The 115,343-nt window shown below is 70.6% G+C and carries 97 protein-coding genes, 1 pseudogene and 2 riboswitches; of the genes and pseudogenes, 53 read left to right on the top strand and 45 right to left on the bottom strand.

Annotated features, from left to right (window positions below):
- The first annotated feature begins 313 nt into the window (after positions 1–313).
- The 3 genes from G9Q41_RS14765 to G9Q41_RS14755 all read left to right on the top strand — a co-directional run bounded on the left by G9Q41_RS14765 (position 314) and on the right by G9Q41_RS14755 (position 3,678).
- Entirely contained in the window at positions 314–2,068 is a 1,755-nt protein-coding gene (locus G9Q41_RS14765; RefSeq protein ID WP_139186561.1) for a hypothetical protein, read from the top strand.
- A gap of 122 nt (positions 2,069–2,190) precedes the next feature.
- Positions 2,191–2,928, top strand: a complete 738-nt coding sequence (locus G9Q41_RS14760; RefSeq protein WP_092524490.1) for an ESX secretion-associated protein EspG — start codon at positions 2,191–2,193, stop codon at positions 2,926–2,928.
- 138 nt (positions 2,929–3,066) lie between these two features.
- Positions 3,067–3,678, top strand: a complete 612-nt coding sequence (locus G9Q41_RS14755) for a DUF3159 domain-containing protein (protein ID WP_165632965.1) — start codon at positions 3,067–3,069, stop codon at positions 3,676–3,678.
- Between the two features lie 26 nt (positions 3,679–3,704).
- Here the strand turns inward: G9Q41_RS14755 and G9Q41_RS14750 are convergent, their stop codons facing one another.
- Positions 3,705–4,754 carry a BadF/BadG/BcrA/BcrD ATPase family protein gene (locus G9Q41_RS14750; RefSeq protein ID WP_092524486.1) on the bottom strand — a complete coding sequence of 350 codons (1,050 nt, stop codon included), beginning with the start codon at positions 4,752–4,754 and terminating at the stop codon, positions 3,705–3,707.
- A gap of 228 nt (positions 4,755–4,982) precedes the next feature.
- Positions 4,983–6,053 carry an SIS domain-containing protein gene (locus tag G9Q41_RS14745; RefSeq protein ID WP_165632822.1) on the bottom strand — a complete coding sequence of 357 codons (1,071 nt, stop codon included), beginning with the start codon at positions 6,051–6,053 and terminating at the stop codon, positions 4,983–4,985.
- A gap of 232 nt (positions 6,054–6,285) precedes the next feature.
- On the opposite strand from G9Q41_RS14745, the gene G9Q41_RS14740 reads away from it, so the two are divergent.
- Positions 6,286–7,044, top strand: a complete 759-nt coding sequence (locus tag G9Q41_RS14740) for a GntR family transcriptional regulator (protein WP_092524482.1) — start codon at positions 6,286–6,288, stop codon at positions 7,042–7,044.
- On the opposite strand, the gene G9Q41_RS14735 is transcribed toward G9Q41_RS14740, so the two are convergent.
- Entirely contained in the window at positions 7,025–8,005 is a 981-nt protein-coding gene (locus G9Q41_RS14735; RefSeq protein WP_092524480.1) for a threonine/serine dehydratase, read from the bottom strand. The two genes, G9Q41_RS14740 and G9Q41_RS14735, sit on opposite strands and share 20 nt — an antisense overlap.
- Before the next feature lie 382 nt (positions 8,006–8,387).
- On the opposite strand from G9Q41_RS14735, the gene G9Q41_RS14730 reads away from it, so the two are divergent.
- The gene (locus G9Q41_RS14730; protein ID WP_092524478.1) at positions 8,388–9,536 is read left to right on the top strand and encodes a S1 family peptidase; all 1,149 of its coding nucleotides are present in this window, start codon (positions 8,388–8,390) and stop codon (positions 9,534–9,536) included.
- A gap of 123 nt (positions 9,537–9,659) precedes the next feature.
- On the opposite strand, the gene thiE is transcribed toward G9Q41_RS14730, so the two are convergent.
- On the bottom strand, positions 9,660–10,334 hold the full coding sequence (thiE, locus tag G9Q41_RS14725) for a thiamine phosphate synthase (protein ID WP_092524476.1): 675 nt from the start codon (positions 10,332–10,334) through the stop codon (positions 9,660–9,662).
- A 122-nt stretch (positions 10,335–10,456) separates the two neighbouring features.
- Positions 10,457–10,563: riboswitch (TPP riboswitch) on the top strand.
- Here thiE and thiO point away from each other — a divergent pair.
- The 3 genes from thiO to G9Q41_RS14710 all read left to right on the top strand — a co-directional run bounded on the left by thiO (position 10,554) and on the right by G9Q41_RS14710 (position 12,627).
- Entirely contained in the window at positions 10,554–11,666 is a 1,113-nt protein-coding gene (gene thiO / locus G9Q41_RS14720; protein WP_092524474.1) for a glycine oxidase ThiO, read from the top strand. Its footprint overlaps the riboswitch before it by 10 nt.
- Complete coding sequence (thiS, locus tag G9Q41_RS14715) at positions 11,666–11,866, top strand: sulfur carrier protein ThiS (protein ID WP_092524473.1); 201 nt, start codon at positions 11,666–11,668, stop codon at positions 11,864–11,866. The genes thiO and thiS overlap by 1 nt, the downstream gene beginning before the upstream one ends.
- Positions 11,867–11,868: 2 nt before the next feature.
- Positions 11,869–12,627 carry a thiazole synthase gene (locus G9Q41_RS14710; RefSeq protein ID WP_165632823.1) on the top strand — a complete coding sequence of 253 codons (759 nt, stop codon included), beginning with the start codon at positions 11,869–11,871 and terminating at the stop codon, positions 12,625–12,627.
- A gap of 397 nt (positions 12,628–13,024) precedes the next feature.
- Here the strand turns inward: G9Q41_RS14710 and G9Q41_RS14705 are convergent, their stop codons facing one another.
- Together G9Q41_RS14705 and G9Q41_RS14700 are read right to left on the bottom strand one after the other, a co-directional pair.
- Entirely contained in the window at positions 13,025–14,227 is a 1,203-nt protein-coding gene (locus G9Q41_RS14705; RefSeq protein ID WP_165632824.1) for an FtsX-like permease family protein, read from the bottom strand.
- A 281-nt stretch (positions 14,228–14,508) separates the two neighbouring features.
- Entirely contained in the window at positions 14,509–16,482 is a 1,974-nt protein-coding gene (locus G9Q41_RS14700; protein WP_165632825.1) for an FUSC family protein, read from the bottom strand.
- 201 nt (positions 16,483–16,683) lie between these two features.
- Here G9Q41_RS14700 and G9Q41_RS22020 point away from each other — a divergent pair.
- Positions 16,684–16,833 (top strand): annotated as a pseudogene (locus G9Q41_RS22020) (Scr1 family TA system antitoxin-like transcriptional regulator); the annotation flags it as partial.
- A gap of 54 nt (positions 16,834–16,887) precedes the next feature.
- Complete coding sequence (locus G9Q41_RS14695; protein WP_092524470.1) at positions 16,888–17,106, top strand: DUF397 domain-containing protein; 219 nt, start codon at positions 16,888–16,890, stop codon at positions 17,104–17,106.
- Positions 17,107–17,148: 42 nt separating this feature from the next.
- Here the strand turns inward: G9Q41_RS14695 and thiD are convergent, their stop codons facing one another.
- The 3 genes from thiD to G9Q41_RS14680 form a co-directional block, all read right to left on the bottom strand.
- Positions 17,149–18,018 (bottom strand): bifunctional hydroxymethylpyrimidine kinase/phosphomethylpyrimidine kinase, encoded by an 870-nt coding sequence (gene thiD / locus G9Q41_RS14690; protein WP_092524468.1) that lies wholly within the window; start codon positions 18,016–18,018, stop codon positions 17,149–17,151.
- 599 nt (positions 18,019–18,617) lie between these two features.
- Positions 18,618–20,309 carry a phosphomethylpyrimidine synthase ThiC gene (thiC, locus tag G9Q41_RS14685; protein ID WP_207631069.1) on the bottom strand — a complete coding sequence of 564 codons (1,692 nt, stop codon included), beginning with the start codon at positions 20,307–20,309 and terminating at the stop codon, positions 18,618–18,620.
- Positions 20,304–20,425, bottom strand: a riboswitch (TPP riboswitch). Its footprint overlaps the gene before it by 6 nt.
- A 255-nt stretch (positions 20,426–20,680) precedes the next feature.
- A complete protein-coding gene (locus G9Q41_RS14680; RefSeq protein WP_092527598.1) occupies positions 20,681–21,253 on the bottom strand; it encodes a peptide deformylase in 573 nt (190 codons plus the stop codon).
- Between the two features lie 212 nt (positions 21,254–21,465).
- Between G9Q41_RS14680 and G9Q41_RS14675 the strand changes: the two genes are divergently transcribed.
- Positions 21,466–21,948 carry a DUF3263 domain-containing protein gene (locus tag G9Q41_RS14675; protein ID WP_165632826.1) on the top strand — a complete coding sequence of 161 codons (483 nt, stop codon included), beginning with the start codon at positions 21,466–21,468 and terminating at the stop codon, positions 21,946–21,948.
- Positions 21,948–22,637, top strand: coding sequence for a LytR C-terminal domain-containing protein (locus G9Q41_RS14670; protein ID WP_165632827.1), 690 nt, complete (start codon positions 21,948–21,950; stop codon positions 22,635–22,637). Before G9Q41_RS14675 ends, G9Q41_RS14670 begins: the two co-directional genes overlap by 1 nt.
- 481 nt (positions 22,638–23,118) lie before the next feature.
- Here the strand turns inward: G9Q41_RS14670 and G9Q41_RS14665 are convergent, their stop codons facing one another.
- From G9Q41_RS14665 to glp, 5 genes are all read right to left on the bottom strand, one after another.
- Entirely contained in the window at positions 23,119–25,401 is a 2,283-nt protein-coding gene (locus G9Q41_RS14665) for an AAA family ATPase (protein WP_165632828.1), read from the bottom strand.
- A 133-nt stretch (positions 25,402–25,534) separates the two neighbouring features.
- A complete protein-coding gene (pssA, locus tag G9Q41_RS14660) occupies positions 25,535–26,467 on the bottom strand; it encodes a CDP-diacylglycerol--serine O-phosphatidyltransferase (protein ID WP_092524460.1) in 933 nt (310 codons plus the stop codon).
- Positions 26,464–27,195, bottom strand: coding sequence for a phosphatidylserine decarboxylase (locus G9Q41_RS14655; RefSeq protein WP_165632829.1), 732 nt, complete (start codon positions 27,193–27,195; stop codon positions 26,464–26,466). The genes pssA and G9Q41_RS14655 overlap by 4 nt, the downstream gene beginning before the upstream one ends.
- 647 nt (positions 27,196–27,842) lie before the next feature.
- Positions 27,843–29,825, bottom strand: a complete 1,983-nt coding sequence (locus G9Q41_RS14650; protein ID WP_165632830.1) for a M48 family metallopeptidase — start codon at positions 29,823–29,825, stop codon at positions 27,843–27,845.
- Positions 29,826–30,163: 338 nt separating this feature from the next.
- Positions 30,164–31,402 (bottom strand): gephyrin-like molybdotransferase Glp, encoded by a 1,239-nt coding sequence (gene glp / locus G9Q41_RS14645; RefSeq protein WP_347567543.1) that lies wholly within the window; start codon positions 31,400–31,402, stop codon positions 30,164–30,166.
- 593 nt (positions 31,403–31,995) lie between these two features.
- Here glp and G9Q41_RS14640 point away from each other — a divergent pair.
- The 6 genes from G9Q41_RS14640 (at position 31,996) to G9Q41_RS14615 (ending at position 40,062) form a co-directional block, all read left to right on the top strand.
- Positions 31,996–32,667: an AIM24 family protein gene (locus G9Q41_RS14640; protein WP_165632831.1), complete on the top strand. Its 672-nt coding sequence runs from the start codon at positions 31,996–31,998 to the stop codon at positions 32,665–32,667.
- Between the two features lie 167 nt (positions 32,668–32,834).
- The gene (locus G9Q41_RS14635; protein ID WP_017973067.1) at positions 32,835–33,038 is read left to right on the top strand and encodes a cold-shock protein; all 204 of its coding nucleotides are present in this window, start codon (positions 32,835–32,837) and stop codon (positions 33,036–33,038) included.
- Positions 33,039–33,373: 335 nt separating this feature from the next.
- Complete coding sequence (locus tag G9Q41_RS14630) at positions 33,374–34,678, top strand: serine/threonine-protein kinase (RefSeq protein WP_165632832.1); 1,305 nt, start codon at positions 33,374–33,376, stop codon at positions 34,676–34,678.
- A gap of 256 nt (positions 34,679–34,934) precedes the next feature.
- Positions 34,935–36,596 (top strand): chaperonin GroEL, encoded by a 1,662-nt coding sequence (groL, locus tag G9Q41_RS14625; protein ID WP_092527592.1) that lies wholly within the window; start codon positions 34,935–34,937, stop codon positions 36,594–36,596.
- 232 nt (positions 36,597–36,828) lie between these two features.
- Positions 36,829–37,845, top strand: a complete 1,017-nt coding sequence (locus G9Q41_RS14620) for a hypothetical protein (RefSeq protein ID WP_165632833.1) — start codon at positions 36,829–36,831, stop codon at positions 37,843–37,845.
- A gap of 150 nt (positions 37,846–37,995) precedes the next feature.
- The gene (locus G9Q41_RS14615; RefSeq protein WP_165632834.1) at positions 37,996–40,062 is read left to right on the top strand and encodes a beta-N-acetylglucosaminidase domain-containing protein; all 2,067 of its coding nucleotides are present in this window, start codon (positions 37,996–37,998) and stop codon (positions 40,060–40,062) included.
- Positions 40,063–40,084: 22 nt separating this feature from the next.
- Here G9Q41_RS14615 and G9Q41_RS14610 read toward each other — a convergent pair whose 3' ends face one another.
- Positions 40,085–40,339, bottom strand: a complete 255-nt coding sequence (locus G9Q41_RS14610) for a PspC domain-containing protein (RefSeq protein ID WP_092524446.1) — start codon at positions 40,337–40,339, stop codon at positions 40,085–40,087.
- A 135-nt stretch (positions 40,340–40,474) separates the two neighbouring features.
- Complete coding sequence (locus G9Q41_RS14605) at positions 40,475–41,032, bottom strand: suppressor of fused domain protein (protein WP_092524444.1); 558 nt, start codon at positions 41,030–41,032, stop codon at positions 40,475–40,477.
- A gap of 233 nt (positions 41,033–41,265) precedes the next feature.
- Between G9Q41_RS14605 and G9Q41_RS14600 the strand changes: the two genes are divergently transcribed.
- The gene (locus G9Q41_RS14600; RefSeq protein WP_165632835.1) at positions 41,266–42,165 is read left to right on the top strand and encodes a MoxR family ATPase; all 900 of its coding nucleotides are present in this window, start codon (positions 41,266–41,268) and stop codon (positions 42,163–42,165) included.
- A gap of 104 nt (positions 42,166–42,269) precedes the next feature.
- On the opposite strand, the gene G9Q41_RS14595 is transcribed toward G9Q41_RS14600, so the two are convergent.
- Positions 42,270–42,524: a hypothetical protein gene (locus G9Q41_RS14595; protein WP_092524440.1), complete on the bottom strand. Its 255-nt coding sequence runs from the start codon at positions 42,522–42,524 to the stop codon at positions 42,270–42,272.
- Between the two features lie 264 nt (positions 42,525–42,788).
- Between G9Q41_RS14595 and G9Q41_RS14590 the strand changes: the two genes are divergently transcribed.
- The 8 genes from G9Q41_RS14590 (at position 42,789) to G9Q41_RS14555 (ending at position 52,309) form a co-directional block, all read left to right on the top strand.
- Positions 42,789–43,238, top strand: a complete 450-nt coding sequence (locus G9Q41_RS14590; protein ID WP_207631070.1) for a hypothetical protein — start codon at positions 42,789–42,791, stop codon at positions 43,236–43,238.
- A 154-nt stretch (positions 43,239–43,392) separates the two neighbouring features.
- On the top strand, positions 43,393–44,262 hold the full coding sequence (locus tag G9Q41_RS14585; RefSeq protein WP_207631071.1) for a methylenetetrahydrofolate reductase: 870 nt from the start codon (positions 43,393–43,395) through the stop codon (positions 44,260–44,262).
- Positions 44,263–44,323: 61 nt separating this feature from the next.
- Positions 44,324–45,184, top strand: a complete 861-nt coding sequence (purU, locus tag G9Q41_RS14580) for a formyltetrahydrofolate deformylase (RefSeq protein WP_092527586.1) — start codon at positions 44,324–44,326, stop codon at positions 45,182–45,184.
- Between the two features lie 142 nt (positions 45,185–45,326).
- Positions 45,327–46,439 carry a VWA domain-containing protein gene (locus tag G9Q41_RS14575; RefSeq protein ID WP_165632836.1) on the top strand — a complete coding sequence of 371 codons (1,113 nt, stop codon included), beginning with the start codon at positions 45,327–45,329 and terminating at the stop codon, positions 46,437–46,439.
- 444 nt (positions 46,440–46,883) lie between these two features.
- The gene (locus G9Q41_RS14570; RefSeq protein WP_092524436.1) at positions 46,884–47,441 is read left to right on the top strand and encodes a (2Fe-2S)-binding protein; all 558 of its coding nucleotides are present in this window, start codon (positions 46,884–46,886) and stop codon (positions 47,439–47,441) included.
- Entirely contained in the window at positions 47,441–49,897 is a 2,457-nt protein-coding gene (locus G9Q41_RS14565) for a xanthine dehydrogenase family protein molybdopterin-binding subunit (protein WP_165632837.1), read from the top strand. Before G9Q41_RS14570 ends, G9Q41_RS14565 begins: the two co-directional genes overlap by 1 nt.
- Positions 49,894–50,745 (top strand): xanthine dehydrogenase family protein subunit M, encoded by an 852-nt coding sequence (locus G9Q41_RS14560; protein ID WP_165632838.1) that lies wholly within the window; start codon positions 49,894–49,896, stop codon positions 50,743–50,745. The genes G9Q41_RS14565 and G9Q41_RS14560 overlap by 4 nt, the downstream gene beginning before the upstream one ends.
- A gap of 646 nt (positions 50,746–51,391) precedes the next feature.
- On the top strand, positions 51,392–52,309 hold the full coding sequence (locus G9Q41_RS14555; RefSeq protein WP_165632839.1) for an SRPBCC family protein: 918 nt from the start codon (positions 51,392–51,394) through the stop codon (positions 52,307–52,309).
- A gap of 102 nt (positions 52,310–52,411) precedes the next feature.
- On the opposite strand, the gene G9Q41_RS14550 is transcribed toward G9Q41_RS14555, so the two are convergent.
- From G9Q41_RS14550 to G9Q41_RS14530, 5 genes are all read right to left on the bottom strand, one after another.
- Positions 52,412–53,773 carry an SPFH domain-containing protein gene (locus G9Q41_RS14550; RefSeq protein WP_165632840.1) on the bottom strand — a complete coding sequence of 454 codons (1,362 nt, stop codon included), beginning with the start codon at positions 53,771–53,773 and terminating at the stop codon, positions 52,412–52,414.
- Positions 53,773–55,425: an SPFH domain-containing protein gene (locus G9Q41_RS14545; RefSeq protein WP_242687471.1), complete on the bottom strand. Its 1,653-nt coding sequence runs from the start codon at positions 55,423–55,425 to the stop codon at positions 53,773–53,775. The genes G9Q41_RS14550 and G9Q41_RS14545 overlap by 1 nt, the downstream gene beginning before the upstream one ends.
- A gap of 448 nt (positions 55,426–55,873) precedes the next feature.
- Entirely contained in the window at positions 55,874–56,866 is a 993-nt protein-coding gene (locus G9Q41_RS14540) for an o-succinylbenzoate synthase (protein ID WP_165632842.1), read from the bottom strand.
- A 242-nt stretch (positions 56,867–57,108) separates the two neighbouring features.
- Positions 57,109–57,705, bottom strand: coding sequence for a suppressor of fused domain protein (locus G9Q41_RS14535; protein ID WP_092524422.1), 597 nt, complete (start codon positions 57,703–57,705; stop codon positions 57,109–57,111).
- Between the two features lie 107 nt (positions 57,706–57,812).
- Positions 57,813–59,477, bottom strand: a complete 1,665-nt coding sequence (locus tag G9Q41_RS14530) for a DNA repair helicase XPB (RefSeq protein WP_165632843.1) — start codon at positions 59,475–59,477, stop codon at positions 57,813–57,815.
- Positions 59,478–60,017: 540 nt separating this feature from the next.
- On the opposite strand from G9Q41_RS14530, the gene G9Q41_RS14525 reads away from it, so the two are divergent.
- The gene (locus G9Q41_RS14525; protein WP_139186560.1) at positions 60,018–60,722 is read left to right on the top strand and encodes a hypothetical protein; all 705 of its coding nucleotides are present in this window, start codon (positions 60,018–60,020) and stop codon (positions 60,720–60,722) included.
- A gap of 294 nt (positions 60,723–61,016) precedes the next feature.
- The gene (locus tag G9Q41_RS14520; RefSeq protein WP_092524416.1) at positions 61,017–61,760 is read left to right on the top strand and encodes a hypothetical protein; all 744 of its coding nucleotides are present in this window, start codon (positions 61,017–61,019) and stop codon (positions 61,758–61,760) included.
- A 28-nt stretch (positions 61,761–61,788) separates the two neighbouring features.
- Here G9Q41_RS14520 and G9Q41_RS14515 read toward each other — a convergent pair whose 3' ends face one another.
- From G9Q41_RS14515 to G9Q41_RS14500, 4 genes are all read right to left on the bottom strand, one after another.
- Complete coding sequence (locus G9Q41_RS14515; protein ID WP_347567551.1) at positions 61,789–62,787, bottom strand: ABC transporter ATP-binding protein; 999 nt, start codon at positions 62,785–62,787, stop codon at positions 61,789–61,791.
- A gap of 44 nt (positions 62,788–62,831) precedes the next feature.
- Positions 62,832–63,641 (bottom strand): ABC transporter permease, encoded by an 810-nt coding sequence (locus G9Q41_RS14510; RefSeq protein ID WP_207631073.1) that lies wholly within the window; start codon positions 63,639–63,641, stop codon positions 62,832–62,834.
- Complete coding sequence (locus tag G9Q41_RS14505; RefSeq protein WP_165632846.1) at positions 63,638–64,402, bottom strand: ABC transporter permease; 765 nt, start codon at positions 64,400–64,402, stop codon at positions 63,638–63,640. The genes G9Q41_RS14510 and G9Q41_RS14505 overlap by 4 nt, the downstream gene beginning before the upstream one ends.
- A gap of 198 nt (positions 64,403–64,600) precedes the next feature.
- Entirely contained in the window at positions 64,601–65,623 is a 1,023-nt protein-coding gene (locus tag G9Q41_RS14500) for an ABC transporter substrate-binding protein (protein ID WP_242687470.1), read from the bottom strand.
- A gap of 588 nt (positions 65,624–66,211) precedes the next feature.
- Here G9Q41_RS14500 and G9Q41_RS14495 point away from each other — a divergent pair.
- Genes G9Q41_RS14495 through G9Q41_RS14480 form a run of 4 tightly spaced genes read left to right on the top strand, consistent with a single transcriptional unit; the run spans position 66,212 to position 71,633 of the window.
- Entirely contained in the window at positions 66,212–69,814 is a 3,603-nt protein-coding gene (locus tag G9Q41_RS14495) for a nitrate- and nitrite sensing domain-containing protein (RefSeq protein ID WP_165632847.1), read from the top strand.
- Positions 69,811–70,239 carry a roadblock/LC7 domain-containing protein gene (locus tag G9Q41_RS14490; RefSeq protein WP_017973097.1) on the top strand — a complete coding sequence of 143 codons (429 nt, stop codon included), beginning with the start codon at positions 69,811–69,813 and terminating at the stop codon, positions 70,237–70,239. The genes G9Q41_RS14495 and G9Q41_RS14490 overlap by 4 nt, the downstream gene beginning before the upstream one ends.
- 31 nt (positions 70,240–70,270) lie before the next feature.
- Positions 70,271–71,047, top strand: a complete 777-nt coding sequence (locus G9Q41_RS14485; protein WP_165632848.1) for a DUF742 domain-containing protein — start codon at positions 70,271–70,273, stop codon at positions 71,045–71,047.
- Complete coding sequence (locus G9Q41_RS14480) at positions 71,028–71,633, top strand: ATP/GTP-binding protein (RefSeq protein ID WP_092524402.1); 606 nt, start codon at positions 71,028–71,030, stop codon at positions 71,631–71,633. Before G9Q41_RS14485 ends, G9Q41_RS14480 begins: the two co-directional genes overlap by 20 nt.
- A 128-nt stretch (positions 71,634–71,761) precedes the next feature.
- Here the strand turns inward: G9Q41_RS14480 and G9Q41_RS14475 are convergent, their stop codons facing one another.
- Positions 71,762–74,071 carry a helicase-associated domain-containing protein gene (locus G9Q41_RS14475; RefSeq protein WP_165632849.1) on the bottom strand — a complete coding sequence of 770 codons (2,310 nt, stop codon included), beginning with the start codon at positions 74,069–74,071 and terminating at the stop codon, positions 71,762–71,764.
- A gap of 208 nt (positions 74,072–74,279) precedes the next feature.
- Between G9Q41_RS14475 and G9Q41_RS14470 the strand changes: the two genes are divergently transcribed.
- The 4 genes from G9Q41_RS14470 (at position 74,280) to G9Q41_RS14455 (ending at position 78,066) form a co-directional block, all read left to right on the top strand.
- Positions 74,280–74,468, top strand: coding sequence for a hypothetical protein (locus tag G9Q41_RS14470; RefSeq protein ID WP_092524400.1), 189 nt, complete (start codon positions 74,280–74,282; stop codon positions 74,466–74,468).
- 284 nt (positions 74,469–74,752) lie between these two features.
- Positions 74,753–76,252, top strand: a complete 1,500-nt coding sequence (locus G9Q41_RS14465; protein ID WP_165632850.1) for an NAD-dependent malic enzyme — start codon at positions 74,753–74,755, stop codon at positions 76,250–76,252.
- Between the two features lie 280 nt (positions 76,253–76,532).
- Complete coding sequence (moaC, locus tag G9Q41_RS14460; protein WP_092524396.1) at positions 76,533–77,024, top strand: cyclic pyranopterin monophosphate synthase MoaC; 492 nt, start codon at positions 76,533–76,535, stop codon at positions 77,022–77,024.
- A 49-nt stretch (positions 77,025–77,073) separates the two neighbouring features.
- Positions 77,074–78,066 (top strand): molybdenum cofactor biosynthesis protein MoaE, encoded by a 993-nt coding sequence (locus tag G9Q41_RS14455; protein ID WP_092524394.1) that lies wholly within the window; start codon positions 77,074–77,076, stop codon positions 78,064–78,066.
- A 716-nt stretch (positions 78,067–78,782) separates the two neighbouring features.
- Here G9Q41_RS14455 and G9Q41_RS22405 read toward each other — a convergent pair.
- From G9Q41_RS22405 to moaA, 3 genes are all read right to left on the bottom strand, one after another.
- Positions 78,783–79,451 (bottom strand): transglycosylase family protein, encoded by a 669-nt coding sequence (locus G9Q41_RS22405; protein WP_092524392.1) that lies wholly within the window; start codon positions 79,449–79,451, stop codon positions 78,783–78,785.
- Positions 79,452–80,509: 1,058 nt separating this feature from the next.
- Positions 80,510–80,872 (bottom strand): MoaD/ThiS family protein, encoded by a 363-nt coding sequence (locus tag G9Q41_RS14445; protein ID WP_092524390.1) that lies wholly within the window; start codon positions 80,870–80,872, stop codon positions 80,510–80,512.
- A 6-nt stretch (positions 80,873–80,878) separates the two neighbouring features.
- Positions 80,879–81,937 carry a GTP 3',8-cyclase MoaA gene (gene moaA, locus G9Q41_RS14440; RefSeq protein ID WP_165632851.1) on the bottom strand — a complete coding sequence of 353 codons (1,059 nt, stop codon included), beginning with the start codon at positions 81,935–81,937 and terminating at the stop codon, positions 80,879–80,881.
- Positions 81,938–82,121: 184 nt separating this feature from the next.
- Between moaA and G9Q41_RS14435 the strand changes: the two genes are divergently transcribed.
- Genes G9Q41_RS14435 through G9Q41_RS14415 form a run of 5 tightly spaced genes read left to right on the top strand, consistent with a single transcriptional unit; the run spans position 82,122 to position 86,073 of the window.
- Positions 82,122–82,526 carry a helix-turn-helix transcriptional regulator gene (locus G9Q41_RS14435; RefSeq protein ID WP_092527579.1) on the top strand — a complete coding sequence of 135 codons (405 nt, stop codon included), beginning with the start codon at positions 82,122–82,124 and terminating at the stop codon, positions 82,524–82,526.
- The gene (gene modA / locus G9Q41_RS14430; RefSeq protein WP_092524386.1) at positions 82,523–83,278 is read left to right on the top strand and encodes a molybdate ABC transporter substrate-binding protein; all 756 of its coding nucleotides are present in this window, start codon (positions 82,523–82,525) and stop codon (positions 83,276–83,278) included. Before G9Q41_RS14435 ends, modA begins: the two co-directional genes overlap by 4 nt.
- Positions 83,275–84,108 (top strand): ABC transporter permease, encoded by an 834-nt coding sequence (locus G9Q41_RS14425; RefSeq protein ID WP_165632852.1) that lies wholly within the window; start codon positions 83,275–83,277, stop codon positions 84,106–84,108. Before modA ends, G9Q41_RS14425 begins: the two co-directional genes overlap by 4 nt.
- Entirely contained in the window at positions 84,101–85,273 is a 1,173-nt protein-coding gene (locus G9Q41_RS14420; protein WP_347567544.1) for an ABC transporter ATP-binding protein, read from the top strand. The genes G9Q41_RS14425 and G9Q41_RS14420 overlap by 8 nt, the downstream gene beginning before the upstream one ends.
- 38 nt (positions 85,274–85,311) lie before the next feature.
- Positions 85,312–86,073 (top strand): HAD-IIA family hydrolase, encoded by a 762-nt coding sequence (locus tag G9Q41_RS14415; RefSeq protein ID WP_175455180.1) that lies wholly within the window; start codon positions 85,312–85,314, stop codon positions 86,071–86,073.
- A 137-nt stretch (positions 86,074–86,210) separates the two neighbouring features.
- On the opposite strand, the gene G9Q41_RS14410 is transcribed toward G9Q41_RS14415, so the two are convergent.
- The gene (locus G9Q41_RS14410) at positions 86,211–86,612 is read right to left on the bottom strand and encodes a YccF domain-containing protein (protein WP_175455097.1); all 402 of its coding nucleotides are present in this window, start codon (positions 86,610–86,612) and stop codon (positions 86,211–86,213) included.
- A 198-nt stretch (positions 86,613–86,810) separates the two neighbouring features.
- The gene (locus tag G9Q41_RS14405) at positions 86,811–87,617 is read right to left on the bottom strand and encodes a PhzF family phenazine biosynthesis protein (protein WP_092527567.1); all 807 of its coding nucleotides are present in this window, start codon (positions 87,615–87,617) and stop codon (positions 86,811–86,813) included.
- Between the two features lie 149 nt (positions 87,618–87,766).
- Here G9Q41_RS14405 and G9Q41_RS14400 point away from each other — a divergent pair, with 149 nt between their 5' ends.
- Positions 87,767–89,422 carry an AMP-binding protein gene (locus G9Q41_RS14400; protein WP_165632854.1) on the top strand — a complete coding sequence of 552 codons (1,656 nt, stop codon included), beginning with the start codon at positions 87,767–87,769 and terminating at the stop codon, positions 89,420–89,422.
- Between the two features lie 155 nt (positions 89,423–89,577).
- Here the strand turns inward: G9Q41_RS14400 and G9Q41_RS22400 are convergent, their stop codons facing one another.
- Positions 89,578–91,377 carry a phosphatase PAP2 family protein gene (locus G9Q41_RS22400; protein WP_165632856.1) on the bottom strand — a complete coding sequence of 600 codons (1,800 nt, stop codon included), beginning with the start codon at positions 91,375–91,377 and terminating at the stop codon, positions 89,578–89,580.
- 215 nt (positions 91,378–91,592) lie between these two features.
- On the opposite strand from G9Q41_RS22400, the gene G9Q41_RS14390 reads away from it, so the two are divergent.
- Entirely contained in the window at positions 91,593–92,930 is a 1,338-nt protein-coding gene (locus G9Q41_RS14390; protein ID WP_165632858.1) for a jacalin-like lectin, read from the top strand.
- Between the two features lie 165 nt (positions 92,931–93,095).
- Here the strand turns inward: G9Q41_RS14390 and G9Q41_RS14385 are convergent, their stop codons facing one another.
- A complete protein-coding gene (locus G9Q41_RS14385) occupies positions 93,096–93,317 on the bottom strand; it encodes a hypothetical protein (RefSeq protein WP_242687469.1) in 222 nt (73 codons plus the stop codon).
- A gap of 349 nt (positions 93,318–93,666) precedes the next feature.
- Here G9Q41_RS14385 and G9Q41_RS22395 point away from each other — a divergent pair, with 349 nt between their 5' ends.
- On the top strand, positions 93,667–94,062 hold the full coding sequence (locus G9Q41_RS22395; protein ID WP_092524376.1) for a cold-shock protein: 396 nt from the start codon (positions 93,667–93,669) through the stop codon (positions 94,060–94,062).
- A gap of 107 nt (positions 94,063–94,169) precedes the next feature.
- Here G9Q41_RS22395 and G9Q41_RS14375 read toward each other — a convergent pair whose 3' ends face one another.
- Positions 94,170–94,664 carry a DUF2771 family protein gene (locus G9Q41_RS14375; RefSeq protein WP_092524374.1) on the bottom strand — a complete coding sequence of 165 codons (495 nt, stop codon included), beginning with the start codon at positions 94,662–94,664 and terminating at the stop codon, positions 94,170–94,172.
- A gap of 99 nt (positions 94,665–94,763) precedes the next feature.
- Complete coding sequence (locus tag G9Q41_RS14370; protein WP_245695992.1) at positions 94,764–95,435, bottom strand: glutaminyl-peptide cyclotransferase; 672 nt, start codon at positions 95,433–95,435, stop codon at positions 94,764–94,766.
- Between the two features lie 318 nt (positions 95,436–95,753).
- Between G9Q41_RS14370 and G9Q41_RS14365 the strand changes: the two genes are divergently transcribed.
- Positions 95,754–96,602 (top strand): DUF3027 domain-containing protein, encoded by an 849-nt coding sequence (locus G9Q41_RS14365; protein ID WP_165632859.1) that lies wholly within the window; start codon positions 95,754–95,756, stop codon positions 96,600–96,602.
- 481 nt (positions 96,603–97,083) lie between these two features.
- On the top strand, positions 97,084–100,155 hold the full coding sequence (locus G9Q41_RS14360) for an ATP-binding protein (protein ID WP_242687467.1): 3,072 nt from the start codon (positions 97,084–97,086) through the stop codon (positions 100,153–100,155).
- 275 nt (positions 100,156–100,430) lie between these two features.
- On the opposite strand, the gene G9Q41_RS14355 is transcribed toward G9Q41_RS14360, so the two are convergent.
- Complete coding sequence (locus tag G9Q41_RS14355) at positions 100,431–100,691, bottom strand: DUF2530 domain-containing protein (RefSeq protein WP_092527557.1); 261 nt, start codon at positions 100,689–100,691, stop codon at positions 100,431–100,433.
- A 208-nt stretch (positions 100,692–100,899) separates the two neighbouring features.
- Here G9Q41_RS14355 and G9Q41_RS14350 point away from each other — a divergent pair, with 208 nt between their 5' ends.
- Positions 100,900–101,331, top strand: a complete 432-nt coding sequence (locus tag G9Q41_RS14350) for a MarR family transcriptional regulator (protein ID WP_165632860.1) — start codon at positions 100,900–100,902, stop codon at positions 101,329–101,331.
- A 220-nt stretch (positions 101,332–101,551) separates the two neighbouring features.
- Positions 101,552–102,769, top strand: coding sequence for an MFS transporter (locus G9Q41_RS14345; RefSeq protein WP_347567552.1), 1,218 nt, complete (start codon positions 101,552–101,554; stop codon positions 102,767–102,769).
- A 138-nt stretch (positions 102,770–102,907) separates the two neighbouring features.
- On the opposite strand, the gene G9Q41_RS14340 is transcribed toward G9Q41_RS14345, so the two are convergent.
- The 4 genes from G9Q41_RS14340 to G9Q41_RS14325 all read right to left on the bottom strand — a co-directional run bounded on the left by G9Q41_RS14340 (position 102,908) and on the right by G9Q41_RS14325 (position 108,670).
- Positions 102,908–104,422, bottom strand: coding sequence for a glycosyltransferase family 39 protein (locus G9Q41_RS14340; RefSeq protein ID WP_165632864.1), 1,515 nt, complete (start codon positions 104,420–104,422; stop codon positions 102,908–102,910).
- A gap of 432 nt (positions 104,423–104,854) precedes the next feature.
- Positions 104,855–105,484, bottom strand: coding sequence for a superoxide dismutase (locus G9Q41_RS14335; protein WP_092524362.1), 630 nt, complete (start codon positions 105,482–105,484; stop codon positions 104,855–104,857).
- A gap of 168 nt (positions 105,485–105,652) precedes the next feature.
- The gene (locus G9Q41_RS14330; RefSeq protein WP_165632866.1) at positions 105,653–107,146 is read right to left on the bottom strand and encodes a glutamate-cysteine ligase family protein; all 1,494 of its coding nucleotides are present in this window, start codon (positions 107,144–107,146) and stop codon (positions 105,653–105,655) included.
- A 237-nt stretch (positions 107,147–107,383) separates the two neighbouring features.
- The gene (locus G9Q41_RS14325) at positions 107,384–108,670 is read right to left on the bottom strand and encodes a multidrug effflux MFS transporter (protein WP_092524358.1); all 1,287 of its coding nucleotides are present in this window, start codon (positions 108,668–108,670) and stop codon (positions 107,384–107,386) included.
- 169 nt (positions 108,671–108,839) lie between these two features.
- Between G9Q41_RS14325 and G9Q41_RS14320 the strand changes: the two genes are divergently transcribed.
- The 3 genes from G9Q41_RS14320 to G9Q41_RS14310 all read left to right on the top strand — a co-directional run bounded on the left by G9Q41_RS14320 (position 108,840) and on the right by G9Q41_RS14310 (position 110,938).
- Complete coding sequence (locus G9Q41_RS14320; protein WP_092524356.1) at positions 108,840–109,661, top strand: RNA methyltransferase; 822 nt, start codon at positions 108,840–108,842, stop codon at positions 109,659–109,661.
- Between the two features lie 153 nt (positions 109,662–109,814).
- On the top strand, positions 109,815–110,450 hold the full coding sequence (locus G9Q41_RS14315; RefSeq protein ID WP_092524354.1) for a DUF2537 domain-containing protein: 636 nt from the start codon (positions 109,815–109,817) through the stop codon (positions 110,448–110,450).
- Positions 110,451–110,581: 131 nt separating this feature from the next.
- Positions 110,582–110,938, top strand: a complete 357-nt coding sequence (locus G9Q41_RS14310) for a hypothetical protein (protein ID WP_165638172.1) — start codon at positions 110,582–110,584, stop codon at positions 110,936–110,938.
- 72 nt (positions 110,939–111,010) lie between these two features.
- Here the strand turns inward: G9Q41_RS14310 and sepH are convergent, their stop codons facing one another.
- From sepH to G9Q41_RS14290, 4 genes are all read right to left on the bottom strand, one after another.
- On the bottom strand, positions 111,011–112,039 hold the full coding sequence (sepH, locus tag G9Q41_RS14305) for a septation protein SepH (protein ID WP_165632868.1): 1,029 nt from the start codon (positions 112,037–112,039) through the stop codon (positions 111,011–111,013).
- Positions 112,040–112,237: 198 nt separating this feature from the next.
- Complete coding sequence (gene serC / locus G9Q41_RS14300) at positions 112,238–113,383, bottom strand: phosphoserine transaminase (protein WP_165632870.1); 1,146 nt, start codon at positions 113,381–113,383, stop codon at positions 112,238–112,240.
- A 461-nt stretch (positions 113,384–113,844) separates the two neighbouring features.
- Positions 113,845–114,051 carry a hypothetical protein gene (locus tag G9Q41_RS14295; RefSeq protein WP_165632871.1) on the bottom strand — a complete coding sequence of 69 codons (207 nt, stop codon included), beginning with the start codon at positions 114,049–114,051 and terminating at the stop codon, positions 113,845–113,847.
- On the bottom strand, positions 114,048–114,293 hold the full coding sequence (locus tag G9Q41_RS14290) for a hypothetical protein (protein WP_165632873.1): 246 nt from the start codon (positions 114,291–114,293) through the stop codon (positions 114,048–114,050). Before G9Q41_RS14290 ends, G9Q41_RS14295 begins: the two co-directional genes overlap by 4 nt.
- Before the next feature lie 107 nt (positions 114,294–114,400).
- On the opposite strand from G9Q41_RS14290, the gene G9Q41_RS14285 reads away from it, so the two are divergent.
- Positions 114,401–114,586, top strand: coding sequence for a MerR family DNA-binding transcriptional regulator (locus G9Q41_RS14285; RefSeq protein WP_175455096.1), 186 nt, complete (start codon positions 114,401–114,403; stop codon positions 114,584–114,586).
- Positions 114,587–115,343: the final 757 nt, after the last annotated feature.

The raw sequence follows: 115,343 nt of genomic DNA, 5'->3' as shown, positions 1-115,343 counted from the left end.
GCGGGGGTAACGAGACGATCAAGGGGATGTCGACGATCGGGAGTGGCCGAGCAGTGCCGCATCGATCACCTGGATGGGGAACGCGAAGCATGTTCGCTGACGTCGGATCGGGTGTGTCTGCCGACAGCATCGAAGCTCTGGGGGAGTCGTGACGAGTCCACGGGACCCGGTGTCCGAAACGGCCGAGGGGCGAGAGGCGAGCCCGGGCTCTCCGCCGCGGCCGCAGCGCTCGGAACCACCTTCCGGTGGTGTGGGGACCGCCTCGCCGGTGTCCGGGCCCGCGGTCGGGCCGAGCGGCGGGAGCACTCCGGCGGTGGTCCGTCCGCAGAACGGGCGGCGCGCGGCGACGGCAGGACCTCCGACCCGTCCGACGACTCCGCGGGAGCGGGCGGACGGTGCCGGGCGCTCCGCACGCTTCGACTCGCGCGCCGAGTTCGCGGCCGCCGCGGCCCTGTCCGACCCGCTGGCGCTGTGCGATCGGCTGGAACGGTTACCGGCGCGCTTCGAGTACGAGATGGCCCGCCAGTTCACCGGAAAGCAGCCCGAGCAGCAGTCCGGACAGCAAGCCGGGCAGCGCCCCGAGAGCACGGGAACCGCGACGATCTCCGGGGAGCTGGCCGCGGCGCGAGCTCCGGGGGGAGCCCCGGAGGAACTTCCGGCGGACCGCACCTCGGGCTCCCGGTCGCGGACCGGGCAGGACGGGCGGGATCCCCGGGCCGCCGCGTCCGTCCACAGTGCTGCGCCGGCCCACTCCGCTGCTCCGGAAGCCTCCTGGACGCCGGGTGGTGGTCCGGGGGAGGCCCCCTTGTCCGCGAGTTCCCCGCAGGCCCCGTCGCCGAGCGAGGTGACCGGATGGATCGGCCCGCCGGCCGTTCCCGCGGACTCCGAGCAGCCGCGGGAGCGGCGGGAGGCGGAGAGCTCCCGACCGCGGGCGGAGCTGGCGGGATCGCTGCTGGACGAGGGGGAGCGGTTCCCGGAGGAGGACGCTGCCGGAGTCCCCGCGGCGACCGCTCCGGAGGAGGACGAGACCCCGACCGGACCGATCGGAACGAGCGAGGAGCTGCTCGGGCCGGAGGAGGGGGCGCACGCGGCTCCAGCGGCCCCCGCGGAGCCACCCGCCGGGGGAGCCGCGCCGCGGAGTCACCCGCAGGATCCGCCGAGCCCGGCGCGGGGAACGCCCGCACGAGCACAGGAGCCCGGTTTTCCTCCCGGATCGGGCGTTTCCGGTCCCGTGGTGGCCCGGACTCCACAGCAGGACCCCGGGGACGCTGCCGGGCAGTCCCACCCGGCTCCACCGGCGCAGGGGCCCCCGGCGGGTCAGGGGGTGCCTGGCGGCCCCTGGACGCCGCGGGGAACTCCGGTACCCGGGGGACGGCAAGCTCCCCCGGCGGCTCCGGCGCCGCAGGAACCGCAGCCACCACGGGGCCCGCAGGTTCACCCCGCCCCGCAGTCCCCGCCTCCCGGCGGGCAGCCTCCGGCGCCGCCCCGACCGGTGACCGGTCCGAACCCGATGCCGCCCGCCCCGGCGGTTCCCGGGCCGCAGTCCGGAACTCCGACCGGTCCGCCGAGCGGCCCCGTGCGGGTTCCGCAGGACGGGCGAGCATCCCCGCGCCAGGAGGGCGCGGCTCCCGCTCCCGCCGAGTCCGCGCCAGCCGCGGGGCCTCCTCCCGGTGGGCAGGCCTCCACGCCGGATCAGCCTCCGGCCGATCCGGGCGCGGCCGATCCGGGTGCGGTGCAGCAGTCCCGTCCCGCAGTGCAGCCCCCGAAGTACGAACCCAGGCCGGACGGGGGATTCGGCCCCATGGGCTCGGGCGGCTGGGCCGGAGGCGGGCCGAGCCCGCGCTACGCCCCGAGGAACAGGGGACAGCAGGACGCGGACCAGGAGGACCAGGAGAGCTCGCGGGGCAACGAGTGGCGCAGCGGCCAGGGGGTCGACCCCGACGACGCCGACGATCAGCCGCAGTTCCTGATGCACGCCGACGACCCCGGAGGGGCTGACTTCGGAGGGGACAGGCTGGTCGCTCCGCCGGTGATCGGCGAGGGGCCCGCGGGCTACGGAGGGTTCTGACCGACCGAGGTGCTCGGTCCCGCGGGGCGAATCGGGTCCGCCGGGCCGGGTGCCCGGGGCCGTCGAGCTCCCAGCCGATGTGAACAGCCGTCGATCCCGCCAGCCGTCCCGAGAGGCCCCACATGGTCGAAACCATCACGCTCTCCCTGTCCGCCGTCGACGTGCTCGGAGCGCATCTGAAGCTGGACGTGCGCCGGTACCCCTTCGAGATCCCGCCGCCGGGGGAGACCCGGCGGGAACGGGACGAGCTGGCCCGGCAGGTCTGGGGCGAACTCGAGTCGGCGGGGTTGGCGGTCGCGGGCAACCCCGAGCCCGAGGTCGCCGACGCGCTGTACCTGATGTGCAGTTCCGAGGTCTCCATCGCAGCAGCGGGCCTGCTGGACGTCCGCAACGGGCAGCGACTGGCCGCGCGTGCGGTCTCCACGGGCGAGGTGGGGCTGCTCGGAGTGATCACGCCGCGGGGGCTGCAGCTGGATTTCATGGACCCGGGAGCGCTTCCCGAGGTGTGCGCCGGGCTGCTTCCGCAGGCGCCGCCCGGCAGGGGGAAGCCGGTGCGGGTCCCGGTCGAGCTGCTCCGGGCGCGCGGCGCGGAGGAGGGCCGGCGCGCGGAGCCCACGGAGCCGGAGCTGCTGGCGCGGGCGCACAAGTACCGCCTCGGGCACTTCGTGGTCTCCGGAACGGACGAGCGCGGCGGTCGGCTGCGCACGCCCGGGTTGATGTGGTTCGACACCGACCAGGGGCGGTACCTGATGCGCCACGGGGAGCCGTCCGAGGGCGAGGTGCTCGACTGCACTCCGCTGGATCACCGTGGGTTGACAGCTCAACTGGCGAACTCACTCTCCCGAGTGAGGGGGATTTGATGCGGAAGAGTGAGTCAGTGTAGGACAGCGCACGCTGAATGACGGGTGCGTCCCACGGGGCGGGGAAGGCAGGCTTAAACCGTGAGCCGCGACAGTGCCGTTACCGAGACCGAGGACTCCGCCGGACGCGACTCGTTGATGCGGCTGCTCGGCGGTGGTGCCAGTGCTGTCGACGCCAGCGTTCCCCCGGTCGCCTTCGGGCTGGTCTGGGTGTTCAGCGAGCGGTCGATCGTGGCCTCCGGGATCACCGCTGTGGCCGTGGGCGCGCTCATCGGTGTGTGGCGGTTGACCAGAGGGGCCCGCCCGCTGGCCGTGCTGCTCAGCCTGCTGGCCGTGCTCGTGGGTGCGCTGATCGCGCTGCGCACCGGGCAGGCGGCCGACTTCTACCTGATCAGGGTGGCTTCGAACGCGGTGAGCGGCTTGGCGTGGATGGTCAGCATCGCGGTGCGCTGGCCCCTGCTCGGTCTGGTGGTGGGCACCCTGCTCGGCCAGCGGACGCGGTGGCGGCGCGATCCCGAGCTGCTGCGCGCCTACGGCAGGGCCAGCTGGGTGTGGGTCGGGCAGTACCTCACCAGGCTGGCCGTGTTCATCCCGCTGTGGGCGGCCAACGCCGTGGTGGCGCTCAGCGTCGCCCAGGTGGTGCTGACCTGGCCGCTGGTGGTGCTCTGCGTGGTCACGAGCTGGTGGGTGCTGCGGCGCGCGCTGCCCGCGGACCATCCGGGCATCCGACACGCGCGCACGACGCGCTGAGTCCGCCTGCCGCACCCGGAGGATGATCAGCCCTCTTCCGGTGAGCCGCTGCCCGGTGAGCCGCTGCCCGGGGGATCGTTCGCGCCCCCGAGCCATGCGGCGTGCAGCTCGCGGGCGTGCGCCTCGCCGGTCAGTTCCCTGGCGGCCAACCAGGCGGCCCCCAGGGAACCGGAGCGGGCCGTGGACAGACGGTGCGCACCGCCTTCGGCGAGCTCGTTCCGCACGGAGGAGACCAGCGGACCTCGTCCGGTGAGCAGGCTCCCGGCGAGCACGACCGGGGAGTCGTCCCGGTCGGTCCGCACGGACAGCGCCGCGGAAGCCAGCATCCGCGCGGCGCGGTTGACGATGTCGGTGGCCTTGCCGCCGCTCTCGGCGGCCGTGGTGGTCACCAGCGGGGCCAGTTCGGCCAGCCGTATCGGTGCGCGCTCCCCGACGGCGGAGATGATCCTGCGGCACACCAGCGGGCCCGGTTGCTCGGGCGCGGGATCGTCCAGGAGTTCGGCGAGCACGGCGGCGACGAGCGGGTCGTGCCCGCCCTCGCCGCTGTCCAGGGAGCGCAGCGTCGCGGTGACCGCCTCGCGGCCGAGCCAGAACGCGGATCCCTCGTCGCCGAGCAGCCAGCCGTACCCGCCCACGGTTCGCTCCAGTTCGTGGTCGGCTATCCGGGCGACGACGGAGCCGGTGCCCGCGATCAGCGCAGTGCCGTGCGGCTCGGGCGTGCCCGCGGCGAACGCGACCTCGCCGTCGGAGACGGCGCGCACCGCGCAGCGCAGTCCCAGGCAGGCCCACATCCGGTCGAAGAGCCCGGACACGGCGGGGTCGCTCATCCTGCTGATGCCGGCCATGCCCAGCGTGGCGGCACCGACCAGCGCGGGGTCCGCCCCGGCAAGTGCGGTGCGGGCGGCGCGGGCCACCTGCTCGGCGGCCCGCTCGGGAGGGTGGGAGTTGGGATTGCCGCCTCCGGCGTGCCCCTCGCCCAGCGTGCGGCCGTTGAGGTCGGCCACGACAGCGCGGCTGGAGGTCCCCCCGACGTCCAGGCCGAGGACCAGAGCGCGCTCACCGGTGGTTCTCGTCATCCCGCTCCTCCGCACCCCGTGCTCGTCCCTTGCGCCGATCGGCGTAGCCTGGCGGTGCCCGTCTCACCCCGCCCCCTCGGTGAGGCGGGCTCCAACGACTTCGGACAGCTCGGGTGAGTGCTCGGTTCCCGGCGATTTTCGCGGTCGAACCGGCGGTTGGCGCGGATCTTCCCCGGCGTGGCAGGTACCGGCCCATCCGAGCGAGTCCGCTGGGCAGGCTCGCCACCATCACCGGGTGCGGGTCACCTTGCTCAAGCCGCGCGGCCGGTCCGGGTCCTCGCCCCGCTCGAGCGCGAGCGTGAGCGCGAGCCGCTGGACGGGCAGCACTTCGAGCACGGGGGCCACCTCCTCTGCGGATTCCGGCAGGTCGACGGCGTGCGCTCCGGGCAGCGTGCTCGCGGCCGAGCCGATCGCGCAGATCTCGGCCCCGCGTTCGTGCACCGTCGCCAGCACCTCCCTCATGGCTGCGCCGCCCTTGCCCGAGCTGCACAGCGCCAGCACGGCGGTTTCGGCGTCGACGGCGGCCACGGGGCCGTGCAGCAGGTCGGCCCCGCTGTACGCCCTGGCCGAGAGGTAGCTGGTCTCGGCGAGTTTGAGCGCCGCTTCGGAGGCGGTGGCCGAGGAGTAACCGCGTCCCGTGGTCAGCACGCGGTCGGCGAACCTGTAGCGCCGCGCCGCCTCGTCCACCTCCTCTGCGGGGGCCAGCGCGCGGTCGGCCAGCTCGGGCAGCCGCGCGGCGTGCTCGGCGGAACCGCCGCGGATCGCGTCGATCAGCAGGTACAGCGTGAGCAGGGTCGCGCTGTAGGTCTTGGTGGCCGCCACCGCCTGCTCGGTCCCGGCGCCGATGTCGACCGACATCTCCGCGGCCGTGTTCAGCGCCGATCCGGGGCTGTTGGTCACGGCCACGGTGGTGGCGCCGTTCCGGCGCGCCGTTTCGGTCACCTCGAGCAGGTCGGGCGAGCCGCCGCTCTGACTGACCGAGATCAGCAGCACGTCCGTCAGGTCCGGTTGCGCTCCGTAGAGCGTGGTGCTCGACGGGGAGACCAGCCCGACCGGCAGCTGCAGCAGCACCTCGACCAGGTACTTGGCGTAGATCGCCGCGTGGTCGCTGGAGCCGCGCGCGGCGAGCAGGGCGAAGCGCGGTCGGCGTTCCACGATGCGCCGGGCGACCTCGGTCAGCGCGGAGCGGTCGGTGAGCAGGCTCTCGAACACCGCCGGTTGCTCGGCGATCTCGGCGCTCATGTGTCGGCCGGGGGACTGGGACTGCTCGCCGGCACCGGCTCCGGGGTCCTCGGTCATGTCGTGGTCCGTCCTTAACCGTGCGAGAATTCGGTCTAGACCAATACTACCGGTGTCTCCTGAAGGCCGACAGCCCTGCGCCGCTCCCGTGGCGCTTCCCACTCCTCCGGGATCCGCGGGGTGTCGTCGAGGCGGTGGTCGTCCCGGGGCCGCCCGCCGCGACCCGTGGCTCCGGCATGCTGGAATCGGTAATACTGATCGCCCCGTTCAAGGCGCGGCGGTAGGAGGAAGAATGCTCGAAGCGTCGGTGCCCGGCGGGGCCGACACGCCGACCAAGAACCAGCGCGAGCCCAAGTACTGGGGGCTGAAGCAGCACCTGCTGGACATGCTGCGCTCCATGCCCGCGGGTTCGTCCATCCCCACGGAACGGGCGCTGGCGGCTGAGTTCGACGTGTCCCGCACCACGGTGCGACAGGCCCTGGCAGAGCTGACCGTCGAAGGACGTCTGCTGCGCGTCCAGGGCAAGGGGACGTTCGCCGCGCAGCCGAAGGTGGCCCAGCGCCTGCAGCTGAGCAGCTACACGGAGGACATGCGCGCCCAGGGGCGCCAGCCCGACTCCAGGTTGCTCGAGATGAGCGAGGAGTCGGCCGAGCGCGAGCTGGCCCACCTGCTCGACGTGCCCTCCGGCAGCCCGGTGCTGCGGATGCGCAGGCTGCGGCTCGCCGACGAGGAGGCGATGGCCATCGAGACGACCCACCTGCCGTTGAGCCGCTTCAAGGGGTTGACCAGGCTCATCGAGGAGGGCGGGTCCCTGTACCAGGTGCTGCGCCAGGAGTACGGGATCTCGTTCGCCAGCGCCGAGGAGACGATCGAGACCGCGCTGGCCAGCCCGGAGGAGGCCGAGCTGCTCGGGGCCGACGTCGGGCTGCCGATGCTGCTGCTGTCCAGGCACTCCTTCCACCAGGACGGCACCCCGGTCGAGTGGGTGCGCTCGATCTACCGCGGGGACCGCTACAAGTTCGTCGCCAGCCTCAACCCGCCAGCGAGCTGATCAGCCGCTCGGAGTCGATGTTGCCGCCGCTGACCACGGCGACGGTCGTGCCGGTGGGCAACTCCGCGGAGCGGTGCCGGTGCGCGGCCGTGGTCACGGCTCCGCTCGGTTCCGCCACCAGCCCGCACGTCGTCGCGAGGTGGCCGACCGCCTCGCCGATCTCCTCCTCGGTGACCGTGACCACGTCGTCGACGAACGTTCTGATGTGCTCGAAGGTGAGCTCGGAGGGCTGGGCCGTCAGGCCGTCCGCTCGGGTCCTGGTGCGTTCCGCGACCGGCCAGTCCACCCGGTGGCCCGCGCGGAGGCCCTCGCGGGTGTCGGCGGCCAGCAGCGGTTCGACGCCGATGAGCCGAATCCGCGCGTCGGCCCCGGCCAGGGCCGCGCCCACCCCGGAGATCAACCCGCCGCCGCTGATCGGGACGAGCACGGTGGCCGCGGGCACCTCGCGGCTCCGCAGGTCCTCGGCTATCTCCAGCCCCACCGTGGCCTGACCCGCGATCACCGCCGGCGAGTCGAACGGGGGGATCAGGGTGGCACCGGTCTCCGCGGCGATCCGCTCGGCGCGCGCTTCCCGCTCGGCCACCTCGACCAGGACGACCTCGGCGCCGAGCGCGCGCGCCGCGGCCACCTTCGTCTCCGGGGCGGTGCGCGGGACCACCACTGTGGTGGGGATGTCGAAGGCCCTGCCCGCGTAGGCCACTGCGCGCGCGTGGTTGCCGCTGGAGTAGGCCACGATCCCCCTGGAGCGCGTCCGCTCGTCCAGGGTGGCCGTGGCGTGCAGGGCGCCCCTGATCTTGAAGGCGCCGATCGGCTGCAGGCTTTCCGGTTTGAGCAGCAGCGGGCGGTCCCGCTCGCTCTCCGGAACGGGAAGCAGCGGGGTGCGCACCGGCCCGGCGGTTCCGAGCTGCCTGGTCAGCGTTTCCCGTGCGGCCAGCGCATCGGCGTGGGTGATCAGCTGCATGTCGGAATCCTCGCCGACCGTCGCTAGCGGGACTCCGCGGGGTCGGACTCCTGCCCGCGGAGTGACCCGCGTAGTGGGTGTTCTCACGTCGCCGCGCCTCGCGCGGTGAGTTTTCCCGCTTCGTGGGAGAACGCGGAATTCGGGAGGCGCCTGATCTCGGGGCGAATTGGACATTTCTCCCCGCCGTACGAGTGACGATGCATTGAGCGGAGGAGCGGTGAATGCGCAAAGTGGCCGAATTGCTACTTAGAGAGTTATTTGTGAGTTATAGTCCCGCGATCGGGTAAAAATCTGCTACTTTGCGTGTCGAGCTGGCTAGGTGGGCATTCGACGGAACTCGCCGCCGGTTGGAAACTTGCCCCAGTCCAGGGAGGCCACGTTCATGAAGCTCCGGCTCGCCGGTCGCCTCGCGGGCACGATGCTCCTCGCGACAGCCACTGCCGCGCTGACAGCCGCCCCGGTGGGTGCGGCCCCCGAGCAGGCTTCGCCCCCCGACCGGACTTCCGCGGTCGACCAGCAGGCCCGCGCGGGCACGTTGCTCGAAGCCATGCAGCGCGACCTCGGACTCACGCTCGCGCAGTCCCGCCAACGACTGCGGCAGGAGTCCATCGCCGAACAGGTGCAGCGGACCGTGCGCGGAAGCCTGGGCGCCGCCTACGGCGGCTCCTACTACGACTCGACCGCGGGAGAACTCGTGGTCGGCGTGACCGACCGGGCGAAACTCGACGAGGCCCGCTCCGCCGGAGCACGAGCCGAGCTGGTCGAGCACAGCTCCGCCGAACTCGACGGCATCGCAGGCCGGCTCGCCGGGCTGCTGCCCGAAGCGCCCCCCTCGGTCACCGGCTACTACGTCGATCCGGCGGACAACTCGGTGGTGCTCACCACCGATCGGGGCGACACCGGAGCGGCCGAGAACTTCCTCCGCACCTCGGGCGTGGAGGCGAACGCCGTCCAAGTGGAGACCGAGCGCAGCCCGCGGCTCTACAACGACATCGTCGGCGGCAACCCGTACTACGTCAACGACAGGGCACGCTGCTCGGTCGGATTCGCGGTGCAGGGCGGATTCATCAGCGCGGGCCACTGCGCGAAGGAAGGCGACAGCACCAGCAGTCCCCGGGGCACGGCCGTGGGGTCCTCCTTCCCGGAGAACGACTACTCCTACATCGCCAGCACCGAGCGGGGCAGGCCCGCGGTCAACGACTACGGCGGCGGAACCGTCTCCGTGGCGGGCTCGACCGAGGCCCCGGTCGGCTCCTCGGTGTGCCGCTCCGGCTCCACCACCGGCTGGCACTGCGGCACGATCGTGAGCAAGAACCAGGCGGTGCGCTACGACCAGGGCACGGTCCACGGGCTCACCCGCACCGACGTCTGCGCCGAACCCGGGGACTCCGGCGGGGCCTTCGTCTCCGGAGACCAGGCCCAGGGCGTGACCTCGGGCGGCTGGGGCAACTGCACCGACGGCGGAACCACCTTCTTCCAGCCGGTGAACGAGGCGCTCGACAACTACGGAGTGCAACTCCTCACCGAGTGATGGAGGGTCGGCGGGGCCGGTTGCTCGGGCTCGTAAGCGCTTGCGTTGGGGTGACCCCCTGACCGGGAGTTCCTGTTCGGGGCTCGGCGGTGACGGCCGGATCGGGGGGTCGACCGGGGCGGATCAGCCGACCAGGCGGGAACGAAGTTCGCTCGCCGCGGCGCGCGGGTCGGAGGCCTCGGTGATGGCGCGAACCACCACGGCGCGCTCGGCCCCCGCCGCCAGCACCTCGTCCAGGTTCTCGTGCCCGATGCCGCCGATGGCGAACCACGGCCGCCCGTGGCCGTGGTGCTCGGCGGTGTGCCGCACCAGCTCCAGCCCGGCGGCCTGCCTGCCCGGCTTGGTGGGGGTGCTCCAGACCGGTCCGGTGCAGAAGTAGTCCACCCCCCGCTCGGTCGCGGCCGAGTCCGCCTGCACCACGTCGTGCGTGGAACGCCCGACGATCATCTGGTCGCCCACGATGCGGCGCGCCGCGCTCACCGGAAGGTCGTCCTGCCCCAGGTGCAGCACGTCGGCATCGACCGCCAGCGCGATGTCGGCCCTGTCGTTGACCGCCAGCAGCGCGTCGTGCCGCACGCAGGAGTCGGCCAGCACCTCCAGCGCGGCGAGCTCCTCCCGGGCCTCCAGCGGAGCCCCGGACGCGTCCTTGTCGCGCAGCTGGATGATGTCCACCCCACCGGACAGCGCGGCGTCGACGAACTCGGCGAGGTCCCCGCGTTCGCGGCGCGCGTCGGTGCACAGGTACAGCCGCGCCTGTTCGAGGCGGGCACGCATTCCGTAGCCGTCCATTCCGGGCATGCCCTCAGGGTAGGCCACGTGCGGCCCGGCGGGGAGCCGTGGAAACCGCAAATCCGGCCGTGTCGGACGAGGACTCCGGCGACCCTCGGCTGACGCGAAGCCGAACGTCGCCTAGTCTGGCGGTGGGTAGGCGCGGGAGTCCGGCCGAACGGACTGAGAGGGGGCTGAAGCCCCGACCGTCGAACCTGATCCGGATCATGCCGGCGCAGGGAGCGAGCATTGACGAACGGGCAACCGCAGGACGTCGCCCTGGTCGGCGGCGGAGTGATCGGACTCTCCTGCGCGTGGCGACTCGCCGCGCAGGGATTCCGAGTGCGACTGATCGACCCGGCCCCGGCCTCGGGGGCCTCCCACGTGGCGGGCGGAATGCTCGCCCCCATCGCCGAGGCCTGGCCCGGGGAGGAATCCCTGCTCGAACTGGGCGCGGCCTCGCTGCGCCGCTGGCCGGAGTTCGCCGCCGAGCTGTCCGCCGCCGCGGCGGGGCCCTCCGGGCTGAACGAGCACGGCACCCTCGTGGTCGCCGTGGACAACGCCGACCGCGAGCAGCTCGACGCGCTGGCCGAGCACCTGGACTCGCTCGGGCGGAAGGTGACCGGGCGGACGAGCCGCGAGCTGCGCGGGATCGAATCGACGCTGGGACCTTCCGTGCGTGCCGGGCTGGAGGTGCCCGGGGACCTGTCCGTGGACAACCGCACCGCGCTCGCCGCGCTGCGCCGGGCGGCCGAGGAAGCCGGGGTCGAGTTCCTCGCCCGCAGCGCCTCGCGGGTGCGCCCGGGGGCGGTCGAGCTGGACGGGGAGGTGCTGCACTGCGACGCCGCCGTGATCACGGCGGGGGTGCGCGCTCCCGAACTGCACCCGGAGCTGTCCGGGCTCGTCCGGCCGGTGAAGGGCGAGATCCTGCGGTTGCGGACCAGGCCGACCGCGCTGCCGCCCCCGCAGCACACGATCAGGGGGCCGGTGCACGGCAGGCAGATCTACCTGGTCCCGCGCACCGACGGGCTGGTGATCGGGGCCACCCAGTACGAGAGCGGCTTCGACGCGGAGGTGACCGTCGGGGGAGTCCGGGACCTCATCGGCGACGCCGAACGGCTGCTGCCCGGGATCGGCGAGTACGAGCTGGTCGAGGCGAACGCGGGACTGCGCCCGGCCCCCCCGGACAACCTGCCGCTGATCGGCTGGCTGGACACCGGGGTGCTCGTGGCCACCGGACACCACCGCAACGGTTTCCTGCAGGCTCCGCTGACGGCGGAGGCGGTCGGTGAGCTGCTGCGCGGACGACGAGCGCCGGCCGAGGTGGAGGCCGCCGACCCGGCGCGTTGGAAGGGGAACTGATGAACATCACGATCAACGGACAGCGGCACGAGGTCGCCGCGGACACGAGCGTGGCCGAGGCCCTGGAGAGCTACGGCGCTCCCGCGCGCGGGGTGGCCGTCGCGCTGGACGGTGCCGTCGTGCCGCGCGACTCCTGGCAACGAACGGCACTGCACGAGGACGCGACCGTGGAGATACTCACCGCGGTGCAAGGAGGCTGACCATGGACGATCCACTCGTCATAGCGGGCCGCGAGTTCGGGTCGCGTCTGATCATGGGTACCGGCGGCGCGGCCAACATGACCACGTTGGAGCAGGCGCTGATCTCCTCGGGGACCGAGCTGACCACGGTGGCCATGCGCAGGGCGGACGCCAACGGCGGCACCGGGGTGTTCGATCTGCTGCACCGGTTGGGGATCGATCCGCTGCCCAACACGGCGGGGTGTCGCAGCGCGGCCGAGGCCGTGCTGACCGCGCAGCTCGCCAGGGAGGCGCTGGCGACGAACTGGATCAAGCTGGAAGTGGTGGCCGACGAGCAGACCCTGCTTCCCGACCCGGTCGAGCTGGTGGACGCGGCAGAGCAGCTCGTGGACCAGGGCTTCGTGGTGCTCGCCTACACCAACGACGACCCGGCGCTGGCCTCCAAGCTGGAGCAGGTCGGCTGTGCCGCGATCATGCCGCTGGGCTCGCCGATCGGAACCGGTCTGGGCATCCGCAACACGCACAACATCGAGATGATCTGCTCGCGGGCCACCGTCCCCGTGGTGCTGGACGCGGGGATCGGGACGGCCTCGGACGCCGCGCTGGCGATGGAGCTCGGGTGCGACGCGGTGCTGCTGGCCTCCGCGGTGACCCGCGCCTCCGACCCGGAGCGGATGGCGGCGGCCATGCGCTCCGGGGTCGAGGCGGGGCGTCTGGCCTCCCAGGCGGGGCGGATCCCGCGCCGGTACTGGGCGCAGGCCTCGAGTCCCGGTTTTCCCTAAGGTGTGGAAGTCGACGGTGCGGGGTGCTCGGCGGGTCGCTTGGCGGAACCTCAGTCGGCGCCCGGCTGCGGGTGCCCCGACATCGGGTAGGCACCTACACAACGTCGGGGCCGTCCTCGCCGGGCACTCGACTGAGAACCCGCGGCGGTGCCGATTGCTCGGGCTCACAGCGCTCGCGTCGGTGTGGACTCCTTGAACGGGAGTTCCTGTTCGGGTTTTGCGTCGACTCGGCTGGCTCGCGGCGGTGCCGGTGGCTCAGGCTCGTAAGCGCTTTCGTCGGAGTGAGGCCTTGCGCTGGAAGTTCCCGGGGAACTCGACGGTGCCGGTGACGCAGGATCAGAGCACGGACCCTTCGGCGGTTCCGGTTGCTCGGTGTGCTCGCTTGGCGGGAGCTCGGTCAGGCCCGCCCGCGGGCCGCCGGACGGGGACCGCGCCGGAGGGCGACACGTCCTCCGAGGAATGCCCCGAGCGCGGAGCCGACCGGGGGAGTCAGCACGAGGGCCGCGATCCACAGCGGGCTGGGGAACATGCCGGTGAACTGCACTTCCAGCCCCAGAACTCCCTCGAGAGGCCCGCGCAGGAGCAGCGCGCCGCCGATGCCGAGCACACTGCCGAGCGCTCCGGCGAGCAGTCCGGTCCGCATCGCCTCCCCGAGCAGGATTCGGCGCAGCCCGGTCACCGAGTCGCCGCTCAGACGCAGGACAGCGCGTTCGGAAAGCCGAGCGCGGACCCCGGAGAGGGAGCGGGCCAGGCCGGTGAGCACGGCGGCGAGGAGCACGCCCAGCAGGCCGATCCGGTAGCCGAACCCGGCGATCCCGGGCACCCCCTCGTTCACCCGGTCGGCGACCGGGGCGGCGGAGAAGTCGAGTCGGCGCAGCTCGTGCGTCACCGCGGACACGTGTCGTTGTTCGGTCACCGAGACCACCGCGGACAGGGCTCCCGCGCTGGACCGGTAGTGCTCGGGGGAGACCCCCGCTTTGGCCGCTGCCAGGGTGGCCGCCGTTTCCGGGGCGACGTAGGCGACGTCCGGCCCGTCCAGCTGCCACGCGGGGTCGTAGGTGGCCACCACGGTGAAGGTGCTGTGGGCCGGGGATCCCGAGCGCTCCCCGGTGGCCTCGGTGTGTGCGGCGGGCAGCTTCTCGCCCACGTACGGGGTGAAGTCGACGCCCCCGCTGCGCGCGGGCAGCACGATCTGGCCGGGCTGGAGCGGTCGCGGCACCTCACCTCGAACGACGGAGGGGTGCGTCGCGGGGTTCCAGGAGTGCGTGGTCAGGTCGAAGGTGGGGGTCTCGGGATCCGAATTCCTGGTGTAGATGGTCGAGACGTAGTCGGGAACGACCCCGTCCACGTGCTCCACGTCGCGCGCTCGGTCGAGATTGCCGGGGTCGAGGGTGCGGATCGATTGCCCGCTGTCGAGCGCGGACAGCTCGACCTGGGTCGATCCGCCCTCGCGGAGCACCTCGCGCTCGACCGTCGAGCGAGCTCCCGACGTCACGCTCGCCAGCGCGCTCGCCAGGATCGTCAGCACCACCAGCGTCCCCAGCGTCGCCCGGGCCGGGGAGTCCGTACGTCTTCGGGTCGGTCCTGCCCGCCACAGCATTCTCTTCTCCTCCCGTGTGCAGGTGCGCGTCGTGCGATCGGCGTGTTTTCTCCGCGAACCGGGCGCGTTCTCGCGCGTCGCGGTCGTGGAAGGCTCCCCGGGAACGCGTTTTCCCGGGAACATTCGAGCGCACGGTACTTTCCGGCGTGAGGCGGGGACAGGCCTTCAGGTCTCCTGTGAGGCTGATCATCCTTCCGGTTCCGGTGCTGCCCGTTCTCGTCGTCGGAAATTTGCGCGGAGGAGATTCGCGCGTTCCGCGGCTCTGTTCCGCGGTGTGCGGATCACCGGATCCGGAGGCGTTCGGTCCGGACGAACGAGATGGTGTAGCTCTTCCACGGCTCGGCGTGGCCGAACGTCTCGTCGATGGCGGAGCGCGCGTGCAGGCCGTTCTCCAGCAGCGACCCGGCCAGCAGCTCGGTGGCCGGGGCGCGGGCCCCGGCCACGTCCGGGATCCGCGCCGTGGTGTTGCCGCCGAGCAGTTCGTCCACCGCGCGCAGCGCGGGAGTGGCCAGCGCTTGTTCGGAGTCGGGGCGGAAGGCCAGGGTGGCCAGGTCCTGCCGCAGCGCGTCCAGGGCCAGCGCGGCGCTGTTGGTGCTGCTCGCGGTGCGCTGGTACACCGTTTCCGAACTTTCCAGCATCGCGGGAAGTCCCAGCAGGTCCTGGGTGCGGCGCAGCGCGAGCACGTGCGCCGACCGCAGGCCCGCCCGTACCTCGGCGCCCCTGCCCGCGGCGCGGACGCTGCGCAGCAGTTCGGACAGGGACCACACCGTGGAGCGGATGGTGCCGTGCACGTCCGGACGGAGGCTGCTCGGCAGCACCAGGTAGCTCACGAAGCCGACGGCCAGCGCTATCGCGGCCCCGATGGCGGTGTTGGCCGCGAAACCGATGGTGGAGTCCACCAGGGACTGCCGTTCGGCCGCGCTCACCCGGTCGAGCAAGGTGATCCCGATCAACGCGGCGAGCAGCAGCCGGTAGTCACCGCGCAGCAGCTGCACGCGCAGCAGCATCGCTGCGATGGTCAGCGGGACGAGCAGCACGGCGTGGGGCACGAGCACGATCAGCACCGACAGCAGGACGACGCCGAGCACCGCGCCTCCGGTGCGCTCGAGGGCACCGTTCATGCTGTCCCGCGCGGCCGGTTGCAGCACCACGTGGAGCCCGAGCAGCAGCGTGGAGGCCGCCGGGGTGTGCAGCAGCAGCGCGACCGCCATGCCCGCGGCCACGGCCAGCGCGCAGCGCAGGGCGTGGCGGAACAGCGCCGAGCGCAGCGAGAGGTGCGCGCGCACCGCTCCCAGGGCCTGCTGCCTGCGTCCTCCGCTGGTGGCCGCCGTCGCGGCGCTGGTGTCCCGCTCGAGCACGGCGGCGCGCACCCGGTCGAGTCCCTCGTTCATCCCGCGCACGGCCTCGGGAAGCTCGTGCTGCTCGCTACCGGACAGTTCCTCGGGACGCGCGCGGGCGAGCCGGTTCAGCCCGGTGCACACGCGGGAGCGCACTGCCGTGGCCAGCTCGGTCGCGATCTCGTCGCCGCGGGCGACCGTTCTGCGCAGCCACTCGGCTTCGGGCCCGCCGGTCTGCTGGGCCTGGGCCAGCAGCACCTCGCGGGCGGCGCGGAAGCGCGCCGCACCGGCCAGCACTTGGCCCAGCCAGCTCACCCTGCCGTCGGTGCGCCACGCGGCGGCCGCCCCGGCCACCACACCGGGGCCCGGTGTGGTGAGGGTCTGCGCGACGGTCACCCGGATAGTTCTCGTGGGGTCGCCCAGGCCGAGCAGCACGCGCAGCAGCAGGGCGAACAGGGAACCGAGAACGGCCCAGGTGGCCAGGGTCGTGACCGGCTGGTCCGCGCCGCTTCCGGTGGTGGTCGAGACCAGGGTGGCCGCGGCGAAGGTCTGCCCGAAGGTGCGGTAGCGCTCGCCGAGGGCGGGCAGCATCCCGGTGCCGAACACCACGAGGGTGACCAGCGTCCCGGCCAGTACCGGGATCTCTCCCAGCAGCGGCCCCACGGCCATGACCAGGGTCAGTGCCGGGGCGAAGCGGGCGAACATGCGCAGATCCGCCCGCAACGAGTGCCCCTCGGAGGTGATCAGCACGAACACCGCCGTCAGCCCGCCGAGTATCGCCGGGCCCGTGAGGTCGAACATCCAACCGAGCACCACGGCCGCGGCGACGGCGAGGAGTACGGCCGTGGTGTACTGCCGTTGCCTGGGGTCCGGTGCACCCGCTTCCGTGGACAACTCCGCCTGCAGTCGTTTCAACACAGAATTCGCCCCACGCTTCGGCTGATGGTCGTGCTGATGAGCCGTCGGCGCCGACGATCGGGCCACGTTGGCCGTGGCCCGCGAAACCACCCGTCCGTGGTATCCGCGCCTTCGTCGGGGATGTCGACACACACCACGATCGGGGTTACTGGGTAGCGAGGAAAATCACTCGATGAGGGGGCGTGTTCCCGAAAGGACCCGGGGCTTTCCGAGGACATCGCCGAACGACGTGTCACCGCTCGGTTGGCACGCCAACGGATCCTCCGTCGCGCGGAGCCGCTGCAGCACCACGTCGTCCTGGACGAATCCGTATCCTCACGGAGCGTTCCCACCCGCAGGCTGATTCGATAGCTTTGACCGAGCAGGTCCTGAAGAGCGCTCCCGAGTGCGCGAGGAGCACATACCATGGCCAGTCGACTTCTTCCGCTGACGAGCACGTGGTGCAGGAGCACCCGGTCAGGCGGCGCAGGAAGCGGCAGCGGCAACTGCGTCGAGGTGGCCTTCGGCGCGGGGTTCACGGCCGTGCGGGACTCCAAGAGCCCGGAGGACGGCGTGCTCGCGGTCTCCCCGCGAGCGTGGAAGGCCTTCCTGGACGGCCTGCGTTCCGAGCGCTACCGGCGCTGACCGGAGCGAGGCCTCCGCACCGGAGCGAGCGCCGGACAGCGATCAGATCGAGCGACTGCTGATCCGCCAGAAGGTCGAGACGGGGCCGACCCCGCTGCCGAGCGGGTAGGCGTGCTCCACCGAGCGCGTGACGAACCGCTTGCCCATCCGCACGGCCCGAGGCACCGAAGCGCCCCGCGCGAGAGCGGCCGTGGTGGCCGAGGCGAAGGCGTCCCCCGCCCCGTGGGTGTGCACGGTGGAGTAGCGCGGCCCCGGCAGCATCGTGGCCTCGTTCCCGTCGAACAGCAGGTCCACGCACTCGGAGTCCTCCGCCAGGTGCCCGCTCTTGATCAGCACGTAGCTCGGCCCGAAGTCGTAGATCGCCTTCGCCGCGTCCCACAGCTGCTCCCGACCGCGCACGTCGATCCCGGTGAGCAACCGCACCTCGTCCAGATTCGGGGTGACCAGGGTCGCGCGCCGGAAGGCCTCGGTGCGCAGCGCCTCCAGCGCGTCGTCGCGCAGCAGCGGCTCACCGCTGCGCGAGGCGGCGACCGGATCGATCACCAACGGCGTCCGCCCCGCACCGCCGATGCCCTGCCGGTCGCAGGCCCGCAGCACCGCCTCGATGCACTCGGCCGAGGCCAACACCCCCGTCTTGGCCGCGCGCACCCCGATGTCCGAGGCCACGGACTCGATCTGGGCCGCCACGGTCTCCGGGGGGATCTCGACCACATCGCTCACACCGACCGTGTTCTGCACGGTCACCGCCGTGACCGCGGTCATCCCGTGGACCCCGCAGGAGAAGAAGGTGCGCAGGTCCGCGTGCATCCCCGCGCTTCCACCCGAATCCGAACCGGCGATGGTCAGCGCCGTCGGCGGAGCCGTGTTGTTGGCGGGGCGGTGGGTGCCTGAGGTCGAGTCCATCCCACTCATTTTAGGAGTCCGTACGGGGGTAGTTGGGTCGGTTGGTCGGTTAGCCGGCACGTGAGTCGGTGCCTTGCTGTGTTGGGCCGCTCTTGAGTAGCGACCTACGCTGCGAGCGGCCCGGCCTTGCAATGCATCCGACTCACGCACCGGATCTTCTCCTCCTGCGCAGGCTCAAAGCGCTTGCGTTGGGGTGGAGGCTTTTTCGGGGACTGGCTTGGCGTGGGTGGTTGCGTGGCGGTGCGGGTGGCGGAACCTCTCGCGGACTCTCGCTCCGGGGAGGCCCGACATCGGGTAGCCACCTACACAACGTCGGGCCTTCCTCGCGAGAGCACCACGAGAGAACCCGCGGCGGCGCCGGTGGCTCGGGCTCAAAGCACCTGCGTTGGGGTGGGGCTTTTTCGGGGACTGGCTTGTCGTAGGTGGTTGCGCGGCGGCGCCGACGGGTCAGGCTCAGAGCACCTGCGTTGGGGTGACAGGCTTCTCGGGGAGTCGCTTGTCGCGGATGGCCTGATGTCCGGCACGCGAGCAGCCACCTGCGCGGCGAGCGGCCCGCCTCCGGGCGAGAGCGGCCGCCGGCCCCGGGGCCTGCGGCCGCGGTGCGCCCCTCACTCGGCCATCGGCAGATAGACCTTCCCGCCCGCGGCGGTGAACTCCTCGGCCTTCTCCCGCATCCCGGCCTCGATCGCCTCCACGCTGTTGAGCCCGTGCTTGTCCGCGTAGTCCCGCACGTCCTGGGTGATCTTCATGGAGCAGAACTTCGGGCCGCACATGGAGCAGAAGTGGGCGGTCTTCGCCGGTTCGGCGGGCAGGGTCTCGTCGTGGTAGGCCTGCGCGGTCTCCGGGTCCAGCGCCAGGTTGAACTGGTCGTTCCACCGGAACTCGAAGCGCGCCCTCGACAGCGCGTCGTCCCGCTCCTGGGCCCGCGGATGCCCCTTGGCCAGGTCGGAGGAGTGCGCGGCGATCTTGTAGGTGATCACCCCGGTCTTCACGTCGTCCCGGTTGGGCAGCCCGAGGTGCTCCTTCGGGGTGACGTAGCACAGCATGGCCGTTCCGGCCCTGCCGATGTTGGCCGCGCCGATCGCCGAGGTGATGTGGTCGTAGGCCGGTGCCACGTCCGTGGCCAGCGGCCCCAGCGTGTAGAAGGGGGCCTCCCCGCAGAGCTCCTCCTCGCGGCGCACGTTCTCCTCGATCTTGTCCATCGGCACGTGCCCGGGCCCCTCGATCATCACCTGCACGCCGTGCTCGCGCGCGATGTGCGTGAGCTCGCCGAGGGTCTCGAGCTCGGCGAACTGGGCCCTGTCGTTGGCGTCGGCGATCGAACCGGGCCGCAGGCCGTCCCCGAGGGAGAAGGTGACGTCGTAGGAGCGCAGGATCTCGCACAGCTCCGAGAAGTGCGTGTACAGGAAGCTCTCCTCGTGGTGGGCCAGGCACCACGCGGCCATGATCGACCCGCCCCTGGAGACGATCCCGGTCACCCGCTGGGCGGTCAGCGGGACGTAGCGCAGCAGCACCCCGGCGTGCACCGTCATGTAGTCGACGCCCTGCTCGCACTGCTCGATGACCGTGTCCCGGTAGGACTCCCAGGTGAGGTTGGCCGGATCGCCGCCGACCTTCTCCATGGCCTGGTAGATCGGCACGGTCCCGATCGGCACCGGCGAGTTGCGCAGGATGGCCTCGCGCGTCTCGTGGATGCGGCTGCCGGTGGACAGGTCCATGATGGTGTCCGCGCCCCAGCGGCTGGCCCAGACCATCTTCTCCACCTCCTCCTCGATCGAGGAGGACACCGCGGAGTTGCCGATGTTGGCGTTGACCTTCACCAGGAAGTTCTTCCCGATGGTCATCGGCTCGGTCTCCGGGTGACGGCGGTTGGCCGGGATCACCGCGCGCCCGGCCGCCACTTCCGAGCGCACGAGCTCGGCGGACAGCCCCTCGCGTGCCGCGATGAACTCCATCTCGCGGGTGACGACACCGTCCCGGGCCCACTCGAGCTGGGTGCGGTGCTCGCGACCGTCCGTCCAACCGGAGCGCAGCGGATGCAGCCCCCGGTGCACGTCGATCTCGGCGTTCTCGTCGGTGTAGGGCCCCGAAGTGTCGTAGACGTCCAGGTGCTCGCCGTTGCTCAGCTCGACGCGGCGGGCCGGGACGGGCAGCCCCGACTCGGTGCGGTGGTGGACCTTGCGCGAGCCCCGGATGGCGCCCGTGGTGACGCCCGGTGCGGTGATCCCTCCGGGTGCCTGCCCGGACTCCGAGGTGGCCGCTTCGCTCGAATCGGACGGTTGCGGATACACGTCGGCCATGGCCGTTCCCCTCCCTACGCCGGTATTACCCGGTCAGGTTCGTGCGGTCGGCGGCCCCGGAGGATCTCGGCCGCCCTCTCAGCCCGCTTGCGGAGCGAGCTCCCGCGGTTTCAGTTGTCGGCGCCAGACCTTAGCCATCAGGTGGAGCGTCCGCAACGCGACTCCGAACCGCTGACGGCCGGGCGAGGAATCGCTACGCTGCCGAGCAGAGGCGCGGGCACCGGCGCGACAGCGGGAGGACACGATGCGTGACGACCATGACACGGGAGGTGAGCGCGCTGTGGCGCCCGCACCGGTACTCTCGCCCGCGAGTTCGGGGAGCTGCTCGACACCTGGCGGAACCTGGACGTGCCCGAGGGCTGGCGCGCGGATCAGTCGGAGAAGGGGTCCGGATCGCTTTCGGGATTCCAGGAGTGCCCCGCCTCGGTCCAGCCGTTGCGCTTGAGCATCTTCTTCGCGGCCCGCACGTGCCTGCCCGTCAGCCTGCTCAGGTACAGCCTGCCGTCCAGGTGATCGGTCTCGTGCTGCAGGCACCGGGCGAAGTGCCCGGTCCCCTCCACCTCGATCTCCGCACCGTCGCCGTCGGTTCCCCGAACCCTGGCCCAGTCGGCGCGTCCGGTGGGGAAGGACTCGCCCGGCACGGAGAGGCACCCCTCCCAGTCCTCGTCCGGATCGGGCATGGTCAACGGCACCTCCGAGGTCTCCAGGCGCGGGTTGACGACCACCCCGCGGTGGTTGACCCCCTCGTCGTCCGGGCAGTCGTAGACGAACAGGCGCAGATCCACCCCGATCTGATTGGCAGCGAGCCCCACGCCGTTGGCGGCGTCCATGGTCTCGAACATGTCCTCGATGAGGGTGCGCAACTGCTCGTCGTGAGACGTCACTGGCCGGGTCTCGGTGTACAGCACCGGGTCGCCCGCGATGCGGATCGGGTGGACGGTCATGCGCGAAACCATATCCGGTACTTCGGGAGCGGAGGGTTCCCCCGAGGTGAACACGACCGCAGGCGCACCTCGCGCCGACGCGGAGCGCCACGCTGATGTCATCACTCGGGAGCGTGACGTGACCCCGTTTTGATCAAGACATGGTGTAATGCGTAGGGGGCACGAACCGGTGCCTTCCGGTGCGGATAGTCGATCGTGAGGCGAGGTGCGACATGGACGCCGCCCAGATGTTGACCGCACACGAGATCGCGCGGCAGTGCCAGCAGCGCGCGCGCACCGCCGAGCGACCCGAATCGGAATCCGGCGCTGAAGGACCCGCCGAGGAGAGACCCCGCGGGCACTTACGCGCCGTCGAACCTATGACTCAGCCGATCGAGCGCGTTCCCGAACAGGCCAGGGGGAGCGCGGTCGACGAGACCGGCGAGGAAGTCCGCCCCGACGAGCTGACCGAGCGTGAGCGCGAAGTGCTCGCCTTCGAACGTCAGTGGTGGAAGGGCACGGACAGCAAGGAACGAGCGGTTCGGGAGCTGTTCGCGCTCACCCTGTCCGAGTACCGGCACCTGCTCGATGATCTGCTGGACAAGCCCGCGGCGATGCGGAGCGAGCCGATGCTGATCAAGCGACTGCGTCGCGAACGCCGCTCGGCCGCGTTCGGCTCGGCCCCACACGTCCCGGACCCGTACGGGAGTAGTTGATGACCTCCGGAGAACCCCCCACCGGCCCCTCCGCAGCGCGGATCGGCGGTTTCACGCTCATAGGAATCGGAGCGCTCGCGCTCGTCTTCGGAACGGCCTCGGTGTTCGCCGGTGAGAGCGACACGGTGGCCGAACCCTCCACCGGACCGGTGGCGACGAGCTCGCGGACCGCCTCCGAGAGCGAAAGCACGTCGACGGGGACGAGCCCCACCGAGAGCGCGGAGAACAGCGGGGAGAATGGCGCGGAGAGCACGGGGGAAGCGGAGCAGTCCACCTCCTCAGCACCCCCCGAGGAGTCGAGCGCGCCCAGCTCCCCACCGCAGCGGGTTACCTCGGAGAACCGGAGCCCGGACAACACCGGATCCCGGGAGGGCGGCTCGGGCTCCTCCGGGAAGTCCGAGAGCGTCTCCCTGCGGGTGTACAACAACAGCAAGATCGAGGGGCTCGCGCACCGCGCTGCGGACGACCTGCGCGGCGCCGGGTTCGACGTGGCCGAGGTGAACAACTACTCGGGAGGGCGCATCCCCGTCACGACCGTGTACTACCGACCGGACACCGGCGAGCGCTCCAAGGCCGAAACGGTGGCGCGGAAACTCGACGTGCGGACCGAACCCAGGTTCGACGGCATATCCGACGCCAGTCCCGGGGTTATCGTGATAGTCACCAAGAACTACGACGGCCTGGGGTAGTTAGGGTCGACGGCTCGTCCTGCGTGGGTGGTTGCTTGGCGGAACCTCAGTCGGCGCCCGGCTGCGGGATCCTCGACATCGGGTAGGCACCTACACAACGTCGAGGCTGTCCTCGCCGGGCACTCGACTGAGAACCCGCGGCGGTGCTGATGGCTCGGGCTCAGAGCATTCGCGTTGGCGTGGCCCCCTCGATTGGGAGTTCCTGTCCGGGGGTTCGGCGCTGGCGCGCCGAAGGGAAATCCCGAGAAGCTCAACTCGGGGGCGCATCCCAGCGCAGGTGCTTCAGCTCGGTCAGGACGAGGAGATCCGGTGCGTGAGTCGGACGCGTTGCAAGGCGGCAGGGCACCGTGGGGCGTGCCGCTACTCGATGTGCCCTCCAACACAGCAAGGCGCCGACTCACGTGACGGCCACCCGGCCACCCAAGCAACCGGCCCCGCACGCAAAGCGCCGCCGCGGGGCCTACCCGAAGATGCGGCCCGTTCACCCTCCTTGCTCGTACGCTTCGAACGCGGCCAGCTGCTCCGCGGACAGCGAAGGACGCACCCGGGAGCGCGCGGCCTCGACGTGCGTGGCCGACACCTCGGTCGCGTCCATGCTCTCCCGCAGCGCGGCGAGGGCCGCCTCCCTGATCAGCGCTGAGCAGTCGGCGGCCGAGTACCCCTCGAGGGACTCGGCCAGCACCTCCGGGTCCACATCGGAAGCCAGCGGGGTGTTCCTGCCGGCGGAGCGCAGGATCTCGGCCCGCGCCTTCGCGTCGGGCGGCGGAACCCCGATGGAGCGCTCGAGCCTGCCAGGCCGCAGCAGCGCCGGGTCCACCAGCTCGGGCCGGTTGGTCGCCCCGATCACCACGACGTCGCGCAACGGCTCCACCCCGTCCAGCTCGGTCAGCAGCGCGGCCACCACCCGGTCCGTGACCCCCGAGTTGGAGGACTGTCCCCGCACCGGGGCGAGCGCGTCGATCTCGTCCAGGAACACCAGGGTCGGGGCGGCCTCCGCGGCCCTGGCGAACAGCTCGCGCACCGCGCGCTCGGACTCGCCGACCATCTTGTCCAGCAGCTCCGCCCCCTTGACCGCTATCGCGTTGAGCTCGCCAGAACCGGCCAGCGCCCGCACCAGGAAGGTCTTCCCGCAGCCGGGCGGACCGTGCAGCAGCACCCCGCGAGACGGACGAATCCCCAGCCTGGCGAAGGAGTCCGGGTAGCTCAGCGGCCAGAGCACCGTCTCGTTCAGCGCCTGCTTGACCTCGGTCATGTCCCCGACGTCGTCCAGGGTGAGATCGCCGGTCCGGAGCGTGTCCGTCGTGGACATCGAGATGGGGCGCACGGAGGACAGCGCCCGCTCGAAGTCCGCGGCCTCCACGGAGGGTTCCTCCACGTCGTGCTCGGTGCGGTGCCGCAGCGCGGCCTGCACGGCCGCCTCCCCGCACAACGCCTCCAGGTCGGCGGCGACGAAACCGGGGGTGCGTTCGGCGAGCCGGCCCACGTCCACATCGCGGTGCAGCGGGGTCTGCCCGAGCAGCACCCGGAGCAGCTCGGTGCGGGTCGACACGTCGGGAGGACCGACGGTCAGCTCCCGGTCGGCGAGCCCGGGCTCCCGAGCTCCCGGGGCCACTTCCTGCGGGGAAGCGCTGGTGAGCACGAGCGCCACCCCGCGCTCGGCCGTGGCCGAGCGCAGCGCGTCCAGCGCCACCGTGGAAAGCGGCGGTGGGTCAGCGGCGGGAAGGAGCTCCTCCACATCAGTGACCAGCAGTACGCAACCGCCGCTCCGGCTCGCCGCCGCACGCGCCCGTCGCACCGCCTCGTGAACCCGTTCCGCAGCGGTCGCGGCCTCCAGGGCGGCGACGCTCGGACCGCTCAGCTCCACGAGCTCGGCCTCCACGGCCGCGGTTACCGAACGAACCATCGTCGCCTTGCCCACCCCGGAGGGGCCGCTGAGCAGCACCCCCAGCCGTGCCGTGGTGCCGAGGCGTTCCAGCAGCTCGGGTTGACGGAAGGAGAGCCGCAGCCACTCGTCCAACCGGGCGGCCGCCTGTCTTCCGGAAACCAGATCGGAAAGCGGCAGGATCCGCTGCCCGCCCACCTCGGCCGGGGCAGCGGCGGGCTCCGCGGCGGAGCGATCGGGCGCTTGCCGCTGCGAAGTCGTCGGCGACGGCGAAGCAGCCTCCGGCCCCGCCTCCGACCCCGCCGAAGCCCCAGTGGTGCGCTGCCAGTCGACCAGCGTCCCGGGGCGGATCGCCACCGCCCCGGACGGATCCGTGGCTGCGATGGTGACCAGCTCGTTGGTCCAGGTGCTGCCGAACGAGGCGGAAAGCCTGCCGCGGACCGCCCCCGCCGCCCCGGTGGTTCCGCCGATGAGGTCCTGGGGCAGCAGCGAAACCGCGTCCCCGGCCAGCAGCACCTTGCCCGTGAGCGCGAGACGCAGCGTTTCCGGGGATATCGAAGCGGTGGCCATCCGCGAACCGGAAACGGTGATCGAGCGGGCCGTGTGCACCCGTTCAGGGGTGACGAGGAGCGTGCTGCCCTCGGTGGCCCCCGCGTTGCGCAGGATGATGTCGTCGACGAGCACCGCGCCCGTGGACTCGCCGATCCTGGTGCTCGCGGCCAGCGCCACGGTGTCGCTGGATCCGGTGATCCGGACCGCGTCGAGACTGCTCAGCCCGAGGGCGTCCAGCACCTCGGGGTGCAACCGCAGCACTCCGCGGCGGTTCTCCGCGGCCGAGTTGGTCAACCTGGCGGTGAGGGTGATCGACGAAGTCGTGCTCACGACTCGAGCGTAGAGACTGCACGGCTCGGCCCGCTCGGGTGGTGCGCCCCGGCCCCGCCGTGCGTGGCAGTGCCGATCCGCCGAGCACGTTCGGCGGGCGGCCCCGGAGTCGGGGCACCGCCCGCCGACGGGCTCACTTCGAGCGGTGCCGCAGCCCCAGCGCCCGGTAGCTGCGCCTGTTCTCCCGGTCGCGGTCACCATTGCGACGGGGCAACCTGACCCGCCGCGCGGCCCCGGCGACCCGGCGACGCAGCGGGGGACGCAGCCCGAGCCGCCGTTGACTGCGGCGGATGGCCCTGCGCTCCCGCGGAGGGACCTCCCAGGCCTCCGGGTGGTTGGCCAGCCAGTGGTGGCGGTACACGGCGTACGGCACGTGCACGAGGTAACCGGCCAGCGCGATCGTCAGCGAGATCAGCGGGTAGGTCACGATGCCGGCCGCGAGTAGCGCCACCAGCACCAGCAGCGGTGCGACCAGCTTGGCCGGGACCTTGACCGTTTTCAACGACAACGTCGGGACCCTGCTCACCGCGAGAGCGGCGATCGCGAGCATCCAGACCATCACGGTCGGCTGGGCCGACCACCAGCCGTCACCGCCCGCGGCCGCGGTGATCACGATCGGCAGCAGCGCGAGCAGGCCCGCCGCCGGGGCGGGAACCCCGACGAAGAACTCCTTGCTGAACGACGGCTGCTCCCCGTCGTCGAGCAGCGTGTTGAAACGCGCGAGCCGCAGGATCATGCACACCGCGAAGACCAGGGCCACTACCCAGCCGACCCGGTTCCCGGCCAGCTGCCAGGCGTAGAGGGTGAGGGCGGGCGCCACCCCGAAGGACATCGCGTCGGAGAGCGAGTCGAGCTCGGCGCCCATCTTGCTGGTGGCGTCCAGCAGCCGTGCTATCCGGCCGTCCAGGCCGTCGAGCACGGCGGCCACCGCCGTGGCGGCGATGGCTCCCTCCAACTGCTGGTTGAGCGCGAACTGCACGGCGGACAGCCCCGCGCACATCGCCAGCACGGTTACCGCGTTGGGCAGGAACCGCACCCCGGGCGGGTTACTACGTGTCTCGCTCATACCGCTGTCGCACCGTTCCCGCGGGTGTACTCGGCGAGGACCGTTTCACCGCCGACGGCGCGCTGGCCCGGTTCCACCGCCACTCGGCTGTCCGCGGGGACGTAGAGGTCCACGCGGGAGCCGAAGCGGATCAGCCCGTAGGTGTCCCCGGCTGAGACGGAGTCCTTCTCCTGAACCGAGCACACGATCCTGCGCGCGACCAGCCCGGCGATCTGCACCGCCACCAGGTCCACTCCCTCGGGGGTGCGCAGCAGCATCGCGTTGCGCTCGTTGTCCTCGCTGGCCTTGTCGAGGTCGGCCGAGAGGAAGGCGCCCGGGCGGTAGGCGAGCGCGGTGACCTCCCCGTCGGCCGGTATCCGCTGCACGTGCACGTCGAACACCGTCAGGAAGATGCTGATCCGCCGCATCGGCTGCCGGCCCAGGCCGAGCTCGGGCGGGGGGCAGGCGTCCTGCACCCCGGAGATCGTGCCGTCGGCCGGTGCGACGGCGATGCCGGGCCTGCGGGGGGTGACTCGGCGCGGTTCGCGGAAGAACCACGCGCACCAGGCCGTGGCGAGGGCACCGAGCACTCCCGCCGGACGCCAGAGGCGGCGCAGCAGTACGGTGGCCAGCGCTCCCGCGAGCACGAACGGTCTGCCCGCCCGGTGCATGGGCGGGAGGGTCTCGCGGGTCAGCTGTGCCAGCTTGAGTAACGGGCCGGTTGTCGGTGCGGAGTCCGCGTTCTTCATCGAGGTGGCTCGCCCCTGCGTCGACGGTCAGGATGCGACGTGTCGCTTGCTCGCGTCGCCGTGGTTACAGCATCGCTGATATCCGGTTGCCGACCGTGAGCAGGGGGCGGTTGTGCGCGGATTCACGGCCTGTACTGGCGTTCGAGGTTCCCGCTCGTGCTCGGCCGGCCCTGATTCGGGGGCCACGTCTCCGGCCGTGGGCGGTCCGCCCCCCGGGGTGGCCCGTGGATTCGTCCGGCCGTGGAGCGCTGCTGCGTCGGCGGTTGCGTCGGCGGTGGCGGTGATCGGGCGACCGCGGGGTGGAGTGGTGGTTTCTCGGATTCCGGGACGGTGCCGGCACCCCCGAAGTGCCGGCACCGCCCGGAACCACGACCGCTCGGGGCCTCCCCGCTGACTCCGAACGGCCCCCCGGTGGATCCGTGCGCCCCCCGACGGCACACGCATCCGAATCCGATCCGATCTTCTCGCGGGCACCAGGGTGCTGAAAAGATCCGACGCTGTGTAGATGTGACGGGTGGGGTGTAACTGTTCGACAGCTTGTGATGCTGCGTCCAGTGTAGTGGAACTCACAAGGAGTTGAGTAGCCACTACCGGAGGACTTCTGTCACAGATTCAATAACATTTTGTGTTTGATTGTGCTGCTGGTCTCACTCGTCCGAGTGAGAAGGTTGGTCAGTGCTCAACCGGGCCCCCAAGAGGTCGCCCACTCCCGAGTAGGGCGTCCCACGCTCGAATGAGTCGGTGACGCTGGATATGCGCAACCTGGCCAATTCCTCCTCACCCGCGGAATCCTCAGCGGGCTCGGTGAGGGACTCGGAGAGTTCCGAGACCGCGTAGTCGTCCAGATAGAGCTCCATGGTCAGCTCCCAGGATTTCACGTCCCGGTGCAACTCGGCCGTGGCGACGTCCCGGCTGTCCACCCACTGGGAACCCTCCAGCTCGCGTAGCTCGGCCACGGGGGTCTCCGCCAACCGCTCGAGGCGCTCGTGCTCGGTCCGGCGGAGGCGGGCGAACGCCCCGGCCAACAACCGCCGGAGCGTTCCCGTCCGGTTGGGCAGCAGCAGCACCCCCCGGTCGGTGACGAACAGGTCGTGAGGACTCTTCGCGACCAGCACCGGGCTGACCAGACCGGAGAGCTTCGGGGACGGTTCCTCGCTCGGCGGCCGCTCGTGGTCCAGCGCGACCCCGAGGTGCAGCAGATGCCGGTGCAACCCGGGCACCAGTCGGGGATCGGCCACGGCGGGCCGAACCAGCTTGTCCGGGTCCAGCGCCCTGCCGTCGGCGAGCTGGAGCTTCGGAGGACCGCTCCAGTCCAGCTCGTGCTTCGCGTGCCCAGCCTGAACCAGGGCGTCCACCACGGTGGCCCCGAGCAGCTCCGTCGTCGTGTCCACCACGGCCTCGTCCACCAGCTCGGGCGACAACCCCGGGTTGAGCGCCGGGTTGATCAGCTCGTTCATCTCGCCCCGGTGCATGGCCGCCAACACCCCGGCCAGGTTCGGTTCGGCCTCCACCCCGCTCTGGACGACGGCTGAGCTGAGCCTGCCCGCCTGCACGGCGACGTCGTGATCGGCGGCCATGCGCGCCAGCTCCGGCCACGGAACCCGCGTGCCCAGACCGTCCACCAGCAGGCGGTCCTCGATGGACGGGATGCTCTTGCGCGGGTTGCGAACCAGGGCGACGGCGGGACGGTCGTCCGTTTCGTCGGGTTCGCTCGCGGAAGCCCGCTTGAGGGCTTCGAGGCGTTGGGAAGCAGTGGGTCGGGATGGGTCGTCGGCCCGCTCGGCGGCGATGGTCTCCTTCGCCCGTTCGGCCAGGTCCTTCTTGCGGTGCTGGTTGTCGAGGAACGAGCGGAAACCGAGCAGCACGTCCGGGGTGTGCTCCATCCGGGCGGCCATGCTCAGGTATTCCTTCGTGTAATCCCGCCACCCCAGCTGCAGCCCCACGTGCTTGCGCAGGGTCGCCATCGTGGTGCGCTTGCCCGCGAGACGGGTCGCTATCGCGTCCCCGCGCAGGATCCGAGTGCGCACCAGCGGGGTCGTCAGCGCCGCGCAGAGCCGGGCGTGGCCGGAGAACAGCCACTTGGTGGGGCCCGCGGTCAGCTTCCGCTCGGTGTCCAGGACGGTGTCGCGGACGCGGCAGGCGAGCGTCTCGGGGAAGCTGCCGCCGCCCTTGCTCAGCTCCTGGGTCAGCACGACCGACAGCTCGGTGACCGTGAGGCCGGCCAGCAGCGGGAGGCCGATCTCCAGGCACCGGGTGCCGCGCAGCAGGCCGAGCAGTCTGGTCCGCTCCCGCAGCCGCACTCCGGTGTCGCAGGTGATGCGCAGTTCGTCCGGTTCGGGCGCCTCGGCGGTTTTGGCGACCTTGCGGACGGTGCGCCACAACTGGGGCTGGGCGTCACCGCTGACGAGGACTCCGCGCGGTCTGTCGTCGACTCCGAGCAGACCGCGCAACATCACGAGGACGCAGACCGCGACCACGAGTCCGGCCAGCGCGGCGCGCGCTCCGTTGCCGAAGTCGTAGCGGGCCGCGTAGGCGGCGATTCCGAACAGCCCGAGAACCAGCACTGCCGGTACGGCGAAGAAACCGATGTGCAGTGCCGATGTCAGAGCGGCACGCCATGGGCCACGCACAGTGACAACTCCCGACTGACGATGGTCCGTGAACGCTGGCTTGGTGCCTGCGCGGATCGGGTGACTCCCCGCTCGGCCGGGGGCGCTCGTCGGGAAGCGGCTCAGCGGCTTTCCAGTACCTGCAGCAACCAGCCACGCAACCCGAACCGCGCAAGCTCACAGGCTAGTCATCCCCGAGGGTTCGGCGGTAGGGAACCCGGGAAGGAGAAGTGTCACCCCAGGTCTTCGGTCCGGAACCCCGCCGGAGAGCTCGGGGGACCGGCCGGTGGTGCTCTTGCGGCGCCCTCGGAGCCTGCGGGCACCACCCGGACTCTCCCGACGACCGCGGTGGAGAACGCTCAGCCGTCGAGGAGCCATACGTCCACTGTGGTCCCCTCCGGGGCCTCGGAGCTCTCCTCCGGCAGCTGGATGAGGCAGTTGGCGGCGGCCATGCCGGAGAGCAGGTGCGAGCCCGGTCCGCCCTGCGCCGTGACCGTGTCGGACTCCGGGTCGAAGAGCCCGCGCCGGTACTGGCGCTTGCTCGGCGAGGAGCGCAGGGTCTCGGACAGCGTCGCTCTTCTGCGCGGGCGGTCCACTGTGCTGTGCCCGCCCGCCCGGCGCAGGGCGGGGCGCACGAACACCTCGAAGGACACGATCGAGCTGACTGGGTTGCCCGGAAGCGTGATCACGGGGACACGTCGCCCTCCCGCGGTGTAGTGGCCCGCCCCCTGCGGCATGCCCGGCTGCACGGCGACCTTCTCGAAGCGGACCTCGTCGCCCTCCAGCGCGTCCTTGACCACCTCGTAGGCACCGGCGCTCACCCCGCCGGAGGTGAGGATCAGATCGGTCTCTTCCAGGTAAGGCTCCAGCGCGGAGTGGAAGGCCGCGACGTCGTCGGGCACGAAGTGCAGCAGCTCGGCCGTGCCGCCGCACTGGCGCACCGCCGCCGCGAGCATCGTTCCGTTGGACTCGTAGATCTCGCCGCCGCGCAGCGGTGTTCCCGGACGCACCAGTTCCGAACCGGTCGAGAGCACGAGCACCCGAGGAGGGCGGTGGACCGGGAGCTCGGCGCTTCCCACGGCCGAGGCCATGCCCAGCTGGGCGGCCCCGAGCGTGCACCCGGCGTCGAGGACGGTCTGCCCCGCGGTCACGTCCTCACCGCTGCCGCGGACGTTGGCCCCGGCGGCAACGGTGGCGTGGATCCTCACCCGCTCCGTGCCCCCGTCGGTGCGCTCCACCGGGACCGTCGCGTCGGCGCCGGGAGGCAGCTGCGCGCCCGTCATTATCCGATGAGCCGTCCCCGCGGCGAGCTCGTCGACGTGCACTCGGCCCGCGGGGATGTCGGCGGTCACGGGAAGAGTCACGGGTCTGTCCGGGGCCGCTTCCGCGAGATCGGCCGAGCGGACGGCGTAACCGTCCATGGCCGAGTTGTCGAAGGGCGGCAGGGAGATCGGCGCCGTCAGGCCTTCGGCCAGCGCCAGTCCCAGGCATTCGTCCAGTGGCAGGTTCACCGTCGGAGTCGGGACGAGCAGTTCCGCTACGCGCCTGCGGTACTCGTCCACCGACAGCAGTGCCGAGGGATCGGTTGTGTGAGCCACGCCCCTGATGGTCGGACATGGTGCACCGCCTCGGGGCGACGGGTCTTTTCGCGTGGCGGTGTGGGCGGCGGAACCTCTCGCGGGTTCTCGGTGCGGCCAGGCCCGACATCGGGCAGCGGGCTGCGCCACGTCGAGGCTTTCTCCGCCGGGCACTTGACTGGGAATCCGCGGCGGTGCCGACTGCTCGGGCTCGTGAGCGCCTGTGTCGGACTGAGCTTTCCGCTGGAAGTTCCTCTCGGGTTTCTGGCGTGGTTCGCTCGGCGAGGGCTGCGTCCCCGAGGCCTTCGGGTGCGCGGTTTCGCGCGAAACGCTCATTCTGGAGTTTTTTCCGGATTGACGGTTTCGCGCGAAACGTTCCAATGGTGGGGTTCTGCCGGGTGCGCTTGGGCGGAGCAGTCCGGCGTCGGCACGGGTGCCTTCGGCCGTTCGCGCGGGTCACCGCTGCGAGCCGCGCCCGCGGAGCGCCCCGGGGAGCGCCCCGCGGAGCGCACTGCCTGCCTCACCCGTTCGGTGGACGAGCTGCGTGCGTGCCAGACTTCCCTCCGTCGGGACGAGCGTGTCCGCGGGGCGTCGTCGCCCTGCCTGGAGGGGTAGTGCAGGTCCGAACTCGACATTCGCCTTCGTTCGGGGTGGCGCGACTCGTGCTCGCGGCCGGCGAGGTCGCGCGCACCGGATCCGAGGCCATGGCCAACAGTTACGGGGTGACGAGCTCTTCGGCGCGCGGTGCGGGAAAGCGCGGTCCCGGACGGTTCGGGCTCGGGGGCGGTTCGGCCTCGGAGTGGAGCTACACGGCCGGTCCGCAGGGCGGCTGGGTCGACGTGGCCCCCAGCTTTCCCGGGGACGTGCACACCGTCGAGATGGACGGCCGACGGGGTTGGTGCGTGGCCAGGCGGTCCTGGCTCGCCGCGGCCGGAACCGTTCGACTCGACGCGGGCTGGAACGGGTTCCGCGAGCTCTTCGGGGGACAACCCGGGTTCCTCGCCCACGCGAGCGGGCAGGGGCAGCTCGTGCTGGCCTGCTGCGGGGCGCTGGACGTCCACGAGCTCCAGCCCGGGCAGTTCGTGACCATGGACGCCGGTCACCTGGTGGCCTATGTGGACACGCTGCAGTGCAGGCTCCGCCAGTCCGAGCAGGGACGCGCGCAGTCCATGCGCACGGGCGACGGGCTGGTCGTCGACTTCGCCGGGCCTGGACGGGTGGTGGCGCAGAGCCGCAACCCGCATCGGATGAGCTCCTGGTCGCAGCGCGGCGGAAGCGGACGGTGAGCGGGATCCCCGCCTTTCCGGACGAGCAGCCGCGTCACGCAGCGCGTCGAACTCCGGGAGGAAAACCGCACGATCGAGAACGGGACGGATCCGTCCGCGTGCGGTAACGTGGCGATTGCTACATCGGCGCCTGGCGGCGTCGCGCATCATATTTCTAGGAGGACGCCGTGGCAGTCGGCACGGTCAAGTGGTTCAATCCCGAGAAGGGGTACGGATTCATCGCCACGGACAACGGTTCGGACGTTTTCGTGCACTACTCGGCGATCGACATGGACGGTTTCCGGACTCTCGACGAAGGGGACCGGGTCGAGTACGAGGTGAAGCCGGGACGGGACGGTCGCAGTCAGGCCGACGGCGTCCGCAAACTCTGAGAAATCGCCCGCAGAACGGTGCTCTCCCGGTGCGGGCGGCGCCGGAAAGCACCATCCGAGCAGTTCGCGCTGTCGCGGGGAGCTCGCACAATTCTCGCCAGTGCCGTACGGATCGCCCCGACGTCATGTGGACCGCGGCCCGATGCCACCACCCGATGTCGGGGCGCCCGCCCGCGAGGTCGCGCGGGGCTCCGGCGAGTTGCCCGGGGAGAGCTGACCGGCCAGCCGCGCGAAGTTCTGCCTAAGTTCGCTCGTGAGTCGTGAATCCCGACAGGACCGGAATCGGTGAGCCGTACCTGCGGACGTCGGCGGTGCGGAAACGTTAGGCTGCCGTTGTGTCGGAAGACCTCACCGGGAGCCGTCTCGGCCACTACAAGATCGAAGGAGTGCTCGGTCGCGGTGGCATGAGCGTCATGTACCGCGCCACCGATGTCCGTCTGGGACGCAAGGTCGCCCTCAAGGTGATGGGTGAGCACATCACCGGTGACAGCGAGTTCCGCGAGCGGTTCGTCGACGAGGCGCGCAACACCTCGGCCATCGACCACGCCAACATCGTCCCGCTGTACGACTTCGGGGAAGTCGACGGGATGCTCTACATCGCCATGCGGCTCGTCGACGGCTCCGACCTCGCGAGCCTCATCTCGGAGGGGCCGATGGACCCCGAGCGGGCGGTCGACCTGCTGGGTCAGGCGGCCGAGGCTCTCGACACGCTGCACGAGCAGGGGCTCGTGCACCTGGATCTGAAACCGGCCAACGTGCTGGTCACCTCGCGTGAGGCTGCCCACGAGCACGTCTACCTGGCCGACTTCGGGCTGACCAGGCGAGGGGCCACCGGGCACCGCACCAGCAGCGGGGACTTCCTCGGTTCGCCCACCTACGCCGCCCCGGAACACCTCCGTGGCGAGTCGGTGGACGGGCGGACCGATCTCTACGCGCTGGCCTGCATGCTCTACGCGTGCCTGACCGGCGGTCCTCCGTACAAGGGCGAGGTGCAGGAGGTGATCCAGGGGCACCTGCGGACGGAGGCGCCGCGGGTCACCTCGCGGGTACCGCTGCCGCCCGCGGTGGACGAGGTGCTGCGCCGCGGGATGGGCAAGACCCCGGATCAGCGCTACGGGACGTGCAAGGAGCTGATCTCCGCGGCGAGAAGTGCCCTGGAATCGGGCAAGCGCAGTGAGCAGTCCCCGCAGTCCGGGCCGTTTCCTGCCCAGTCGGGGCCCGTGCCGCAGCCGCCGCAGCAGGGCACGCCTCCGGGCGGCACCCCGGGAGCCGGTCCGCCTCCGGCCGGCGCGCAGGTTCCCGGAGGGCAGCCGTTCCCGGGGCCGGCGGCTCCCGGACCCGGTCAGCCCGTTCCCCCGGGGCAGCAACCGCCTCCGCAGCCCAGGGGGGAACCGGTTCGGGTGCGGCCTCCAATGCCCGCCCAGTCGACCTCCTTCGCGCGGAAGTCGGACGGTCCGGCCAGGTGGCTGGTTCCGATACTGGTGATCGTGGCCGTGACCGTGATCGTGGTGATGTTCATCATCATGAGCGAGACGGTCAGCTCCGCGCCGCCGCTGGACGGTGGGTTCGGCGGCAACGGTGGGAGCGCGGGAAGTTCCTCCCCGGGTGGGGACGGGCCGAGCGCTGCACCGTTCGGGTGAGCGTGGCGGCTCGCGGTGGCTGTTCCGCGTCTCCTTCCGCCCGGCGGCTTGCACTCACAACCGGTGAGTGCTAAACACGATACTGGCACTCAGTAGGGGTGAGTGCCAGGTCGGGACGGTGAGGCCGCAACCGCTCGTTTGGACAAGCGTGCGGGGACCGGTCGTCCGTCGCGGGCACCGAGCCTGGCCGAGCACGAGTCCTGCCGTGGAGCCGTCCGGTCCCACGGCGTCCAAAAAGCTGGAGGACCACACCGCAATGGCCAAGATGATCGCGTTCGACGAGGACGCCCGCCGCGGTCTCGAGCGCGGCATGAACACCCTCGCCGACGCCGTCAAGGTGACGCTCGGCCCGAAGGGCCGCAACGTCGTGCTCGAGAAGAAGTGGGGCGCGCCGACCATCACCAATGACGGTGTCTCCATCGCCAAGGAGATCGAGCTCGACGACGCCTGGGAGAAGATCGGCGCCGAGCTCGTCAAGGAGGTCGCCAAGAAGACCGACGACGTCGCCGGTGACGGCACCACCACCGCCACCGTTCTGGCCCAGGCGCTGGTGCGCGAGGGTCTGCGCAACGTCGCGGCAGGCGCCAGCCCGACCGCCCTGAAGAGGGGCATCGAGAAGGCAAGCGAGGCGGTCGCCGAGCAGCTGCTCAAGAACGCCAAGGAAATCGAGACCAAGGAACAGATCGCCGCCACCGCCGCCATCTCCGCCGGCGACTCCCAGATCGGTGAGCTGATCGCCGAGTCGATGGACAAGGTGGGCAAGGAAGGCGTCATCACCGTCGAGGAGAGCAACACCTTCGGGCTCGAGCTCGAGCTCACCGAGGGCATGCGCTTCGACAAGGGCTACATCTCGCCCTACTTCGTGACTGATCAGGACAGGATGGAGGCGTCGCTGGACGACCCCTACATCCTGCTGCTGAGCTCGAAGATCTCCAACATCAAGGACATGCTGACCTTGTTGGAGAAGGTCATGCAGTCCAACAAGCCGCTGCTGATCATCGCCGAGGACGTCGAGGGCGAGGCGCTGGCCACCCTGGTCGTCAACAAGATGCGCGGCACCTTCAAGTCCGTTGCCGTCAAGGCACCCGGCTTCGGTGACCGCCGCAAGGCGATGATGCAGGACATGGCCATCCTCACCGGCGGTCAGGTCATCAGCGAGGAGGTCGGCCTCAAGCTGGACAGCGCTGAGCTGAACATGCTGGGCCGTGCCCGCAAGGTCGTGGTGTCCAAGGACGAGACCACCATCGTCGAGGGCGCCGGTGACGACGAGCAGATCGCCGGCCGGGTCAACGAGATCCGCGCCGAGATCGAGCGTTCGGACTCCGACTACGACCGGGAGAAGCTGCAGGAGCGGCTGGCCAAGCTGGCCGGTGGCGTGGCCGTCATCAAGGCGGGTGCTGCTACCGAGGTCGAGCTCAAGGAGCGCAAGCACCGCATCGAGGACGCGGTGCGCAACGCCAAGGCCGCCGTCGAGGAGGGTGTCCTCGCGGGTGGTGGCGTGGCCCTGCTGCAGGCCGCCGTCTCCGCCTTCGACAACCTCAACCTCGAGGGTGACGAAGCGACCGGCGCCAACAGCGTCCGCACCGCCGTCGAGGGCCCGCTCAAGCAGATCGCGATCAATTCCGGTCTCGAGGGCGGCGTCGTCGCCGAGAAGGTCAAGGGACTGTCGTCCGGCCAGGGCCTCAACGCCGCGACCGGCGAGTACGAGGACCTGATCGAGGCGGGCGTCATCGACCCGGCGAAGGTGACCCGCTCCGCCGTGCAGAACGCCGCCTCCATCGCGGGCCTGTTCCTGACCACCGAGGCCGTGGTCGCCGACAAGCCGGAGAAGAACGGTGGCGGCGGCGAGGCCGCTGCCGACCCGACCGGCGGCATGGGCGGCATGGGTGGCATGGGCGGTATGGGCGGCATGATGTGACGTCCTCCGGGACGAACATCGGCGCTGCCACCGTCCGTCCCGGCACCCGTGCCGAGGCGTGAACGAGCACGCTGGACGAAAGGGCCGTTCCCCGCCCGGGGAGCGGCCCTTTCGCGTATGAGTCGATCCCCCGCTGCTCGAGGTGCACCTCCGGTGCTCCCGCTGCGCCGACTCACGCGAGGCCCCTATCCTGCTGCGCGGACTTACGCCACGACTCACCAGAGGAGAGCGTGTGGACCGGCCGACGTTCGAGTGGAGCACCGACACGGAGCGCGCCGCGTGGCTCGCCCCGGCGATGGGCGAGCTGACCGACCCGCGGGTGCTCTCGGTGATCCCCTCCGGTTTCGAGAGCTACGCGCGCCTGCCGCACCCGGTGCTCTCCCCGGAGGGCAGGACTGTGCGCTGGTCCGAAGTGGCGGCGTGGAGCGGGATCGAGCTGCACGACCGGGCGAGCTTCCCCGAGATCGCCCTGCCGCGGGACCTGCCGGAGGAACCGATGCCCTGGAACGGGGAGGGACCCGCTGAGGGGACGCTGCCGCGCGGGGACGCGGCCGTGCTGGCCGAGATCCTCCGGGAGAGCACCACCGACCCGCAGGACTGCTGGTTCTGCCTGTGGGACGGCCACGGCTGGGACGACATCGCGGCTTATCACATCACCGACGACGGGTCCGTTCTCCCGGGAGCCCGGCCGCCCGACCCGGTGCCCGCGTGGGTCCGCTCGGGACCGCGGGTGCGGCTGCCGGAGCGCGACCACCTGCTCTACACCGGCCCGGTGGAAGCGGTGTCGGCCTTCGTGCCGGAGCACGGGCAGACCGCGAACCTGTGGTGGCCCGCCGACCGGTCCTGGTGCGTGGCCACCGAGATCGACCTCGGGGAGACCTATCTGGCCGGTTCTCGCTTCCTGGTGGAGCGGGTGCTGGCCGACCGGCGGCTGGAGGCCTTTCCGACGGATCCGCAGGACGAGATACCGCTACGGACCCTTCCCGAGTGGCTGGTCGCGGAGGTCGACAACGCCGTGACCGAGCTGCTGGGCCGGGGCGAGGCCCGGATCACCACCCCCTGCGGGAGTGTGCACGCCCGGCTGGAACCCGCAGGCGAGAGCGGCCGCGGGCGGTTCTTCGTCAGTTGCGGGGACGCCTCCGGATCCCCCGCGAGCGGGGAGCAGACACTCGACATCTCCGATGCGGAGGAGCTGCGCGCGCGGCTGCGAGCGGGGCTTTCCGCCGGTCTCGTCGAGCTCGTCCGCTGAACCTCCCCGTTTTCCGGACGACTGTGGGATCCGTCCCCTGAACGGGTCGGGTGATTCGAACCCGTCCCCGCCCTCATGATTCACTTCAGTGAGGCCACTTGCGAACGCGAACAACCGACCGGCTTCGGTTGACGAACTCGAGGAGGCGCCGTGGGCCGTTTCCGGCGAACCGCCCGCCGCCCGGTGCTGCTGGTGGCGTTGTCGTGCGTGCTGGCGCTCCTCGCGGTGGGCTGTACGGACGGTACGACCTCCTCCGACTCGGAGGGGACCACCGAGCCCGCGCGGCAGTCCCGGGCCGGCGAGCAGACCGACAACGGGTTGCCCGAGGTGGTTCCGAAGCCGAGCCAGCTGCGTTCCGAGGGCGAGGACGTGCAGGTCGAGGGCAAGGTGGAGCTCGTCGTCGACCCGATGGTCGATCCGCAGACCCGTGATCTCGCGGTGCGCGTGCTGACCGAGGCCGGCGCCACCGACGTGGTGGTGCGCCAGCCCGGCGATCCCGTCGACGGATCGACCCTGAAGGTGCGCCTCGGGAGCCGCTGGGCCCCGATGATCCGGAAGGAGCTCCAGCACTCGGGGCTGGACTTCCCGGACCGCAACGACGAGGACGAGGACGAGAAGCTGGCCGGGGAGAGCTACGCGATCACGGTGCACAGCGGGCAGGACCCCGCGGTGGTGCTCGGCGGGGTCGACGCGGCCGGCGCCTACTACGCGGTGCAGACGCTGCGGCAGATCACTTCCGGCGGGCATATCGCCGGGGTGAGCATCCTGGACGAGCCGGACGTGCCCACGCGCGGGACGATCGAGGGGTTCTACGGAAGCCCGTGGACCCACGCGGAGCGGATGGACCAGCTGGCCTTCTACGGCTCCATGAAGCTCAACACCTACGTCTACGCCCCGAAGGACGATCCCTACCACCGTGCGAAGTGGCGGGAACCCTATCCGACCGACCGGTTCGAGCGACTTCGCGAACTCGTGGAGCAGGCGGCCGCGCACCACGTGAAGTTCGTCTTCGCCGTGTCGCCGGGGCAGTCGATCTGCTTCAGCGACGAGCAGGACCGGCAGGCGCTGATCGCCAAGTTGCAGGCGATGTACGACATCGGCGTGCGCAGTTTCGCGGTGCCGTTCGACGACATCTCCTACACCGAGTGGAACTGCTCCGCCGACCGGGACCGCTACGGGGAACCCTCACCGGCAGCGGCGGGTCGCGCCCAGGCCGAGCTGCTCAACGGGCTCGAGAGCGAGTTCGTCGAGACCCATCCGGGGACCCAGCCGCTGCAGACCGTGCCCACCGAGTACTCGGACGCGGAGCGGACGCCCTACAAGACCGCGCTGCGGGAGGAGCTGTCCTCCTCGGTCGAGGTGATGTGGACCGGTGACGGGGTGATCCCGGAGGGCGTCTCGGTCTCCGACGCCGCGGCGGCGACCGAGGTGTGGGGCCGGGAACCGTTGCTGTGGGACAACTACCCGGTGAACGATTTCGACGCCACCGAGGGTCGAATCATGCTCGGTCCGTACGCGAAGCGGGAGAAGGGGCTGACGAAGCAGCTCGACGGGCTGATCATCAACCCGATGAACCAGGCCGCCGCGAGCAAGGTCGTCGAGATCTCGGCCGCCGCCTTCGCGTGGAACAGCGCGGGTTTCGACGCCGAGCGCGCGTGGCGCCAGGCGGCTGAGTACCTCGCGGGGGACCGGTTCACCGACGAGGTGAGCGGCTTCGAGGCCGACGGTGCCACCGTCGACTCGCTGATGGTGTTCTTCGACCTGAACCGCATGGCTCCCCTGCCGAGCGGTGAGCCGTGGCTGAGTGCGGCCCCCGCGCTGCGGGACAGGCTGGAGGAGTTCCGGAAGGCCTGGAACTCGGACGGAGCGGACGGACAGCAGGCCGTGGCCGACCTGCGCGGTTACGCCCGGTCGATCGCGGACGCGCCGGAGCGGATCGAGGAGAACGCGCCGCAGGACTTCGTCTCGGACGTGCGACCGTGGTTGCGCGCCACCGATGCCTGGGGCGAGGCCTTGTTGACCACCCTGGACGGCTTCTCCGCGCGAGCGGACGGTGATTCGCGGACCGCCGCGGACCGCTTCGATCAGGCGGCCGAGCTCGCCGACCGCGCCGAGTCGATACGCACCGTGCCCGGTGAGACGCGTCCCCAGGGGCGGGTGCGCGTCGCCGAGGGGGTGCTCGACGAGTTCATCCGGCAGGCCCCGGACATGCGCTGAGCTCCGCTCCGCGCGGTCGTGGTTACCGCTCGGGAACTACGATCCAGCAGGCGAGGTAGAGCAGGAGGCCGACCCCGAAGCCGAGCAACGTCGCGGCGACCAGCACGATGCGGACGATCGCGGCGTCCACGTCGAACAGTTCCGCCAGTCCGCCGCACACCCCGGCGATCATGCGTTCGTCGCGGGAGCGGCGGAACCTGCGGTACTTCGTGGCGGTGTGGGGGCTGAGGTCGCCTGTGGCGGCGGTGTGCTCGCTGTTCTCGTTCTGGTGCGTCATGGCTCCATGGAACGGCGCGAACCCCCGCGCCCGCCTCGGGGGACAACCCCCGGGCTACCCGGAGTTCGGCCACCTCCGGGTCGGGGCCGGCGGCTCCGGGCGCGCCGCGTCCCGCGTGCGGAGAACCGCGCCCGGTCAGGCCACGGAGGGGCGAAAGGCGTCGAGCAGGTCGCTGTCGTGCTGCTCCCACCGGTCGTAGAGCACGTCGCTGCCGTAGCGCGCCACGAGTTGCGCCTCGCCCCGCGATATCGGAAGCAGGGTGATGATGCGCAGCACGGCCTCCCCGGTTTCGTCGCGGAGGATGTCGAAGTCCTCGCCGAGGTAGGGGTGGGGAGCGGCCAGGGCCCCGCTGATCTCGGTTTCCGGGAGCAGCGCCCTGTCGTTCATGATCAGTGCGCCGGGGCCGACGCGGCTGTTCGACTCCTCCAGCAGCTCTGCGATGACGCCGGTCAGGTGCCGCGCGTGCAGCTCCTGTCCACTGTGCAGCGTGCAGACCAGCTCGTGCGGCAGTGGTGCGCCGGCCGCGTGCGAGCGCAGGCCGTTGGTGAGCACCGAGATGTGCGCGCCGTGCGGTGGGTCGCAGTAGACGAGGTGATACCCCCGTTCCCGCGAATCGGTCTCCTGGCTGTCCGCGCCGCGAATCCTGCCGAGGTACTTCTCGACATGGGCGGGGAATCCGCTGAACCGGTTCAAGATCCACCTCGGCCGTACGTGGTCCTTACCCGCGTAAGTATGGCGCCCGGTCCTTCGGCGGGAACGGGCGGGATTCGGTGCGGCCCGCGGCCTCGACAGGACGGCTGGCCCGAGCGGGATTCGGTGGTGACGGGGCGTGCGCGCCGAGGTGCTCACCGGGCCCTCCCGGCGCGACCGGCTCGCGGGGCCCCGCTGGGCAGCGCGGAACGTGATCCGTCACATACGCTCGCGGCATGTTCGACGATCGCAGCTCCGCCGCGCCGGACTCCCCCGCCGACGTCTCCACCGCGTTGCGGGACACCGGCTACCTTCCGGACGAGGGCATAGCCACTGCGGCCTTCCTCGCCGCCAGCATGGGACGGCCGCTGCTGTGCGAGGGGGAGCCGGGAACCGGCAAGACGGCGCTCGCGCACGCCCTGTCCAACGCCTACGGAGTCGAGCTGATCAGGCTGCAGTGCCACGAGGGGATGGACGCCGCCCAGGCGCTCTACGAGTGGGACTTCCCGCGGCAGCTGCTGCACCTGCGGACGCTGGAGGCCACGGCGGAGGAGGGCGTCGACACCGATCGCGCGGAGGCTGAGCTCTACACCTCCCGCTTCCTGCTGGCCCGCCCGCTGCTGCGGGCGCTGTGGCAGGCCCCCTGCGTGCTGCTGGTCGACGAGATCGACCGCGCCGACGACGAGTTCGAGGCCTTCCTGCTGGAGGTGCTGTCCGACTACACCGTGAGCATCCCCGAGTTCGGGACCGTCCGGGCGCGACGTCCCCCGCTCGTGCTGCTGACCTCCAACCGCACCCGCGAGGTGCACGACGCGCTGAAGCGCCGGTGCCTCTACCACTGGCTGGAGCACCCGGACCTGCGGCGCGAAGTGGCCATCCTGCGCAGCCGGGTTCCCGGCCTGGAGGAGCGGCTGGCCGAGCAGGTGGCCGAGGCGGTGCGCCGGATGCGCTCCATGGAGCTGCTCAAACCACCGGGGGTCGCCGAGTCCATCGACTGGGCGAGTGCGCTGCTCGCGCTCGGCAGGACGGAGCTGGACACAGCGACCGCGGCCCACACCCTGGGAACGGTGCTGAAGTACCGCGAGGACGCCCAGCGGGTGCGCGCCTCCGAGGGGGTGCTGGGGTTCGGCACCTGAACGGGAGACCCCGAGTCGGGGTCTCCCCGGAGCGGGGCGCCGGAGCGACCACGCGAGCACCTGCGGAGGGGAAGTGGCGAACGTCGGTGCGTCCGGTGCTGGGGTTACTCCGCTTCGCCCTCGTCCGGATCGAGCACGGTTTTCCAGGCGGCCTCCTGCGGTTCGGTCATCCCGCCGATCACGAACTCGCCGTCCTCGTTGAAGATCGGCCCGCCCGCCTGCGCTGTCGCGGCGGCCTGCGCGAGAGTGGCGTGCACTTGAGCGCGCGCCACGCAGGTACGTTCGCTTTCCGGGTCGTTCTGCTCCGTCGCTTCGGTGAGCAGGCGCTGCGCGGTCTTGAAGTGTTCTGGCCCAGTCATACCGATCAGCCTGCCAGACCGGGGGCGGGCGGCCCACGGGTGTGCGAGACGCGTCTCGGGGCCGCTGCGGGATTCCCAGCACCGGAGGGCCCGCCGGAGCGGGGACACCGCTGTGTGGTGGGGAACGACCGGCGTCAGGTCGATTCGCGGACGATCACCCGTCCGGGGGTAGCGTCGAGCCCGGCGGTGTCCAGGTCCAGCACGGTGCGCGCCGTCATGCGCCCGTGCGATTCGGCATCGATGTGGACGGTCGTGAGGGCGGGCGTGACCAGCTCGCCGTACGAACTCGGCTACGGCAGGATCATCTCGTTCGACCACGACTTCATCGGCAGGGACGCCCTGCTGGGCGCGAAGGACACCGTTTCGCGCACCAAGGTCACGCTCGTCTGCGACCCCGCCGACGCCCGGGCCGCGATGGGCACCGAGCCGGAATTCGCCCTCAGCTACGCTCGGCAGCGCGTGCAGGCCCGCGAGGGCTTGGTCGGCATCACCTGCCACTCCGCCTCGCTCGACCCGGCGGGAACCGTGCTGTCGCTGGCGCTGGTCGACAACCGGTTCGCCGAGCCGGGCACCGAGGTGAGCGTGGTGTGGGGCGATCACCCGGGGCCGGGTACCGATCCCGAGGCCGATCTCGGGCTCCCGCGCATCCGCGCCACGGTCGCTCCCGCCCCGTACGACGAGTACGCCCGAACGCTGGACCGCGGCAACGCCTGAGCACCGGTCCCTCGCGACTTCCGCGTCCGCGGGCGTCGGCTCGGCCGAACGCGCTCTCGGGGAACTTCGCTCGCCGGGGTCCGGAGAGGCCTTCGCGCAGGTGTTCCCGGAAGGCCCCGGGAGCCCCCACACACATCGTTTCCGAGGAGAATGCATGAGTTCCGCCCCCAGCGCGCCCTCCCACGTGCTCGCCGGACTCCTGGAGGACGTCTCGTTCGAGATGACGGGCAAGGACATCGACGGTCTGACCGGTGCGCGGGAGAGCCTGCCGCGCGGCAGTCGGATAAACGTGACCTTCCTGGCCAACGAACAGCAGCAGCAGCGGCTGCGCGCCGTGCGCGCCGTCCGGGACGCGGGATTCGTGCCCGTTCCGCACATCTCCGCGCGTCAACTGGAATCGCGGGCGGAGCTGGAGGAGTACTTGGCCGCGATCCGGGAGGCCGGCTCCTGTGACGAGGTCTTCGTCGTGGGCGGTGACCCGGCGAGCCCCCGAGGGCCGTACGAGGACTCCCTCGAGGTCGTCCGCTCCGGTCTGCTGGAGCAGTACGGCGTGCGGTGCGTCGGCATCGGCGGCTACCCCGAGGGGCACCCGTTCATCAGTGACGCTGCGCTGTGGTCGGCGCTGGAGGACAAGTCCGGGACGATCCGGCAGCGCGGGCTGGTCGGTGGCATCATCACCCAGTTCGGGTTCGACGTCGACCCGGTGCTGAGTTGGGCGGAGGCCGTTCGGCAGCGTGGAATCGACTTACCGATCCGGGTCGGTGTGCCGGGACCCGCGGGTATCCGGCGGCTGCTGCGCTACGGCGCGCGGTTCAGCGTCGGCACGAGCGCGGGCATCGCCAAGAAGTACGGGCTGTCGCTGACCAATCTGATGGGAACTGCGGGCCCCGACCGGTTCCTGCACGACCTGGCCCGGAACTACGACGCGCAGCGTCACGGCGAGCTCAAACTGCACTTCTACACCTTCGGTGGACTCAAGGCCACCTCGGACTGGGTCACCGAGTTCCGGCGGAAGGAAGGCTGACTTGACGACAGAATCGGCGACGTCGCGGACGGACTCGTCCGCCTCGCCCCAGAACCGCGCGTTGTGGGAGAACCACGCCTCGCTGATCGTGCAGGGCGAGGACCGCACCGGCATCGTCTCCGCGGTCAGCGCGGTGCTGAGCGGGCACGGTGCGAACATCGTCTCGCTGGACCAGTACTCCGACGACCCGCAGGGCGGGGCGTTCTACCAGCGCACGGTGTTCAGTCTCGACGACCTCAAGGCCGTGCTCCCCACGATCGAGCGGGACCTGGAGACCGAGCTGGGCAAGGGGTTCAACCTCGGATTCACGCTGCGCGACATGTCGGTGCCCAAGCGCGTCGCGATCTTCGCCTCCAAGGAGGACCACTGCCTGCTCGACCTGCTGTGGCGGCACCGGAGGGGGCAGCTGCCGGTGACCATCTCGATGGTCGTGTCCAACCACACCGACACCGCGGAGGAAGTGCGCGCCTTCGGCATCCCGTTCGTGCATGTGCCAACGGGTGAGCTGGGCAAACCGGCCGCCGAGGCCGAGCACCTGCGGCTGCTGCGGGGCAATGTGGACTTCGTGGTGCTGGCCCGCTACATGCGGATCCTGTCCGGTGAGTTCCTGTCCGAGCTCGGGGTGCCGGTGATCAACATCCACCACTCGTTCCTGCCCGCCTTCATCGGGGCCGCGCCCTACGCCAAGGCCAAGGAGCGCGGGGTCAAGCTCGTCGGAGCCACCGCGCACTACGTGACCGAGGATCTCGACGAGGGTCCGATCATCGAGCAGGACGTCGTGCGGGTCACCCACGCCGACACCGTCTCCGACATCCGACGTCGCGGGGCCGACGTGGAGCGCACCGTGCTGTCGCGCGCGGTGCGCTGGCACAGCGAGGACCGCGTGATCCGCACCGAGAACAACACCATCGTCTTCGCCTGATCGAGGACCGGAAGTCCGCGGAACGGCAGGCGGGAGCGGTGAGCCGTTGTCGAGCTCCCCGGCCGGTCCCGCCGCTCCGCAGCGCGTGCCCGCCGGAGTCGGAACCGAGCCGTGACCGCCCCGCGAGGTGCACAATGCGGACATGGACGAGGTGGATCACACGCTCGAGGGGCTCGTCGGCTTCGCCGAGGCGCTGCGCCACTCGGGGGTGACCTGCGGCCCGGAGCGGGTCAGGACCTTTCTGGACGCCACGGCCCACGTCGACCTGGCCGAGTGGACGCGGCTGTACTGGGCGGGCAGGTTGACCCTGTGCTCCGAGCCGGAGGATCTGCCGCTGTTCGACGCCGCCTTCGCCGCCTGGTTCGGCGGAGTCGAGCAGTCCGGTGGCGCGGCTGCCCGGACGCGTCCCGCTCGCCCGCGGGCGGCCCCGCTCGGCGGGGACTCGAGCGGGGAGTCCACGGCCGCGGACACCGACCAGCTGGCCGTCGCGGGCGACGTGGAGACCCTGCGCAGGAGAGATCTGGCCGAGCTGGACGAGGCGGAGCGGGCCCACCTGCGCAGGATGCTGTCCCGGCTGGACCTCCGTCCACCGCGGCGTTCCTCGCTGCGGCGACGCCCGGCTCGTCGGGGAACGCTGGATCCGGACGGGACCATGCGTGCCATGCTCCGGTCCGGTGGGGAACCGGTGCGGCTCGCTCGGCGGGCACGGGCGGGCAGGCCGCGCAGGGTGGTGCTGCTCGTGGACGTGTCCGGATCGATGAGCGCCTACGCCGACGCCCTGCTGCGCTTCGCGCACCTGGTGGTGCGGGCGGCTCCGGCCAGCACCGAGGTCTTCACCCTGGGAACGCGGTTGACCAGGGTCACTCGCCAGTTGCGGCAGCGCGACCCCGAGGTGGCGCTGGCCGCGGCCGGTCGCGCCGTGCCGGACTTCTCCGGGGGAACCCGGTTGGGGGAGACTCTGCGGGTCTTCCTGGACCGCTGGGGGCAGCGCGGCGCCGCCAGATCGGCCGTGGTGGTGCTGTTCTCGGACGGCTGGGAGCGCGGGGACACGACCGAGCTCGCCGAGGGGGTGGCCAGGCTGCGCCGACTGGCGCGCGCCGTGCTGTGGGCCAACCCCCACGCGGGTCACGCGGAGTACTCGCCCGTGCAGTCCGGGATAGTCGCGGCACTGCCCCATGTGGACGTGCTGGTGGCCGGGCACAGTTTGGAGGCTCTGCGGACGCTCTGGGAGGAAGTGCACCGCCAGTCCCGGTGAGTGAGGGGTGGCGAGCGGGTCGCGTGGCGGAACCTCGGTCGGCGCCCGGCTGCGGGTACCCCGACATCGGGTGGCGACCGCGCCCCGGAGCCCTGGGGGACGCGCGGTTTCGCGCGAGACGTTCTTTCTGGAATCGCTCCAGGGTGACGGTTTCGCGCGAGACGTTCCCCTCGTGCGGCACGAGACCCCGCGGTGGTGTCGGTGGTTCGCGCGGTGAGGAGCACCGCGCGGTCGCTGCGGAGTTTCACCGGATCGTGGCCGGAATCCCGCTGTGTCGCTGTTCGGACACGACACGTGTCGTTCGGGACCATGATCCCGACCGATCGTGGGCTTGCTTGAGGCGCAGTGAAGTAGCAGGCTCTTGAGTTGTGACTCCCGTCACTCGGGCGGGGTGTTTCGAACGTACGTCCGCGCACCGCGGGCCAGGCCCGTTGAGGAGGCCCAATGCCGCGCATAACCGTCGATGTCGACGGAACCACCTACACCGACGAGGTGCAGCCCAGAACCCTGCTGGTGCAGTACCTGCGCGAACAGCTCGGCAAAGTCGGCACCGTCGTCGGCTGCGACACCAGCAACTGCGGGGCCTGCACGGTCCACATGGACGGGCAGAGCGTGAAGTCCTGCTCGGTGCTGGCCGTGCAGGCGGACGGCCACGAGGTGACCACCGTGGAAGCCCTCTCCCAGGAGGGAGGGCTGCACCCGCTGCAGCAGGCCTTCCACGACAACCACGCGCTGCAGTGCGGGTTCTGCACCCCGGGGATGATCATGCAGGCCCTGGACCTGCTCGCGGAGAACCCCGAGCCGGACGACGAGCAGATCCGGGAAGGGCTGGAGGGCAACCTCTGCCGCTGCACGGGTTACCAGAACATAGTCCGCGCCGTGCGGGACGCCTCCGAGCAGATGCGGCCGGGCGCGGGACCGGCCATGGAGCGCTCCGGGGAGGCACCGGCCCCGCGCACCTCCACCGAGCAGGCCGACGCACGTGTGACGGGAGGACAGTGATGACCGCCACGCCAGTGAGCCCGTCCGAACCCGAGCTCGGTCGCGCGCGCAAGCGCAAGGAGGACGCCCGGCTGGTCACCGGCAGGACGCGCTGGACCGACAACATGAACCCTCCCGGCACGGTGCACCTCGCCGTGCTCCGCAGCCCGGTGGCCCACGCCCGGATCAGCTCCATCGACACCTCGGAAGCGCGCCGGATGTCCGGGGTCCACGCGGTGGTTACCGGGGCGGACATCGCGCAGCGGCAGGGCAGCCTGCCGTGCGCCTGGCCCGTGACCGAGGACATGAAAGCCCCCGAGGCCCCCTCCATGGCGGTCGACTCGGTCAACTTCGCCGGTGAGGCCGTGGCCATGGTCGCGGCGCGCAGCCCCGCCGAGGCGCGCGACGCCCTGGACGCGATCGACGTCGACTACGAGGACCTCGACGTCGTGCTCGACATCGAGTCGGCGGCGCGGGACGACTCCCCGCTGGTCCACGAGGGACTGGGCACCAACCGCAGCGCGACGTGGACCTTCGACTCGGTCGAGGCCGGGACCGGAGGCGATGTGGAGCAGACGCTGCGGGACGCCGAGGTTCGGGTGGACCGAACCTTCCGGCAGCAGCGGTTGATCCCCGCCTTCATGGAACCCCGCTCGGTGCTCGTCGACCCGACGGGGGAGCAGTACACGGTCTGGTCGGCCACTCAGGTGCCGCACATCCTGCGCACGATGATCGCCATGACGCTGGGAACCCCCGAGCACAAGATCCGGGTGATCGCCCCGGACGTCGGAGGGGGGTTCGGCGGCAAGTTGCAGGTCACCCCCGAGGAGATGCTCACCTTCCTGATGGCCGAGCAGCTCGGGCGTCCGGTCAAGTGGACCGAGACCAGGTCAGAGACGATGCTGTCCGGCCACCACGGCAGGGACCAGGTTCAGCGACTCTCCCTGGCCGCGCGCGCGGACGGAACCGTCACCGGGCTCAAGGTCGACCTGCTCGCCGACATGGGAGCCTATCTGCGGCTGGTCTCGCCCGGGGTGCCGATTCTCGGCGCGTTGATGTTCAACTCGATCTACAAGTTCGACGCGTACCGGTTCACCTGCACGAACGTGTTCACCAACAAGACACCGACCGACGCCTACCGGGGAGCGGGACGTCCCGAGGCGACCTTCGCGATCGAGCGGATGATGGACGAGCTGGCCGCCGAGCTCGACATGGATCCGATGGAGGTCCGCCGCAAGAACTGGATCGGCCACGAGGAGTTCCCCTTCGACACCGTCGCCGGGCTGACCTACGACTCCGGGAACTACGAGGCGGCCACGGACCGGGCGATGGAGATGTTCGGTTACCAGCAGCTGCGCGACGAGCAGGTGCAGCGCAGGCAGCGCGGTGACACCGTCCAGCTGGGCATCGGGATCTCCACCTTCACCGAGATGTGCGGGCTTGCTCCCTCCAGAGTGCTCGGTTCGCTGTCCTACGGGGCGGGCGGCTGGGAGCACTCCCAGGTCCGGGTGCTGCCCACCGGCAAGGTGGAGGTGGTCACCGGCACCTCGCCGCACGGGCAGAGCCACGTGACCGCATGGAGCCAGATCGTCGCCGACCGGTTGGGCGTGCCCTTCGAGGACATCGAGGTGCTGCACGGGGACACGCAGTCCTCACCGCGCGGCTTGGACACCTACGGGTCCCGCTCGCTCGCGGTCGGGGGAATCGCGGCTGTTCAGGCCTCCGACAGGGTGGTCGAGAAGGCCGGGAAGATCGCCGCGCACATGCTGGAGTGCTCCGAGCAGGACCTGGAGTTCACCGCGGGGCGCTTCGCGGTTCGCGGCACGGACAAGGGCATGGGCATCACCGACGTGGCGCTGGCCGCGTTCACCGCCCACGACCTGCCCGAGGGGGTGGAGCCGAACCTCGACGCCGAGGCCAGCTACGACCCGGAGAACTTCTCCTTCCCGCACGGCACGCACCTGTGCGCCGCGGAGGTCGACACCGAGACCGGCGGGGTGCGCATCAGGTCCTACGTGTGCGTGGACGACGTCGGCAGCGTCGTCAACCCGCTCATCGTGGAGGGACAGGTGCACGGTGGACTGGCCCAGGGGATCGCCCAGGCGCTGTACGAGGAGGCGGTTCACGACGACGACGGCACGCTGACGACCGCCACCTTCGCGGACTACCTGGTCCCTTCCGCGATGGACCTGCCCGAGTTCCGGACGGACCGCACCGAGACCGAGGCCACGTCCAACCCGCTCGGAGTCAAGGGAGTGGGCGAGGCGGGCACGATCGCCTCCACCCCGGCCGTGGTCAACGCGGTGGTCGACGCGATCAGGCACTACGGGGTTAACGATGTGCGGATGCCGTGCTCGCCACAGCGGGTGTGGCGAGCGCTGTCCGAGGCCCGGTCGAGTTCCGCCGCGGCGGAATCCGACGGTGGGCTCGGATCCGGCGACAACGACGGTGGTCTCGCGACCGGAGGTGACAGGTGATTCCCGCGGAGTTCGACTACGTTGCCCCCTCCACGGTGGAGGAGGCGGTCCGGACGCTGAGCAGCGCGGGGGAGGACGCCAAGGTCCTCGCCGGAGGGCAGAGCCTGCTCCCGGTGCTGCGCATGAGGCTCGCCGATCCCGCGCTGGTGGTGGACCTCGGCAAGGTCGCCGAGATGCGCGGAATCCGCGAGGAAGGTGACGACCTGGTGATCGGCGCCATGACCAGTCACCACGACGTGCTGCGTGACGACCTGGTTTCCGAGCACGCCGGGCTGATCGCGCTGACGACGCGGACCGTCGCAGACCCGCAGGTGCGGCACCGCGGGACGTTCGGGGGGTCCATAACCCACGCCGATCCCGCGGGCGACCTGCTGGCGCCGGTGCTGGCCATGGACGCGGAGATGGTCGTGGCCGGTCCCTCCGGCAGGAGGAACATCGCGGCGCGCGAGTTCTTCGTCGACTACTTCACCACGGCGCTCGAGCCGGACGAGGTCCTCGTCGAGGTCCGGGTGCCCAAGCACACCGGGTGGAGCGCGCACTACGAGAAGTTCAACCGGGTGGCGCAGGCCTGGTCGGTGGTGGGAGTCGCGACCACGGTGCTCGTGGAGGGCGGCAAGGTCGCCCGCGCGCGGGTCGGGCTGACCAACATGGGAGCGACCCCGATACGCGCGGAGGGCGTGGAGCAGGCGCTGCTCGGCGCGGCCCCCACCGAGGAGGCGATACGGCAGGCGGCAGCGCGGGCCACCGAGGGAACGAGCGCGGGCAGCGACGCCAATGCCGATGTGGAGTATCGGGAGCACTTGGCCGAGGTGTTGACCAAGAGGGCTTTGACCACCGCTAGTTCGTAATTTTCCCGACGGAGCTTTGTCCGGATGGTCGGTTAGCCGGCACGTGAGTCGGCGCCTTGCTGTGTTGGGCCGCTCTTGAGTAGCGACCTACGCTGCGAGCGGCCCGGCCTTGCAATGCATCCGACTCACGCACCGGATCTTCTCCTCCTGCTCAGGCTCAGAGCACTCGCGTTGGGGTGAGGCTTTTTCAGGGACTGGCTTGTCTCAGGTGGTTCCGTGGCGGAACCTCTCGCGGGCTCTCGCTGCGGGGAGGCCCGACATCGGGTAGCGACCTACACAACGTCGGGCCTTCCTCGCGAGAGCACCACGAGAGAACCCGCGGCGGTGCCGACTGCTCGGGCTCAAAGCGCTTGCGTTGGGGTGGAGGTTTTTCGGGGACTGGCTTGGCGTGGGTGGTTGCTTGGCGGTGCGGGTGGCGGTGCCGACTGCTCGGGCTCAAAGCGCCTTCGTTGGAGTGATCCTTTCGAGCAGGAGTTCCTGTGCCGACCGCTCGAGCGAAGCACTCGGGTGGAGCGGGGCCTTCGTCGGAAGTGCTCGGCAAGGGTTTCGGCGCCTGCGGGGCCGAAGAGATGCCCGGGACCTCTCCTGCGCCGTCAGGAGACCGCCGATCCGGACGGACATCCGGCTGATGCGATGAGGAGGACCAGTGCAGCTGGAGCACGAATTCACCGTGCCGGTTCCGGTCGACGACGCCTGGCAGGCGTTGCTCGACCTGGAACGGGTGGCGCCGTGCATGCCGGGGGCGACGCTGAAGAGCGTGGAGGGAAACGAGTTCTCCGGTTCGGTCAAGGTCAAACTCGGTCCGGTTTCGCTGCTGTACAAGGGCAGCGGCAGCTTCACCTCGGTGGATCCCGAGGCGCGCCGGGCCGTCGTGGACGCCAACGGCAAGGACTCGCGTGGCAACGGCACCGCTTCGGCCACGGTGAGCGCGACGCTGCGCCCCGAGGGCACGAGCACCGCCGTGCACGTGGACACGGACCTGAAGGTAACCGGAAAGCCCGCCCAACTCGGCCGTGGGCTGATCTCCGACGTGGCGGAGAAGCTGATCAACCAGTTCGCGAACTGCCTGGCCGAGCGGCTGACCGGCGCCGAGTCCGGCCAGGGAGCAGCACAGGCCACCACCGAGGAGGCCACCACCGCCACCACCGGAGAGGCCGCCGGTGCGGCCGAGGAGGGCGTCGGGTCCGCGGTCTCCCGGAACGGGCACCTCCCGGACGGCGAACAGCCCGCCGCGACGAGCGAGCAGGCGGACGAACAGGAACGGCAGGAGAGCTCCGAAGGGCGGACCGGCTGGAAGGTCACCGGTGTCGAGTCGTCCGGTCAGCGGCCGGGACCGGAAACCGCGGGGACCGGGGACGGGGCCTCCCCGGAGGGCGCGGCGGGTGCCGCTGCCGGTGGTGACCGGAAGGCCGCCGAGTTATCCGGGGAGGCCGAGGACGCGGTGGACCTGCTCGGCACGGCGGGAATGCCGGTGCTGAAGCGGCTCGCCCCGGTGGCCGCCGCGGTGGTCGGATTGACCGTGGCCTTCGTGCTGCTGCGCAGGAGAACCAACCGGAAGCGCTGAGACGGGAGACGTCGCACGGCTCGGCCGAGTGCCCGGCCCCCGCGGGGACCGGGCACTCGAACTGTGCGGACGGGATCGCGCGAGGAACCCCGGCAACGGGAACTACTGGTTGCCCTTGCCGTTGTCCAGCATCGACTGCGCGAACTCCTCGGTCCGGTCGACGGCCTGCATCGCCTCGTCCACGGAGCTCCCGCTCCGGGAGCCGCCGGAACCGCCCGAGCGGGACGCGGCGTCATCGTTCGCGAACGCCTCCGCGCTCATCTTCGGCAGCAGCTGGGACACCAGCAGCGTGGACAGCGTCGACTGCTCACCGCCACCGCCACGCACGACGACCGGACGCGGCGCGCGCTCGGCCAGCTTCGCACCGACCTCGAGCCTGCGCTGCGCCAGTTCGTAGCTGAGCACGGCGCGGTTGTCCCGGTAGGCGCGGCCCAGCCGCTCGCGGGACTTCGCCTCGTTCTGCGCCTCGGTGAGCGTGGCCCTGCCGCGGGCCTCGATCTCCCACTGAGCCCGCTGGGCCTCGGTTTCCTGCTCCTCCAACCTGCGGGCGACGTCGCGCCGCGCCTGGTTGCGGGCCGCCTTCACCTCCACCAGCTTGGCGTCGCGCGTCTTCTTCGCCCGCTCGATCTCCATCGACAGGTTGTCGATGCGCCGCTTGCGGGTCAGCTCCCACTCGCGCTCGTAGGCGCTGAGCTCCTTGGAGACGCGCTCCCTCGTGGCGAGGTGCTGCTGGTACTGGTCCGGGAGCTGGACGTCCGGGATGTTGGCCCCGAGGATCCACACGCCGTACTTGCTCAGCTGGCGGTTCAGTGTCGCCTGCATGTCCTCGACGTCGCTGCCGCGCAGGTCGTAGGCGTCCTCGGTGTGCACCTGCCTGCCGCGTTGCCGGATCGCGTCCTGCACCGCGCTGGACAGCACCGCGTCGAAGTTGCCCGCGCCGATCGTGCGCACGAAGTCGATCGGGTTGTCGATGCGGAACTTCAGGAAGAACTCGATGGCCTTCAGCGGCACGTCCTCCGCGGTGGGGCAGGCGGCCACCGGTGCGCTGTAGGGGATCTCGGTGGTGGTGTCCACGATGAACTCCACCTTGTCCCAGGGCCACCACAGGTAGTGCCGGCCGGGGTCGAGCGTTCCGGTGAACGCGCCGTAACGACTGCGGATGCCGGTGGTGCCCTGCTCGATCTCCACGATCGAGCCGCGCCACAGCGCTATCGCGGCGAGCACCAGGGCCAGGGCCGCCCCCGCTCCGGTGGCCGCGGCGATCAGCCCGCTGCTGAACGCCGCCGTCCCGGCGAGGTAGAGGGCCACGAACAGCAGCACGAGCCAGCCGATGCCCCGGTTGTCCTTCGGGATCACCACCGGCACGAGCTTGCCCTCGTCACCGCCGCGAATGAGCTGGCGGATGTTCGACCACGACGCGACCGCGTCGGTGATCTTGGAGAAACCGCGTTCCTGGCTCGCCATCACTGCTCACCTGCCTGGTGCTGCTCGTCGCTCGGGCTCGCGCCGTTCTCGGCTGCCTCGGCGGTCCGGTCTTCCCGCGTGTCCGCGGGCTCGGCTGACGCCGGGGTGGCGGTCCGGTCCTCCTCCGAGTCCGCGGAATCGGAGGTCGGGTCCGCATCGGTCCCGGTGTGCCCGCCCGCGGCCAGCAGCTGCTCGATCTCGGCCTCGCGCTCGCGCACGCGCTGCTGGATCGTCTCGACGCGCTGTTGGATGGCGGCCACGTCCGCCTCGGAGAGTCCGCCCCCGTCCTCCGTGGCCCCGAGCATCTGCCGCGCGGTGGCCAGGTAGTCGATGTTCTCGCCGTCACCGAGCGAGAGGAGCGTCGGAAGGTGCTCGGCGAGGCTCTCCAGCTTGTCCAGGGTCTCCTTCTCGTAGTGGTACTCCAGGATCTCCGGGTTGTCCGCGGCGCTGAGCGCCCGGATGTCCAGGGCCTGGGCCTCCAGCAGGGCGGCGTTGGCGTTGGCGGTGCTCTCCGCCTCGACGAAGCGCTGCCGCGCCTGGGCCTTGGCGCGGTTGGTCTCCCGCTCCAGGGAGGTGTCCATCTGAGCCTGGTAGCTGGCGATCTCGGCCTTGATCCCGGACAGGCTCTCGTTCATCGAGGCCAGTTCCTTGTTCAGATCGCCCTCGTCCTGCTCCTTGCGCAGGCTGAGCTCGTACTCGTAGGTGTAGGCGTCCTTGGCCATCCGCACCATCTCCGGCGCGGCCAGGTCAGCCCGGTACTGCTGGCTGCTCGGCTCGGCGTGGGTGATGTTGGCGCTGGTCAGCCGGACTGCGGGCAGGAACTGCTCGTTCAGGTTGTCCAGCAGTTCCTGGGTGCTCTCCCCCACGAGGTCGTAGATGTCCTCGGCGCGCTGCTGGTAGATCAGGCTGCGCGTTACCTCGCTGACCGCGTTGGTCAGCTTGTCGGAGAACCCGGACACCGCTCCGAGCGCGAACATGAACTGCGTCGGGTCCTCGATGCGGAACTGCAGGAACAGGTCGACCGAGGCCTTGATGCCGCCCCGGGTGGGCGCCTCGCTGATCGGTGCGTTGAACGGGTACTCCCGCGTCGTGTTCAGCACGTAGCTGACCTGCTTGCGCGGATCGAGAAGGACGGTGCGTCCCGGACCGACCGTCCGGTCCAGCTTGCTGAACTTGGTGATCATCGCGTGGCAGCCCTCGGGCACCATGACGATGCTGCGTCGTGCCCACAGCATGACGGCGGCGATCGCCAGCAGCACCCAGATGTGCGGGCCGAACCACGCCGTTCCCACACCGGTGGCCTGCGCCGCGACCGTGCCGAGCACGGCGATCACGGCCAGCGCGAGCACCGGAAGCGCGATGCTGGTCAGGGCGTTGCGCTTGGGGATGACCACGGGGCAGATGACGTTGACCCACTCGCCGTCGTTGCCGCGCTCGGAAACGCTGCTGTTGACGAGTTGGCTGATCTCGCCCATCGGTGCGGTTCGCTGCTCGATCCGGGTTCCGGCAGAGCTGCCCTGCTCCCGAGCGGAGAGGAAGTCGGCCGGGTCGGTCGTGAATCCTTCGACCGGGTTTTGCTCGGAGTCACCGGAAAACCCCTGATTCTCGGTAACCGCGGACATGGCTTGACGCCCGGCCGCTGCAACGGACATGCGTGTTGCCCCCTAGTTGATTGCGAAATCGTCCTGCTCGGACGCGTGACGACGGCATTCGGTTCCTTACGCGTCGCGATGCCGCTCCGTGCGGTGATCAGAGGCTATCGCACACGCGGTCGGCCGTGTGCGGTTTTTCCCGCATTCGCCGGCGGTGCGCTCGACGAGCGCGGTGTCCGGGAGATCGGATCCGGATCAGCGGACCAACTGATCAAGAATGTGAACTCCGGGCGGGGAGGAAATGTTCGCGGAATGTGCACCCAGATGTCGACTTTTCCCCCGGCAGGATTTTCCGGTATCGGACATACCGGGCCGTGACGCCGCGCGTCGACGACGAATCGCCGGGGCAGAGTTGCGCGGCTGCCGTGCGAGGGGACGGTCCCGGTGGAGCGCGTCGCTTCGTCGACGTCGTCCCGCGGTGTCGAGGGCGGCCGCGGTGCGGGACAGCTCATCCGGCCATCTCCTCGTGCACCCGACGCAGTCGGTCCAGCCAGTGGTGCTGGGTCTCCGCGGTCGGCGTGGCGGCGGCGACCAGCGCGGGAGCCGGTTCGGGAGCTCGCTCGGGCACGGGCATCCTTCCGGCGGTGGGCAGCAGGGAATCGGTGACGACGTCGCCGTCGAGCAGCGAGATCGTGCCCAGCCCGCAGGCGAACGGCAGCCGGGGCAGCGCTCCGGCGAGCGCGAGCTGCGCGGCGAGTCCGACGCTGCTTTCCACGGCCGAGGAGACGACGCAGGGTAAGCCGCAGGCCTCGGCCACCCGCAGGGCGCGGCGCACTCCCCCCAGCGGGGCGGCCTTGATCACCGCCACGTCGGCGGCGTCCGCGACGGCCACGCGCAGCGGGTCATCCGCCCGTCGGATCGACTCGTCCGCCGCGATGCGCACGTCCACCCGCTTCCGCACGGCGGCGAGTTCCGCGATGCTCGCGCACGGCTGCTCCACGTACTCCAGGCCGCGGGCCGCGCGGTCGAGCTCCCGGATGCGCAGCACCGCGGTGTCCACGTCCCAGGCGGCGTTGGCGTCCACCCGCACCGCCCCGGAGTCACCGAGCGCGTCACGCACGGCCTCCACCCGCTCCACGTCCGCGGAAGCGGGTTGGCCCGCTTCGGCGACCTTGACCTTCGCCGTGCCGCACTCCGAGTTCGCGGCGATCTCGTGGGCGCGCTGCGGCCCCACGGCGGGGACGGTGCAGTTGACCGGGACCGCGTCCCGCACCGGCTCCGGCCAGCGCTCGAAGCAGCTCTCCAGCGCGGCCCCCAGCCACGGGGCGGAGTCGGAGTCGGAGTAGTCCTCGAACGGGCAGAACTCCCCCCAGCCGGCAGGACCGCTGAGCAGCACTCCCCGGCGCACCGTCACTCCCCGGAATCTGGTGCGCATCGGCAGGCTGTAGACGCGTACCGCATCGAGCTCGGACAGGTCCTTCTTGCCGGGGTAGGAGTCCATGCTCACGATCCTGGCACGCGCGTACCACCCGCGGCATCCGATTACGGCTCACCGCACACCCCGCTACCGGCCAGGTCCTCCCGCGAGGAACTCACGCTGATGCTCTCCGACCGGTCGACGGTTGGTTCCGGGGTTGCCCTTTCGGCGCGGCAGCGCCGGGACGCACCACCCGAGCAATCGGCATCGCCGCGAGAGATTCCGCCGAGTGGCCGCTCGCCGGACGGACGACCCGCGGAGATCCCTCAAGCCACGCTGGGCCTGCCCAGGTCGAACACGTCCACCTCGAAGCGGGCCCACTGCTTGCGCAGCGCGGAGACCCCCCGGTCGAGGGCGAAGTTCAGCTCGCCGAGCGTCACCGGAAGCAGCGTGAAGACCTGCAGCTGTTCCACGCCCTGGGCGTCGGTGAACCTGGTGAATTCGGGAGGGAACATCGGGTGCCCACCCGCGAGCAGCGCGTGGAACTCGGTCCCGGCCAGCAGCGGCTGGTTGTTGGGAACGAGCTGGTCCGGCACGAGGTGGGTGCTGTTGCGCACCAGCAGCTCGGAGGAGATGTCCACCAGGTAGCGGGCCGCCTCGGCCTGCTCCCGGTAGACCGTGCACGCCAGCTCCTGGGCCGGCTCGGCCCCGATGGGCTGGAAGCGCAGCCCCGAGCTGATCACGGAGGTCAGGTGGTACTCGTCCAGGTGGAAGAAGACCAGCCCGTAGCCGCGGTCCGGACCGTTCACGTTCGGTGGCTCCGCCTCCGACGGCCTCCCCGCGTACCGTTCCAGGTTCTCCGCGAGACCGACGAACCGGTGGGCGCCCCCGATGGGAGGAGTTTCCTTGTTATCGGTGCTCATCCTGGCCTCCAGCGACGTCCGGTGGACGCGAACACGTCACGGGTGCTGCCCGGGCGCGACCGGTGGTCCCGGTCGATTCGCTGCCGGCCGTGGGCACCGCGGCGAGGTCAGGCGTCCACATCGGGAATGGCGGGTCCGAGCAGGTCCTCGGAGTCCACTATCCGGTAGGCGTATCCCTGCTCGGTGAGGAATCGTTGCCGATGGGCAGCGTAGTCGGTGTCCATCGTGTCCCGGGCCACGACCGAGTAGAAGTGGGCCTGCCCACCCTCGGCCTTGGGCCTCAGCAGCCTGCCCAACCGCTGCGCCTCCTCCTGGCGGGAGCCGAACGTCCCGGAAACCTGCACGGCGACCGAGGCCTCGGGCAGGTCGATGGAGAAGTTGGCCACCTTGGAGACCACGAGCCGGTTGATCTCACCGCGCCGGAACGACTCGTAGAGCTTCTCGCGCTCCTTGTTCCTGGTCGAGCCCTCGATGATCGGAGCGTCCAGCTCCTGCCCCAGCTCGTGCAGCTGCTCCAGGTAGGCGCCGATCACCAGCGCGGGCTCCTCCGGGTGCTGGTCGAGGATCGCCCGCACCACGGAGGCCTTGGTGTGCGCCGTGGAGCAGAGCTTGTACCGGTCCTCGGCCTCGGCCGTGGCGTACTCGATGCGCTCGTTCTCGGTCAGCGTCACCCGGACCTCCACGCAGTCCGCGGGTGCGATCCAGCCCTGCGCCTCGATGTCCTTCCAGGGGGCGTCGAAGCGCTTGGGCCCGATGAGGGAGAACACGTCGCCCTCGCGCCCGTCCTCGCGGACCAGCGTCGCGGTCAGCCCGAGCCGCCTCCTGGACTGCAGGTCCGCGGTCATCCGGAAGACCGGCGCGGGGAGCAGGTGCACCTCGTCGTAGATGATCAGCCCCCAGTCGCGCGAGTCGAACAGGTCGAGGTGCTGGTACTCGCCCTTCGACTTGCGGGTGATCACCTGGTAGGTGGCTATGGTCACCGGCCGGATCTGCTTCTGCTCACCCGAGTACTCGCCGATCTCGTCCTCGGTGAGCGAGGTCCGCTCGACGAGCTCGCGCTTCCACTGCCTGCCCGCGACCGTGTTGGTGACCAGGATCAGCGTGGTGGCACCGGCCTCGGCCATGGCCGCGGCCCCGACCAGGGTCTTGCCCGCGCCGCAGGGCAGCACCACGACCCCGGAGCCCCCGGCCCAGAACGACTCGACCGCCTGGCGCTGGTAGTCGCGCAGCTGCCAGCCGTGCTGCTCGAGCGAGATGGGGTGGGCCTCGCCGTCCACGTACCCGGCCAGGTCCTCGGCGGGCCAGCCCAGCTTGAGCAGGGTCTGCTTGAGGCGGCCGCGCTCGCTGGGGTGGACCACCACCGTGTCCTGGTCCAGGCGCTCGCCGAGCATGGGTTTGATCTTCTTGCTGCGCAGGACCTCCTCGAGCACGGCCCGGTCACGTGCGCCGAGCACGAGGCCGTGCGCCGGGTCGTGGGTCAGCTCCAGCCTGCCGTAGCGGCCCATCGTTTCGACGATGTCGACCAGCAGCGGCTGTGGAACGGGGTAGCGCGAGTTGTTGACCAGGGCGTCCACGACCTGCTCGGGGTCGTGCCCTGCGGCGCGGGCGTTCCACAGCGCGAGGGGGGTGATCCGGTAGGTGTGCACGTGCTCCGGCGCGCGTTCGAGCTCGGCGAACGGTGCGATCGCGGTACGCGCCTCTTCGGCCCCGGTGTGGTCCACCTCGAGAAGTACCGTCTTGTCCGACTGAACTATCAGTGGTCCGTCAGTCACGGGCTGGCTCCTGGCTGGACTGGATTGTTGCTGGCTCGTGGCGGTGTGTGCCGCGGGGACCAACGGGATTCCGGCCGTCGAGTATTCCACCGGAGGAGCGGTTCGTGTGGTTCAGGGCGTGGACACCGCGGTGTCGGACCCTCCCGGGCGGGGTGTTCTTCGGCCCGCGCGGCACCGGACGGTCTGTGGACCGAGTTCGCGGTCGGCTCGGTGGACTCGGAAAGGCCCGGGCGGTGCTGATCACCCGTTCACGCGAGTGGCTTCCTCCGCGCGGGCGGCCGCACGACCGCTTCTCGCGAAAGCGGGCGGTCCTGCCCGGCCGACCTGGTCGACGCGAAGCGGCCGGTGCTTTCCGGAGCTTTCCCCGTTCCGGGGCGAGCTCGTTCTCGCGGCATCGTCACCGGTGGGTGATCGCGTTACTGCCGGAAAATTCCATTGGCACAACGCTTCGTTTCAGTTCTCGTCACGACTGGCCCGCTGCTCCGCGGACATCCAGTAATTTGCTCACTCGGACGGGTGAAACAAGGCAGAGAGGACGGCGTGAACACTCCACCAGACACACCGGACTCGGAGGATCCTTCGACGTGGGACGTGGAACCTCCCGAGGGGAGCACCGAGGAGACCTCCGAGGAGAGCGCGGAGGCGGAACCGCGTGCCGAGCGGCAGGTGGACGAGGAGGACGAGGAACCGGATCCCCATCCGGCAGGCGGGAAGCGCAGGAAGCTGCTCGGTTCCCTGGTCGCGCTCGCCGTCGTGGTGCTGCTCGGTTGCGGTGCGCTGTTCGGCTGGAACGCGTGGAAGTCCGGCTCCGCAGGAGCGGTCGAGGAGATGCTGTCCGACATCGGCGGGGTGGACCTCGCTGAGGGGGACTGCGTGCACCTCCCCAGGGGCGGGAAGAACGTCGACTTCGAAAAGGCCGGGTGCGGTTCGGCCCGCTCGGACTTCCGCGTGGTCGAGCTGCGGGAGGACTCGCAGAGGTGCGCCAAGGAGTCCTACGGTGCGCTGCTGGTGAACGAGGACGTGTACTGCATGATCCCCGACGTGGAGGTCGGCGACTGCGTGGCCGATCTCAAGGGTGAGACGACACTGCTGACCAAGGTGAACTGTGCCGACGAGGCCGCGGGGTGGCGGGTCACCGGAGTGGCCGACGTGGCCGATTCCGAGGAGTGCGCCGCGGGGGCCATGTACCAGACCTATCCCGAACCCGCGCGGACGCTGTGCTTCGCGGAACTGTCCCGGGACTAGTGCGATCCTTCCGCCTCGTTCGTCGCGGGACGCCGGAGCGGAAGCCTCCCGCGGGGGCGGGAACGGGTGCCCCGACCTCGGCGCGGCCCGGCTCGGTCCGCGACTCGAGCTGGAGAACCGTCGAGGCGCGCGGTGGGGAGCAGCGTGGCTCCCCGCCCGCTCCCGCGCGGAGCACCTCCGGCGTGGTCCTCGATCGCACGACTTCGCGCTCCTCCGGAAGTGCCCGACGGGAGGAGCAGCCCCGCGACATCGGTTAGATTTAACTCGAAAGCATGGTCTTGGGAAGAGGGGCGCGTGACTTTTCCACCACAGCCGTCGAGCGGTCCCGAGCAGAACCCGACGGGCGAGGCTCGGGCCGGCGCGGAGAACCCACCCGGCGGTCCCGGTGGACCGAGCACTCCCGGCTGGGACGTCTTCGGGCTGGGCTGGGGCGGCCCCGGAGCGTCGTGGGACGCGCGAGCACCGCGCGCCCGGCGGTTCAGAGCGGGGGCGCCGCTGCTGCTGTTCAGCGTGATCACCCCGATCGTGCTGGTCGCGCTGGTCGCCACCCTGGTCGGGCTGGGCGCGCGGACCGACCCGACGGGGGAGGTCTTCGGCGGGACGACGAGCGAGGAGCTCGGTTCGGAGGCCGGTGGCGCCGAGGACTCGGAGGGCCCCTGCCTGAACATCGTCGATCCCGACATCGAGACCGGGGTGCAACGCCCCGCCACCTGCGGATCGCGGGACTCGGACTACGAGGTGGTGCGCACCACCACCTCCCCACCGCTCGAGTGCCCCTCCGACGCCTACAGCAGACTGGTCCGCGAGGGCAGCGGGTACTGCATGATCCCGGACGTCCGGAAGGGCGACTGCATGCGGATCGGTGCGCCCACGGAGTTCCGCACCAAGGTGCGGTGCGTTGACGCCGAGGCCGACCTGCGGATCACGAAGGTCGTCTCGGGCGCGGACGAAACGCGCTGCCCGATCGGGACGAACTGGTACATGAGCTACCCGGATCCGGGTGAAACGCTGTGCGCCCAGCGGATCTCCGCGATCTGAAGGGCCCCGGTGGCGGAGCGGACCGGAGTCACTCGAGGTGTTCGCGTGCTCCGGACCCCGACTCCAGCGGGACGGACCCCGCGGTCGCGTCGGCGGCGCGCTCACCGTCCCCAGCGGACTCCTCGTCCGCAGTGGAGGAACCGTCCGCAGTGGAGGAACCGTCCGAACCGAGTTCCTCCTCCGGAGCGGCTCCGTCCTCCGGAGCGGGACCGGAGCCCGCTCCGGAGTTCCCAGCGGTGGTTCCGCCCGACCGCTCGGTTCCTCCGCCGCCGCGCAGCATGCGGGCGACCTCACCGCGCAGGTGCACGAAGGTCTCCGACTCGCGGGTGCCGATCTGGTCGCGCTCGTCGCCGAGGTCGACCGGCAGATCGGCGACGATGCTCGCCGGCGTCCTGGACAGCACGAGCACCCGGTCCCCGAGGTAGACGCTCTCGTCGATGTCGTGGGTGACCAGCAGGATCGTGGTGTCCTGCTCCGCGCGGACCCGCAGCAGCAGGTCCTCCAGATCGAAGCGGGTCTGCGCGTCCACGGAGGCGAAGGGTTCGTCCATGAGCAGCAGCGCGGGGCGGCAGGCCAGCGCCCGCGCGATGGCCACCCGCTGCTGCATCCCTCCGGAGAGCTGCCACGGGTACTTGCGCTCCGAACCGGACAGCCCCACCCACTCCAGGGTCTGGCGCACTCGCTCGCGGCGCTGCTCCTTGGGGACGTTCTCGGAGCGCAGCGGGAACTCGACGTTCCCGCGCACGCTCATCCACGGGAACAGCGAACGACCGTAGTCCTGGAAGACCACGGCCAGGTCCTCGGGGACCCCGCGCACGGGCTGCCCGTGCATCCGGACCTCGCCGCTGCTCGGCCGGATCAACGAGGCGATGCAGCGCAGCAGCGTGGACTTGCCGCACCCGGACGGGCCGACTATGCAGGTCAGCTGCCCGGCATCGACGTCGAAGGTGACTCCGCCGATGGCGGTGTGCTCCTGCTGCCCCGTGTAGGTGTGCCCCAGGTCGGAGACTTCCAGCATGCTCGGCACGGTTCCTGCGCTCCCGTCCGTCGTCGGTTCGTTCCGCTCGCCGGTCATTGCGGCACCGCCTCCAGGACACGTCGCTCCACGATGGACAGGGCGGTGTTCAGCAGATAACCGAGAATGCCGAGCAGCACGATCCCGCTCCAAAGCTGTGCGTAGTCGAACTGGTCGCGTGCCAGCATCATGGCGTGCCCGAGACCGTCGCTGGCGCCGACGAGCTCGGAGATCACCATCATGATCAGGGCCAGCGAGAGGCTGATCCGCAGACCGGCGAAGATCTTGGGCAGTGCTCCCGGGAGCACGACCGAGCCGATCCAATGAGCGCGGGAGATCCCGAACGCGCGGGCCGTCTCCGCCTTGACCGGGTCCACGGCGCGGGCTCCGTCGGCGCTGTTGAGCAGGATCGGCCAGAGGCAGCCGAACACGATCGTCACCAGCTGCAGCTTGAAGCCGATGCTGAACAGCACCATGAAGACCGGGAGCAGCGCGGGCGGGGGAATGGAGCGGGCGAAGGACAGCAGCGGGCCCACGTAGGCCAGCGCGTTGCCGGAACGGCCCAGCAGCAGCCCGATCCCCACGCCGACCACCCCGGCCAGCGTCCAGCCGAGGAGCAGTCTGCCCACGCTGGGCAGCACGTCGTCGAAGGCGGCCTCGGTCAGGAACAGCGTCCCGATCCCGCCGCTGAACCACAGCCGCCACATCTCCGTGACCACGCGCAGCGGAGTGGGGAAGAACGGGCTCTCGTTGCCCGCCGTGAGCAGCTGCCACAGCAGTACCGCACCGAGGAGAACGCCCAGCTGGGAGAGCGCTCCCGTCGCGCGGTGCGCGCGCGTGCTCGACGAAACAGCGGCGCCGCTCATGTCGTCCCTCCCGAAGGGGCCCAGGTGATCCACTTGCGCTGGGCCCCGGACATCCCCGCGTTGACCAGGTAGCCGAGCACGCCCGCGAGCAGGGTTCCGGCCAGGACCTGGTCCATGCGGCCCGCTCCGCTGCTGGCCACGTAGATGAAGCTTCCGATGCCTCCGCTGCTGGGGTTCAGCATCTCCACGCTGATCAGCACGATCAGCGCGGTGCTGGCCGCGAGCCGCAGGCCGGTGAACACGAACGGGATCACGTGGGGGAGCTTGATCCTGAGCACCCGCTGGAGGCGCGAGATGCGGAAGGCGCGCGCCGATTCGAGCAGCTGCTCGTCGAGTTGGCCCGCGGAGTAGATCGTGTTGAACAGCAGCGGCCAGACGGCGGCGTAGCAGGCGAGGAAGATCTTGCCGGCCGGGCTTCCCGCCGAGACCACCACGACCAGGGGGATCAGCGCCACCGAGGGAACGGGGCGCAGGAACTCGATGAGGGAGGTCACCGCCGTCCGCAGCAGCGGAACGCTGCCGAGCAGCAGCCCGGCTGGCACGGCCACGAGGGCGCAGAGGCCCAGGGCGATCAGCCAGGAGAGCACGGTGGCGATCACGTCGAGCAGGAAGTCGCGCTGACCGAGCAGCTCGGCCAGCTCGGTGAGCACGATCGAGGGAGGGGGGAGGTAGCGCTGCGGGGCCAGGCCGGAGCGGCCCACGATCTCGCAGAGCACGAGAAAGACCGCGACCCCGATCAGTGCGCGGAGGGCGTTGCGCATCGTTTCCCGAATCGTCCGGACGGTCGGCCCGCTCGTTCAGCGGATGGACAGGTGTCGGCTCGGTTCGCTCGGCGGTGCCGGTGGTCCGGGCCGCGGCGCAGGGGCCGCTCCCGAGTCACCGGCACCGCCGCGGGGAGGTTCTTCTCTCCGCTGAACCACCCGCGGCGCCCGAGCCGGGGAACTCCGGTCAGGTCGTGATCACTGCTGCTCGTCCGGAGCGTGGAAGAGCATCGACTCGATGTCGAACTCCCCCGAGGGCAGTTCCCCGTTGTTCTGCATGAGGCTGACCACGCTCTTGAGCCTGCTGGCCTCGAGCGTGGACGGGTAGGAGCCGATGGTCACCAGCGAGGCGGTCTTCGGCTCGATCTCGGTGTACTGCGGCAGGAGCTGCTCGACCTGGCTGCGGTCGTCGTTGGCCTCGGCCTGCGCCTTGGCCATCACCCGCTGGAAGTCGGCCGCGGCTTCCTGGTGGTTCTGCACCCAATCGTTGGTGGCCGCGTAGCCGGCGATGGGCATGTTGGCCGTCGGTCCCGAGGTCTGGTCCGCAAGGGTCTGGGCGCCCAGCTGGTTGGCGCGCGAGATGAAGGGCTCGATCACCGAGGCCGCAGCGACGTCGCCGTTGCGCAGCGCGGTGGGCATGTCGGGGAAGTCCATCGTGACGAACTCGACGCTGTCCGGATCGACCCCGTGGGTCTTCAGAGTGGTCCGCGCCGTCAGCTCGTTGAGGTTGCCCCGGGTGTTGACCGCGATCTTCTCGCCCTTGAGGTCGGAGATCTCCTGCGCGCGCCCGTTGGGCATGTGCATCAGCAGGAAGGTGCCCTCCTCGGCCTGGTAGGCGTCGGAGAGGGCCTTGATGTCGGCCGTTCCCTTCTGCTGGGCGCGGATGAACGAGACCCAGTTGCCGAAGGTGATGTCCAGCTCCCCGCTGGCGATCTTGGGGATGCCGCGCGCGCCGCCGGGGATGGTGCTCAGGTTGACCTCGAGTCCGGCGTCCTTGAAGTAGCCCTTCTTCTTCGCCAGGTGGAGCGGGGCCACGTCCACGGCGGGCATGGTGCCGAGGTTGATCGTCGTGCTCCCCGACTCCGAGTTCGCTTCGCCTTCCGAGCCGCTGAGCAGGCCGCAGCCGGAAACGAGGAAGAGACCGAGGCTGGTGGAGAGAGCCAGCGCGGTCCGGAACAACGAGCGGCCTCTCCGGCCGGCTCGCACATCGGATCGAACCATGGTCAGCAATGCTCTTTCGAGTGGTTGGGCAACAGGTTGTTGGACGACGGGATGAGGCAGCTCATTACTTTCACGGTTCCGGTACGAAGAGTCAACAGTGCGAGTTGTTTCGTCCGGAAGAGTTAACGCTGGTTAGTTAACTATTCACATACCGCCGATGCATGACCATGGTCGGAAACGGCTCGGCGCTGATCTGCCGCGGCACGCCGTGTGGTGGCTTATCTCACAATGGCGATGACAAGTCGCTCACCGTACCCGCTTGACCCGGTTATGCCTTCTAACGGGGGAAAACTGGCAATAGTGTGAATAACGCTACGTATAGCGCCCCACTTTTCCGATCGTGGTGCTCGTCAGTACGCTGATGCTGCCCGCGGGAGTCGCGCAGCCCCGGATTCCCGGGGGAGTGGGTTCGGGACGCCAGGGTGGCGACCATCCCCTGAGCTGCACATCCCGTGTTTTGATGCCGTCAGTCCATCGACGGAACGGCACGTGCCCGTAACTGTCGGAATGAGGAAGCCACGAGTGGCCGGAGGAAACAAAGGCCCCGATCGGTCGACCGGGAGGGGATCCGCGGATTCGCACCCGCTGATGACGGGTGGGGAAACCGCCACCGCGAGCGATCAGGGTGTGGTAGGGGAAGCACCCTCTGCGAGCAGCAGCGGCGGTCCGGCCGACGAGCGCGCCGAGAACCGGCCCTCCGGCGGGCTGCGCATGCGCAACTGGCGGTTGCGCACCAAGCTGCTCGTGGTCCTGCTGGTGCCGACGGTGGCGGCCATGGTCTTCGGGGCGTTCCAGGTCGCCTCCGACTACAACCAGGCCCAGCAACTGCTGAAGATTCGCGAGCAGGTGACGCTCGACACGAGCGCGGACGAGGTCGTCCAGGAACTGCAGCGCGAGCGTGACCTCACTGTGGCCCACATCGCGGCGGGGCGTAACGGCGACCGCAGCCAGCTGGTCGAGCAGCGCAACGCCGTCGACGATGCGGTCGCGGGGCTGCGCAACGCCGTCGAGCAGGCCGAGCAGGCGAACCGCGACCAGCTCGTGGAGCCGTACCGCCAGGCCCTGGAGAGGCTGGACCGGCTGCAGGCGCTGCGCACGGTCACCGACGAGACCTCCTATCCGGCCACGGCCGCGCTGCGCGCTTACAGCGACTCCGTGGACAACCTGATCAACCTCGGGGAAAGGGGTGTGACGCGGATCAACAACCCCGAGGTCTCCCAGCTCTACCTCGCCACCAACGCGATCGCGCGCGCCAAGGAGCAGGAGTCGGTCAAGCGCGCCCGCCTGCTCGCCGCCATGGAGAGCGGGGAGTTCGAAGTCAACGGACAGCGCCAGCTGCTCACGGCCGACGCCGGGCTGCGCGCGGCGATGGAGGACTTCCGCAAGTGGGCCGACAACAGCCAGATCCAGACCTACGAGGACACGGTCGCCGGGCTGGCCGTGGACAAGGCGCACTCCCTGGAGGAGACAGCGCTGGTCCGCGCGCAGGAGGGCGAGGGGATCGGCAACCTCGATCCGCAGGAGTGGATGCGCAGCTCCACCGAGCTGGTCAACCGCACCTACCAGGTCGAGCAGCAGCTGCGTGACCAGCTGCAGAACAAGACGGACAGCCTCGCGGGCGCCGCGCGGACCCAGACCTACGTCGCGGTCGTGGTCGTGCTGTCGGTGCTGATCCTGGCCATCGCGATCGCCCTGTTCGTGGCGCGGTCCCTGCTGCTTCCGCTGCGCACGCTGCGCCGTTCCGCGCTGAACGTGGCCGACAACCGGCTCCCGGAAGCCGTGCAGTCCATCCTCGACGACGAGAATCCGGACCTGGCCACCCGCAGCGGCATAGACCCGATCCCGGTGCACACCACCGAGGAGATCGGCAGGGTGGCCCGTTCCTTCGACGCCGTGCACGCGCAGGCACTGCGCCTGGCCTCCGAGCAGGCCCTGCTGCGGAACAACGTGAACGACCTGTTCGTCAACCTGGCCCGGCGCAGTCAGACGCTGGTGCAGCGCCAGCTCTCGTTGATCGACCGGCTGGAGCAGGACGAGCAGGACCCGGACCAGCTCAGCCAGTTGTTCGAGCTGGACCACCTCGCGACCCGGATGCGGCGCAACAACGAGAACCTGCTGGTCCTCGGTGGGACCGACCTCACCCGCAGGACGGTGCGCCCGGTGCCGCTCGCCGAGGTCATCGGCGCGTCGGTCTCCGAGGTCGAGCAGTACGCACGCGTGGCGATCGGGGAGACCCCGGACCTGGCCATGCAGGGGCGCGTGGTCAACGACATCGTCCACCTGATCGCCGAGCTGCTGGAGAACGCGACCGTCTACTCCAACCCGGACACCGAGGTCAGCGTCCGGAGCGCCTACCGCAGGCAGGAGCTCGTGCTGGAGATCCGGGACCGCGGGGTCGGTGTGGACGTCGAGCAGCTCGACGAGATCAACGACCGGCTGGTCCGTCCTCCGGACATCGACGTCTCCGTCTCCCGCCGCATGGGGTTGTACGTGGTCGGGCAGCTCGCCCGCAGGCACAACGTCACGGTGGAGCTGGAGAACAACGACGACCTCGAGGGCGGTGCGACCGCCACGGTTCGGTTGCCGGGCGAGCTGATCGTGCAGCTCACTCCGAACGGCCCCATGCCGATGCCGGACGTCCCGCGCGACGACCAACCGCGGGAGGGCAGTACCGACACGGGAGCCCACTCCGGTCTCGCCGCGGCCTTCGGCGCGGCGGGCGACCGCAACCAGCTCGAGCACCGGTCGGGGGCGGACAGTTCCTCCGCCCAGGAGAGCGCGGAGCAGCGGGAGTTCGACGACCCCGACTCGGGGGAGCACTACTTCCCCGAGCAGGACGCCGAGCAGCAGGGCGCCGAGCAGCAGGACGCCGTCGTCGAACCGCCGAACTACTCGGTCCAGCTGTCCCCGGGAGAGGCCTACGGGGCCGCCGAGGTCCCCCTGTGGGAGGACCGGAGCGGCTCGCTCGAGGACTCCGGGCCCCCCGTGAGCGAGCCGGAGCGCTCCGAGCGCGGGTGGCCGGACTCGGACTGGTCCGCCATGGGGTGGCCCGATTCCGATGCCACGGCGGAGCACGCGGTCGGGGGCGACGCCACGGACTACCAGGGTCAGTGCGGCCCCCCGCCCGGTGTGGGCGAGGCCGCGGACCTGTTCCAGAGTCCGTTCGAACCGGAAAAGACCGACTACATGTCCTGGCCGGACCAGGAGCCGGAGTCCCGCGAAGCCGCGGGCGAACCGGCTCCGGAACCGACCGAGCAGTGGCAGGAACGGGCGGCACCCCCGCTCGGGAGCGGTCCACCTCCCGGCAGCACGTCGGAGGCGGACGACGCTCCCACGGAACGTCTGCCCATCTACGAGGCCGTGCTGTCCCAGTGGTTCCGGGAGGAGGACGAGGAGCAGGCCCCGGCGGCCGGCATGTCCGCCTTCGACCGGAACACGGACCTTCCGTCCGACTCCGAGCTCGTCGACGACGCCATCGGCTGGTCGGCGGGCGGTTCGGCCGGTGGTGCCTTCGAAGGAGGCGAGGTGCCGTACCGTGATGGTTACTCACCGGTGGCGTCGGGGACCCTCGACGGAGGCGGGCAGTTCCCGGACAGCCGGCACACGAACGGTTACACCGAATCGCACCGGGGGGACTTCCCACCGGAAACCCGTGCGGAGGAGGAGCAGCATCGATCGGCAGCACCTCGTCCGACGTCGTCCGCAGCGGACGGTGAAGCGAGTGCACGGGGGCCGAACGAGCACTCGTCCAACGGGGCCGAGAGCGGCTCGGCTCCCGGAAGCGGCCCGGCCGGCGCGATGCAGGCCTTCTCCGGGCGCAGGGCCGCGACACGTGAGCAGCGCAACCGGGCCGCCGACGCGCGCCAGGCCGGACACGACCCGGGCTGGGGTGCCGGTGACGAAGGCTGGGAGGCCGCCGAGGCGCTCGTGCAGCGGACCGAGCAGGAACCGGAACAGACCTCGGCGGGGTTGCCCAAGCGCAAGCCCAAGTCGCATCTGGTTCCCGGATCGGCCGCACAATCGCAGTCGCAGGCACCGAGCAAACCGGCCGTACCGCGGTCTGCTTCCGCCGTGCGTGGGAGAATGTCCAACTTTCAGCAAGGTGTCCGGCGTGGCAGGCACGCCAAGGTCGAACCCGATTCGGCCGAACAGTCCCGCTCGATTCCGAGCCGTCACGAGGAGCAGGAGTGACCGGGTCCGTCCAGCAACCCATGAGCAGCAACAGTTTCAGTTGGCTGATTACCGACTTCGTGCGTCGGGTGCCCGGCGTAGCGCACTCGGTCGTGGTCTCCGCGGACGGCCTGCTGCTCGCAGGCTCCCAAGGTTTGCCACGTGACCGCGCCGAGCAGTTGTCGGCCGTCGCATCAGGTCTGGTCAGCCTCACCCAGGGTGCGGCGCGATGCTTCGAGGCCGGCGACGTCACCCAGACCGTCGTCGAGATGGAGCAGGGCTACCTGTTCCTGATGTCGATCAGCGACGGTTCCTGCCTTGCCGTGTTGGCAGCGCCCAATGCCGACATCGGCTTGGTCGCCTACGAGATGACCCTGCTCGTCGAACGCGTGGGGCGCCAGCTCACCCCGGAGCTGCGTGCTCAGTTGCAGGGGATGGGTCGATGAGATCAGCCTCGGCTGACGTTGGGAGCTCATTATGAGCGAGGGGGCCAACCCGAACTGGGACGGCGACCTGTTCCGTCTTTACGGTCAGCGCACAGGAGCCGACGACTGGCAGGACGACTTCCTCGGCGGTCCTCGGGGTGGGGGCCCCGGCGACCACCCCGCCCGAGGAGGGGATCAGGACAGCACGGAGGAGTACCAGCGCGGACTGTTCGGCGGTCCGGGAGCGGACCTGTTCGGGTCCGATCGCGACGGCTCCGGCGCCGAACCCGGTGACCGCGGTGCGGAACCGGAGCGCGGTGGACCCGAACGGCCGGGACCGGAGCGCGGGGGAGCGGACGGCGGCCCCGTGTCGATGCCGTCCATCTCGCAGCCGATGTCGCCGCTGTCCCAGTCGATGCCGTCGCTGTCCTCCTCCATGCCGTCCATCCCGGGGCAGGACGGTGCCGCCCCGGAGGGCGACTCGGAGGAAGCGGGCTCGCTGATGCGGCCGTACGCCCGCACGCGCGGTCGTACTCGGACCGAGTACGAGCTCGCGATCGAAACACTGGTTTCGACCAGCGAGCGGGGGCGTGCCCAGAGTGCTCAGGCCAGTCCCGAGCACCGGTCCATCTGCAATCTGTGTACCGATGCGCGCTCGGTCGCCGAGATCTCGGCCCACCTGCGGTTACCGCTGGGCGTGGTGCGGGTGCTGATCGGCGACATGGCCGGCTTAGGCCTGGTCGAGATTCACGAGAGTGGAATGGTCGTGGGCGACCGGCCTTCCATGGAGTTCTTGGAAAGGGTGCTCAGTGGGCTTCGCAAGCTCTGATCCCCACGCGGCGGCCGGCGACGGTGCGGGCAAGACTTCGACGAAGATCGTGGTCGCAGGCGGCTTCGGGGTCGGAAAGACTACACTCGTCGGTTCGGTCTCCGAGATCCTTCCGCTGACCACCGAAGCGGTCATGACCGAGGCCAGCGTGGGCGTCGACGACCTGACCGCGACCCCGGGAAAGGTGACCACGACGGTCGCCATGGACTTCGGCAGGGTCTCGCTGGACTCCGAGCTGATCCTCTACCTGTTCGGGACCCCGGGCCAGCACAGGTTCTGGTTCATGTGGGACGACCTGGTGCGGGGAGCGATCGGTGCCGTGGTGCTGGTCGACACGCGCAGGCTCGCGGACGCCTTCGCCTCGATCGACTTCTTCGACGACCGGCAGCTTCCCTACGTGGTCGCGGTGAACACCTTCGACGGGGTGCTGCACCATCGTCTCGAGGACGTCCGCGAGGCGCTGACCATCGACGAGTCCGTCCCGATCCTCGGCTGCGACGCCAGGGACAAGGAGTCCACGAAGAACACGCTGATCACCCTGGTGCAGCACGCCATGAAGCAGCGCATGGCCACTTCGCAGAGCTGAGGTCGGACGCGGCGCAGCGGAACCCGAGCGGGGCCGGGCGCACGTGGTTCCGCGCGGAAGCGCTCCCCGCCGGAGGTGTTCCGGAAGCGGCGGTTCCGCGCGAGACGCGCCCCGGCCCCCAGCGGTCGCTAGCCCTCCACGACCGCCACGGACGTGATCCTGTGCAGCGGGAAGTTGCCCAGCTCCTCGCGGGACGTGTCGAAGCCCTGCAGGACCCCGCTGCCGACGCTGACCGGCTGCACGATCCGCTGCGTCGAACCTCCCTGGGTGTCCACGAAACCCAGCCACACGCTGCGCCCGTTCCTGGCCGCGTCGCGGAGCAGCTCCAACGTCGCGTTCGCGCTGGGACGCCCCTTCTCGGGGGCCAGCGTGTTGCCCCGCACGTTCGCTGCCTGGTCCCCGGCGCGCAGCGTGCGCACCCGCTCGGCGAGCTGCTGCTCGTTCGGGTGTCCGGGACCGCTCGGATCGGCGGGACGCCCCCCGTACCTGCCGCGCCCCCGGATCCGCCGGGCGCTGGGCCGCAGGTCCAGCACACCGCCGTCGGCCCCCTCGGCGACCGGTGAGTAGCCCGCCGCGCGCAGTTCGTCGACCAGCTCCTCCAGCGGAAGCGGACTGATCAGCACCGTGGGGGCGATCCGGCGCAGTGCGAGACCACCGAGGTCCGACCTGCCGAGCACCTCGGTCAGCACCACGGGGTCCTCGCAGCGCAGGAACGACGAGGCCGTACCGGCGCGGAGCCTGCCGTGCCTGCGGGCGGTGTCGTCGATGAGGTAGCTCAGCCCCTGCGGGATCGGGGTCCTGGAGCGCGTCCGGAACAGCTCGTGCAGCTGCTCGCTGCTCCGCCCCGCGTCCAGCGCCCTGCGCACGCTCGCCTCGCTGATCCGGTACACGGTGGCGCTGCCCGCCGATTCGACGTCGGCGACCAGGTCCATCTCCCCGGCCAGCTCGGGTTCGAGCCTGCCCGGGGCGACGATCGTCAGGTCCGCCTGGACCAGCACGTGGTCCACCGGATCCGGGATCGCGCGGCCCATCACCTCGGACGCGGCGTTCTCGTCCCCGGCCAGCAGGGCGCGTCCCCCGGAGGTCAGCCCACCGGCAGCCACCACGCCGAGAGTGATCCCCTCGGACAGCGTCCAGTGCACCGTCTCGTCGCGCAGCGAGCCGCCGCGCCGCGGTGCGCGCCAGGCCAGCACGGCGGCGACGTCGGCGTCGCGTCGCACCCCGTGACCGGAGGGCTGCTCGTCCAGGAGCTCCAGCACGCGGCGGCGCTCCCCGGACGCGTTGGGACGCCGCAGCCCCTCGGACAACGGGCCCAGCAGCCGTCCCCGCTCGTCGCGGGCCCCCATGAGTCCCGGAAGGCGGGGCAGGTCGAGCCAGGAGGCGGCGAGCGCTGACCAGCGCTGCTCGGGGGAGCAGGCCAGCCACGTGTCGGCCCGGACGGTCGGGACCCACTGCGGGTCCTCCTCGCCGCTGGTGTCCACGAGCCCGGCGGCCACCACCAGCTCGGCCAGCAGCGCGGCGCGGCTCTCGGTGATGTTGAGCTCCTTGGCGGTGCGGCGCACGTCGCGCACGGCGATGCCGCCGGAGCGCAGCACGTCCGGCGGGTCCTGCCCCCAGGAGTCGAGCAGCAGCTCGACGTGCCTGTTCAGCTCGAGGAGCTCACCCGAGGCGGCGCCGTCGATCCGCTCCTGCCCGTGCTCGGTGAGTTCCAGGGTCGGTTCCGCGGTCTCGACCTCGCCCATCGGGTGTTGCGGGCCGCGCGCGGCCAACCCGAGCTGCCTCGGCAGCTCCACCGTCTCCTCGTCCCGGCGCAGCAGCAGCCCCCGGTCGAGCAGTCGCTGGATCGGAGTGGGGCGCTCGCCCCGTTTCGCGTCCCGGCGGACTTCCCCGGTGCGTCCGAGCGGGGAGGCTCCGGCGAGCTTGTCCACCACCCGGCGCTCCTCGTCGTCCAGTTCCCCCAGCAGCTCGTGCGCGCGTTGCTCGGACAGGTCCGCAGCGGGAGCCCCGAGCCCGCCGGGCTGGGCGCGCGTCGTCTCCCGGACCGTGGACACCATCCGGAGCGAATCCTGCCCGCCCCACACGAGGGCCCGCGCGCGCAGCACCTCGAGTCGGGAGATCACCTGCTGCTCGGTGACGTCCTGCCCGAGGAACTCGGCGAGACGCCGCACCGTCACCTCGTGCTCGTCCGCGTCGAGCAGCACGAGCGCTTCGAGCGCGGTGAGCGTGAACGAGTCGAGGTCCTCGCAGGCGCGCGCCACCGAGGCGCGCGCCATCGCGCGGTTGGCGAGCACCGCGGCGTCAGTGGGCGGTGGTGTGGCCAGGTCGGGGCGCAGCCGGAGCAGCTCGAGCAGCTGCTCGTCGTCGGAGGCACGCAGCGCTCGGGCGAGCGACTCGGCGTGGTGCGCCGGCGGATCCTGCGACGCGGAGTTCGGGGGCATCGCCTCCAAGATACCCGTGCCCTCCCGCGGTGGGGCGACGTGTGATATGCGGCTCCTCCGGTGAGGGGGCGGCGGCCTGCGGCCGCGGAGGTTCAGGCAAACTGGTCGGTGGACGAGCAGGCTTGGGAAGCTCTTCGTGCGGCAGGGGACGCCGGAGCGCCCGGGGACGCGACGAGATCGTGGGAATGGTCCGGTAAAGGAGGTTGGCGTGGCCGACGCGAACAAGTCCAAGAACGAGCGCATCGACCCGGAATGGCCGCACGAGGGTGATGAGCACCCCGTCAGCGAGTTCCTGGCCGATCGACAGGGGCCCATGTCGCCCTTCGGTGACGTCACCTTCCCGCTGTCCGAGGACGTGCTTCCCTACGAGCACCCGCACACCGAGATCAACAAGTGACCGGTCCCCGCTGACCGGTGCTCGCTGACCGGTGCTCGCCGGTCGTGCTGACGGTTGGTCGGGATTCTCCCGCGGCGCGAGTCGCGCCGAGAAGCACTCCCCGGCCAACCGGCGCCGCCGGCAACCACTCGCGCCAAGCGGACGGAAAATTTTCGGAAATCGGGCCGCGTGCCGGAAATCACCCGCGCCGGAACGGTGGGGTGGCAGTACTTCCGCGGTGTTGAGTTCTACTCTCGGTCGGGCCACAGGGTTTCGCGAGAGCTCATCACTGACAGAGGTGCTACATGCCGGTTCCAGGTCCGGGTTATTCGATCACCGTTCGCGTCGAGGCTCCCCCCTCGGCCACAGCGGCCGGTGATCTGACCACGGCGGTCGGCCGTACGGGCGCGGTGATCACGGCGTTCGACGTGGTCGAATCGCACGCCGACCGCATAGTGGTCGACATAACCTGCAACTCGTTGTCGGCGGACCACGCCGACGACATCACCGAGGCGCTCGAAGCGCTGCCGGGGGCACGGGTCCGCAAGGTCTCCGACCGGACCTTCCTGGTCCACCTCGGCGGCAAGATCGAGGTCAGTTCCAAGGTGGCCCTGGCCAACCGGGACGACCTCTCCCGCGCCTACACCCCGGGAGTCGCCCGGGTGTGCACGGCGATCGCCAAGAATCCGGAGGACGCGCGGCGGCTGACCGTCAAGCGCAGCTCGGTCGCCGTTCTCACGGACGGCTCAGCCGTCCTCGGCCTCGGCAACATCGGCCCCGAGGCCTCTCTGCCCGTGATGGAGGGCAAGGCGGCGCTGTTCAAGAAGTTCGCCGGCGTCAACGCCTGGCCGGTGTGTCTGGACACCCAGGACACCGAGGAGATCATCCGGGCCGCCGAGCTCATCGCCCCGGCCTACGGCGGGATCAACCTCGAGGACATCGCCGCGCCGCGCTGCTTCGAGATCGAAGCTCGGCTCCGGGAGCGGTTGAACATCCCGGTCTTCCACGACGATCAGCACGGCACCGCGATCGTGGTGCTCGGTGCGCTGCGCAACGCGCTGCGCGTGGTCGACAAGGACCTGTCCGACTGCCGCGTGGTCGTGTGCGGCGTGGGGGCGGCCGGGTCGGCGATCATCCGGCTGCTGCGGCAGAAGAGCCCCGCCGACATCGTCGCGGTGGACGTCGACGGGATCGTGCACGATGCCAGGGGCGACACCGACGAGCACCTGCGCGCCATAGCCGCCGAGACCAACGCGGAGGGGCGCACCGGAACCCTCGCCGACGCCGTGCGGGGGTCCGACGTGTTCATCGGGGTCTCCGCGCCGAACCTGCTCAGCGCGGAGGACGTGGCCACGATGAACGACGACGCGATCGTGTTCGCACTGGCCAACCCCGACCCCGAGGTGGACCCGCTCGAGGCCCGCAAGCACGCCGCGGTCGTGGCCACCGGACGCAGCGACTACCCGAACCAGATCAACAACGTGCTGGCCTTCCCCGGGTTCTTCCGCGGTCTGCTGGACGCGCACGCGCACGAGATCACCGACGAGATGATGCTGGCCGCGGCCAACGCGATCGCCGACGTGGTGGACAGCAACGACCGGGTCAACGCCTCGTTCATCGTTCCGAGCGTGTTCGACAGCACCGTCTCGCCCACCGTGGCCGAGGCGGTCCGTCGGGTGGCCGTGTCCGGGGAAGAGGCAGGCGGTGGCGGAAGCCAGGGCGGGGCGGCCGGCTCCTCCGCGGCGCCAGCGGGAGTTCCCGGATTCGCCGACATGGGCGACATGGAGGCCGAGGCCGAATTCTGATCTCTCGTAGAGTGCACGGCTCGGAGTGAGTGCTCGCTCGGCTGGGTCGAGCGTCGGTAGGTGGCGTCAGCCGCTTTCGCCCACCTACGCAGTCGGCACCGCCGGGGGTTCTCAGTCTCGGGTCTCGCGAGGACGGTCCCGACGTTGTGTAGGTGGCTACCCGATGTCGGGGCACCCGCAGCGAGACCCCGACTGAGGTTCCCCCACGGAACCACCCGAGCAAACCGAGCCGTGCACTCTGACGGACAGAGCTGTGAACACCAACGAGTAGCCTCGGCCCATGGCGTCAGAGCAGGAACTCACCCACGTGGACGAATCCGGTGCCGCGCGGATGGTCGACGTGGGCGACAAGGAAAGCACCGCGCGCCGCGCAGTCGCCTCCGGCACACTGCGCACCACGCCCGAAGTGGTCACACGGCTGCGCGGGGACGACCTCCCGAAGGGCGACGCGCTCGCGACCGCCCGCATCGCGGGGATCATGGCCACCAAGCGCACCTCCGACCTGGTCCCGCTGTGCCACCCGATCGCCATAGCGGGGGTGGACGTGGAGCTGACCACGGCCGAGGACCGAGTGGACATCACCGCGACCGTGCGCACCACCGACCGCACCGGGGTCGAGATGGAGGCGCTGACGGCAGTGACCGGTGCCGGGCTGGCGCTGCACGACATGGTCAAAGCCCTGGACCCCGCCGCCGTGCTCGACGGAGTGCGCGTGGAACGCAAGGAAGGCGGCAAGACCGGGCTGTGGGTCCGGGACGACGCGCGGGGATGATTGGGCCCGTCGACACGCCAACCGTGATCACGCGCAGGGAAGGGCACCCATGACCGAACGACACGCCCGGGTGATCGCCGCTTCGAACCGTGCCGCGGAGGGAACCTACGAGGACCGCACCGGCCCGATCATCGTCGCCTGGCTGCGGGAGCGCGGGTTCCGGGTCGCCGACGCCGAAGTGGTTCCGGACGGAACTCCGGTGCGCGCCGCACTGGAACGCGCGGTCGAGGCCGAGGTCGAACTGGTGCTGACCACGGGCGGAACCGGCATCAGCCCCACCGACCGCACCCCCGAGATGACGGCGGAACTGCTGGACTTCTCGATTCCCGGGCTGGCCGAAGCGCTGCGCACGGCCGGACTCCCCGAGGTCCCCACGGCGGTGCTCTCGCGCGGTCTCGCCGGGGTGGCCGGGGGAACGCTGGTGGTGAACCTGCCCGGCTCCCGCGGCGGAGTGCGGGACGGGCTCGGTGTGCTGGACGGCGTGCTCGAACACGCGCTGGACCAGGTGCGCGGCGGGGACCACCGACGTGCGACTTCCCCCGCTCCCGAGGTGGCCACCCCCGAGAGCACCGCTTCCGCGGCCGCCGGGGAAGCGTCGGACACCGGCAACTGCGCCACCGCAGTGGTCTCGCGGGCGGCGATGACCGAGGAGACCGTCGACGTCGCCCAGCTGGAGCGCGCAGTGCAGCACAGCTCGGCAGGAGCCGTGGTCACCTTCGCGGGAGCCGTGCGCGACCACGACGGCGGCCGCGGCGTCCGCGAGCTGGAATACACGAGCCACCCCTCGGCCGCGGAAGTGATCCGCGAAGTGGCCGCGGACGTGGCGTCCCGCTCCGAAGGAGTGCACGCGCTGGCGGTGGAACACCGCACGGGAGTGCTGCGGATCGGCGACGTCGCCCTCGGCTGCGCCGTAGCGGCCGAACACCGCAAGCAGGGCTTCGACGCCTGCTCCGAGCTCGTCGACGAAGTGAAACGGCGGCTTCCGGTGTGGAAGCGCCAGGTTTTCGAGGGTGGACAAGAGGAGTGGGTCAACTGCCCTTAGGGGCTTTGCGGCGGCTCGCTCTGCGTGGCGGTGCGGGTGGCGGAACCTCAGTCGGCGCCCGGCTGCGGGATCCTCGACATCGGGTAGCGACCTACACAACGTCGAGGCTGTCCTCGCCGGGCACTCGACTGAGAACCCGCGGCGGTGCCGACTGCGCAGGCGCATCGCGCCCGCATTGGGGTGGGGCTTTTTCGGGGACTGGCTTGTCGTAGGGGGTGCGTGACCGAACCTCAGTCGGGGTCTCGCTGCGGGATCCTCGACATCGGGTAGCGACCTACACAACGTCGAGGCTGTCCTCGCGAGACCCGTGACTGAGAACCCCCGGCGGTGCCGATTGCGCAGTGGGTGCCGAGTGACTGCTTCCCCTCGGGAGGAGAGCTCCGGGCTCACCTGCGGGGCTGTGTGCAGCGGTGAATCGCGATGGGGATTTGTGCGGGACGGGGGAGGTGAAAGCCTCCCGGTGGTTCGTGAGCGGGTGCTCTGAACCGTTCACGGGGATGGAACGGGGCCCCGCCGCTGGGGGAAGGCGGCGGGGCCCCGAGCCTCGGGAGTCCTCAGCGCGACGGCCCGAGCGGGTGCGGGGACGACCGTGTCGACCGTTCCGCCGGGCAGGGCGTCCGGTTCACGGATGAGCACCACGCTGCTCGGTCCGAGCACCCACCCCGGGTTCCGTCGCGGGAGGACAGCTGGTGAACGCGGTTCGGGGCCGCGTCCGATCAGCGGATGTCGAGCTGCTGCCCGGGGAAGATGAGGTCCGGGCTGTCCAGCACGTCGTTGTTGCGCTCGAAGATCTCCTGGTAGTTCACTCCGAACTTGTCGCCGATGCCGCTCAGCGTGTCACCGGACTCGACGGTGTAGTCGGCACCGTTGGAGCGCACGCTGGCCTCCTGGGAGGAGGAGCTCCGCTGAGAGACCTCGGCCTGCTGCTCACCCGAGTCGCTCTGCTGCGAGGGCTGACTCTCGGTCGTGGCTTCACCCTGGGAGGAGCCGCCGGAGACGTTGCCCGTGCCGCTCGTGCTGCCGCTGACCCAGTTGGTCTTGGCGGTGCAACCGGGCCAAGCACTGGGGCCCTGGGCGGCGAGCACCTTCTTGGCCACGGCGATCTGCTCGGAACGGGTGGCCTTGTGCGCGTTCGAGGCGTACTGGTCACCGCCGAAGGCGGACCAGGTCGAGGGAGTGAACTGCAGGCCGCCGTAGAAGCCGTTTCCGGTGTTGATCTGCCAGTCGCCGCTGGACTCACACTGGGCCAACTCGTCCCAGTCAGCCGCGCTCGCCGGGGTGGCAACCGCGAGCGGTGTGGCGACCACGGCACCCGCGATGGCCACTCGTGCGGCGTTTCGGGTGAAATTGGAAGACTTGCGGTGCTTGCCCTTGTAACGAGCCATGTCCCTCTCTCCTGCCGCGCTTGCGGGAGTTCCCGGAACCGTGTTCGGGCGTATTCCGGTGGATTCCTCGGAACCCGTGTCATCCGTGGAGCTTCGGGGCACCCCACGGATTCCCGTCCCTGCCCGGTCTCGTTTCGTTCGGGGGTAGGAAGCCCGCCGGGCAGGGATCGGCGCTGCGGGCTTCCCCTGTTTTCGTTGATCCGGCCGGTTCGGGGCCGACCGATGGGAACAGTACGTAATCAAGCAAGCGAACGGAAACTTAATGGAATGTGACGCTAGTCACAGTAACGTGTACCCCGGGGGGTGCGATCAAGGGTATTTATGCAGCGCACAGCGTCGTTATCAACTTGTTTCCTCGTCGATATCGATCACTCGCGGTGAGGTGTGGCTCACTCTTCAGCGCTGGGGTCGAAAGCCCGTTACATCCGGTGTTACGTCAGATTTGCCATTTTTTCGGACCGAGTTCGCAGGTTCAAGGCTTTCACGAACTCGTTACACATCGCAGGTTCATGGTCGCGAAACGTATCCGAAAAGGGTTCATCGGGTGATCCTTCACCCATTTGGAGAATGGTTGGAGTTCGCGGCCGGTTCCATGCGGGAGAAGGCGCTGTAAATCACGCAACCGAGTGAGAGCAACACGCCGTGCCATTAAATTGTGTGTCGCTCGTTCCGAGCGCGGCTCGCTTCGCACGAGACTCCGTCAGCACAGCCGATACGAGTCGCCACGATCGGTACGGGCAGCAGTGCCCGGACGAGATCGCGACGATCGAGTACCCGCGGGACGGCAGACCACGGAGAAGCCGGGGGACGGAACCGGCGAACCGGTACGGCGGTCCAAACCCGTGAAACCGATCATACCCGAGGGTGGATCAAGCCTCGATCACGGGGATCACCGTGTTGCTGATCCTTTCGGGCGACACGCCGCTGTTCTCCCAGGGCCGGACGTCGGGAACAGGCGCAGGAGCGGGGATCCCACCACCCCGGACAGACCGGACTCACCTCGGACAGGCCGGGAGCACGTCCCGCGGGAACCGTTCTCCGCGTGGTCGTCCGGGTGCTCAGCCACCCGCGAAGGGCGGAAGCACGTCGAACTCCGCTCCGTCGGCCACGGGAGCGCTGTCCTCGCGCACCGCGACCCCGTCGACGAGGAAACCGCAGGCCGCCATCACGCGGGCGAGAGCGTCGTCGTGCGAGTCGAGCACGGTCCGAACCACATCGGCGACCGTCACCGGTGTCGTGTCAGCGGCCGCGGCGGGAAGTACCCGCACCCACTCCTCCGACACGCCGGCGGCGGCCCGGGCCCCGGCGAAGTAGCGCACCAGCACCGTGGCGGTACCGGTGTTCGTGGTGGCAGCGTCCTCCGCGGAAGGGGCGGCGGCCGCCCCAACGGAGGAGTCCGGTGTGTTCCGCTGCGAGTCCAAGGTCGACTACCCGCCGATCGAACTCATCGGGCGCGCGGGCTGGACGAAGTCCTCCCTGTCCATGCCGTGCCCGGCCGCCTTCGCCCACATGGTCTCCCGCCACAGGGTGGCCAGCTCCGCGTCGTCCACGCCCTCGCGCATCGGCTCACGCAGGTTCGTCTCCGTCTGGGAGAACAGGCAGGAGCGCAACTGTCCGTCGGCCGTGAGCCTGGTGCGATCGCAGGTCGCGCAGAACGGCCTGGTCACCGAGCCGATCACCCCGACGGTGGCCGGTCCGCCGTCCACCAGCCAACGCTCGGCCGGAGCCGAGCCGCGCTCGGCCGTGTGCGGGGTCAGCGAGAACTCCTCGCCGAGCAGCCGCAGGATCTCGTCCGCGGTGACCATCTCGTTCCGGTCCCAGCCGTGCTGCGGATCCAACGGCATCTGCTCGATGAACCGCAGTTGGTAACCCCGGTCCAGGCAGTAGCGCAGCAGGTCGCAGGCCTCGTGGTCGTTGACGCCGCGCAGCAGGACGGAATTCACCTTGACCGGTTCCAGTCCGTGCTCCTTCGCCGCCTCGAGGCCGGCGATCACGTCCTCGAAGCGGTCCCTGCGGGTCAGACCGTGGAAGGTCTCGCGGTCCAATGTGTCCAGCGAGATGTTGACCCTGTCCAGTCCGCTCTCGGCGAGCTGCTCGGCGAACCTGCCGAGGTTGATCCCGTTGGTGGTCAGCGAGGTCTTGGGGGCCTCCGGCAGTGAGCTGGTGGCCGCGATGATGTCCACCAGGTCCTGGCGCAGCAGTGGTTCCCCGCCGGTGAAGCGCACATTGGTGATCCCCAGCTCGCGCACCGCCAGTCTGATCAGACGGGTCATCTCAGCGGTGTCGAGCATCTCGGATCGCTTCATCCACGGCAGGCCCTCGGCGGGCATGCAGTAGGTGCAGCGCAGATTGCACTTGTCGATCAGGGACACCCGTAGGTCGGTCGCGACGCGTCCGAAGCGGTCGACCAGGTACGGCGTATCCGGGCGCGCCGACGTGTCGACAGTTCGGCGGGCAACCGGGATGCCCAGGTCTACGGAAGTCACGCCCCGACCCTAACTCTCCGGACGGGGTTGATTCGATCGCACGAGCGGGTTTTCGTAGCTTCAGGTCCGGACGATCTCGTCCGGACCGCCCCGTTCGGAGAAAGGCACGAAAAACCCCGCGAAACCGCTGCTGCGGGAACGAACCCCTGGATCTTTCCGCACGAGCGGTCCTAACGTGGCCGTCGTGCCGCAGTACCGGATTTCCGAAGTCGCCGAGCTGGTCGGCGTCAGCGACGACACCGTCCGCAGGTGGGTGGACGACGAGCGGTTGTCCGCCGAGCAGGACCCCTCCGGACGGCTGGTCGTCGAGGGCTCGGAGCTGGCCGAGTTCGCGCGGGCCAGAGCCACATCGACACCGGATCCCTCCGGGGTGGAGCGCTCGGCGCGCAACCGCTTCGTCGGTCTGGTGACCGAGGTCGTCTCCGACAGGGTGATGTCGCAGGTCGAGCTGCAGTGCGGCTCCCAGCGGGTCGTCTCGCTGATGAGCACGGAGGCCGTGACCGAGATGGGGCTGCGGCCGGGAGTGCTCGCTGTCGCCGTCGTCAAGTCCACGGCGGTGGTGGTGGAAAAACCCGGAGGTGGGAGATGAGGAATTTCCGCGGACTCGCGCTGGCGCTGCTCGCGCTGCTGCCCGCCGTGGCGGGGTGCGGAGCGGAAGGTGGGGACGAGGACACGCTGACCGTGCTGGCAGCCGCTTCGCTGACCGAGTCCTTCCGCGAGATCGGGGAGCGCTTCACCGAGCAGAACCCTGAGGTGGAGCTGCGGTTCAACTTCCAGGGGTCGTCGATGCTCGCCGAGCAGATCAGGCAGGGCGGCGCGGGTGACGTCTTCGCCTCGGCCAACGCCGAGATGATGGACAAGGTGCGGCAGGCCGGTGCGGTGGTGCGCGGGCCGGAGACCTTCGCCACGAACCGGCTGACCGTGATCACCCCACCGGATGATCCGGCCGGGATCGCCTCCTTCTCCGACCTCGCGCAGCCCGGAGTGTCGGCCGTGGTCTGCGCTCCCCAGGTCCCGTGCGGTTCGGCGGCCGAGGGCGTGGAGCGGAATTCGGGCGTGCGGCTGCACCCGGTCAGCGAGGAGGACGACGTCAAGGACGTGCTGCACAAGGTCACCTCGGGTGAGGCCGACGCCGGGCTGGTCTACGTCACCGACGCGGTCGCCGCGGGTGACCAGGTGCGGCGGGTGGAGATCCCCGAGGGCGACCAGGTGACCAACGAGTACCCGATCGCGACCCTCGAGGGGAACGGCGACCGGAGCGCGGCCCGGCGGTTCACCGACTTCGTCCGCGGGCAGCAGGGCCGCGAGATACTTCGGCGCCACGGGTTCGGGGCGCCGTGAGCGGGAGCCCCTCCCCGCCGACGCGGCGGAAGCAGTCCTCCGAGCGCGCCGCGGGGGTGCCCGCGCCGCTGTGGCTGCCCGCCGCGTGCGCGCTGGCGCTGATCGTGCTTCCGGTGCTCGGCCTGTTCGCCCGCGTGGACCTGTCCGGGCTGCCCGCGCTGCTGACCAGCCCGGCGGCCCTGTCCGCCCTGGAGCTGTCGTTGCGGACCGCGGTGACCGCGACGCTGCTGTCCGTGCTGCTCGGAGCTCCGCTGGCCGTGGTGCTGGCCCGCGCGCGGTTCCCGGGCACGCGCCTGCTCCGCGGGGCCGTGCTGCTCCCGCTGGTGCTCCCTCCCGTGGTGGGAGGGCTGGCACTGCTCTACCTGCTCGGGCGCACCGGACCTGTGGGGGAGCTGTTGGACGAGTGGTTCGGGCTGACCATCCCGTACACCACGACCGCGGTGGTGCTCGCCCAGACCTTCGTGGCGATGCCCTTCCTGGTGATGGGACTGGAGGGGGCCCTGCGCGCGGCGGGAACGGAGTACGAGCGGGTCGCGGCGACGCTGGGCGCGGGCCCGTGGTTGACCTTCCGCAGGGTCACCCTGCCGATGCTGCTGCCCGCGCTGGGCTCGAGCCTGGTGCTGACGTTCGCCCGGGCGCTGGGCGAGTTCGGGGCGACTATAACCTTCGCGGGCAGCCTGCGCGGCACCACCAGAACTCTGCCGCTGGCCGTCTACACCGAGGCCCAGGCCGATGTGGACGCCGCGGTGGCGATGTCGCTGCTGCTGGTGGGGATAGCCCTCGTCGTGATTCTCGTGGCCCGTCCGGGAGGAGTGAGCGGCCGTGGCTGAGGAAGGCGAGCCGCCCCCGCGGGGGCGGCGGAGCGGCGAGGTGGGCGACGGCGCCTCCCGCGCCGGTGCGGAGCCCGCCGAGGGGCTGTCCGCGGAGCTGCGGGTCCCCCGGTCGATGTTCACCCTCGATGTGGACCTGCGGGTGCCCGCGGGCGAGGTGCTGGCCGTGCTCGGGCCGAACGGGTCGGGCAAGTCGACGCTGCTGTCCGCGCTGACCGGGAGCGTGCTCGTCGAGCGGGGGCGCGTGCGGTTGCGCGACCGCACCTGGCTGGACACGGGGCGGGGGGTCGACCTGCCCACGCACCGCAGGTCGGTGGGGCTGCTGGCCCAGCGCGCCATGCTGTTCCCGCACCTGTCCGCCCTGGACAACGTGGCGTTCGGGCCGCGGGCGGCGGGAACGCGCAAGAGCGGGGCCAGGAGGATCGCCCGGGACTGGCTGGAGCGACTCGGCCTGGGCGAGCTCGCCGGACGCGCTCCCGCTCGCCTGTCCGGGGGACAGGCGCAGCGAGTGGCCTTGGCGCGGGCGCTGGCAGCCGAGCCCGACGTGCTGCTGCTGGACGAACCCCTGTCCGCCCTGGACGTCGACGCCGCCCCGGCGATGCGCGGTCTGCTGCACCGGACGCTGGCCGCCCAGCGCGCTCCCTGCGTGCTGGTCACCCACGACGTGCTGGACGCGGTGGTGCTGGCTGACCGGGTGGTGGTGCTGGACGAGGGCGGTGTGGTGGAACGCGGGCGCACCGGCGACGTGCTCTCCAGGCCGAGGACCGCCTTCACCGCGCGGATCGCCGGGCTGAACCTGCTCGCGGGCAGGGCGACCGAGCGGGGAGTGGAGCTGGCCGGGGGCGAGTTGCGCGGTCACGTGGTCGAGAGGGTCGAACCCGGCGCTCCCGCCGCCGCGACCTTCTCCCCGGCGGCGGTGGCCGTGCACCGCGCCAGACCGGAGGGCAGCCCGCGCAACGTGCTCGCGGTCCGGCTGGTGGGCGTCGAACCCCGCGGGGACGCGATCAGACTGCGCGGCGAGCACGGCCCGCCCGGATCCGGTGCCGCGCTCGCTGCCGACGTGACCCCCTCCGCCGTGGCGGAGCTCGGTCTGGGCACGGGTGAGGAGGTTTTTTTCGCGGTCAAGGCGACCGAGGTGGCCGTACACCCGGTGTCGGATGGATGATCGAGGGCGTGACTGAGGTATCTCCCTGGACTTATCTGATGGACATGGACGGCGTGCTGGTGCACGAGGAGCACATGGTTCCCGGTGCCGACGCCTTCCTGAACGATCTGCACGAGAACGGACTGCCGTTCATGGTGTTCACCAACAACTCGGTGTACACCAGGCGTGACCTGCGGGCACGGCTGTTGCGGAGTGGTCTGGACGTGCCGGAGTCGTCCATCTGGACCTCCGCGCTGGCCACGGCGCAGTTCCTGGACCAGCAGCGCCCCGGGGGCTCTGCCTTCGTGGTGGGCGAGTCCGGGCTGACCACGGCGCTGCACAACATCGGCTACGTGCTCACCGACCGCGAACCGGACTACGTGGTTCTGGGCGAGACCCGCAGCTACAGCTTCGAGGCGATCACCAAGGCCATCCGGCTGGTGGAGAGCGGCGCGCGCTTCATCGCCACCAACCCGGACGAGAAGGGCCCCAGCCGAGAGGGGACGCTGCCGGCCACGGGAGCTGTCGCGGCGCTGATCGAGCGGGTGACCGGCAGCGAGCCGTACTACGTGGGCAAGCCGAATCCGCTGATGATGCGCTCGGCCCTGCGCGAGATCAGGGCGCACTCCGAGAACACGCTGATGATCGGGGACAGGATGGACACCGACGTGCGTTCGGGGCTGGAGTCCGGCCTGCAGACGATCCTGGTGCTGTCGGGGATCTCCGGGCAGCACACGGCCGAGCTGTTCCCCTACCGCCCCACGCGGGTCATCAACTCCGTGGCGGACCTGGTCGGCCGGGTCGCGAACCCGTTCGACTGATCGGTGCGCCGTCCCCGGAGGGGCGTGGGTGCTTCGGTCGGCGGCACCTCCCGTCCGCTCGTGCCCGCGGGTCGAAATGTCCCCCGCGGAGGCCCGTTCCGGCCCGCGTCCTGCGGGGCCGGGTGCGTGCGCTCGGGTCAGGGGCGTGGGAGCAGGGCGTGCGCGTCGTCGGTGTCGACGATGCGCTTGCCGAGCGGGAACAGCGAGACGGGGACGAGTTTGAAGCTGGCGAGCCCGAGGGGGATGCCGATGATCGTCACGCACATGGCGACCCCCGTCACGATGTGACCGATGGCCAGCCACCAGCCCGCGAGGACTACCCAGAGCACGTTCCCGATGGTCGAGAACACCCCCGCCCCGTTCTCCTCGAGCAGTTGCCGTCCGAACGGCCACAGCGCGAAGTTCGCCATGCGGAACGAGGCGATCCCGAAGGGGATGCCGATGATCGTCACGCACAGCAGGATCCCGGCGAAGGCGTAGCCGATCGCCATCCAGAGTCCGCTGAGCACCAGCCAGACGATGTTGAACAACAGTCGCATGACACCACACTGCCAGTGGGCGAGGCGGAACGAATCGGGGAAATTCCCCCAGATCGATCGCCGGGGGAGCGCAGCGCTCGGTTCGCCCCCTCGAGTGGTCGCGAAGCGGCTGGTCGCAGCACGAGTGGCCGCAGCGCGAGTGATCGCTTGCCCGGCAACCAGCGCGAGCCGCGAGCACCTGCTCGGTCCGCCCGGGAGCTACCGGGCGAGCGGTGCGCCCGCTCCGGCGGACAGCTCTCCGCCGAGCACCGTGACGGCGTGGCCTGCCAGCGCCACCCGGTCCCCGCGCAGGCTCATCCGCACGAAGCCCCCGCGCGGGGAGGCCTGCTCGGCGAACAGCTCGGTGCGGCCGATCCGGTCGGCCCACCAGGGGGCGAGCGCGCAGTGCGCGGAGCCGGTGACCGGGTCCTCCGGCACGCCGACCGCCGGGGCGAAGAACCTGCTGACGACGTCGACGCCGTCACGGTCGCCCCGCGCCGTCACGGTGATCCCGCGTCCGGGCACATCGGCCAGCGCGGACATGTCCGGGCGCAGCTGACGCACCAGCGAGGCGTCGGAGAGCTGGACGATCAGGTCGAACTCGCTGCGCGCGAGGTGATCGACGTGCTCCTCGGCCCGTTGGCCCAGCGCGGGCAGCACCTCGGTCTCCTCGCTCGCCGAGCACGGTTGGGCGGGGAAGTCCAGCTCGATCATCCCGTCGTCGCGCACCGAGCAGCCGAGCTCGCCGCTGCGGGTGTCGAACCGCTGCTCACCGCCGAGCACGTGCGCGGTGGCCAGCGTCGCGTGTCCGCAGAGGTCGACCTCGGTGGTGGGGGTGAACCAGCGCAGCGGTTTGGCCTCGTCCGCGGGGCCTCCCACGACCACGAACGCGGTTTCCGAGTGGTTGAACTCGGCGGCCACGTGCTGCATCCACGTGCTGTCGGCCGGTTCGTCCAGCAGGACCACCCCGGCAGGGTTGCCAGCGAACGGCTGGTCGGTGAAGGCGTCGACGACGTAGGCATCCACGATCACGATGCTAGTAGGGCGGCCGTGGTTCGGTCTGCGGCCGCCACCGCCCGATGCGAGCGGGATTCGTCCCCGGGCTCGACTGCTCCGTTCGTCTGAGCAATCATGTGGTTTCGAACACAACGGCGTGGCTCGATCGGGAGGTAACGGTGCCGGAGACCGGACACGGCGAATCGACGGGGGCGCCCGCGCAGCGCAGCTATGCTTCCGGAACCTCGGACGTCGCGCTGCTCGGCGACACGATCGGAGCCAACCTGCTGCGCACGGCCGAACGCTTCCCGGAGCGGGACGCGCTGGTCGAGTTCGCCACGGGACGGCGCTGGACCTACCGGGAGTTCGTGGCCGACGTGGATTCCCTCGCGCTGGGGCTGCTGGCGGCGGGCATCGCCAAGGGCGACCGGGTCGGCATCTGGGCGCCGAACAGGGCAGAGTGGGTGCTCGTGCAGTACGCCACCGCCCGGATCGGTGCCATCCTGGTCAACATCAACCCCTCCTACCGGGTGCACGAGCTGGAGTACGTGCTCAACCAGGCCGGGGTCCGGATGCTGGTCGCGGCCGAGCGGTTCAAGAGTTCCGACTACGTGGACATGGTCGAACGGGTCCGACCGCGTTGCGCCGCGCTGGAGCAGGTCGTGTTCCTCGGCGGCGATCGGTGGGCCGAGCTGTTCGACACCGACTCCGACCGGGGAGGACTGGTCGAGGTGGAGGACGGGCTCTCCGCCGATGATCCCGTCAACATCCAGTACACCTCGGGCACGACGGGCTTTCCCAAGGGAGCGACCCTGTCGCACCACAACATCCTGAACAACGGGTTCTTCGTCGGTGAGCTGTGCGGATACACCGCGGACGACCGCGTGGCGATCGTGCCGCCGCTGTACCACTGCTTCGGAATGGTCATGGGCAATCTGGCGTGCACGAGCCACGGCGCGACCATGGTGCTTCCCGGCGAGGGCTTCGAGCCCGCGGCCGCGCTCGGCGCGGTCCAGGCCGAGCGCTGCACCTCCCTGTACGGGGTGCCCACGATGTTCATCGCCGAGCTCGGGCTGCCGGACTTCGCCGACTACGATCTGAGTTCGCTGCGCACGGGGATCATGGCCGGATCGCCGTGTCCGGTCGAGGTGATGAAGCAGGTCATCGAGCGGATGGGCATGGCCGAGGTCGCCATCTGCTACGGGATGACCGAGACCTCGCCGGTGTCGGTGCAGACCAGGGCCGACGACTCGTTGGAACGGCGGGTCTCGACCGTAGGGCGGGTGGGTCCGCACCTGGAGGTCAAGATCGTGGATCCGGACACCGGGCTCACCGTCCCGCGCGGTGTGGCCGGGGAGCTGTGCACCCGGGGGTACTCGGTGATGCTCGGCTACTGGGAGGAGCCGGACAAGACCGCCGAGGTGATCGACTCCGCGCGCTGGATGCACACCGGCGATCTGGCCGTGATGGACGAGCACGGCTACGTGAGCGTCACCGGACGCATCAAGGACATGATCATCCGGGGCGGGGAGAACATCTATCCCCGCGAGGTGGAGGAGTTCCTGTACACGCACCCGGACATCTCGGACGCGCAGGTGATCGGAGTTCCCGACGAGCGCTACGGCGAGGAGCTGATGGCGTGGGTGCGGCTCCGCGAGGGGGCCGCGGAGCTGACGACCGAGGCGCTGCGGGAGTTCTGCACCGGCAGCCTGGCGCACTACAAGATCCCGCGCTACGTGCACGTGGTCGAGGAGTTCCCGATGACGGTGACCGGCAAGGTGCGCAAGGTGGAGATGCGGGAGCAGGCGGTGCGCATGCTCGGGCTGGAGGCGTGACGAGCCGTCCCTCAGGGTGAGCCAATTTTGCCTGTAACTGGGAGTTGTCCGCAGGATCCCGGCGAGCCCGACGGTGCCCCGTGCCCGCGCCCCGCCCCGGCCTCAGCCGGGCCGGGGGGCGAACCGGCGCGCCGCCGGGCACGGCTCAGAGTCGCTCAGAGTCGGATCGTGACCGCGTGCTCGGAGTGCACTGCGTCCACGCGCCGCCCGTTGAGACGGACCTCGGCGAACCGCCCGGTGAGGTGCCGCGCCCGCAGCACCGTGTGGTGCCCACCGAAACGTCCCTCGTCGGTGGTGACGTCGAGCGTGGTTCCGTCCTCGATCCGGGCCGTGCCGTCGACGGAGACGGGAGTGCCCAGCACCGTCCCCAGTCCCGTTCCCCGGGCCAGGACGAGATCACCCCTGCCCAGTCCCGACTTGGAGGCCGCGACCAGCTTGCCGCCCTCGACGCGGGTTCCGCCGCGGTAGGAGTTGTCGCCGCGCAGCACCAGAGTGCCGCTGCCGGACTTGATCAGGCCGCCACGGCCGCCGATGTCGTTGCGCCACGTGTCGTGCGCGTGGAAGCCGCCGCGGGCCGCGTCCATGCTCACCCGCACCGTTCGTGCGAACTCGCCGAATCCGTCGGCGGCGGTGAACAGGTCGAGCCGCCCCCACTGCTCCGGGCCGTCGAGCAGCGGGTAGCCGGCCGGAAGCGCGGTGGACTCGAGCACCGCGCGTCGTGCCTCGGCGGGCAGGTACGGGAACCTGGTCTCGAGCAGCACCTCGGCGCCCTCGGGCGCGCGCAGGGGGCTGTGGGCGTGCCGGTCGATCGGCGACAGGTAGGTCAGCCGCGGAATGGTCCGCTGCCGGTTGGCCTCGCGGTCGCCGTAGGGGTCCTCACCGGAGTGCGCCGCTTCGTAGAGGTCGTCGTTGCCGGTCACGGCGGTGAAGTACTCGACGGCCCGCTCGCGCGCCGCCGCCTTGATCTCGGCGTTGACCGGGTCGGCGAGGATCCCGGCTGCCAGCGCGGTGCCCAGGATGCGCCCGCCGACGACGCCGACCGGCGAGTGCATGCCCGCCACGATCCGGGTGTGCCCGAGGTCGGTGGCGGCGACCACCAGCTCCTGGTAGCGCTCGGGGACCGCGTAGGCCAGTCCGAGCGCGGCCAGCCACCCGGCGTTGGTGTGGCCGCTGGGGTATCCGCCGTCCTCGGCGGGGTTCCTACCGCGCTGGCGCAGCAGCTGCGGCGCGACGACGACCTTCGAGTCGTAGACGGGGAAGCCGAACTCGTCGACCCGGCCCGTGTCGACCACCTGGCTGCGGGCGTTGAGCCGCCAGGGGCGCGGGTAGTCGAAGGCGTACTTGGACGGGTTGCTCGAGGAGTGCGGCCCGCGCACCGTGTGGACCAGCCGCGCCACCGGTCCGAGCTCGGAGCTCTCCGAGCCGGCACCGAGCGCCGAACCCGGCGGGGCGTCCTCGGGCAGCGAGTCGGAGATCTCGCCGGACGGGGTGCCCTCGGGGGCGGTGACGATCGAGGTGACCGCCTTCGCACCTTCGCGGTAGGCCTCGGCCAGCGGGCCCAGACCCGCGATCATCGAGTAGCTCTTGTGGCGGCGGTCGGCGATGAAGGCCTGCTTGGCCTCCTCCTCGGTGCGCTGCCGGGTGACCCGCTCGCTGTAGCGGATGTTCTCGCGCAGCACCTTCGGAGCCAGGACGGTGCCGTTGTCCCACTCCGTGCCGGTGCGCCAGAGCTCGCTCATGCCCGACAGGGCGCGGACGGCGGCGTTGGACTCGGGGGTGAGGTTGTCGGTGCTGTTGGTCCGGTACGCGTCGATGAACGGTGCGAAGCCGGAGCCGGAGGTCGCTCCGGAGGCCGTGCCCGTGCCGGTCGGCGATAACGCCCAGACGGCTGGCGTGGCCGCGGCGACGGCGGCACCGCGCAGGAAGTTGCGGCGATCAACGGGAAAACTGGACATGGCCGAAAAGGCTCGTCCCGTTCGTCGACCGCGCGGTAAACGCGGCATGGCCTCGTGCGGAATCCGAGAGCACGGTGTCACAACTTCGGGGAGAGGCTGGAAAACGGTATCCCGACCATCGCTTCGAGTTCACCCGCAGGTCAACCAACGCGTGCGACAACTGACCAGGTCACGAGAGTTGCTGCTGCCGCACCGAACGGAGCCAGGTGTCCACAATGCTTAGACCCCTTGTGGCGGGGATCGCCGCTCTCGCGGCCACCGCGGCCGTCGTCACCGTCCCGGCATCCACTCCCGCTGCCGCCGAATCGCCGGAATCCGGCAGCTTCACCGCGGTCACCTACAACATCGCGGGCCTGCCCGACGGCCTCTCCAGCGGAGAGGTGGACCGCGAGACCGCAACCACCGCCATCGGCGAACGGCTGAACTCCTACGACCTGATCAACGTCCAGGAGGACTTCAACTACCACGCGGCCCTGTACTCCGGGGACAACCATCCACACCGGACCTCCACCACCGGCGGAGCCGGGATCGGAAGTGGACTGAACAGCATGTCCAACCGGCCCTACAGCGAGTTGGACAGGGTCACCTGGGACGACTGCTGGATCGGATCCGGTGACTGCCTCACGCCCAAGGGGTTCACCTTCCGCCGGGTGCGTCTCGCTGAGGGCGTCTACCTCGACGTCTACAACCTGCACGCCGATGCCGGGGTCACCGACGGAGACCTGGAAGCGCGCCGCGCCAACCTCGAGCAGCTGTCGACGTACCTGCAAAGCCACTCGCAGGGAAACGCGGTGCTGGTCATGGGCGATACCAACACCCGCTACACCCGCGAGGGCGACGACATCGCCGACTTCGCGTCGGACAACGGGCTCACCGACGCGTGGGTGCAGCGGGCGCGCGGTGGAACCGCGCCCGCTCCGGGCAGCGACGCGCTGCTGTGCCCCGAGCAGAACCCCGGAACGTCCTGCGAGGTCGTCGACAAGATCCTCTACCGCGGCAGCGAGCTGCTCTCGCTCGACGCGACCAGCTATCGGAACCTGGACGACGAGTTCCGCACCGACGACGGCAGGAAGTTGTCGGACCACTTCCCGATCGCCGCCGACTTCACCTGGACACGCAATCCGGACTTCCGGGCCAGTGACGTCCTCGGCGGCCCGCACGGCACGCCGTTCACCGACGTCGAGGCGCTCACCCCTGGAACGCGACCCACCTCGGTGTCGCTGGCCGCGGGGGAGCGGGTCGACCGGGTCGGTGCCACGCTCGACGACGGCACCGAACTCGGCCACGGCGGAGCGGGCGGCACCGCGCGGACCCTCGCCCTGGCCGAGGACGAGTACGTCGACTCGGTCCGCCTCTGCCGGGGCGAGAAGGACGGCCACACGCGGGTCTTCTACGCCCGCTTGACCACCAACACCGGCCGCGGCATCGCGGGCGGCACCGACACCGGGGACTGCCTCACCCGAACCACCCCCGAGGGGTGGCAGCTGGCCGGCTTCCACGGTCGGGAAGGCGACGAGCTCGACTCCCTCGGCCTCCTCTACACCCGCCGCTGAGAACGCGACCGAAAAGGCCCACCCCCGAGCTCCGGCAGGAATCGCGAGCTCCGGCAGGACCCCGCTGGGCCTGGGGGTGGCCAATTTTGCCTACAACTGTGAGTTGTCCACAGCCTGCGCCTTCACCCGCTGTGAGGAAGACAACACCGAGCTTGCCGGTGCGGGTCAGTTCCGCCTCGAGGAGCTCCCGTGGCGGGCGCGGGCCAGGGCCGAGACGAGACCGACGGCCAGACCCAGTGGGCACAGCATCGTCATGGCGTTGAGCCACCACGGCAGGTCCCGGTGCCCGAACGCCGACATGCCGAATATGACCAGGATGACGACCAGCCCCGCGCAGAACGTGCCCACGGCCACCGGCATGGTGCTGCTGCGTGTGGATGTGCTCATGCGGCCACCTTATGCGGTGCGACGATCCGCGTCCGTGCCGCCGTGTCTGAGGTCGCTGCGACTTCGGGCGAGCTCCCGCGGCGGGAGCGGCCCCGCCTGAGACGTTGTCGCACTTCCCCGGGCGGGTACGCTTGAGGTGACGCGTCCTGGAACGCAATTACCGCAACAGGCTCGCAGTGCCTGCGAGGCAGGTAGGCGTTTCCGGGGCGCGTTCGTCGTGCCGGGACAGCTCCGATCGGCGTCGGCGCGCATTGGCAACAACCGAACGTAGGCGACAGCGTTTCCCGCCGGCCGCACCTCCTTCGGAGGGCGGGCGGGAACACGTATCTGACAGGGAACGGTGAGGACTGTGCCGACCGGCAGGGTCAAGTGGTACGACGCGAACAAGGGCTTCGGCTTCGTGACCCAGGACGGTGGGGAGGACGTGTACGTGCGGGCCTCCGCGCTGCCGTCCGGGGTTGATGCGCTCAAAACGGGGCAGCGTGTCGATTTCGACATGGCCCAGGGACGTCGCGGTCCACAGGCGCTGCGTGTCCAGTTGCTGGACCCACCGCCCTCGGTGGTGGAAGCTCGTCGGCGCCCTGCCGACGAGCTGCACGGCATGGTCGACGACATGATCAAGCTGCTCGAGTCCAGCGTGCTTCCCGAGCTGAACAAGGGACGCTACCCGGACAAGAAGGTGGCCAAGCGGGTGGGCGGCGTGGTGCGCGCCGTCGCGCGCGAGCTGGACCCGGGCGGTTCCTGAAGCGGTCCCCTCCGCACGACCTCGCTCCGGAAACCCGGAAGCGCCGCTCGCTCCGCGAGCCGGGGTGAGGTGAGCCGGGACGACCTCCCCGCGGGAGGAAGTGCGCTTCAGCTCTTGTCGGGATCGGGGCGATCACCCTTCAGCACCCAGGTCCCGCCGATCACGAACTGCCTGCTCTCCAGGTCGTCCACGAGGACGGCCGTGTAACGCTGCACCTCGACCTGTTCGAGCCGCGCGCCCGGTTCGGACAGGTCGAGCGTGTAGGCGAAGCGCTCCTTCGGGGAGAAGACCTCGCTGCGGCCCTGCCGCTGCTCCCCGGAGGCGGTGCGGTAGCTGAAGACCACCTGCCACGGCGCGGTCTGTATCTCCTCGGAGACCGAGATCTGCATCGTGGAGTCGGCGGGCACGGTGAGATGGCGCACCTCGTCCGGCCGTGGTTCGGCGCACTCCTGCGCGAGCGGCTCGCAGTAGCGAACCGGTGCGACCCGCACGGACTCCCCGTGCGCGTAGAAGGTCACCTGCGGTCGGTCTTGCTTGGCGGCACCACACCCGGTGAGCAGGATTCCGGTCAGGGCGAGCAGTGCTGTGAGTCCTCGGCGCACGGTGCTGAGCCTACGACCACGCCCCGGAGCGGGAGGTGGCCGGTCCCGAAACTCCGGCTCGCCCGATCCGTGGAAACGTTCACCCCGTCGGGGAGTCCGTCATTCGGGGACGAACCGCACCCGGAACATCTTCGGCCAGTACTTCCCGGTGAGCAGGAACTCGCCTTCCGCGTCGGTGGCGGCTATCCCGTTGAGCACTCCCGCTTCGGACTCGGCGCTCTCGTCGAGCAGTCCGCTCGCGTTCACCACGGCGGTCACCCGTCCCGAGGTGGGGTCGATTCGCACGATCCGGTCGGTCTGCCACACGTTGGCCCAGACCGAGCCGTCCACGCACTCCAGTTCGTTGAGCTCCTCGAGCGGTTCCCCGCCCAAGCGGACCTTCACCCGTCCGCGCTCGGCGAAGGTGTTCGGATCCCGGAAGGTCAGCTCGGCGGAGCCATCGCTCATCACCAGCCGCTCCTCGGAGGAGCAGAGCCCCCAGCCCTCGCCGTCGTAGCTCGCGCGGCGCTCCTGCCGCAGGGTCGCGCGATCGCGCAGGAAGGCCGTCCCGGACTTCCAGCTCAGCTGCCAGATCCGGTCCCCGACCACGGTGAGTCCCTCGCCGAAGAAGCGGCTCGGCAGCTCGACCCGTTCGGTCTCCTTGCCGCTCGTCAAGTCCACGGCGCGCAGAACCGATTCACCGCGTTTACCGGTGCTTTCGTAGAGTGTTCCCGAGTTCGTTTCAAGACCCTGGGTGAACGAGGACGGATCATGCGGCAGAACGTGGATCACATCGGCGCGCAGGTGTGGCACGCTGCCCCCGTGCCACAAGCCTTGTTCGCTCTGATCGCCGCCTCGGTCGCCGTGCTGTTGTGGTTGTTGCGACGTTCCGCATCGGGCGGTTCCCAGGATCGCCAGCGGCACGAGGCAGGTGACGAGCAGCCGCGTACTTCTCCGCCGTCGCGTTCCGAAGTGGATTCCACCGGCAGCGACCGGTCCGCCCCGGAAGCGGTCGAACAGAGCCCACCAGTTCCGAACTCGCACCCCGAAAGCGTGGCACGCCCGCCCACTCCACGAAACACGTGCGGCACAATCGGGAGTGTGACGCCTATGCCTGCTCCGATCAGCGACGTCGAGACGGCGTCAGAGCCAAGCAACGCTGCCGGAGGCGAGCGGCGACCCGATCCGCGACTCGCCGAGGCGGTGGACATCGCGCGTTCCGCCGCGGAGGAGGAAGCCGTCGCCGGTAGCGACCCGAACGCCTCGCCGGTGCTCGCGATGGAGACGCAGGGGGCGGCTGTCGGCGAGCACGTCGGTGTCGAGCGCGAGTCCGACACGGCCGCCACGCACTACTTCGAGACGACCTACCACGGTTACGTCGGGTGGCGCTGGGCGGTAACCGTGGCTTCTCCCGGTGAGGGATATCCGGTGACGGTCAGCGAGGTGGTCCTGCTGCCCGGGTCGCAGGCCCTCGTCGCACCCGATTGGGTCCCGTGGAGCGAGCGAATCCGCCCGGGTGATCTGGGGGCTGGGGACCTGCTGCCGAGCGGGCAGGACGACCCCCGGCTGGCCCCGGGAACGCTGCCCGGCGACGACTCCGCGTCCGAGTTCGCCTACGAGGTGGACGGCGGCAGGAAACGGGTGCTCAGCAGGCAGGGGCGCCTGGAGGCGGCCGAGCGGTGGCAGCAGGGCGAGTTCGGCCCCGACTCCGAGACCGCCCGGCTCGCTCCGGGGCCGTGCGGGAGCTGCGGTTTCCTCCTGCCGCTGTCCGGCTCGATGCGGGCGGTTTTCGGCGTGTGCGCCAACTCGGTCTCACCCGCGGACGGGCGGGTGGTGCACGTCGAGTTCGGCTGCGGGGCGCACTCCGAGGCGGAGGTGGACACCTCCTCGACGATCCCCGTGGCCGACGTCGTCTACGACGACACCACGATCGACTTCGAGTCCAGGGACGCCGACTGAACGCCCGTTCGCGGGACGACTCGCTCGGGCGCTCCGCCGGGAACGCGCCGTTCCGCGACGGCGTCCGAGCGACGCGGCCGTGCGGGCGGGACGGCCGGGACGGCGCCGCGGGAAGCCCCGACTCCGCGGGACCGGGGCGGTTCGCCGCGGGGTAGCCGGCGTCAGGGGCGGGCGCGCAGGCTCCGGCGAGCGCCCCGGCGGCGCAGGCCGTCCGAACCGCTCTCCGGGACGTGGCCCCGGAAGCTCGCGGTGCGCTCCACCTCGCGGGCCGCGAGGCACCGCGTGCCGCGTCCACCGGGACGTGGCCACGGCGAACTCCCCGGAAGGCGCCAACCCGAGCGGGCCGCGGGATCCTCCTCCGCCGGGCGGGAAAGTCCACGGCCGACCCGCCGAACGCCACGGCGGAACGCCGTCCGATGTCGGAGAATCCGCTCCCGGCAACCGAAACGGAAAATCTCTACAGGCGCAGAGGGCACAGTTGTTGAGCGATTCATCCGAGGAACGGACCGCGGGCGCGAAGTCCGGTGAACTCCGCGAGTGCGCTCGTTCGAGTGCGGACCCGTTCGGCACGGCCGAGCTGCGCGCGGCTGTGCTCGACTCGTGGCGCGATTCACCCACCCGTTTCAGGGAGGACGCGAACGCGGAGGAGGACCTGCGGCTGGGGGGATATCGGAACCGCCTGCTGGTCGAACTCGCCCAGAACGCCGCCGACGCGGCCACGGCAGCGGGCACCACCGGGCGGCTGGTGGTGACCCTGCGGGACGGGGAGCTGCGGGCGGCCAACACGGGAGTTCCCCTGGACCGGGGTGGTGTGGCCGGGCTGGCCGCGCTGCGCGCCTCCCCCAAGCGAACCGAGAACTCCGTGGGCAGGTTCGGGGTGGGATTCGCCGCGGTCCTCGCGGTGACCGATGCCCCGCGGTTGGTCTCCACGACCGGGTCCGTGGCCTTCTCCGCAGCGGAGACCAGGGAGGAGATCGAGGAGCTGGCCTCTTCCGACGGGGGGACTTCGGCGGCGGCGCGGGAACTCCTCGCGCGCACGGGCGAGGTGCCCGTGCTCCGGCTGCTCTGGCCGGTGGAGGAAGCACCGCCCGAGGGCTTCGACACCGAAGTGCGGTTGCCGCTGCTGCCCGAGGTCGGCGGTGAAGAGCTGTTGGACGCCATGGCCGAGCAGGCCGCCGACCTGCTGCTGGCTCTTCCCGCCCTGGAGGAGATCCGCGTCGGCCGGCGCTCGTACTCGAGGGCGGAGCTCGACTCGGGGAGAGTGGCGGTGCGCTCGCCCGAGGGGGAGCGCACCTGGCTGCTCCGGTGGGACTCCGGGGAGTGGCCGGAGTCGACGCTGACCGGGCTCGGCGTGGAGCAGCGCGCCCGCGACGGGTGGTGGGTGTGCTGGGCGGTCGAGCTGGACGCGGACGGGAACGTCGCGCCGCTGAGCCGCGACGTGCTGCACGCCCCCACGCCGACCGAGGAGCGGTTGTCCCTGCCCGCCCGGCTGCTCGCGGGGGTCCCGCTGGAACCGGACCGGAGGAGGGCCTCGTCCTCGCCCGCCACGGGGCTCGTGCTGGACCGGGCCGCGCGTGCCTACTCCGAGCTGGTCACGGCCGTTGCCCCCGCCGACCGGATCTCGCTGGTGCCCGCTCCCGAACTCCCGCTGTCCGACACCGACGAGCGACTGCGGGAGACGATCCTCGAAGAGCTCGGGGAAGTCGAGTGGCTGCCCGCGGCCGACGGCTCGGCCGTCACACCGCGGCGGGCGACCGCGCTGGACTTCCACTCCCCGGAGCTGGTGGAACTGCTGTCCGATGTCGTGCCCGGGCTGTTGATCGCGGAGCTGTCGGGGCAGGCGCACCGGCGCGCGTTGCGCTCGCTCGACGTCGCCCGGATGGGTGCGGCCGAGCTGGTCCGGGCGGTCACCGGGCTGCAACGCCCGGCGCGGTGGTGGCGGCGGCTGTACGACGCGCTGGCGCCCGTCGAGCAGCAGGACCGCGCTGCTCGGGACGAGTTCGCGGCGCTGCCCGTGCCGCTGGCGGACGGACGCACCGCGACCGGTGTGCGCGAGGTGCTGCTGCCGGGAGGATCGGACGGGGCCGAGTCGGCGGCGGCCCTGGTCCGAGCGGACGTGACCGGACTCCGGGTGGCCGATCCGGAAGCGGCGCACCCGATGCTGGAGCGCCTGGGAGCCCGTTACGCCGGTGCGGACGAGCTGCTGGACGCGCCCGCCCTGGTCGAGGCCGTGCACAACAGCGTTTCGGACGCGCGCTCCGGCACCGATCCGGGGCCGCTGGCCGAGGCGGTGTTCTCGCTGGTCGAAAGCGCGGGTGGGCGCGACTGGCTGGGTGCGCTCGCGCTGCGGGACTCGGACGGGGAGATCCGCAGGGCCGACGAACTGCTGGTCCCCGGGGCGGCGTTGCTGGACGTGCTCGACTCCGGTGCGGTGGGAGCCGAGGCGCCGCTGGGGGTTCTGGAGGCGGCTACGGCCGAGCGGTGGCCCGGCTGGGTGCTGCGTTCCGCGGGACTGCTGGACTCCTTCGCCGTCGTGACCGAGGAGGAACCCGACTCGCCGCACGAGGGGCTGGCCGACACCGCCGAGTGGTGGCAGGAGGCGGAACGGGCCCGTGGTGCGGAGTGGCCCCCGGCCCGCTTCGTCGGGGTGCGGGACCTGGACCTGGTCGCCGGGGACCGCTGGCCCACCGCGCTGGAAATGCTCTGCTCCGAGCCGACGACCCTGGAGGCGCTGCGCGACCCCGGCGGCTACACCTCGTGGTGGGTGTCCAGGTACGCCCGGCTGGGCGGACGTCCTCCCCGGCACTGGCGCTCCCCGGAAGCCGAGTGGCTCGCCGGGTTGTACGACCCGGCTCCGGGCACGGGGCTGGAGGACTGGCAGCTGCGGCTCGCCGGGGTGCGCACGGAGCTGGACGTCTCCGACGGGGGCGACGCGGAGGACCTGATGCACCGCCTGGCCGATGCGCAGCGCACCGTGGGGGCGGGGGTGGCGCTGCGCGCGCACCGCGTTCTCGCCGAGGCCGTGGCCTGCGAGAGGTTCGACCCGGCCGAGGTCGATCCGCCGCAGGCCGTCCGCTCCGTCACGGGTGCCGTGGTGACCGCCGACCGCGCGGTGGTGCTGGACGAGCCGTGGTTGATCGGTGTTTTCGAACCCGCCCTGCTGGTAGCCGGGGGCACTCCCGAGGAGTTCGACGCCGAGTCGCTCGCCGAGCTGCTGGACCTGCCGCTGGCCTCCGAGCAGGGAGTGCTAGAGGTGCTGGGCCAAGGGGTCGCGCAGAGCTGGGGTGACGTGGCCAGGGTGCCCGCGGCCTGCGAGCTGCTGGGCGTGCGGGTCCCCTACGGCCAGGTGGTGCTGCGGGACGGTCTGCGAGTGCGCACCGCGGAGGGGGAGCACGACGTCCACTGGTGGGTCGACGGCAACGGGGTGGTCTACAGCGAGCGGAGCCCGGACGGGCTGGCGCGTGCGCTGGCCTGGGTGACCGATCGCTGGGACCTGCGGTTTGCCTTCGCGGGGCTCTTGGCCGAGGCCACGGCTGTCACCCTCCTTCGGTGAGGAAGGATCGGCGGTGCCGGTTGCTTGGGTGGTTGCGTGGCGGAACCTCAGTCGGCGCCCGGCTGCGGGTGCCCCGACATCGGGTAGCGGCCTACACAACGTCGGGGCCGTCCTCGCCGGGCACTCGACTGAGAACCCGCGGCGGTGCCGACTGCGCAGGCTCAGAGCGCTTGCGTTGGGGTGCCAGGCTTCTCGGCGGTGCCGGTGGCTCGGGCTCGTAAGCGCTTGCGTTGGCGTGGGGCCGACGCAGGCGACTGCGGGGGAGAGGGCGGAGATCAACCGTCCAGGCCTGCGAGCCCGCGCCAGGCGCCGCGGGAGCCGCGGCGCGAGGCGGCGCGCTGCCAGCGGAAGACGCCGTACCCGAGCAGGCCGAGCACCGTGCCGACCACGCAGGTCCAGAAGTGCACGCTGACACCGTCGTCGGTCCACCCCAGCACTCCGAACACCAGGGCGGCGATCAACCAGCTCAGCGTTCCCGTCAGGACCACGGGGGTCGGTTCCGCGAGCCTGCGTGGAAGCGATGGGACCGGGCGCATCGACGGTGTGCCGTTCGGCGGTTCCGAGCTGTCCTCGGCCACGGGGTGGTGGCTCCCTTCGGGGGACGCTTTGGGCGCGGGGCCGGCGGGTAGTAGCGTCGGCGCAGTCATCCGGCGAGTACCGCGCGGACGTCCTCAGGCTACCCGCGGGCGGGGAACTCCTTCGCGCGGCACGGCGGAATGTCCGATATTTTGCTAAGCTAACGATGTGTCCGATACCGCTGAACGTGAGCGCACGCTGGCGAGCAGGTTGCGCGTCGCGATCGTGCGCTTGAACCGCCGGTTGCGCACGCAGACCGAGTCGAACGTCACGCTGTCCCAGATGTCGGCGATGGCCTGCCTGTGGCGCAACGGCCCGCTGGCACCCCGGGAGCTGGCCACGAAGGAGGGCGTCCAGCCGCCCTCCATGACCAGGGTGATCGCGGCGCTGGAGGACCTGGGGCTGGTCGGCAGGCGCCAACATCCCACCGACGGCAGGCAGGCGATCGTCGAACTCACCGACTCCGGCAGGGCGCGCATGGACCAGGAGGTGTCCGTGCGCGAGCAGTGGTTGGACCTGCGGTTGGCCGAGCTGACCGAGCAGGAGCGCACGACCCTCTCCGACGCCGCGCGGATTCTCGACCGGATGGCCCAGCTGTGAGAGGTCGAAGAGGTCGGCGACTCGGTTCGCGCGGGTGGTCGCTCGTCGGGACTGCCCGCGGAGCGCGGGCGGTGCGGGTGAGCACGAGCGACCGCGCCGCTTTCGGAAAGGCCCCCTCTTGACCGCTTCGCCGGACACGCCGGGCCGGGGAGTCGAGCAGACCGAGCGGCCCGCGGCGGAGTCGGCCGCGGACGCTCCGTCCTCCGGTGGTCGTGGAGGGATGTTCCGCTCCCTGCGGGAGCGCAACTACCGCTACTACGCCTCCGGGCAGGTCGTGTCCCTGACCGGCACGTGGATGCAGCGCGCCGCCCAGGACTGGCTCGTGCTGGAGCTCTCCGGTGGGTCGCCCGCCGCCCTCGGGGTGGCCGTGGCCCTGCAGTTCCTGCCGACGATGCTGTTCACGCTCTACGCGGGCGTGATCGCCGACCGCTTCGACAAGCGGCGGATGCTGATCCTCGTGCAGAGCGGGATGGGGCTCTGCGGAGTGGCGCTCGGGCTGCTCGACGTCGGCGGACTCGTCGAGTTGTGGCAGGTGTACGCGCTCGCGCTGGCGCTCGGCTGCTTCTCCGCCTTCGACGCCCCGGTGCGGCAGTCCTTCGTCGTGGAGATGGTCGGTGCGGCCCAGCTGTCCAACGCGGTCGCGTTGAACTCGATGACGTTCAACCTGGCCCGGATCGTCGGCCCCGCCGTGGCGGGAGGGCTGATCACCGCGGTCGGCACCGGTCCCGTCTTCCTGATCAACGGCCTGAGCTCGGGCGCCGTGGTGCTCGGACTGCTGCTGATGGACACCGCGCGGCTGCACCGCGCCGCTGCCCCGGACGGGAAGCGCGGCCGGCTGCTGGCCGGGCTGCGCTACGTCTCGGGGCGCCCCGAACTGATCGTGATCCTGTCGCTGGTCTTCTGCGTGAGCACGTTCGGGATGAACTTCGAGAACGCCTTCGCCGTGATCGCGCGCAACGTGTTCGACCGGAACGCCGCCGGGTACGGACTGCTGATCACGGCGCTGGCCGTGGGCACGTTGACCGGGGCTTCGCTCGCGGCGCGCCGGGCCGGGGGACGTCCTCGGCTGCGCCTGGTGTTCGGCGGGGCGGCCGCGTTCGGCGTGCTGGAGTCCGTGGCCTCGCTGATGCCTGATTACCGGACCTTCGCGCTGGCCCTCGTGCCGGTGGGCATCGCGGTGATGACGTGCACGACGGCGGCCAACTCCACGGTTCAGCTGACCGTCGATCCCGCGGTTCGCGGCCGGGTCATGGGGCTGTACATGATGTTGTTCCTGGGTGGCAGGCCGCTCGGTGGGCTGCTGTCGGGGTGGTTGGCCGAGGTGTTCAACGGCAGGGCGCCGCTGCTGATCGGTGGTGCCGCCGTGGCGCTGGCGAGCCTGGCCGGGGCCGGGGTGCTGGCCAGGAGGAGCACGGGGTTGCCCGCTGGTCCAGGTTAGGCTAACCTAAATGATGTCCGCTTCGTGGTGGGAGCGGTGTCAGTTCGGGAACCCCGCGGGCCCGTCGAACTCGGTTCGGCGGGCCCGTTCGGGCTCGGTGGGCACGGCGGACGGAGCCGCTCCCCGGCGGGTGGCTCGTCACTCCCACATGCCCATGCCGCGCAGCCGCGGCCATATCTCGGACCAGGGCAGTTTGCGCTGCTCGGCGAGCCAGACCACTCTGCTCCGCGTCGGCTGGTCCGGGCCTGCCGTGCCGATCCGCTTCACCTCGCCGAAGAAGCGCAGCAGGGACTCCCGGCTGCCACCCACGTACAGGGTCGCCTGCGAGCTCTCCGGTGGCCTTCCGAAATAGCCGTAGCCCCTGCTGCCGCTGTGGACCTCGGGCAGGCCGTGCTCGGGGCCGAAGTGGTGCAGCGCGCCCGCCGTCCAGTAGGAGGAGGCCAGCACGGTCGTTCGCTGTCTTCGCGCTTCCGGCAGGGAGCGCAGCTCGGCGGCGACGTCGCGAGCGATCACGGGCCATTCCCGCCCGGTGTTGTTCGCCAGCGTGCCGGGCAGCGTGGCCACGGGGAAGGGGGTGAGCGAGGTCAGGCACACGGCGGCGGAGATCCCGTAGGCGGGCCAGACCAGCCGACTGACCCACGGGCGTCGTCCCCGTTCGCGGCGGTGCTGCAGGCCCACGGCTCCGGCGGCGAACAGCACCGGGTACAGGCCGACCATGTAGTACTCGCGCGCTCCGGTGAACAGGAAGATCACGGCGAGCGCGCAGCACGTCACGCCGATGAACCGGTACGGGCGCGAGCCCGGCTCGGACAGCAGCCTGGCCAGGCCGTAGCACAGCAGCACGACTCCGACCCCTCCGGAGAGCACGAGCCATCTGACCAGCAGTTGCACTCCGTCGTGCTGGCTCTCCCCGTTGACCACACCGGTCATGCCGAGCTGCGGCCAGCCGTGGTGGGCCTGCCAGATCAGGGTCGGAATCGTGGTCAGCACAGCGATGCCCGCGCCGGCCCAGAGCTTGCCCCGACCCAGCAGCTCCCGCGGTCCGACGAGCAGCACCGCGATCCCGAGCGCCGCCCAGAAGCCGAGCACGAGGAACTTGACCTGGATGGCCACCGCCGTGACGACTCCGGCCCACAGCAGCAGCCGGTCGTCCGTCCTGCCCGCCGTCCGCAGCCGTACCCAGCGCACGAGCAGCCAGGTCAGCAGCGTCCACAGCAAGGGGTCGAAGGTCATGGTCCCGAGCAGCCTGCCGTTGAGCAGGATCTGCGGGCTGAGTGCGAAAGCTCCCGCCGTCAGGAGCTGGGCCCTGCGATCCCCGCCCAGCTCCCGGGCGATCTGCGCGGAGAGGGGGACCCCCGCCGCGGTGGCCAGCACGGCGGGCAGGCGCAGGGCGAACGGCGACTCGGGGAGGAGCAGCTGCGCAGCACCGGCCAGCACGGGCAGGGCGGGTTGCTGATCGGCATACCCCCACGCCAGGTGGTCGGCCGCGGCCATGAAGTACAGCTCGTCCCCGAAGTAGCCGTACGACCACGCGGCCACTCCCAGCAGCAGCGCGAAGGCACCCGCGAGGAGGAGCACCGGCCTCCTCGCGAACGGGAAGAGGCCGCTGGCGGGCGGCGCCGCCGCAGGAGCGGTCAGCGTCGTACTACTCATGCGGTGTGGGGGTTTCCTTTCGGAACGACTCCGCTGAAGTGGTGACCACGGGCGCTTTCCGAGCAGCTTCCGTGGAGGCGGAACGGTTCACCGGACGGCGAGCGATCGCTTCCGCACCTCGTGAAAGATACTCGTTTCAGGGGAGGCCGTGTCCCGTGCTGCGAATTCGTAGCGGAGTCGTGATCGTCCGAAGAGGACCGGCGGGGCCTCGGGCGGCTCGACCACCGCGACGTGGCGCGCCAGGAGGCCGGAAAGTCCGGATTTGCCCGGAACAGCAGAAACGGGGCCTCCCGCCGCGGCGGGAGGCCCCGTGGAAACCGGCAGATCCGCTTGTCGGAGCATTCACTGCCGGGGTCGCTGTGACCGGAGGTCGTGCGCGGGAAGCGCTCCGTGCGGTCACGTGTCCCCCAGCCCCCAGGATCGATCCGTTGCTCAGGCCTCGGGCAGGCGAAGACCGTTGTAGCCTGCGCGCGCGTCGGCGAAGCGGCGCGCCACCTCGTCCCAGTTGACGACGTTCCAGAGCTGCTGGACGTAGTCGGCCTTGGCGTTCTTGTACTGCAGGTAGTAGGCGTGCTCCCAGATGTCGAAGACCAGCAGCGGAGTCGTGGCGATCGACAGGTTCGAGTGGTGGTCCCGCAGCTGCTGGGTGATCAGCCGCTGACCCACGGGGTCCCAGGCGAGCACGCCCCAGCCGTTGCCCTGGATGGTGGTGGAGACGGCCTCCATCTGGGCGCGGAACTTGTCGAAGGAACCGAAGTCCTGGTCGATCGCGGCGGCGAGCTCCCCGGTCGGCTTGTCGCCCCCGTCCGGGCTGAGCACCTTCCACCAGACCAGGTGCATCGAGTGCCCGGCCAGGTTGAACGCCAGCGTGGTCTCCAGGCCCACGATCGACGAGAAGTCCCCCTTGTCCCTGGCCTCGGCGATCTTCTCGATCGTGTCGTTGGCGCCCTTGACGTAGGTGGCGTGGTGCTTGCTGTGGTGGAGCTCGTTGATCTCCCCTGCGATGGCGGGCTCCAGCGCCGAGTAGTCGTAGTCCAACTCGGGCAGCACGTACTGAGCCATGAACCCTCTCCCTGTTGCGTATGGGTTGCGACAACGAGTCTGTCTCAATTGCAATCTATTAGCAACTGTTCGATGCGCGGGGAGCGGGTGCGGATGTGCGGAACCGGTGCGGCGGTTCCCGACGCCGGGTTCCTGACGCCGGGCTCTCCCCGGCGTCGGGACCCGTGATCACTCCGTCGGCCAGGTGTGCACCGGTTCGCCCACGGTGCCCAGCGCGGTGTAGCGACGCAGCATCTCGACCAGGGCGGTCTGCCGGTCGGTGTGCTCCTGCAGGGCGAGCACGGTGTTCCGCTGCCAGTCGGCACCCGTCTGCCTGGCCCGGCAGCGCTGCTCCAGCACGCCGAGGTGGCGTTCGCGCACGGCGTCCGAGACCCCGCAGGCCTTGAGCCCCTCGTGGGCCAGGGGGAGCAGTTCGCGGAGCATCAGCTCGTGCGCGGGGAGCCAGCCCAGCCCCGGCCAGTAGAGCCGGGCGTTCATCCCGTGCCGGGCCCCGTTGTAGAAGTTCTCCTCCGCGGTGGCGAAGGAAATCTTCGTCCACAGCGGGCGGTCCTGCTCGGCCAGCGCGCGCTGCGCACCGTAGAAGAAGGCCGCGTTGGCGAGCACGTCGATCACGGTCGGCCCGGAGGGCAGCACCCTGTTCTCCACCCGCAGGTGCGGCACCCCGTCGACCAGGTCGTAGACCGGCCGGTTCCAGCGCCACACCGTGCTGTTGTGCAGCAGCAGCTCCGAGAGGTTCGGGGCGCGTCCCGCGTCCAGGGCGGCCACCGGGTCCTCCTCCTCCGACTCCGGCATGAGCGCGGGGAAGTAGCGAACGTTCTCCTCGAACAGGTCGAAGATCGAGGTGATCCAGCGCTCGCCGAACCACACGCGCGGACGCACTCCCTGGTTCTTGAGCTCCTCCGGCCTGCTGTCGGTGGCCTGCTGGAACAGCGGAACCCTCGTCTCCTGCCAGAGGGCCTTGCCGAGCAGGAACGGCGAGTTCGCCCCCACGGCGATCTGCGCTCCGGCCAGGCACTGCGCGGCGTTCCAGTGCGCCGCGAACTCATCCGGGGACACCTGAAGGTGCAGCTGGACCGAGGTGCAGGCCGAGGTGGGCAGGATCGACTCCGCGTGCGAACGCAACCGCTCCTGACCGTGACTGCCCAGCGGGGATCCCGCCATGTGCAGCAGGATCTCCTCGCCCCGGGCCGCGCAGATCTGCTGGTTGAGCAACCCGTAGCGCGATGGACGGGACAACCACCTCGGGTCGAAGTGCGCGCTGCGCAGGGTCGGCAGCGTCCCGATCATGACCAGTTTGGCCCCGTTGTCGTGCGCCTTCGCGTCCGCGTCGACCAGCGAGGCGCGCAGTTGCTCCTCCAGCTCGAGCGCCCCCCTGCCCGCGAGCATGCGCGGGGGGACGTTGAACTCGATGTTGTGCTGCCCCAGTTCGGTGGTGAACGAGGGGTTGTCGATCTTCTCCAGTACCTCGGCGTTGGACATCGACGGGTTCATCACCTCGTCGACCAGGCTCAGCTCCATCTCCAGCCCCATCTGCTGGTGGGGAAAGGAGAAGTTGTCCTCGGCCAGCATCCGGGCCAGCGCGTCCAGGCCGCGCTGCATCTTGTCCCGGTATCGCTGCCGATCACCAGGTCGGAAAGCCTGATCGGCCACGTACCTTCCCATGCCGCGTCACCCCGCTCCGACGGTGCCAACACCGGCAGCTTCCATGCTGGTCAGCGCCGGAGTTCACGGTGGCACACCGGTTCAGGGGGCTACCAGGGGCCAAATTGGTGGCACGGTTCGGCGAACGGGCTAACGGGATGGCAGCGCTGCGTGTTCCGCCGTGGCAGAGGTGTGCGAGGTCGGCTCCGGGGACCGAGCCGCACCGGCCCGGACTCCGGATGAGCGGCGCTTCGGGCCTTACTCGGAGGTCGCCCTGACCGCGCGCCTGCCGAGCGTGAGGTAGACGGTGAGCGAGGCCAGCACCACCCCGAACATCACCAGCGCCATCGGCAGCGCGGACCCCACTCCGCCCAGGCCGACCAGCGGGGCGGCCATGGCTCCCACGACGAACTGGGTGACGCCGAGCAGGGCCGAGGCGCTCCCCGACACCTCCCGGTTCTCGGCCAGCGCGAGCATCGTCGTGTTGGGCAGCACGAAGCCGAGGCTGGCGATCATCACGAACAGCGCGGCCAGCAGCACCGGGAGGGGCAGCCCGAGCAGCACCGCGCCGACCAGGACCAGCCCGGCCGCGGCGGAGGAGATCAGCGCGGTCAGCAGCAGCTGGGACTCCGTGGCGATCCTGCCGACGAGGCGGGCGTTGGCCTGGCCCCCCGCGACGAGGCCCACGGCGTTGAGCCCGAACACCAGGCTGTAGACCTGCGGGGACAGTCCGTAGATGTCCTGCAGCACGTAGGACGATCCGCTGATGTAGGAGAACATCGCCGCCATCGCCAGCCCGGCGGCCAGGGCGTTGCCGAGGAACGAGGGAGTCGCCAGCAGGCCGCCGAAGGTGCGCATCGTCGGGCCGAGACGCAGGGACTGGCGCCACTCGGCCGGTTTGGTCTCCGGCAGCGCGAAGGAGGTCACCACCAGCAGCACGATCGCGAAGCAGGTGAGCACGACGAAGACCCCGCGCCAGGTGGTGTGGGCCAACACCTGTCCGCCGATCACCGGGGCGAGGATCGGGGCCAGGCCGGTCACCAGCATCAGCGCGGAGAAGAAGCGGGCCGCTTCCACCCCGGAGTAGAGGTCGCGCACCGCCGCGCGAGCTATCACCATCCCCGCGGCCGCGCCGAAGCCCTGCAGGGCGCGCAACCCGGTCAGCGCGTAGATGTCGCCGGAGATCGCGCACAGCACCGAGGCGGTCAGGTACACGGCCAGCCCGACGAGCAGCGGTTTCCTCCGGCCGACCGAGTCGCTGATCGGTCCGGCGAGCAGCTGGCCGAAGGCCAGTCCGAGCAGCACCGCGGTCAGGGTCAGCTGCCCCTGCGCCGAAGTCGCCCCCAGGTCCTCGGTCAGCTGGGGCAGCGCCGGCAGGTACATGTCGATGGTCAGCGGGCCGAAGGCGGTCAGCCCGCCGAGGATGAGCGCGAACCGTGCCTTGCGGCGCAGCGTCGAGTTGTCCGCGGCCGAAGCCTCCGCGGTGTTCGACCGGTCGGTGGTGGGGTCGTGCGCGGCGGTGTCACTCGCCTGTGCGTCGCTCATTCGCCCAGACCTTCCGCATTTCGGGGACTTCGGACCACTGACGATAAACGCGTTGGGACGGTTTGTTATGCCCGCTCGCTCGACCGTGCTGGTGGGTTTCGCCATTCGGCACGTTCCGTGTTTACCGCGGGGCGAGGTCCGGGCTCGGAGGTCGGGGCGGAATGCGACGATGCGGTGTGTGGCCAGACTGATCGAAGTAACCGATCCGGAGGATCCCGCGGTCGACGATTTCCGCGATTTGACCACGGCGGACCGCCGTCCCGACCGTCCCGGTGGCCGCGGTCTGGTCATCGGGGAGGGACGACTGGTCGTCGAGCGGTTGCTGGACTCGCCGTACCCGCTGCGCGGCCTGCTCGGTGAACGACGTCGCATCGACGCGCTGTCCGGGGTGCTGGAGGGGCTGGACGTGCCCGCCTACATCGTCGAGCCCGACGTGCTGGCCAAGATCGTGGGCTTCCACCTCAACCGGGGGGTGCTCGCGGTGGCCGACCGGCCTCCCGAGACGGACCCGGCGTGGTTGATCGAGAACTCCCGGCGGCTCGCCGTGCTGGAGGGGGTGGTCGACCACGAGAACCTGGGGGCGATGTTCCGCAACGCGGCCGGGCTCGGCCTGGACGGGGTGCTGCTCGGCAGGGGCTGCTCCGATCCGCTGTACCGCCGCAGCGTGCGGGTGTCCATGGGGCACGTGCTGCGGGTGCCCTTCGCGCGGCTGGACGACTGGCCCGCGGATCTGGGGCTGCTCGAAGCGGCCGGTTTCCGCGTGGCCGCTCTGGCCCCGCGTTCCGGGGCCGTTGCGGTGAGCAAGGCCGATCTCTCCAGCGGAAAGGTCGCCGTGTTGCTGGGTTCGGAGGGACCCGGGCTGAGCGAGCAGGCGCTGGAGGCGGCCGACCTCACGGTGGGGATCCCGATGGCCAGAGGGGTGGACTCGCTGAACGTGGCGGCCTCGGCCGCGATCGTGTTCCACGCGATGGGCCAGGAGACCGCGGACTGAAGTTTTTAGTCCTCTTTTCCGGGGAGTGCACGTCGGCGGCGGTTGGGTCCGGGTTTTCTTCGGCGCGGCAGCGCCGAAACCAACATCCCGGCAACCGGCACCGCCGCGGGACCACCTATGACGACCGAGCCGCCGACCTTCTGAAACCGTGGAGTGCTGTTGATCGGCAGTGTCACCGGAGGACCGGAGCTGGAGCTGCGCGCGGGCAGGGCCGGCGCCGTGCTCGTGGACGCGAGCGAAACCCTGGGGCTTGCTCCCGAGCACACCGGGGTTTCCGAGCGGCTGGTCGGGGCGTTGCGCGAGTGGGCCGAAGTGGTCGAGCGGATACACCGCGGCGAGACCTCCGGGCGGAAGATGGCCGAGGCGGCGACGCGGCGCGGGGAGCTGCTCGCGGCCGAGCTGGCCGCGGAGCTCGGTGCGGTGATCCGCTACCGGGACCCGGTGGACGGGCGGATTCGCCGCGTGGAGCCGGGGGAGCGCGACCGGGAGCGCAGGAGTCCGGCGCGCGGAGCGGCGAACTCGGGCGGGGAGGAGGCCCCGTGGTTCACGGGGCTGACGGTCGCCGCGATGATCGCCGCGCTGACCGTGATCGCGCTGGTGGTGGTCTCCCTCGGTCTGGGAGAGGTGAGTCCGCTGCTGGCCGTGGTGATCAACCTGGCCGTGGCGGGCGGGTTCACCCCTTCGATCTGGTTGGGGCGCGACGTGCCAACCTGGCGGTGGCCGGTGCTCGGGTTGGCCTGCGGGATCGCGCTGTCCTGGATCGTGCTGCCGCTGAGCCTGCTCGGTTGACGGGCCGCGCGGTCCTTTCGCCCGCCGTCCCCGCGCCGCACGAACACGCACCGAACCCGGCCGGTGACTGTCCACTGGTGTGACACGACGGCCGTGGCCTCCCCGCGGAAGCATTGGGCACAATCATGGTCATGTCACCGTCCGCGCGTGTGTTGTTCTTGATCGGTGCCGTCGCGATCCTGCTGGCCCTGCTCGCGGTAGCAGTGCCGGAGGAGCTGAGCTATCTCGGTTGGACGGCCGGGACGATCGGAGCGCTTTCCGTGGCGGCGGGATTCGTGACCAGGGCGCTCAGCTCGGAACCGGGGGAGAACCGGCAGCGGGCGGGCCGAGGTCCGGGTGGTGAGCTGGGCAGACTCGTCAGCAGACCCGGTACGAGACTGCGTGCCCGGATCGCGCAGCGCGGGCAGATCGCGCGCCGGGGACAGGCCCCCCGGAACGGGGGCTTCTCCGAGGAGATCCCCAAGGAGGAGACCCCGAAGGGCAGTTAGCCGTAGTTCGCCGGAGCGGTTGACCGGAGAAGGGGACCGCGGCCCGCGGCGGGAAGCCCCGCGAGCGCTGTTTCAGCGGTTGGAACGCACCCCGAGCAGCACGTCCTCCCAGGAGGGGACGATCGGGTGGTCCTTGCGTCCCTGCGAGATCTCGGAGTCGTCCTCCTCGTCGGAGAACTCCTCCTGCTCCTCGGCGTCGGGAGCGGTCCTGCCCGCCTGCTCCGCCCCGACGGGGTTGTCCTGGTCGGCATCGCGCAGCTGGCCCGCATCGGCGGACTGGACCGTGGCCCCCACGAGCGGACCGGTGGCCATCGGAGGAACGTGGGGCGTTCCCGTGCCGGGGCCGTCCACCCCGTCACCGCCGCGCGCCCCGGCTAGCTGGGCCTTTCCCAGCACGGGAGCGGGATCCCCGTGCTCCGGACCCGATTGCTGGGCGGTGTCCTCCTCCGACTCGGAGTGGTCCAGCTCGAGGGCCTCCCGGGCCAGCTCGGTCACGGGGCGCACCGTGCGCAGCGGGCGGCTGGGGGAGGGGTCGAGCAGGTCGACCGCGTCGTCGTCCAGCGGAGCGATCGTTCCGCCCTGGGCGCCGGGGTTGAAGGTCCAGTGCGCCGAGTTCTCGGTGCGTCCGGCCTGCCAGTACAGCGAGACGATCCACTTGCCGTCGTCGCCGCGCCAGGAGTCCCAGGAGGTCTCGCCGTAGTCGTGACCGCGCATTCCGAAGGTGTGCGCGACCACCTCGCCGAGCGTCTGCACGTCCGGCCCGTCCTCGCGCACGGGGTGCGCCCGCTGGGCCCGTTCGGCGACCTGGGCCCGCTCCAGCAGCACGGGGTGGGCGTAGCGTTCGACGCGCTGCTCGGGCAGCCCGGACTCCGCCGCTATCTGCTCGACGGAAGCGCCCGCCCGCACCCGCGCCTGGATCTCGCGGGGGCGTATCTGGGCCTCCATCTCGATCTGGGCCTGTCCGAGACGGGTGAGATCCCCTCTGGCGGCGGCACGCAGCCGCTCGTCGGCGGGCACCGCGAAGCGTTCGCCGTTGTCGGGATCCTCACAGACGACCGTCTCGCCGTCCTCCTCGAGTCCCACCACTCGCAGCGCTCGCATAGGTGCCTCCCCGCGCCTGCCGCTGATTTTAGATCACCAAGCTATAACGATACCCCGGCTGACCGCAGTTGTGGGCAAGGACGCGCCGGGGTGACCGATACTCCGAGCGATCCTGCCGGAATCGGGGCGTGGTGCGAATCAGTAGAAGTACCCGGACGGGGCCGCGCCGGGGGCGGTTACCCCCGGCGCAGGAGCGCATCAGCCCAGTTTGCCGATCACCCAGTCGATCGCCTGGGTGAGCTTGGTTACGTCGTCCGGCTCGATCGCGGGGAACGTGCCGATGCGCAGCTGGTTGCGCCCCAGCTTGCGGTACGGCTCGGTGTCGACGATCCCGTTCGCGCGCAGCGCCTTGGCCACGGCCGCGGCGTCGACGGAGTCGGCGAAGTCGATCGTGCCGACCACCTGGGAACGCTTGGCCGGGTCGGCCACGAAGGGGCTCGCGTACTCGGAGGCCTCGGCCCACGAGTACAGCCTGCGCGAGGACTCGCCGGTGCGCTGGACGCACCAGTCCAGACCGCCCTGCTCCAGCATCCACTCGATCTGGTCGGCCAGCAGGAACAGGGTGGCCACGGCCGGCGTGTTGTAGGTCTGGTCCTTGCGGGAGTTGTCCAGCGCGGTCGTCAGCGAGAGGAACTCGGGGATCCAGCGGTCGGTGTTGCCGATCTCCCCGATCCGCTCCAGCGCGGCCGGGCTCATGGCGGCGAGCCACAGCCCACCGTCCGAGGCGAAGCTCTTCTGCGGGGCGAAGTAGTAGACGTCGGCGTTCTCGGCGTTGAAGGGCAGCCCGCCCGCGCCGGAGGTGGCGTCGACGGCGATGAGCGCGTTCTCCGAGCCGGCGGGGCGCTGCGGCGGCAGCATCACGCCGGTGGAGGTCTCGTTGTGCGCCCAGGCGATCAGGTCCGCGCTCGGATCGGCCACGGGATCGGGAGCGTCGCCCGGATCCGCGGAGACGACCTTCGAGTCCTGCAGGAACGGTGCGCTCTGGGTCGCCTTGGCGAACTTCTCGGAGAACTCACCGTAGGTCAGGTGCAGCGCGCGCTCCCGGACCAGCCCGACTGTCGCCGCGTCCCAGAAGGCGGTCGTTCCGCCGACCCCGAGGACGACTTCGTAGCCCTCCGGGAGGGAGAAGAGCTGGCGAAGACCTTCCCGCACGCGCCCGACGAGCGACTTCACCGGTTTCTGCCGGTGCGAGGTGCCCATCACGGAGGCCCCCTCGTCGGCGAGCCTGGCCAGCTGCTCGGTGCGGACCTTGGACGGCCCGCAACCGAATCGCCCGTCCGAGGGGATGAGCTCGCTGGGCAGCCGCAGCGTCGTCGGGTCGGTGTTGGTTTCGGCCTGCGTCATGCCGGCGCCTCCGGTCCTTGTTGTGTTGAGTTCAGCCCGCCGTGGCGGGCTGCTTGCGAACGATCACGAAGTTGGCCAGATGACCGGCGCCGTTGCCGGCTCAAGCACGATGGCCCACAACGCCGGAGGACGCGACGGGGCGCGCCGCGGCCGACGGTGTGAACCAGTCGTCGGAAACTTACTGCTTCGGCAGCCCCGTTGGCCACAGCGACGAGCCGGGAGTCACCTCGTAGAGTTCGGCGGTGCCGGTTGCGTAGGTGGTCGTTTGGCGGAACCTCAGCCGGGGTCTCGCTGCGGGATCCTCGACATCGGGTAGGCACCTACACAACGTCGAGGCTGTCCTCGCGAGACCCGCGACTGAGAACCCGCGGCGGTGCGAGTGGCTCAGGCTCAAAGCGCCTGCGTTGGTGTGGAGACTTTTCCGGGGACCCGGTTCGAGTAGGTGGTCACCTGGCGGAACCTCAGTCGGCCCCCGGATGCGGTGGGTAGCAGGCTCCTTCCACGACCTGCTCGTCCGGATCCGGAGCCCGCAAGCTCGCCGCGAGCTGGTCGAGCCCGCGGGCCAGGACCTCCCGTTGCTCGGGCGGGTAGTTCCCCGCGTCGATGTCGACCACGGCGTTGCCGAGCATCACCATCGCGTACCGGATCTTGCTGCCCAGCTCGTTCATCGTTGCTGCTCTTCCACGAGCGCCGACGTGCACGCCAGGCAGGTGGGGGCCATGATCCAGTCAATTTCGGACGGTTCGGCCATCGGAACGTCGCCGATCCCGCACGCGGTCGTTCCCGCGCTGCGCCCGTCCCACTTCCGACCGCCCTTGAAGGCGTGTCGCGTGCCGTGCGGTCCCTGACTCGGCAGGAACACGGGCAACCAGTAGTGATAGCCGCTCTCGTCCGGCTTGGCCGTTTCCATAGCCCTCCAATCGGGTCAAAATTTGTCAATCGAGACAAGAGTAGACCAGTCATGCACAACGAGCCAAGAGGAGCGCGTCCACCGTTCGAGCGATATACGGTCAAACCATGTCAGATGAGCCAGTGACGACGGGGGAGCTCGCGAAAGCACTCGGGTTGTCTCGTCGGTCGATCGCTCGGTACGCGGAAGCTGGCCAGATCACTCCGGAGTTCACCACCCCAGGCGGTCATCATCGCTGGGACGTGGACAAGGTTCGTCAGCAGCTGCGCGACCAGTCGCCCCGGAAGCGGTAGTCCTCGGCCCGCGCGGCCGGTCGCGTGGATCGCTGAGAGCGTCCCGGACGGGGCGGGTCCGACCGTCCGGAGTGGAAGAACCCCCCGAGATACGAGAAGACCCCCGGCCGAAACCGGAGGTCAACCGTGTTATATTCAATCCGCCAAGAGTTGAAAATAACGGTGCCGAGTCTAGCACGGAACAGGCTCCCCTCCACGGTCGGTCCGGGCAGGTCGTGGGCAGGGAACAAGACCCGGCCACGGTTCACAGCCGTGCGGAACCCGGTCAGAGCGGGTGAATCTCGCGCGTCAGGCAACGCAGGATCTAGGCGGACCCGGCCCTGTACTTGGTAAGCCCTGGCGTTCATGCTCGCGCACTATCGGCCCATCTTCGCCGCGCTGCGCGTAACCCCCGGACCGGCGCAGGTGTAGCACCCTGCGCGGGGTGAAGCTCCGAAGACACAATTCCGGTATACGGAAGCGAGCCGAGCTCGTTCGGAAGTGCTCTCACCTCCTCTGATCCCGTGTGGATCGCGGCTGCTCGCCGTTCACACGAGATCAGGGGGGATCACAGCCTTACGTGTCCACGCGGTACCGGAAGGGGTGCTCGCAGCGGCCTCGGGAGACGGCCACGCCGCACGTTTCCAGCTGGTCATCGGTGGCAACGTTTCGCGCGAAACCGTGCGAATCCCGGACCGCTGCCCGATATCGGGGCACCCGCAGCCGGGAGCCGACCGAGGTTCCGCCACGGAACCACCCACGCAACCGGCACCGCAGA

The organism is Actinopolyspora sp. BKK2, from assembly GCF_011291845.1.
GTDB classification, from domain to species: domain Bacteria; phylum Actinomycetota; class Actinomycetes; order Mycobacteriales; family Pseudonocardiaceae; genus Actinopolyspora; species Actinopolyspora saharensis.
The sequence above is the reverse complement of the archived record's forward strand: the minus strand, read 5'-3'. Positions and strand labels throughout refer to the sequence as shown.

Coding starts and splice junctions, on each gene's coding strand:
- G9Q41_RS14760 (WP_092524490.1), top strand. CDS start 2,191: ATGGTCGAAACCATCACGCTCTCCCTGTCCGCCGTCGACGTGCTCGGA.
- G9Q41_RS14755 (WP_165632965.1), top strand. CDS start 3,067: ATGCGGCTGCTCGGCGGTGGTGCCAGTGCTGTCGACGCCAGCGTTCCC.
- G9Q41_RS14750 (WP_092524486.1), bottom strand. CDS start 4,754: ATGACGAGAACCACCGGTGAGCGCGCTCTGGTCCTCGGCCTGGACGTC.
- G9Q41_RS14745 (WP_165632822.1), bottom strand. CDS start 6,053: ATGACCGAGGACCCCGGAGCCGGTGCCGGCGAGCAGTCCCAGTCCCCC.
- G9Q41_RS14740 (WP_092524482.1), top strand. CDS start 6,286: ATGCTCGAAGCGTCGGTGCCCGGCGGGGCCGACACGCCGACCAAGAAC.
- G9Q41_RS14735 (WP_092524480.1), bottom strand. CDS start 8,005: ATGCAGCTGATCACCCACGCCGATGCGCTGGCCGCACGGGAAACGCTG.
- G9Q41_RS14730 (WP_092524478.1), top strand. CDS start 8,388: ATGAAGCTCCGGCTCGCCGGTCGCCTCGCGGGCACGATGCTCCTCGCG.
- thiE (WP_092524476.1), bottom strand. CDS start 10,334: ATGCCCGGAATGGACGGCTACGGAATGCGTGCCCGCCTCGAACAGGCG.
- thiS (WP_092524473.1), top strand. CDS start 11,666: ATGAACATCACGATCAACGGACAGCGGCACGAGGTCGCCGCGGACACG.
- G9Q41_RS14710 (WP_165632823.1), top strand. CDS start 11,869: ATGGACGATCCACTCGTCATAGCGGGCCGCGAGTTCGGGTCGCGTCTG.
- G9Q41_RS14705 (WP_165632824.1), bottom strand. CDS start 14,227: ATGCTGTGGCGGGCAGGACCGACCCGAAGACGTACGGACTCCCCGGCC.
- G9Q41_RS14695 (WP_092524470.1), top strand. CDS start 16,888: ATGGCCAGTCGACTTCTTCCGCTGACGAGCACGTGGTGCAGGAGCACC.
- thiD (WP_092524468.1), bottom strand. CDS start 18,018: ATGAGTGGGATGGACTCGACCTCAGGCACCCACCGCCCCGCCAACAAC.
- thiC (WP_207631069.1), bottom strand. CDS start 20,309: ATGGCCGACGTGTATCCGCAACCGTCCGATTCGAGCGAAGCGGCCACC.
- G9Q41_RS14680 (WP_092527598.1), bottom strand. CDS start 21,253: ATGACCGTCCACCCGATCCGCATCGCGGGCGACCCGGTGCTGTACACC.
- G9Q41_RS14675 (WP_165632826.1), top strand. CDS start 21,466: ATGGACGCCGCCCAGATGTTGACCGCACACGAGATCGCGCGGCAGTGC.
- G9Q41_RS14670 (WP_165632827.1), top strand. CDS start 21,948: ATGACCTCCGGAGAACCCCCCACCGGCCCCTCCGCAGCGCGGATCGGC.
- pssA (WP_092524460.1), bottom strand. CDS start 26,467: ATGAGCGAGACACGTAGTAACCCGCCCGGGGTGCGGTTCCTGCCCAAC.
- G9Q41_RS14655 (WP_165632829.1), bottom strand. CDS start 27,195: ATGAAGAACGCGGACTCCGCACCGACAACCGGCCCGTTACTCAAGCTG.
- groL (WP_092527592.1), top strand. CDS start 34,935: ATGGCCAAGATGATCGCGTTCGACGAGGACGCCCGCCGCGGTCTCGAG.
- G9Q41_RS14610 (WP_092524446.1), bottom strand. CDS start 40,339: ATGACGCACCAGAACGAGAACAGCGAGCACACCGCCGCCACAGGCGAC.
- G9Q41_RS14600 (WP_165632835.1), top strand. CDS start 41,266: ATGTTCGACGATCGCAGCTCCGCCGCGCCGGACTCCCCCGCCGACGTC.
- G9Q41_RS14595 (WP_092524440.1), bottom strand. CDS start 42,524: ATGACTGGGCCAGAACACTTCAAGACCGCGCAGCGCCTGCTCACCGAA.
- G9Q41_RS14585 (WP_207631071.1), top strand. CDS start 43,393: ATGAGTTCCGCCCCCAGCGCGCCCTCCCACGTGCTCGCCGGACTCCTG.
- G9Q41_RS14575 (WP_165632836.1), top strand. CDS start 45,327: ATGGACGAGGTGGATCACACGCTCGAGGGGCTCGTCGGCTTCGCCGAG.
- G9Q41_RS14570 (WP_092524436.1), top strand. CDS start 46,884: ATGCCGCGCATAACCGTCGATGTCGACGGAACCACCTACACCGACGAG.
- G9Q41_RS14565 (WP_165632837.1), top strand. CDS start 47,441: ATGACCGCCACGCCAGTGAGCCCGTCCGAACCCGAGCTCGGTCGCGCG.
- G9Q41_RS14550 (WP_165632840.1), bottom strand. CDS start 53,773: ATGGCGAGCCAGGAACGCGGTTTCTCCAAGATCACCGACGCGGTCGCG.
- G9Q41_RS14545 (WP_242687471.1), bottom strand. CDS start 55,425: ATGTCCGTTGCAGCGGCCGGGCGTCAAGCCATGTCCGCGGTTACCGAG.
- G9Q41_RS14540 (WP_165632842.1), bottom strand. CDS start 56,866: ATGGACTCCTACCCCGGCAAGAAGGACCTGTCCGAGCTCGATGCGGTA.
- G9Q41_RS14535 (WP_092524422.1), bottom strand. CDS start 57,705: ATGAGCACCGATAACAAGGAAACTCCTCCCATCGGGGGCGCCCACCGG.
- G9Q41_RS14510 (WP_207631073.1), bottom strand. CDS start 63,641: ATGAGCGGCGCCGCTGTTTCGTCGAGCACGCGCGCGCACCGCGCGACG.
- G9Q41_RS14505 (WP_165632846.1), bottom strand. CDS start 64,402: ATGCGCAACGCCCTCCGCGCACTGATCGGGGTCGCGGTCTTTCTCGTG.
- G9Q41_RS14500 (WP_242687470.1), bottom strand. CDS start 65,623: ATGGTTCGATCCGATGTGCGAGCCGGCCGGAGAGGCCGCTCGTTGTTC.
- G9Q41_RS14495 (WP_165632847.1), top strand. CDS start 66,212: ATGACGGGTGGGGAAACCGCCACCGCGAGCGATCAGGGTGTGGTAGGG.
- G9Q41_RS14485 (WP_165632848.1), top strand. CDS start 70,271: ATGAGCGAGGGGGCCAACCCGAACTGGGACGGCGACCTGTTCCGTCTT.
- G9Q41_RS14475 (WP_165632849.1), bottom strand. CDS start 74,071: ATGCCCCCGAACTCCGCGTCGCAGGATCCGCCGGCGCACCACGCCGAG.
- G9Q41_RS14465 (WP_165632850.1), top strand. CDS start 74,753: ATGCCGGTTCCAGGTCCGGGTTATTCGATCACCGTTCGCGTCGAGGCT.
- moaC (WP_092524396.1), top strand. CDS start 76,533: ATGGCGTCAGAGCAGGAACTCACCCACGTGGACGAATCCGGTGCCGCG.
- G9Q41_RS14455 (WP_092524394.1), top strand. CDS start 77,074: ATGACCGAACGACACGCCCGGGTGATCGCCGCTTCGAACCGTGCCGCG.
- G9Q41_RS22405 (WP_092524392.1), bottom strand. CDS start 79,451: ATGGCTCGTTACAAGGGCAAGCACCGCAAGTCTTCCAATTTCACCCGA.
- modA (WP_092524386.1), top strand. CDS start 82,523: ATGAGGAATTTCCGCGGACTCGCGCTGGCGCTGCTCGCGCTGCTGCCC.
- G9Q41_RS14415 (WP_175455180.1), top strand. CDS start 85,312: ATGGACATGGACGGCGTGCTGGTGCACGAGGAGCACATGGTTCCCGGT.
- G9Q41_RS14410 (WP_175455097.1), bottom strand. CDS start 86,612: ATGCGACTGTTGTTCAACATCGTCTGGCTGGTGCTCAGCGGACTCTGG.
- G9Q41_RS22400 (WP_165632856.1), bottom strand. CDS start 91,377: ATGTCCAGTTTTCCCGTTGATCGCCGCAACTTCCTGCGCGGTGCCGCC.
- G9Q41_RS14390 (WP_165632858.1), top strand. CDS start 91,593: ATGCTTAGACCCCTTGTGGCGGGGATCGCCGCTCTCGCGGCCACCGCG.
- G9Q41_RS14385 (WP_242687469.1), bottom strand. CDS start 93,317: ATGAGCACATCCACACGCAGCAGCACCATGCCGGTGGCCGTGGGCACG.
- G9Q41_RS14365 (WP_165632859.1), top strand. CDS start 95,754: ATGCCTGCTCCGATCAGCGACGTCGAGACGGCGTCAGAGCCAAGCAAC.
- G9Q41_RS14355 (WP_092527557.1), bottom strand. CDS start 100,691: ATGCGCCCGGTCCCATCGCTTCCACGCAGGCTCGCGGAACCGACCCCC.
- G9Q41_RS14345 (WP_347567552.1), top strand. CDS start 101,552: ATGTTCCGCTCCCTGCGGGAGCGCAACTACCGCTACTACGCCTCCGGG.
- G9Q41_RS14340 (WP_165632864.1), bottom strand. CDS start 104,422: ATGAGTAGTACGACGCTGACCGCTCCTGCGGCGGCGCCGCCCGCCAGC.
- G9Q41_RS14335 (WP_092524362.1), bottom strand. CDS start 105,484: ATGGCTCAGTACGTGCTGCCCGAGTTGGACTACGACTACTCGGCGCTG.
- G9Q41_RS14330 (WP_165632866.1), bottom strand. CDS start 107,146: ATGGGAAGGTACGTGGCCGATCAGGCTTTCCGACCTGGTGATCGGCAG.
- G9Q41_RS14325 (WP_092524358.1), bottom strand. CDS start 108,670: ATGAGCGACGCACAGGCGAGTGACACCGCCGCGCACGACCCCACCACC.
- G9Q41_RS14320 (WP_092524356.1), top strand. CDS start 108,840: ATGCGGTGTGTGGCCAGACTGATCGAAGTAACCGATCCGGAGGATCCC.
- G9Q41_RS14310 (WP_165638172.1), top strand. CDS start 110,582: ATGTCACCGTCCGCGCGTGTGTTGTTCTTGATCGGTGCCGTCGCGATC.
- sepH (WP_165632868.1), bottom strand. CDS start 112,039: ATGCGAGCGCTGCGAGTGGTGGGACTCGAGGAGGACGGCGAGACGGTC.
- serC (WP_165632870.1), bottom strand. CDS start 113,383: ATGACGCAGGCCGAAACCAACACCGACCCGACGACGCTGCGGCTGCCC.
- G9Q41_RS14295 (WP_165632871.1), bottom strand. CDS start 114,051: ATGAACGAGCTGGGCAGCAAGATCCGGTACGCGATGGTGATGCTCGGC.
- G9Q41_RS14290 (WP_165632873.1), bottom strand. CDS start 114,293: ATGGAAACGGCCAAGCCGGACGAGAGCGGCTATCACTACTGGTTGCCC.
- G9Q41_RS14285 (WP_175455096.1), top strand. CDS start 114,401: ATGTCAGATGAGCCAGTGACGACGGGGGAGCTCGCGAAAGCACTCGGG.